74 protein-coding genes, 2 tRNA genes, 3 rRNA genes and 1 pseudogene (1 of these 80 running past the window's edge) are annotated in these 115,343 nt (G+C 60.2%); 46 read left to right on the forward strand and 34 right to left on the reverse strand.

What is annotated here, in order from left to right; all coding sequences use genetic code 11:
- Positions 1-225 precede the first annotated feature (225 nt).
- The 8 genes from dnaA (at position 226) to GYM67_RS00040 (ending at position 12,294) form a co-directional block, all read left to right on the forward strand.
- The gene (gene dnaA / locus GYM67_RS00005; RefSeq protein WP_220236565.1) at positions 226-1,968 is read left to right on the forward strand and encodes a chromosomal replication initiator protein DnaA; all 1,743 of its coding nucleotides are present in this window, start codon (positions 226-228) and stop codon (positions 1,966-1,968) included.
- Positions 1,969-2,382: 414 nt separating this feature from the next.
- Positions 2,383-3,507, forward strand: a complete 1,125-nt coding sequence (gene dnaN, locus GYM67_RS00010) for a DNA polymerase III subunit beta (RefSeq protein WP_220236566.1) — start codon at positions 2,383-2,385, stop codon at positions 3,505-3,507.
- Between the two features lie 29 nt (positions 3,508-3,536).
- On the forward strand, positions 3,537-4,799 hold the full coding sequence (recF, locus tag GYM67_RS00015; RefSeq protein ID WP_220236567.1) for a DNA replication/repair protein RecF: 1,263 nt from the start codon (positions 3,537-3,539) through the stop codon (positions 4,797-4,799).
- The gene (locus GYM67_RS00020) at positions 4,796-5,293 is read left to right on the forward strand and encodes a DciA family protein (RefSeq protein WP_220236568.1); all 498 of its coding nucleotides are present in this window, start codon (positions 4,796-4,798) and stop codon (positions 5,291-5,293) included. The genes recF and GYM67_RS00020 overlap by 4 nt, the downstream gene beginning before the upstream one ends.
- Positions 5,294-5,585: 292 nt before the next feature.
- The gene (gene gyrB / locus GYM67_RS00025; protein WP_220237319.1) at positions 5,586-7,625 is read left to right on the forward strand and encodes a DNA topoisomerase (ATP-hydrolyzing) subunit B; all 2,040 of its coding nucleotides are present in this window, start codon (positions 5,586-5,588) and stop codon (positions 7,623-7,625) included.
- A gap of 134 nt (positions 7,626-7,759) precedes the next feature.
- A complete protein-coding gene (gene gyrA / locus GYM67_RS00030) occupies positions 7,760-10,387 on the forward strand; it encodes a DNA gyrase subunit A (RefSeq protein ID WP_258561614.1) in 2,628 nt (875 codons plus the stop codon).
- Between the two features lie 105 nt (positions 10,388-10,492).
- The gene (locus GYM67_RS00035) at positions 10,493-11,119 is read left to right on the forward strand and encodes a DUF3566 domain-containing protein (RefSeq protein ID WP_220236570.1); all 627 of its coding nucleotides are present in this window, start codon (positions 10,493-10,495) and stop codon (positions 11,117-11,119) included.
- A 59-nt stretch (positions 11,120-11,178) separates the two neighbouring features.
- The gene (locus GYM67_RS00040) at positions 11,179-12,294 is read left to right on the forward strand and encodes a VanZ family protein (RefSeq protein WP_220236571.1); all 1,116 of its coding nucleotides are present in this window, start codon (positions 11,179-11,181) and stop codon (positions 12,292-12,294) included.
- Here GYM67_RS00040 and GYM67_RS00045 read toward each other — a convergent pair.
- A complete protein-coding gene (locus tag GYM67_RS00045; RefSeq protein ID WP_220236572.1) occupies positions 12,240-13,193 on the reverse strand; it encodes a DMT family transporter in 954 nt (317 codons plus the stop codon). The genes GYM67_RS00040 and GYM67_RS00045 overlap by 55 nt on opposite strands.
- 251 nt (positions 13,194-13,444) lie before the next feature.
- On the opposite strand from GYM67_RS00045, the gene GYM67_RS00050 reads away from it, so the two are divergent.
- From GYM67_RS00050 to GYM67_RS00060, 3 genes are all read left to right on the forward strand, one after another.
- Positions 13,445-14,767 carry an MFS transporter gene (locus tag GYM67_RS00050; RefSeq protein WP_220236573.1) on the forward strand — a complete coding sequence of 441 codons (1,323 nt, stop codon included), beginning with the start codon at positions 13,445-13,447 and terminating at the stop codon, positions 14,765-14,767.
- Between the two features lie 142 nt (positions 14,768-14,909).
- A complete protein-coding gene (locus GYM67_RS00055) occupies positions 14,910-15,620 on the forward strand; it encodes a LytR/AlgR family response regulator transcription factor (RefSeq protein ID WP_220236574.1) in 711 nt (236 codons plus the stop codon).
- A complete protein-coding gene (locus tag GYM67_RS00060) occupies positions 15,617-16,984 on the forward strand; it encodes a sensor histidine kinase (RefSeq protein WP_220236575.1) in 1,368 nt (455 codons plus the stop codon). Before GYM67_RS00055 ends, GYM67_RS00060 begins: the two co-directional genes overlap by 4 nt.
- Here the strand turns inward: GYM67_RS00060 and GYM67_RS00065 are convergent.
- The 4 genes from GYM67_RS00065 to GYM67_RS00080 form a co-directional block, all read right to left on the reverse strand.
- On the reverse strand, positions 16,948-17,997 hold the full coding sequence (locus GYM67_RS00065; RefSeq protein ID WP_220236576.1) for a glycosyltransferase family 2 protein: 1,050 nt from the start codon (positions 17,995-17,997) through the stop codon (positions 16,948-16,950). The two genes, GYM67_RS00060 and GYM67_RS00065, sit on opposite strands and share 37 nt — an antisense overlap.
- Positions 17,998-18,172: 175 nt before the next feature.
- A complete protein-coding gene (locus GYM67_RS00070; protein ID WP_220236577.1) occupies positions 18,173-18,844 on the reverse strand; it encodes a hypothetical protein in 672 nt (223 codons plus the stop codon).
- Complete coding sequence (locus tag GYM67_RS00075) at positions 18,837-21,266, reverse strand: glycoside hydrolase family 3 C-terminal domain-containing protein (RefSeq protein WP_220236578.1); 2,430 nt, start codon at positions 21,264-21,266, stop codon at positions 18,837-18,839. The genes GYM67_RS00070 and GYM67_RS00075 overlap by 8 nt, the downstream gene beginning before the upstream one ends.
- Before the next feature lie 244 nt (positions 21,267-21,510).
- Positions 21,511-24,498, reverse strand: a complete 2,988-nt coding sequence (locus GYM67_RS00080) for a glycoside hydrolase family 3 C-terminal domain-containing protein (RefSeq protein ID WP_220236579.1) — start codon at positions 24,496-24,498, stop codon at positions 21,511-21,513.
- Between the two features lie 482 nt (positions 24,499-24,980).
- Here GYM67_RS00080 and GYM67_RS00085 point away from each other — a divergent pair, with 482 nt between their 5' ends.
- From GYM67_RS00085 to GYM67_RS00105, 5 genes are all read left to right on the forward strand, one after another.
- The gene (locus GYM67_RS00085; RefSeq protein ID WP_220236580.1) at positions 24,981-25,898 is read left to right on the forward strand and encodes an alpha/beta fold hydrolase; all 918 of its coding nucleotides are present in this window, start codon (positions 24,981-24,983) and stop codon (positions 25,896-25,898) included.
- A gap of 526 nt (positions 25,899-26,424) precedes the next feature.
- Positions 26,425-27,949: ribosomal RNA gene (locus GYM67_RS00090) — 16S ribosomal RNA — on the forward strand.
- A gap of 406 nt (positions 27,950-28,355) precedes the next feature.
- Positions 28,356-31,423: ribosomal RNA gene (locus GYM67_RS00095) — 23S ribosomal RNA — on the forward strand.
- 170 nt (positions 31,424-31,593) lie between these two features.
- Positions 31,594-31,710, forward strand: a 5S ribosomal RNA gene (gene rrf, locus GYM67_RS00100).
- Together the 16S, 23S and 5S rRNA genes form the textbook arrangement of a ribosomal RNA operon.
- A 280-nt stretch (positions 31,711-31,990) precedes the next feature.
- Positions 31,991-32,902, forward strand: coding sequence for a LysR family transcriptional regulator (locus GYM67_RS00105; protein ID WP_220236581.1), 912 nt, complete (start codon positions 31,991-31,993; stop codon positions 32,900-32,902).
- Between the two features lie 235 nt (positions 32,903-33,137).
- On the opposite strand, the gene GYM67_RS00110 is transcribed toward GYM67_RS00105, so the two are convergent.
- Both GYM67_RS00110 and GYM67_RS00115 read right to left on the reverse strand, forming a co-directional pair.
- On the reverse strand, positions 33,138-35,042 hold the full coding sequence (locus GYM67_RS00110; RefSeq protein WP_220236582.1) for an ATP-binding cassette domain-containing protein: 1,905 nt from the start codon (positions 35,040-35,042) through the stop codon (positions 33,138-33,140).
- Positions 35,039-36,355, reverse strand: a complete 1,317-nt coding sequence (locus tag GYM67_RS00115) for an ABC transporter permease (protein WP_220236583.1) — start codon at positions 36,353-36,355, stop codon at positions 35,039-35,041. Before GYM67_RS00115 ends, GYM67_RS00110 begins: the two co-directional genes overlap by 4 nt.
- Before the next feature lie 209 nt (positions 36,356-36,564).
- Between GYM67_RS00115 and GYM67_RS00120 the strand changes: the two genes are divergently transcribed.
- Positions 36,565-37,266 carry a TetR/AcrR family transcriptional regulator gene (locus GYM67_RS00120; protein WP_220236584.1) on the forward strand — a complete coding sequence of 234 codons (702 nt, stop codon included), beginning with the start codon at positions 36,565-36,567 and terminating at the stop codon, positions 37,264-37,266.
- 117 nt (positions 37,267-37,383) lie between these two features.
- On the opposite strand, the pseudogene GYM67_RS00125 reads toward GYM67_RS00120, so the two are convergent.
- A pseudogene (locus tag GYM67_RS00125) lies at positions 37,384-37,698 on the reverse strand (nuclear transport factor 2 family protein); the annotation flags it as partial.
- Between the two features lie 474 nt (positions 37,699-38,172).
- Here GYM67_RS00125 and GYM67_RS00130 point away from each other — a divergent pair.
- The 5 genes from GYM67_RS00130 (at position 38,173) to GYM67_RS00150 (ending at position 45,152) form a co-directional block, all read left to right on the forward strand.
- On the forward strand, positions 38,173-40,479 hold the full coding sequence (locus GYM67_RS00130) for a glycoside hydrolase family 36 protein (protein WP_258561503.1): 2,307 nt from the start codon (positions 38,173-38,175) through the stop codon (positions 40,477-40,479).
- 93 nt (positions 40,480-40,572) lie between these two features.
- Positions 40,573-41,952: an ABC transporter substrate-binding protein gene (locus tag GYM67_RS00135; RefSeq protein ID WP_220236586.1), complete on the forward strand. Its 1,380-nt coding sequence runs from the start codon at positions 40,573-40,575 to the stop codon at positions 41,950-41,952.
- A 189-nt stretch (positions 41,953-42,141) separates the two neighbouring features.
- On the forward strand, positions 42,142-43,008 hold the full coding sequence (locus tag GYM67_RS00140) for a carbohydrate ABC transporter permease (RefSeq protein ID WP_220236587.1): 867 nt from the start codon (positions 42,142-42,144) through the stop codon (positions 43,006-43,008).
- Entirely contained in the window at positions 43,005-43,889 is an 885-nt protein-coding gene (locus GYM67_RS00145; RefSeq protein ID WP_220236588.1) for a carbohydrate ABC transporter permease, read from the forward strand. Before GYM67_RS00140 ends, GYM67_RS00145 begins: the two co-directional genes overlap by 4 nt.
- Before the next feature lie 138 nt (positions 43,890-44,027).
- Positions 44,028-45,152, forward strand: a complete 1,125-nt coding sequence (locus tag GYM67_RS00150; RefSeq protein WP_220236589.1) for a LacI family DNA-binding transcriptional regulator — start codon at positions 44,028-44,030, stop codon at positions 45,150-45,152.
- A gap of 118 nt (positions 45,153-45,270) precedes the next feature.
- Here the strand turns inward: GYM67_RS00150 and GYM67_RS00155 are convergent, their stop codons facing one another.
- From GYM67_RS00155 to GYM67_RS00185, 7 genes are all read right to left on the reverse strand, one after another.
- The gene (locus GYM67_RS00155; protein WP_220236590.1) at positions 45,271-46,143 is read right to left on the reverse strand and encodes a formate/nitrite transporter family protein; all 873 of its coding nucleotides are present in this window, start codon (positions 46,141-46,143) and stop codon (positions 45,271-45,273) included.
- Between the two features lie 81 nt (positions 46,144-46,224).
- On the reverse strand, positions 46,225-49,050 hold the full coding sequence (locus tag GYM67_RS00160) for an ABC transporter ATP-binding protein/permease (RefSeq protein ID WP_220236591.1): 2,826 nt from the start codon (positions 49,048-49,050) through the stop codon (positions 46,225-46,227).
- Between the two features lie 103 nt (positions 49,051-49,153).
- Positions 49,154-52,612: an FtsX-like permease family protein gene (locus tag GYM67_RS00165; RefSeq protein WP_220236592.1), complete on the reverse strand. Its 3,459-nt coding sequence runs from the start codon at positions 52,610-52,612 to the stop codon at positions 49,154-49,156.
- A 2-nt stretch (positions 52,613-52,614) separates the two neighbouring features.
- A complete protein-coding gene (locus GYM67_RS00170; protein WP_220237321.1) occupies positions 52,615-53,316 on the reverse strand; it encodes an ABC transporter ATP-binding protein in 702 nt (233 codons plus the stop codon).
- Positions 53,317-53,458: 142 nt separating this feature from the next.
- Positions 53,459-54,910 carry an ABC transporter ATP-binding protein gene (locus GYM67_RS00175; RefSeq protein WP_220236593.1) on the reverse strand — a complete coding sequence of 484 codons (1,452 nt, stop codon included), beginning with the start codon at positions 54,908-54,910 and terminating at the stop codon, positions 53,459-53,461.
- On the reverse strand, positions 54,888-55,586 hold the full coding sequence (locus tag GYM67_RS00180) for an energy-coupling factor transporter transmembrane component T (RefSeq protein ID WP_220236594.1): 699 nt from the start codon (positions 55,584-55,586) through the stop codon (positions 54,888-54,890). Before GYM67_RS00180 ends, GYM67_RS00175 begins: the two co-directional genes overlap by 23 nt.
- Positions 55,583-56,191, reverse strand: a complete 609-nt coding sequence (locus GYM67_RS00185) for an MptD family putative ECF transporter S component (RefSeq protein WP_220236595.1) — start codon at positions 56,189-56,191, stop codon at positions 55,583-55,585. The genes GYM67_RS00180 and GYM67_RS00185 overlap by 4 nt, the downstream gene beginning before the upstream one ends.
- A gap of 221 nt (positions 56,192-56,412) precedes the next feature.
- On the opposite strand from GYM67_RS00185, the gene GYM67_RS00190 reads away from it, so the two are divergent.
- From GYM67_RS00190 to nhaC, 5 genes are all read left to right on the forward strand, one after another.
- Positions 56,413-58,197, forward strand: coding sequence for an ABC transporter ATP-binding protein/permease (locus GYM67_RS00190; protein ID WP_220236596.1), 1,785 nt, complete (start codon positions 56,413-56,415; stop codon positions 58,195-58,197).
- A 4-nt stretch (positions 58,198-58,201) separates the two neighbouring features.
- Entirely contained in the window at positions 58,202-59,941 is a 1,740-nt protein-coding gene (locus GYM67_RS00195) for an amino acid ABC transporter ATP-binding/permease protein (protein WP_220236597.1), read from the forward strand.
- A 2,270-nt stretch (positions 59,942-62,211) separates the two neighbouring features.
- The gene (locus GYM67_RS00200; protein WP_220236598.1) at positions 62,212-63,036 is read left to right on the forward strand and encodes a helix-turn-helix transcriptional regulator; all 825 of its coding nucleotides are present in this window, start codon (positions 62,212-62,214) and stop codon (positions 63,034-63,036) included.
- Positions 63,037-63,137: 101 nt separating this feature from the next.
- Positions 63,138-64,322 (forward strand): MalY/PatB family protein, encoded by a 1,185-nt coding sequence (locus GYM67_RS00205; protein ID WP_258561504.1) that lies wholly within the window; start codon positions 63,138-63,140, stop codon positions 64,320-64,322.
- On the forward strand, positions 64,319-65,800 hold the full coding sequence (gene nhaC / locus GYM67_RS00210; protein WP_220236600.1) for a Na+/H+ antiporter NhaC: 1,482 nt from the start codon (positions 64,319-64,321) through the stop codon (positions 65,798-65,800). Before GYM67_RS00205 ends, nhaC begins: the two co-directional genes overlap by 4 nt.
- A 1,277-nt stretch (positions 65,801-67,077) precedes the next feature.
- Here nhaC and GYM67_RS00215 read toward each other — a convergent pair.
- Together GYM67_RS00215 and GYM67_RS00220 are read right to left on the reverse strand one after the other, a co-directional pair.
- A tRNA-Ala gene (locus GYM67_RS00215) sits at positions 67,078-67,150 on the reverse strand.
- A gap of 38 nt (positions 67,151-67,188) precedes the next feature.
- Positions 67,189-67,262 (reverse strand) — tRNA-Ile (locus tag GYM67_RS00220).
- A gap of 149 nt (positions 67,263-67,411) precedes the next feature.
- Between GYM67_RS00220 and GYM67_RS00225 the strand changes: the two genes are divergently transcribed.
- Together GYM67_RS00225 and GYM67_RS00230 are read left to right on the forward strand one after the other, a co-directional pair.
- Positions 67,412-67,975, forward strand: coding sequence for a M48 family metallopeptidase (locus GYM67_RS00225; protein WP_258561505.1), 564 nt, complete (start codon positions 67,412-67,414; stop codon positions 67,973-67,975).
- A 416-nt stretch (positions 67,976-68,391) separates the two neighbouring features.
- On the forward strand, positions 68,392-69,159 hold the full coding sequence (locus tag GYM67_RS00230; protein ID WP_220236602.1) for an SDR family oxidoreductase: 768 nt from the start codon (positions 68,392-68,394) through the stop codon (positions 69,157-69,159).
- A gap of 410 nt (positions 69,160-69,569) precedes the next feature.
- Here the strand turns inward: GYM67_RS00230 and GYM67_RS00235 are convergent, their stop codons facing one another.
- From GYM67_RS00235 to GYM67_RS00245, 3 genes are all read right to left on the reverse strand, one after another.
- Complete coding sequence (locus tag GYM67_RS00235) at positions 69,570-69,740, reverse strand: hypothetical protein (protein WP_220236603.1); 171 nt, start codon at positions 69,738-69,740, stop codon at positions 69,570-69,572.
- A gap of 444 nt (positions 69,741-70,184) precedes the next feature.
- A complete protein-coding gene (locus GYM67_RS00240; RefSeq protein ID WP_220236604.1) occupies positions 70,185-70,664 on the reverse strand; it encodes a Dps family protein in 480 nt (159 codons plus the stop codon).
- A 233-nt stretch (positions 70,665-70,897) separates the two neighbouring features.
- Entirely contained in the window at positions 70,898-72,283 is a 1,386-nt protein-coding gene (locus GYM67_RS00245) for a hemolysin family protein (RefSeq protein WP_258561506.1), read from the reverse strand.
- A gap of 157 nt (positions 72,284-72,440) precedes the next feature.
- On the opposite strand from GYM67_RS00245, the gene GYM67_RS00250 reads away from it, so the two are divergent.
- On the forward strand, positions 72,441-73,004 hold the full coding sequence (locus GYM67_RS00250; RefSeq protein WP_015021096.1) for a peroxiredoxin: 564 nt from the start codon (positions 72,441-72,443) through the stop codon (positions 73,002-73,004).
- A 121-nt stretch (positions 73,005-73,125) separates the two neighbouring features.
- Complete coding sequence (locus GYM67_RS00255; protein WP_220236606.1) at positions 73,126-74,877, forward strand: FAD-dependent oxidoreductase; 1,752 nt, start codon at positions 73,126-73,128, stop codon at positions 74,875-74,877.
- Between the two features lie 148 nt (positions 74,878-75,025).
- Here GYM67_RS00255 and GYM67_RS00260 read toward each other — a convergent pair whose 3' ends face one another.
- Complete coding sequence (locus tag GYM67_RS00260; protein ID WP_220236607.1) at positions 75,026-76,039, reverse strand: LacI family DNA-binding transcriptional regulator; 1,014 nt, start codon at positions 76,037-76,039, stop codon at positions 75,026-75,028.
- Between the two features lie 325 nt (positions 76,040-76,364).
- On the opposite strand from GYM67_RS00260, the gene GYM67_RS00265 reads away from it, so the two are divergent.
- The 5 genes from GYM67_RS00265 (at position 76,365) to GYM67_RS00285 (ending at position 83,410) form a co-directional block, all read left to right on the forward strand.
- Positions 76,365-77,627, forward strand: a complete 1,263-nt coding sequence (locus tag GYM67_RS00265; protein ID WP_220236608.1) for an ABC transporter substrate-binding protein — start codon at positions 76,365-76,367, stop codon at positions 77,625-77,627.
- A gap of 25 nt (positions 77,628-77,652) precedes the next feature.
- On the forward strand, positions 77,653-78,639 hold the full coding sequence (locus GYM67_RS00270; RefSeq protein WP_220236609.1) for a carbohydrate ABC transporter permease: 987 nt from the start codon (positions 77,653-77,655) through the stop codon (positions 78,637-78,639).
- 1 nt (position 78,640) lies between these two features.
- A complete protein-coding gene (locus tag GYM67_RS00275; protein WP_220236610.1) occupies positions 78,641-79,501 on the forward strand; it encodes a carbohydrate ABC transporter permease in 861 nt (286 codons plus the stop codon).
- 105 nt (positions 79,502-79,606) lie between these two features.
- Positions 79,607-81,727 (forward strand): alpha-galactosidase, encoded by a 2,121-nt coding sequence (locus tag GYM67_RS00280; protein ID WP_220236611.1) that lies wholly within the window; start codon positions 79,607-79,609, stop codon positions 81,725-81,727.
- A gap of 45 nt (positions 81,728-81,772) precedes the next feature.
- A complete protein-coding gene (locus GYM67_RS00285; protein ID WP_220236612.1) occupies positions 81,773-83,410 on the forward strand; it encodes a glycoside hydrolase family 36 protein in 1,638 nt (545 codons plus the stop codon).
- Between the two features lie 670 nt (positions 83,411-84,080).
- Here GYM67_RS00285 and GYM67_RS00290 read toward each other — a convergent pair.
- Positions 84,081-86,840 carry a phosphoenolpyruvate carboxylase gene (locus tag GYM67_RS00290; protein WP_220236613.1) on the reverse strand — a complete coding sequence of 920 codons (2,760 nt, stop codon included), beginning with the start codon at positions 86,838-86,840 and terminating at the stop codon, positions 84,081-84,083.
- Between the two features lie 306 nt (positions 86,841-87,146).
- Here GYM67_RS00290 and GYM67_RS00295 point away from each other — a divergent pair, with 306 nt between their 5' ends.
- Complete coding sequence (locus tag GYM67_RS00295; protein ID WP_258561579.1) at positions 87,147-89,039, forward strand: threonine/serine exporter family protein; 1,893 nt, start codon at positions 87,147-87,149, stop codon at positions 89,037-89,039.
- Here the strand turns inward: GYM67_RS00295 and trpS are convergent.
- Entirely contained in the window at positions 89,036-90,121 is a 1,086-nt protein-coding gene (gene trpS / locus GYM67_RS00300; protein ID WP_220236615.1) for a tryptophan--tRNA ligase, read from the reverse strand. The two genes, GYM67_RS00295 and trpS, sit on opposite strands and share 4 nt — an antisense overlap.
- Positions 90,122-90,274: 153 nt before the next feature.
- Here trpS and GYM67_RS00305 point away from each other — a divergent pair, with 153 nt between their 5' ends.
- The gene (locus GYM67_RS00305) at positions 90,275-90,658 is read left to right on the forward strand and encodes a DUF3073 domain-containing protein (RefSeq protein ID WP_220236616.1); all 384 of its coding nucleotides are present in this window, start codon (positions 90,275-90,277) and stop codon (positions 90,656-90,658) included.
- A 38-nt stretch (positions 90,659-90,696) separates the two neighbouring features.
- On the opposite strand, the gene GYM67_RS00310 is transcribed toward GYM67_RS00305, so the two are convergent.
- Both GYM67_RS00310 and GYM67_RS00315 read right to left on the reverse strand, forming a co-directional pair.
- The gene (locus tag GYM67_RS00310) at positions 90,697-91,116 is read right to left on the reverse strand and encodes a sterol carrier family protein (RefSeq protein WP_220236617.1); all 420 of its coding nucleotides are present in this window, start codon (positions 91,114-91,116) and stop codon (positions 90,697-90,699) included.
- 133 nt (positions 91,117-91,249) lie between these two features.
- Positions 91,250-91,480: a hypothetical protein gene (locus GYM67_RS00315; protein WP_220236618.1), complete on the reverse strand. Its 231-nt coding sequence runs from the start codon at positions 91,478-91,480 to the stop codon at positions 91,250-91,252.
- A 153-nt stretch (positions 91,481-91,633) separates the two neighbouring features.
- Between GYM67_RS00315 and GYM67_RS00320 the strand changes: the two genes are divergently transcribed.
- Entirely contained in the window at positions 91,634-92,395 is a 762-nt protein-coding gene (locus GYM67_RS00320; protein ID WP_258561507.1) for a rhomboid family intramembrane serine protease, read from the forward strand.
- A 364-nt stretch (positions 92,396-92,759) separates the two neighbouring features.
- Here the strand turns inward: GYM67_RS00320 and crgA are convergent, their stop codons facing one another.
- A complete protein-coding gene (gene crgA, locus GYM67_RS00325; RefSeq protein ID WP_220236619.1) occupies positions 92,760-93,179 on the reverse strand; it encodes a cell division protein CrgA in 420 nt (139 codons plus the stop codon).
- Between the two features lie 90 nt (positions 93,180-93,269).
- Between crgA and GYM67_RS00330 the strand changes: the two genes are divergently transcribed.
- Positions 93,270-94,025 (forward strand): DUF881 domain-containing protein, encoded by a 756-nt coding sequence (locus GYM67_RS00330; protein WP_220237323.1) that lies wholly within the window; start codon positions 93,270-93,272, stop codon positions 94,023-94,025.
- The gene (locus tag GYM67_RS00335) at positions 94,026-95,141 is read left to right on the forward strand and encodes a class E sortase (protein ID WP_220236620.1); all 1,116 of its coding nucleotides are present in this window, start codon (positions 94,026-94,028) and stop codon (positions 95,139-95,141) included. It abuts the gene before it with no gap.
- Positions 95,142-95,432: 291 nt separating this feature from the next.
- Here GYM67_RS00335 and pknB read toward each other — a convergent pair whose 3' ends face one another.
- The 8 genes from pknB to GYM67_RS00375 form a co-directional block, all read right to left on the reverse strand.
- Positions 95,433-97,595 (reverse strand): Stk1 family PASTA domain-containing Ser/Thr kinase, encoded by a 2,163-nt coding sequence (gene pknB / locus GYM67_RS00340; protein ID WP_220236621.1) that lies wholly within the window; start codon positions 97,593-97,595, stop codon positions 95,433-95,435.
- Positions 97,592-98,584, reverse strand: a complete 993-nt coding sequence (locus GYM67_RS00345) for a serine/threonine-protein kinase (protein ID WP_220236622.1) — start codon at positions 98,582-98,584, stop codon at positions 97,592-97,594. Before GYM67_RS00345 ends, pknB begins: the two co-directional genes overlap by 4 nt.
- Positions 98,581-100,044, reverse strand: coding sequence for a peptidoglycan D,D-transpeptidase FtsI family protein (locus tag GYM67_RS00350; RefSeq protein WP_220236623.1), 1,464 nt, complete (start codon positions 100,042-100,044; stop codon positions 98,581-98,583). The genes GYM67_RS00345 and GYM67_RS00350 overlap by 4 nt, the downstream gene beginning before the upstream one ends.
- Positions 100,041-101,582 carry an FtsW/RodA/SpoVE family cell cycle protein gene (locus GYM67_RS00355; RefSeq protein WP_220236624.1) on the reverse strand — a complete coding sequence of 514 codons (1,542 nt, stop codon included), beginning with the start codon at positions 101,580-101,582 and terminating at the stop codon, positions 100,041-100,043. The genes GYM67_RS00350 and GYM67_RS00355 overlap by 4 nt, the downstream gene beginning before the upstream one ends.
- 2 nt (positions 101,583-101,584) lie before the next feature.
- Positions 101,585-103,153: a PP2C family protein-serine/threonine phosphatase gene (locus GYM67_RS00360; RefSeq protein WP_220236625.1), complete on the reverse strand. Its 1,569-nt coding sequence runs from the start codon at positions 103,151-103,153 to the stop codon at positions 101,585-101,587.
- Between the two features lie 6 nt (positions 103,154-103,159).
- Positions 103,160-103,675 (reverse strand): FHA domain-containing protein FhaB/FipA, encoded by a 516-nt coding sequence (locus GYM67_RS00365; protein WP_396020000.1) that lies wholly within the window; start codon positions 103,673-103,675, stop codon positions 103,160-103,162.
- Between the two features lie 36 nt (positions 103,676-103,711).
- The gene (locus tag GYM67_RS00370) at positions 103,712-104,416 is read right to left on the reverse strand and encodes an FhaA domain-containing protein (protein ID WP_015021121.1); all 705 of its coding nucleotides are present in this window, start codon (positions 104,414-104,416) and stop codon (positions 103,712-103,714) included.
- 197 nt (positions 104,417-104,613) lie between these two features.
- The gene (locus GYM67_RS00375) at positions 104,614-105,495 is read right to left on the reverse strand and encodes an LPXTG cell wall anchor domain-containing protein (RefSeq protein WP_220236627.1); all 882 of its coding nucleotides are present in this window, start codon (positions 105,493-105,495) and stop codon (positions 104,614-104,616) included.
- A gap of 345 nt (positions 105,496-105,840) precedes the next feature.
- Here GYM67_RS00375 and GYM67_RS00380 point away from each other — a divergent pair, with 345 nt between their 5' ends.
- The 5 genes from GYM67_RS00380 to GYM67_RS00400 form a co-directional block, all read left to right on the forward strand.
- Positions 105,841-108,270: a S9 family peptidase gene (locus tag GYM67_RS00380; protein WP_220236628.1), complete on the forward strand. Its 2,430-nt coding sequence runs from the start codon at positions 105,841-105,843 to the stop codon at positions 108,268-108,270.
- A 57-nt stretch (positions 108,271-108,327) separates the two neighbouring features.
- Positions 108,328-109,635 carry a chloride channel protein gene (locus GYM67_RS00385; protein WP_220236629.1) on the forward strand — a complete coding sequence of 436 codons (1,308 nt, stop codon included), beginning with the start codon at positions 108,328-108,330 and terminating at the stop codon, positions 109,633-109,635.
- Positions 109,636-109,829: 194 nt separating this feature from the next.
- Complete coding sequence (locus GYM67_RS00390) at positions 109,830-112,466, forward strand: YhgE/Pip domain-containing protein (protein WP_220236630.1); 2,637 nt, start codon at positions 109,830-109,832, stop codon at positions 112,464-112,466.
- On the forward strand, positions 112,463-114,793 hold the full coding sequence (locus GYM67_RS00395) for a YhgE/Pip domain-containing protein (RefSeq protein ID WP_220236631.1): 2,331 nt from the start codon (positions 112,463-112,465) through the stop codon (positions 114,791-114,793). Before GYM67_RS00390 ends, GYM67_RS00395 begins: the two co-directional genes overlap by 4 nt.
- A 35-nt stretch (positions 114,794-114,828) precedes the next feature.
- Positions 114,829-115,343 carry the start of an alpha/beta fold hydrolase gene (locus GYM67_RS00400; RefSeq protein WP_220236632.1) on the forward strand. Its footprint extends 577 nt past the window's final position, so the window shows 515 of its 1,092 coding nt (coding positions 1-515); its start codon is at positions 114,829-114,831; the stop codon falls past the right edge of the window.

The raw sequence follows: 115,343 nt of genomic DNA on the forward strand, positions 1-115,343 counted from the left end.
CAGCTGGTGAAGACCGCTCCATACCCTGTGCAAACCCTGTCATAGCAGGAGAATAGGCCTCCTTACTTATCCACAAATTACATCACTGTTATTCACATTCATCGTAGATACAACACGCTATCCTGTGGATAACCGCGCAAAGTCGGTGTAACAATGAGCTACTGTCTACTCTGAGAGAAGCAGGAAGACCGGGAAATCCGTCGTCGAGAAGAGAGGAGCACACTGATGGCGCAGGATCCGCTGGATGCCGCTGCCCAGGCCAAGAGAATCTGGGATTCGGTCCTGCAGGTGCTCCGCTACAGCAGCTCATTGACCTCCAGAGACAAGGGCTGGCTGGAGGACATCACCCCCGAGGCGGTTTTCGGCACCACCATCGTTCTCAGGGTCTCCTCCAAGGCCACTCAGGAGGCTGTGCAGGGACCGCTCAGCCAGCCGCTCCTCAATGCATTGCAGCTGGTCACCAACCAGGAAATGTTCCCGGCCATCAAAATCGTCTACCCAGAGCAAATGGCCAAGCAGAAAGCTGCCGATCAACAGAATGACCAACGCGCGTCCGCCATGGCTGGCTCTGTCCCGGGCAGCGGCGAGTTCCGTCAGGTTCCCGGTCCTGCTCAGGATCCCTATAGCGACTACCAGCGTCAGGCCGGCATCGACCGATCGCCCGGCTCAGAGACCCACTCGGACTGGCGGACCGAGAATGCTGGAACCTCCAAGTCCCCGATTGTTTCTGTCAATGACTTCCACGAAGGCACCTATGTGCCTATGACCCTGGATATGCAGGCCGAACTGTCCGAGCCCTCCCCCGCTGTGAGGTCAACGGCAGGCGCTGATGCCGACCAGCAGAGCGAGGCAGAGAGGACCGCATCCCGACCCGCCTTCACCGTGCCCCGCTTCCCCATGAGCCAGAACCGAGTGGAGCGCGACCCGCAGACCCACCTGAACAAGAATGCCACCTTTGATACCTTCGTCCCAGGCGACTCCAACCGCTTTGCGCGAACCGTAGCCTTGGCCGTGGCCGAAGGGTCAGGCCAGGATTTCAATCCTTTATGTATCTACGGCAGCTCAGGCCTGGGCAAGACCCACCTGCTCAACGCCATTGGCAACTATGCCCTGGTCAAGGATCCTTCGCTCAAGGTCCGATACGTCAACTCGGAGGAATTCACCAACGAATTCATCGACGCCTTGCAGAACTCCACCCAAGGGTCGGGCCAGATCGCGGAATTCAACCGCCGCTATCGGCAGGTGGATGTGCTTCTTATCGATGATATCCAGTTTCTGGGGGGCAAGGAAGCCACCCTGGACCAATTCTTCCACACCTTTAATGCCTTACATGACGCCAACAAGCGCATCGTCATCGCCTCGGACGTGGCCCCCAAGAATCTGAAAGGCTTCGAATCACGACTGATCTCGCGTTTCGATTCGGGTCTGACTGTGGATGTCAAACCTCCGGACCGGGAGACCCGGGTGGCCATCCTCAGAATGATGGCCTCCATGAACGGGGTCAGCATTCCCAACGAGGTTCTGGATCTGATCGCGGAACGCTTCACCGAGAACATCCGAGAGCTTGAGGGGGCCCTGACCCGTGTCACCGCCGTGGCCAGCCTTAACAATCAGCCGGTCACCACAGCCCTGGCCGAACAGACTCTGCAAGACTTCTTCTCTACGGATGTGGAGATCAAGCCCACTGACATCATCTCCCAGGTGGCCAAATACTTCCATCTGACCTTTGACGACATTGTCGGCCGCACGCGCACCAAGAACATCGCCCTAGCCCGACAGATAGCCATGTATCTGGCGCGGGAGATGACCAGCATGTCCTTGGTAGATATCGGCGAGGTCTTCGGTGGCCGCGATCACACCACAGTCATGCACGCCTATACACGTATCTCCAATGAGATGCAGGAAAAACGAGAGATTTACAACTACGTCATGGAGCTGACCGTCCGGCTCAAACAGCCTCAGGAATGATACGACACGCAGACACCACTGTGGATCGACAGAAAAAGATATCCACCTACTTATCCCCGGATGTGGGCAAACTTTGGGAATAACCCACTGATTTTCCGGGGATAAATGGTGCATCTTCCGCGAACAAATCACATGTTTTTGTGGATAACTAAGCAGAACTCCAAACTTGTGGATAACTTGGCTTTTTAATCACACTAATTACACTACTTATCCACACTACTTAAGTGATGCCTATCCACTGCATTGCAAGGATCTGAGAACTTATCCACACCATCCACCAAGCTTATTACGATGACTCAATGTATATTTATGCAATAGTCACCTTCACACTCAAGCACACCTGCTCACTCCAACCACATCACCCGACCTATTCGATAGAATGAATCCAGTTCATTCATCGACAAGAAGGCTCCCATGAAAGTAGAAGTGAATTCATCCGCACTCTCGGATGCAGTGGCATGGACCACCCGCATCATCCCCTCCCGACCGGCTTCGCCGATCCTGGCAGGCATCAGGATGGAAGCCTCTGACGGAACATTGAAGCTCTCTGCTTTCGATTACGAGGTTTCAGCGAGGAACCACATCGAGGCAGGCATCGACGAATCCGGAACAGCCTTGGTGCTGGGTAAACTGCTAGCTGACATCACAAAATCCCTGCCATCAGAGAAAACCTACCTGTCAACCGAGGGATCCAAGATGACCATTACCTCGGGCAAATCCACTTTTTCTCTGCAACTGATGCCTGACAGCGAATACCCCGATCTCCCTGCCGTTCCTGAGCCCATGGGCCAGGTAGATGCTGAGACCTTCATTCAGTCCATCTCCCAGTCCATCGTCGCTGTTTCCCGGGAAGAGAGCCGTCCGGTGCTGACCAGCGTCAAAACCGAGATCACTGGGGACAAGGTGGTCATGACCGCCACCGACCGTTTCAGGCTCTCCCGTTCAAGCTTCACTTGGACTCCTCGCGATGCCAACTTCTCCACCTCCATGCTTATCCGCGGCTCTTTGCTGCGGGACATCGCCCGTTCCCTGGACGAGCACCAGAACGTGACCATGGATTATGAAGCCGACAACCCCACCATCATGGGCGTGGAAAACGCTGGCAAAATATCCACTACCCAGCTGATCGACGGGGAATTCCCTGCAGTAGATCGTCTCTTTTCAGACGAGTACCCCATCCAAGCTGTCATCGCCCGGCAGGATCTGATCGACGCCATCAAGCGTGTGGCCCTAGTAGCCGAGCGCAATGCCCCAATCCGTATGGTTTTCTCCGGCAACGAGGTGACCCTGAGCGCAGGCACGGCTGACGAAGCGCAGGCCCATGAAGTTCTGCAGGCGGATCTGGACGGTGAGGACATCACAGTGGCTTTCAATCCCAACTACCTGATCGACGGGTTGGGCGCCATTGCTGAGCCTTTTGTCCGCATCAAGATGACCTCGGCAGTCAAGGCTGTAGAGTTCAACGGCCAGCAGGAGCAGGATTCCGAAGAGTCCATGGACTACCGTTACCTGCTTGTGCCCATGCGCTTCAACAACTGACACCTGGGCAGGTTCGAGGAACAATCGCCATGCACATCTCCCGTCTGGTTCTGGATCACTTCCGTTCCTGGGAGCATTGCGTCCTCGATTTGGAGCCCGGGGTGACCATTCTCGAAGGACGGAACGGCCTGGGCAAGACCAACCTGGTCGAGGCCATCGAGGTCCTGTCTGCCGGCGGCAGCCATAGGACTTCATCTTCCCTGCCCCTGGTAGAGCGTGGACAGTCCAAGGCCACCATCAGGGCCAGAGTGAAGCAGGACGGTACCGCCACCGACTATGAGCTGACCATTGCCGCCAAGGGATCCAACCGTGGAAGAATCAACGGTGGGCCGTCCCTCTATCAGCGTGATTTGGTAGGCCGGGTGCCCTGCGTGACTTTCAGCCCCGAGGACCAGCTGATGGTCTCAGGAGAGCCGGCAGCCAGGCGGGCCGTGCTGGACCAGGCCGGCAGCCAGCTTGATACCGACTACTTCCAAGTTCGGCAGGATTTTCGCCATGTGGCCAGGCAGCGCGCTGCACTGCTCAAGCAGCTCTCCCAGGCGGGCCATGACGCCTCAGGTGATGGGCGCGATGCCGCTCTGTCCGGCCTTGAGATCTGGACTGGGCAGTTTATTCGCATCGGGCTGGATTTGAGCCGGCGACGAGCGGCTCTGGTAGAGGCCCTGGACCAGCCCTTCACCGATTTGTATGGTCGGCTGGCAGGACCTGGTCAGGACGCTCGATTGACCTACCGCCCTTCTCTGGAGGAGATCGGACCCGACAGGCAGACCGGTCCCGAGGTCGCCGAGGCCGTCAGTCGTCACTTTCAGCGGATATACCCGGGAGAAGTGGCCCGGGGCACCAATCTGATCGGTCCCCAGCGCGACGATCTGGCTTTTACCCTCAACGGCATGCCTGCCAGGGAGTTCGCCTCCAACGGTGAGATGTGGACCCTGGCCCTGGCTCTGAGGCTGGCTCTGCTGCAGGTGGTCAAGGACCGTCGCTCTCTGGAGCCCATCGTCATTCTGGATGATGTCTTCGCCCAGTTGGATCGCGGACGCAGGGATCAGATTCTGGACTTTGCCCGTCAGCAGGACCAGGTGCTGATCACTGTGGCCGCCGACAGTGACATCCCATCCTTGCAGGGCGCCAGGCTGGTGGATGTGTCCCGGCTGAGGCCCGTGCAGCCATCCGATCCGGCTGCCCAGGATCCGGCCATCGCCAGTGCCATGCAGGATCTGCGTCGAACCAGGGGGACAGCTCAAGACGACTCGGATATATCGGATGGGCCGAAGGGGAACGACCTGTCATGAAGGCGCCCATAATTGAAACCCTGCACTTGGACCAGCGTCGACTGCCGGCCCTGGTCTTCGAGGGCTGCACCCGACGGGCGGCCACTCGTCAGCAGAGGGAGAACAGTTCCCGTAAGGCCTGGTATGCATTCGGCAAGCCCGGCCGCGACCCAGCCAAACTGGGAGGCGTGGTTACCAGTCTGGCTGCCGGAAGCGGGTGGACCAGCCATCTGAAGATGGCCCGGCTGCGCAACCAGTGGGACAGTGTGGTGGGACCCGGTATCGCCGCCCATTCGAGAGTGGTCTCCTACCGGGATGGCGTGCTGATCATTCAGGCGCAGACAACGGTCTGGGCCACTCAGCTGACCTACCTGGTCCCCCAGCTCCAAGCGACTATTGTCAAGCGGCTGGGCATGCCGGTAAAGCAGATCCGGGTGACCGGCCCCCACAACTACAGTTTCCGCCGTTCGCGGTTCGATCCACCTGGCCGAGGCGTGCGCGACACCTATGGATGAACCCATAATCTGCGAATACCGTCTTCCCAGCTTTCTGTAAGCCTAAAGTCCCCTAGAGCTGGTAATCTATAGGTTATAGGGTCAAACGCTTCCAAGGCCCCTTTATGGACGATTTGGAACCTGGTGACCATGACTCGATCCCCTTCTCGACCACGAACGGAAGTTGCTTTGTTGTCAGTGGCCGACGATGGGGGTGCAGAAAGGACTATCCGTGGCAGATCTCAACACTGACCCGTCCCGGACCCCGCAAGAGGGCCGAGAGTATGAGGAGGACAAGCCTCGGGATGACGGCATGACGGGCCAGGATCAGCTGGACGACGCGCAGCTGGATGACTCGCTCTCCCCCGAGCATTATGATGCCAGCGATCTGAAGGTGCTGGAGGGGCTAGAGGCGGTCCGCGTCCGTCCCGGCATGTACATCGGCTCGACGGGCTCCAGGGGCCTGCATCACCTGGTCTACGAGATCGTCGACAACTCGGTCGACGAGGCTCTGGCTGGGTACGCTGACCATATTGAAGTCACCATCCTGCCCGACAACGGCATCCGTGTGGATGACAATGGCCGTGGCATTCCTGTGGACGAGGTGCCAGGCGAGGGCAAGAGCGGCGTCGAGGTGGTCATGACCAAGCTGCATGCCGGCGGCAAGTTCGGTGGTGGCGGTTACGCGGTCTCAGGCGGTCTGCACGGCGTGGGCATCTCCGTGGTCAACGCCCTGTCCACCCGGATCGACGTCCAGGTGCGCCGGCAGGGCTACCACTGGCATCAGAACTTCCGCAACCAAAAGCCCACCGCTCCCCTATCCAAGGATCAGGCCATGGGGCCGGACGAGAGCACCGGCACCTCGGTGACTTTCTGGGCTGACCCCAAAATCTTCGAGACCACGGTCTACGACTTCGAGACCTTGCGCAGCCGCTTCCAGCAGATGGCCTTCCTCAACAAGGGCCTGAGGATCACCTTGACCGATCTGCGTCCCAATGACCAGGCCGGCGACGAGGTGGCGGGCGAGGAGCAGACCCCGGAGCAGAAGGGCCAGTCCGTCAGCTACCAGTACGCCAACGGCATCAAGGACTATGTGGACTACCTGGTCAAGGTCAGGAAGGCCACGCCTGTGGAGGCCGAGGTCATCGACTTCGAAGCCGAGGACCTGAAGCTGGGCATCTCCGCCGAGGTGGCCATGCAGTGGACTACCGCCTACTCGGAGTCCGTCCACACCTTCGCCAACACCATCGCGACCACCGAGGGCGGCACCCACGAAGAGGGGTTCCGTGCTGCCCTGACCAGCATGATCAACCGCTATGCCAGGGATAAGAACATTCTCAAGGACAAGGATGACAACCTCTCGGGCGACGACGTACGCGAGGGGCTGACCGCCGTGGTCTCCGTCAAGCTGACCAATCCACAGTTCGAGGGTCAGACCAAGACCAAGCTGGGCAACTCCGAGGCCAAAACCTTCGTCCAGAGGGTCATGACCGAGAGACTGAGCGACTGGTTCGACGCCCACCCAGGCGAGGCCAAGGCCATCATCCAGAAGGCCATGGAGGCCTCCCGGGCCCGGATCGCGGCCAAGAAGGCACGCGAGAACACCCGTCGCAAGTCCATCTTCGAGACTGCCGGCATGCCTGACAAGCTCAAGGACTGCCAGTCAAGCAACCCCCAGGAGTGCGAGCTGTTCATCGTGGAGGGTGACTCTGCAGGCGGCTCGGCCATCCAGGGGCGCAACCCCATGACCCAGGCCATCCTGCCCCTGCGCGGTAAGATCCTCAACACGGAGCGGGCCAGCTTGGACCGCATGATGAAGTCCGACACCATCGAATCCCTGATCACGGCCGTGGGCGGCGGATACGGCGAGGACTTCAACATCGATAAGGTGCGCTACCACAAGGTCATCATCATGGCCGACGCCGATGTGGATGGCGCCCATATTGCCACCCTGAATCTGACCCTCTTCTTCCGCTACATGCGGCCCATGATCGAGGCCGGCTACGTCTATGTGGCCATGCCTCCGCTCTACCGGCTCAAGTGGACCAAGGGGCCCCACAGCTTCGTTTACACCGATGCCGAGCGTGACAGGGTTCTGGCCGAGGGCAAGGCCTCCGGCCGGCAGCTGCCCAAGGGTGAAGGGATCCAGCGCTACAAGGGTCTGGGCGAGATGAGCTATCAGGAACTCTGGGAGACCACCATGGACCCGGATCACCGCATCCTCAAGAAGATCCGCATTGATGACGCCGAGCAGGCCGACGAAACCTTCACCATGCTCATGGGCGACGAGGTTGAACCCCGGCGTCTGTTCATCCAGCGCAATGCCCACGACGCCCGCTTCATCGACGCCTGAGACGGACGTCCTTCCCTTTTCACCATTTGAGCTAAGGATCGATTTTGGCAGACGATAACAACAACGACAACAGCCCGGACCAGGACGGCCTCAACCTGCCCGACGGGTCTCGTGAGCCGCTCAGCCCCCAGGAGATGGACAACACCGATTACGGCCTCCTTAAGGGTGAGCGGATTCAACCCATTGACCTCCAGCAGGAGATGCGGGAATCCTACCTGTCCTACGCCCTGTCCGTGATCGTGGAGCGGGCCCTGCCTGATGTCCGTGACGGCATGAAGCCGGTCCACCGCAGGGTCATCTACGCTATGTATGACGGCGGATACCGGCCCGACCGCGGCTACAACAAGTGTTCGCGCGTGGTGGGCGACGTCATGGGCAAGTACCACCCCCACGGCGATTCGGCCATCTATGACACCATCGTGCGTCTGGCCCAGTCCTGGTCCATGCGCTATCCGCTGGTGGACGGCCAGGGCAACTTCGGTTCCCCCGGCGACGATCCGGCTGCCGCCATGAGGTACACCGAGTGCCGCATGGCCCCCTTGGCCATGGAGATGGTGCGCGACATCGACAAGGACACGGTTGACTTCATCCCCAACTACGACGGCAAGACCCAGGAGCCCACGGTTCTGCCTTCCCGCTTCCCCAACCTGCTGGTCAACGGATCAGCCGGCATCGCTGTGGGCATGGCTACCAACATTCCTCCGCACAACCTGCGTGAGGTGGCCAAGGGCGTTCACTGGGCCCTGGAGCATCCCGAGGCCTCCAAGGAGGAGCTGCTCAATGCCCTGATCTCCATCATCAAGGGGCCTGACTTCCCCACTGGCGCCACCATTCTGGGCCACAAGGGCATCGAGCAGGCCTACCGGACCGGGCGCGGCCTGATTACCATGCGGGCGGTGGTCAACACTGAGGAGATCCGTGGAAGGATGTGCCTGGTGGTCACCGAGCTGCCCTACCAGGTCAACCCCGACCGGCTGGCCTCCTCTATCCGCGAGGCCGTGCGCGACGGCAAGATCCAAGGCATCGCCGACATGCGCGACGAGACTTCAGGCCGCACAGGCCAGCGTCTGGTCCTGGTGCTCAAGCGCGATGCCGTTCCCAAGGTGGTCCTCAACAACCTCTACAAACACACCCAGCTTCAGCAGACCTTCGGAGCCAACATGCTGGCTCTGGTGGACGGGGTCCCCAGGACCCTGAGCCTGGATGCCTTCATCCGCCACTGGGTGGACCACCAGCTGGACGTGGTCGAGCGGCGCACTCGTTATCTGAAGCGTGAGGCCGAGGAACGCGACCACATTCTGCAGGGGTATCTGAAGGCCTTGGACATGATCGACCAGGTTATCGCCCTGATCCGCGCCTCCAAGGATGTAGAGACGGCCCGCACCGGCCTGATGGAGCTGCTGGACGTGGATGAGGTCCAGGCCGATGCCATCCTGGCCATGCAGCTGCGCCGTCTGGCCGCCTTGGAACGGCAGAAGATCCTGGACGAGCATGAGGAGCTCATGCGCAAGATCGCCGACTACAACGACATCCTGGCCCACCCCGAACGCCAACGCACCATCGTGGGCGACGAGTTGGATGAGATCGTCGACAAGTACGGCGACGAACGGCGCACCCGGATCGTCCCCTACTCGGGTGAGATGAACGTGGAGGATCTGATTGCTGACGAACAGGTGGTGGTCACTGTCACCCACTCCGGCTTCGTCAAGCGGACCAAGGCCGACGAGTACCGGGCCCAGCACCGCGGCGGCAAGGGCATCCGCGGGGCCAGGCTGCGCGAGGACGACGTGGTGGACCACTTCTTCCTGACCAGCACCCACAACTGGTTGCTCTTCTTCACCAACAAGGGCCGGGTGTACCGGCTCAAGGCCTACGAACTGCCTGAGGGCTCCCGCGACTCCAAGGGGCAGCATGTAGCCAACCTGCTCCAGCTGGGCCCGGGCGAGCGGATCGAACAGGTCCTTTCCCTGCACGGCTACGACGATGCCGACTATCTGATTCTGGCCACCCGGACCGGACGGGTCAAGAAGACCCGCCTGGCTGAATATGATTCGCCTCGCCAGGGTGGCCTGATCGCCGTGCGGCTGATGGAACTGGGCACCGTCGCCGACGAGGAGGGCCAAGAGGCGCCTAAGAGCGATGAGCTGGTGGGTGCCGCCCTCTGCAATGCCGACGATGAAATCATCCTGGTCTCCCGCAAGGGCATGAGCGTGCGCTTCCCGGCTGACGACTCCACCCTAAGGCCCATGGGACGGCAGACTGCAGGCGTCCAGGGTATGCGGTTCCGCCCCGGCGACGAGTTGCTGAGCATGGATGTGATCGCCAGTGAGTCTGGCGATGACCTGCTGGTGGTCACCGACGAGGGCTTCGCCAAGCGGACTGCTCTGAGCGAGTACCGCCTGCAGGGCCGCAATGGTTACGGAGTCAAGGCCATCGCCATGGTCGAGGGCCGTGGTTCCCTGGTCGGCGCCCTGGTGGTGAACGAGGACGACCAGATCATGGCCATCATGAAGTCCGGCAAGGTCATCCGCTCCGATGTGGCTGAGGTCAAGCGAACTGGACGCAACACTCAAGGGGTAACCCTAGCCAAGCCTGACAAGGGTGACGAAATTCTCTCCATCGCCCGCAATGCCGAACGCGACGACCAGGAAGAGGATGCCAGCCAGACCGACCTGGCTCCCGCCGCTCCCCTGGCAGCCAAGGATCAGCCCATAGCCACCACCGGAACCGGAGATGGCCGGAGCCTGACTCAAGGGGACTGAGTGGGGTCCGCTACCAGTCTGACAAGACTGGTAGCCTCGTAAGAAGTCATGCAGGTCCGGCGACGTTATGGGCGGGCCATTGAACGCAAGGATCAAGGAGTGCCGATGAGCCAGGATGATCAGGAGCAGGTCAAGGCCGGCAAGCAGGGTGCTGGTAAGCCTCAAAAGGGGAAGACCAAGGCTGATGAATCCTCACAGGGCGAGTCCCGTCGATCATCATCGGCCACTCCTCCGGCTCCTGCAGCTGGCAGAACAGCATCGGGACATTCCGCAAGAACCACAGCTTCTGCTGCCGGTCCGGTTAAGGTATCCTCATCCCGTCCTGTTCGGCCCGCGGCTTCGGCTTCGGCGGCGCGTCCTCATGTGCCTCGGGCCCGGCGCATGCAGCTGTCCCTGACCCGGTTGGAACCCTGGTCGGTGGCCAAGGTTACCTTCCTGCTGGCCATCGCCGGGGGCATCATTCAGGTGGTGGCCGCTGCCCTGCTCTGGTTCCTGCTTAACGCCATGGGGCTCTTTGACAACCTGACCCAGGTCATCTCCAAGACGGGCCTGGACGCGGGCGGCTTCGACCTGGGCCAGGTGCTGAGCCTGGGGACGGTCCTGAGTTCGGTGACCATCTTCTCCATTTTCGAGATTGTCATAGTAGTGGTTCTGGTCACTATTTTCGCCTTCCTGTACAACCTGGTCAGTTCCCTGGTGGGCGGCATCCACGTGACCCTGGGCGACGACTGAGCCCCCTGGTCGGCGCAGTCAATCGGCCGATAGACCCGAGAGCGATTTAGACTGGAATTATGCTCTCGACGTACTTGGACTATTTCAGCGGCTCCTTCGGCATATCTCTGGTCTTTTGGCCATTAGCCTCGCTGATTCTGACCCTGCCCATTCTTGCACTGATTTACAACCGCTACCATCGGCTGCGGCTGACAGCAGCTATGGCGGCCTACCTGACCGTCTTATATCTGCTGGCCTTGGTCTTCTTTACCCTCTGGCCCATGCCGGACGACCGGGCCGCCTTCTGCGCCACCCATCATCTGAGCCCTCAGCTCAACCCTCTGCAGTTCTTGACCGACCTAAGCACAGGCGGGCGGATGGCTATGCTGCAGATTCTGCTCAATGTGGCCTTCTTCCTGCCATTGGGCTTTATTATGGGGCGGGTCTTCCGCTGGCGCTTCATCCTGGCCCTGCCGGTCGCCCTTCTGGTCTCCCTCTTCATCGAGACGGCCCAGCTGACCGGAGTCTTCGGCATCGTGGGCTGCGCCTATCGTCTCTTCGACGTGGACGACCTGATTTGGAATACCTCAGGCGCCATAATCGGCTACCTGGTGGCCCTGGCGGCCAACAAGCTCGTTCCCACCCGTCAGGCTGACGCCGCCCGGCTGGTCACCAACCCCGGGTTCATGCATCGTGCCGTCTCCCTGGCTCTGGATTTGCTCCTAGCCACCATCCTGTCCATGTCTTTGGGGATGGGCGTGACCTATGCAGTCCATCGCCTGGGCACCTATCAGCTGGATGGCCACTACCGCTTTGGCGGGCTGCTGATTGCCCCATCCGCCTTGGACATGTTCGGGACCATAGTTGATCTGGCCATGCTGCTGATCTTTGAACTGCTCATCCCCCTGCCCCGCCGGGGACGGACGCTGGGCGCCACCTTCACCCATATGACCGTCGAGACCAAGCAGCGGCATGGCTGGTCCCGTTTCCTCTTCTATCTGTTCCGGACTGCAGTCATCCTGGCTGTCTTCGGACCCTGGACCGGCAACGTTCAGATTGCAACGCGCATCTTGGCCCTGCTCTTGCTGGTCTTCTATCTGATTAAGCGGCAGATGCCCTACGACCTCTTGCCTGGGACAGCCTACCGGGAGGAGGACACAGGTGCAGAGGAATCCGCCGACGACCGGCGGGGGTGAATCCTGACCTCGGACAGAATGATGGCGGCGAAGATGATGGCGAAGCCCAGCAGGTGGGTGGCCGTCAGCTCCTCGTGCATGACCAGGACCGAGACCAGCATGCCGAACAGGCTCTCCGAGCATAGGATCAGCGAACCCTGAGCAGCGGGGACCCTCGAGAAGGCAATGTTCTGGAAGTTCTGGGCCATCAGGGTCGAGATCAGCGTCAGATAAATCATGGAACCCAGGGTCGGGGGTGTGAAGTCGGCAGCAGTGGGCAAGGGATCGAAGATCAGTGCGAAGACCAGGAAGAGAATGCCGCCGAAGAGCAGCTCTAGGTAGGTCAGCGTGGGGGCGTCGAACTTCTTGGTCAGGAAACCGGTGACCACCAGGTTGACCCCGTAGAGCAAGGCGCCGGCCAGGGACAGCAGGTCGCCGGTGCTCAAAGACAGCCCTTGCCCCCCGCCGTGGGCCGGCAGGGAGATCAGGGCCACGCCCAGGATGCAGATGGCAGCCGCGACGAAGTGGCGCAGGGCCGGTCGCCGACGGGTCATGATCCAGACCAGGAAGGGCACGAAGATGCAGTAAGTGGCTGTCAGGAAGGAATTGCGGCCTGGGGCGATGGTGGTCAGTCCCATCATCTGCAGGCTGAAGGCCGCCCAGTAGCTGACCCCCAGGATCAGCCCGGGTACCAGGGTGTGTATAGCTCCGGTTCTGCGCAGCCGGGGCAGTAGGAAGGGGGTCATGATGACGATGACGCACAGAATGCGAATGCCCATCAACCAGCGTACAGTCAGGGTTTCCAAGGCCACCTTCTCAAAGGTGTATCCGGCTCCCCAGGCGGCGGCGGCCATCAGCAGCATCAGGCGGGCGAGCCAGGTGGGGGGTTTCCAGGATGAAGAAGGCGCAAAGGTAGACATGTCTCGACTCTAATCTTGCCTGTCCACAAACGGCCATGGATTCGCAGGACGCTTCATGAGTCGTTCGGCCATTGGACCCCGCGGCGACTCGCTCTGCCATGGTGCGTCTATACTACGAACATGGCGCCCGAACTGAGACAGTTCCAGCGTCCAGTCTGTGCACGCAGTCGTGCAGACCGACCGATTGCAAAAGGAAAGAGAGAGTAGTTCAAACCATGTTTGCTTTTCTCAAGCCAGCCCCTCCTGCCAAGGTGAAGGTTCCTGAGAAGAAGATTCCTGCGACATATCGTTCCTATCGCATCCGAGTGTTCTTCAGCATCTATCTGGGATACGCCGGGTATTACATCATCCGCTCCAACTTTTCCGTGGCTTCCCCCTATCTGAAGCGCAACTATGGTTTCACCACGGCGGATATAGGGCTGATCACGCTCTGCCTGGCCGTCTCCTACGGCATCAGCAAGTTCGTCATGGGCATGCTCTCCGACAAATCCAACCCCCGCTACTACATCGCCACCGGACTGGTCCTGTCCGCCCTGCTCAACCTGATCTTCGGGGCTACGGCCAGCAAGGGCGTCATGATGGTGCTCATGGTCCTGCTGGGCATTTTCCAGGGCATGGGGGCGCCTGCGGCCCACAAGTCGCTGTCCAACTGGTGGGCTGAAAAAGAGCGAGGCTCCTTCGTGTCCATGTGGAACACCTCCCATAATCTAGGCTCGGGCACCGTAGCGCCTATTGTGGGCGTGGCCCTGGCCGCCTTCGGACCTCACATGTGGAAGAGCATCTTTTTCGTCCCCTCGGTCATCTCGCTGATCATGGCCCTGCTGGTAGTGCTGCTGGGCGCAGATACCCCTGAATCGGTAGGTCTGCCACCCATCCAGGAGTACAAGGCCGAGGAATACCAGGGCGAGAAAATTGACGCCGCCAAGATGCAGTCCCACTCCGACCTGTCCATTGTGCAGATTTTCCTGCGGTATGTGGCTTCCAACCCCTATATTTGGGTGCTGGCCTTGTCCAACGCTTTCGTCTACATCCTGCGCTACGGGGTGCTTAACTGGATCCCCATCTATCTGAACGAAGCCAAAGGATTCTCCCTCGCACAGGCGCGCTCCAGCTTTGCTCTCTTCGAGTATGCGGCCATCCCGGGGACCATCCTGATTGGCTGGATGAGTGATCACTTCTTCCACGGCAAGCGGGCTGGCATGGCAGCAGGCCTGATGGCTCTATTGGGGGTGGTCTTCCTCGGTTATTGGGCCTCAAGCGACCTTTGGGCTATTGACGTGGAAATAGCTCTGATGGGCATCTTCGTCTACGGGCCGCAAATGTTGATCGCCGCCCTGACCATTGATCTGGCGCCGCGCTTTGCCATCGGCAGCACTACCGGTTTCGTGGGCCTGTTCGGCTACATATTCGGAGAAGCCACTGCCTCCTACGGAATCGGCTCACTCGTGGGCAAGTCCGGCTGGAACGTGGGCTTCGCAATCATAGCCGTATCCGCCCTGCTGGGCATAATCTGCTTCCTGATTCTGACCAGGGCCGAGCGCTATAAGACCGTACGGGTGGTCGACGGCCGCTGAGCCCGGGCAGTGTATCCCCGCTTGCCCGAGTTCGGCTTCGGGCAAGCGGGGTTTGCCGTGCGGCCGACTCCGATATTATGGAAGGATGGTGATAACGTCGGCTATGGGTCCCTGGCTGACGGGGTAAGGAGCGTGCGCCAGGATGATAAGAATCGCAGTGGTGGATGATGATTCCATCAGCTGTCGATCCATGGTCAACTATTTGAACCGTTACCGCAAGGAACGCCAGGAAGAGCTGGCAGTCAGCGTCTTCACCGACGGCAAGGCTTTTGCAGATGGTTACCGGCCCGTATATGACATCCTTCTTCTGGACATTCAGATGACCCCTATGGACGGGATCGAAGTGGCCCGCAGGGTGCGTGCCCACGACGAGTCGGTGGTCATCGTCTTCATCACTTCTGCTCCCCAGTACGCCATCAACGGCTATGAAGTAGGCGCTCTCTCCTACCTGCTCAAGCCCCTGCCTTGGTTCGCCTTCTCCCAGGAGCTGGACCGGTCCATCGCCAGGGTGCGTGGCAGCGTGGACCTGTCCATTCTGATCACCGATGGTGCCCGATCCACCCGGATCCCCCTCAAGGACATCGTCTTCATCGAATCCGTCCATCACAGCAGCGTCATCCACACCTTGGATGCTTCATTGACTACGAACAGCACTCTGAAGAGTCTGGAGGGCCAGCTGGGCCAGCGGGGATTCTTCCGCTCCAATTCCTGCTACCTGGTCAATCTGGCCCATGTAACGGGCATTGAGAACCAGGACTGCATCATGTCGACCGGTCAGCGGCTGCGGGTCAGTCGACCACGCAAGAAGTCTTTTATGACGGCTCTTACCGCTTACGTGGCGGGTCGGCCATGACCAACACCCACATCCTCAACGCTCTGCCTGACATCCCCAGACTCTATACGGCCATCAGCGAATGGCTGGGTTGTCTGGTTTATCTGTTGGCCATCGGGGTAAGAACCTCACGTCTAAGAATGGTGGCTGTGCTTCTGCCCGGTCTGGCTGTGCTCATCGGGGTCCAGTACTGGGCCGGCACCCTGCCTATTGCCTTCTGGATCATCAGCATGTGCCTGGCCGTCGCCTGCATGTACGCCATCATCATGCTGGCTTCAAGATTGAGTGCGCTGGATGGGGCTTATCTGTTGGCCCGTGCCTTCGTCCTGGCTGAGCTGGTCGCCTCCCTGCACTGGCAGCTGGACTCCTTCATGCGGCCCTCGAACCACAGTCTGTACGACCCGGCCTCCCTGATCCTGCTAGTGCTTATCTACGGCGGCGTAGGATTGCTGGCCTGGGTGGCGGAAAGGCGCAACTTCGCCGATGCCCAGCTTTCCGTGCCTGGACGCAGCGTCTTCATAGCAGCGGTCATCGCTGTAGTCACCTTCGCCATGTCCAATCTGAGCTTCGTCTCCACCAACACCCCCTTCTCCGGTCGGGTCGGCCTGGAGGTCTTCTACATCCGCACCCTGGTGGATCTGTGCGGATTCGCCATGCTCTACGCCCAGCAGGAGCAGCTGCGGGAGAGTTATACCAGCGCCGAGCTGGCCTCCATCAATGCCCGGGCTTACAGCCAACACCGGGAGTATGTGCGTTCCAAGGAGAATTTGGAGGCCATGGGAAGGCTTGCCCACGACCTCAAGCATCAGATCGCCGCCCTGCGCTCGCAGATGGACCCTGAGCGCAAGTCCCAGGACTTCGAGGAGCTGGAGGCTGCGGTAGGACGGTATGGGTCGCAGCAGCACACCGGCAACCCCATTCTGGACGTGGTCATGTCGACCAAGGAACGCATCTGCTCCCAAGAGGGGATTACTCTGACCATGGTGGCTGACGGCTCGCTCCTGGAGGGGATGTCGCCCATGGACGTCTCCACCCTCTTCGGCAACGCCTTGGACAATGCCATTGAGGCTTTAAGGAAGGTCAAGGAACCCGACCGCCGCCTGATCAAGGTGGCCCTTTACGCCCGAGAACAATTCGTGGTGATCCGCATCGAAAACTATTTCACCTCGCCCCTGAACTGGAAGGGCAATGGCGAACTGGCCACCACCAAGACCAGGACCGATGATGGCCTGCATGGATACGGGGTCAAGTCCATTCGGCATATAGCCCACCGCTATCAGGGCGAAATGACCCTGCGTGCCGAGCATCACTGGTTCAGCCTCTGCGTGCTCCTGCCGAGGGAGGGTGATCAGTTGAAGCCCATAGCGGCCTCGGCGGCCTTATAGCCCAGGCGGATGGCCAAGCGGCCCGGCCGGCCCGGTATGTTGACCATCCGACAGAGCAGAGTGGAGCGCACGTCGGAGGCGATGACCGGGGAGCGGTGTTCCAGCCTGTTCCAGAGCATGGCCTTGTTCCGATAGTTGCTGGGCTTGCGAGAGAGAATCAGGAAGACCGAGGTCACCACGCAGTTGATGGACAGATAGTGAATCATATAACGATAGAGCCCACGGGGAACCGTCCCCGGATCAGGAGTCGCTTCAGCCATGAGCCCGTTGACCAGCAGCAGTTGGGAAACCCGGGCGATCATGATCGAGGTCTGTACTGACTGGCCCTCCCGGCCGGTGTGATAGTGATAGAAATTCGTGTCCAGGTAGAGCAGGGTGTGCACCCAGGGCAAGGGCTGATAGGAGTAGATGAAGTCCACGTAGTAGGTATGCTCAGGCAGGCGGGTGTGTGCCTGGCGGAGCACCTCGGTGCGCAGGATCAGGGCATGCATGATCATGTACTGGGCCAGCCCGAACCGCCGTAGATGGTTCCAGTCCAGCACCCGCCCTGGTTCCATGACGCTGCGAAAGTTGATGACCCGCTTATGCTTGCGGCCTTCCTTCTCGTAAACGTAGTTGGTGACCACCATGTCCACCGGATTTGTACGTCGCGACTGGTCGCGCAGCTGGTCCAGGACCAGGCTCAGCGAGGTCGGGTCCACCCAGTCATCGGCATCGACCACCTTGACGTAGCGACCTCGGGCGGCTGCCAGGCCGGTGTTGACCGCGCCGCCGTGGCCCTTGTTGGTCTGGTCGATCAGATGGACAGTGCGCGGATGGCGTGCCTCATATGACTGCACTACCTGCGCTGAGGCATCGGTGGACCCATCATTGACCACGATGACCTCCAGATCGTCCTCCTCCCGGCTCAGGAGCGAATCCAGACAGGTCGGCAGATGCCGGGCCATGTTATAGGCGGGGACGATGAAGGTGAGAACGGGCAGGTTCGTGGAGGCCTTGCGGTCAGCTGTCATGAACGATCACTTCGCAAAAGAATGGGTCGGCGGGTATGTCGACGGGGTCGCCGCAATCCCGCCGGCGGCCGTTGTATGCGACCACTGTACATGATGGGTATGAGGAAAAGACCCCGCCCCTTTGGCCGCCGATGCATGCCGGTTCATTGTCGGCCGGGGGAGCGGGGCCGGAATTTTACTGGGCGCTCGCCTTGGATTCAGTGGGCTCCTGACGGAAGATGACCTTGAAGATGGGGAAGAAGACCCAGAAGGAGATGGCCGAGTTGATGATCATGGTGACCAGGTCAGCAATGGTGGTTCCCAGGCTGCCCCAGTTCAGGGTGTGCTGGAAGAAGCCGTAGATGGGGTCCTTGTACCAGCCCTGCAGCGCCGCCGCGATGATGGTGATGATCACGTAGGCCACCAGATACCAGAAGGCCGCCTTCCAGACCGAGGAGTTGGACTTGAAGGTGATGTTGCGCTGGAGGAAGAAGTTGATGATCTGGGCGATCAGCAGGGTGATTTCCACCGCGAGGAAGTAGGCCAGGCCGCCCCCGCCGCCGTGGCCGATGGATCCGGCCGCGTAGTCGAACAGGTAATAGGGCTTGCCGCCGACGGTCCCCATGCGCCAGATCTGGAAGTTGGTGCCTACCAGGGAGGTTCCGTTGAAGATGGCCTTGAGCACGGGCATGAGCACCAGTTGCAGTACGGTGACCCCGTTGGACAGGATGAAGAAGACGATGAACTGGGCCAGGGTGGTGTGCCGGTCGCTGAACCGCTGCCACCAGCGGACAATCGCCCACTGCGAGGTCGTCGCCGCCTTCCCCTGGGCCGGCTGTCCGGCCTGCTGGCTGTGCTGATTACTCATGATTGAGCTCCTTTCCGGTCCTGCGGTTGGCGGACATGTTTCTGAAGAATCCGGCGATGAATCCGCCCAACCCCCGCCATAGGTGGCCATTGGGGATGCGCATGATGGCCTCGACCATGGCCGTGTCAATCAGCCCGTTGGTCATCTTGGCCATGGCCCTGGGGGGCATGTTGAGCAAGAAGAGGGTGTTCAGGTCGGGGTTGCCGGTCTTGGCCTCGTGGCGGCTCTCGCTCTTGGCCAGGAAATTGGCCACGAACCTGGCAAGGGCGCTTCTGGAGTCCTTCCAGGATGAGAGAGGATCATTGACGCCGAAGGTTTTGACGGCACCCTGCCGGACCACCGGGTGACCGAAGAGCGCTGTCACGGCGTCGTCGTCGACTTCTTTGACTCGGCCGGTCAGATAGGCGCCCAGGGCTGGGTCTGGACTCTGCGGGTCGACGGTGCCCTGGACTTTCAGGTGTTCGCTCAGCTCCATGCTGCGAGCGTCGGACCCGATCATGATGGTCCAGTCGCCGGACTCGACCTGCCAGGAGTTGCTGGCCGTATCGAAGTGCCGGAAGGTCATCTGGTCGAAGTCGATGCGGACTTTGGTTGATTGGCCGGCCTCCAGCCTGACCTTCTTGAAGCCTTTCAGTTCGCGGACTGGCCTGAGCACGCCACCCTTGGGAGCCTGGACGTAGAGCTGGGGGACTGTGGCCCCCTGCCTGTCCGAGTCGTTGGTCAGGGTGAAAGTGGCTCCCTTGTCGTCCACCGACAGATCGGCATAGGCGAAGTGTGCATAAGACAGGCCATAGCCGAAGGGGAAACGTTCCTCCACGTCGGCGGTCAGGTAGTAGCGGTAGCCGACGAATGGGCCCTCCCGGTAGATGGATTCGTGCGCAGGGTCGGGGTACCAGTCGGCGCTGGGGCAGTCGGCATAGGATTTGGGCCAGGTTTCCGCCAGGTGGCCGGAGGGGTTGACCCTGCCGGTCAGGATGTTCAGGGTGGCTGAGGCTCCAGCCTGCCCGGACAGTCCTATATAGAGAACGGCATCGCACTGGTCAATCCAGTCGGTGGTGACGGGGGAGCCTGCCACCAGGACAACCACCAGGGGCTTGTCCGTCGCGCCAAGGGCCTTGATCAGGTCGACCTGGTTGCTGGGAATGTCCATGTGGGAGCGGTCCAGGCCCTCGGATTCGCTGCGTTCATCCAGGCCCACACAGGCGACAATCACGTCAGCCTGGCCAGCCGCAGCCACGGCTTGGTCGATCAAAGACTGGTTTTTCTCGCCATGGCGTTCGTAGCCCTGGCTGTAGGAGGCCAGCTCCAGGCCGTCGCCGTTGCCCTGCCTGAGCAGGTCCAGCATGCTTTCCTGCTTGGCTGCGTTGACCTTAGAGGATCCGGATCCTTGGAACCTGGCGGTTTTGGCCATATCCCCGACCAGGGCGATCCTAGTGCCGGCGGCCAGTGGCAGGCATCCTTCCCGGTTGACCAGGAGGACGGCGGATCCCTCGGCGATTCTCCGTGCCACCTGATGGTGGTCCCGTATCTGATCCGCGGTCAGGTTCCCATCAGGATCCATGTCAGAGTGGTAGGTCAGCTTGGCCAGCCGCGCCACCTCTTCGGCCCGAGCGTTCAGGTCGGCTTCGTCCAGGCGGCCCTCCTGCACGGCCTTGGCGACCTGTCGCACGGAGTCATATCCGGCCTGGGGCATCTCCAGGGAGGAGCCATTGGCGGCTGCGGCGACTGCGCTGTTGGAACCGCCCCAATCCGAGACCACCATTCCGTCGAAGCCCCACTCCTTGCGCAGGATGTCCTTGAGCAGGTGGGGATTCTCGTTGGCATAGGTGCCGTTGACCATGTTGTAAGAGGTCATGATGGCCCAAGGGTGGGCCTGGCGCACAGCAATCTCGAATCCGGTCAGATAGAGCTCGCGCATGGTGCGCTCGTCCACCACGGAATCGGATGCCTGGCGGCGCAGCTCTTGGCTGTTCATGGCGAAGTGCTTGGGGGTGGCGGCCACGCCCTGGGACTGGATGCCTTCAATCAGGCCTGCAGCCATACGACCGGCCACCTGGGGGTCTTCGGAATAGTATTCAAAGTTTCTGCCGCACAGGGGGTTGCGCTTGATGTTCATGCCCGGACCCAGAACCATGTTGACGCTCAGGCTTCTGGCCTCGCTACCCAGTGCCTGGCCCATGGTCTTAGCCAATTCCGGGTCCCATGAGCAGGCTACGGTGCCCGCTGTAGGGAAGCAGGTGGCGGGCTTGGACTTGCCCATGCCCAGGTTGTCCCCTGATCCAGTCTGGCGGCGCAGGCCGTGCGGCCCGTCGCTCAGGACCATGCTCGGGATGCCTGCCCTCTTCAAGGCACGGGTTGCCCAGGTGGATTTTCCGGAGAGCAGCGATGCCCGTTCCAGAACTGTCAGATCCTTGACTTCCATAGTGTTCTCTCTCTGTGACGGGGGCTGATCCTGTGGTGGGAACCCTCGTTGCTTCCACAATTGGCCTCGGATTGGTGCTGAATTTCATTATTCCCCGACTGCCGAGGCCTGCTGGAGCGGGTTGCATAACCTGTTGTTTTCCTGACATGAATGCTGCCCAGGCGCCAGCGGGTGTGTCGATTCGCTCCCCGGCGGACGGACCTATGCACCGTCCGCCGGGGAGCGAATCGACAGAGATGGAGGATCAGGCCGTCGGCCCCTGGTTGGAACTGTCCTCGGACGGCGTGGACTCCATGCTGGCCGGATCCTGGGCGCGGGTCTTCCGGGCATCGTCCGCCAGATCGCTCAGGGTGCCCACGTCGACAGCGCTGCGCCGTGCCTTGAATCTTCTGAAGGCCAGGTACTCCAGGGCCAGGAAGATAAGGGCCAGCACAACCAGCGCCACGTAGAGGGCGATCTGCCAGGCTGGTGTTTGCACCTTGGGGTCGCCGTTGGCGTACTTGTAGCCGTGCACAACCGTATAGAGGATGTTGTGGCTGGCCTGGCGCATGGCCTTGACCGAAGTGGCGCTCTTGTCCTTGACATGGTTGGTCACCTCGGTGGTGGCCAGCATGGCGTCGTTCCCGTTACGGATCAACTGATCGGCGTTCTGGTAACCATAGACGCCGAAGTAGTCGGTCAGCACCATGCCGCGGAAGCCCCACTCGCCGCGCAGCACATCCTGCATCAGCGGCGCGTAAGCGGCCACGTAGGTAGTGCCGATGTAGTTGAAGGAGCTCATGGCAGCCTGGGCGCCGCCCTTGACCACAGCAGCCTGGAATGGCTTCAGGTAGATCTCGCGGATGGTCTGCTCGTTGGCCCAGGTGGCCAGCATGTTGGTGCGGTTGGTCTCCTGGTCGTTCATGGCGAAGTGCTTCATGAAGGCGTAGACGCCCTTGGACCGGGCTGCCGCAACCTCGTTGGATCCCATGACTGCGTTGATTTCGGGGTCCTCGGAGAAGTACTCGAAATTACGTCCGGAGAAGGCGCTGCGGTGGATGTTGAAGGCCGGCGCATACCAGCCGGAGACATCCATATCATGGGCCATGGTGCCGATCATCTCGCCGTAGCGGGTTGCCAGACCGGGGTTCCAGGTGCAGGCCAGGGAGGTGGATGAGGGGAAGCCCAGGGAGCCGACCTTGGTGAAGTTGTTGTTCAGGGCGGCTGGTCCATCAGCGTCGGTGAGCTCGATCTTGCCGATGCCCTTGACGGCTTGCGTGCCATAGCCGCTCATGGCGATCAGGCTGTCCATGTCCTTGACGTTGAGCTGGTCCAGCAGCTTGTCCCACATGGGATCGTCGTACTTCTTGTCGCGCAGCTGGTAGAGCCTGACGTTGTTCTTGGCGCCTGTCGTGGGCATCTTGTCGCTGTCGTTGTCGAACTTCTTGGGATCATAGTTGCTGTTGTTGTAGAAGTGGGCCTTGGCCTCCTCAGGCAGTTCGGTGCTCTTGGGTGCCGCTACTGCATCCTGATAGTTGGCGAAGTGGTTGGCCCGGGACAGATAAGTCACCGTACCCTTGGCATCGTCGAACCTGTTGGTGGCCGCGACCTTGTCGACGGAGCGGGGATTGCTCTTGTCATAGGTGACTGTCTGGGCGATGTTGACCGTGTCGGACTGGATCGGACGATGGGAGTCGGAACGGATGGAGATGCCGTAGTCACCCTGATCCAGCACGTAGGCCTTGGCATGGTCGGCATCATAGGAGGCCATGTCCTCGTCCTTGAAGTTCACAGTGATGGTCTGGCTCTTGCCGGGATCCAGGGTCTTGGTCTTCTTGAAGGAGACCAGGTTGGCGCTGGCCTTCTCTATGCCCCCGTTGACATAGGGGGGCTCAAAGTAGGTCTGGACCGTGTCGCGGCCGGCCTTGGCGCCGGTGTTGGTGACGGTCACGTCGAAGGAGATCTTCCCGTCAGCATGATGGATCGGTCCCATCTTCTGGCTGAAGGTGGTGTATGACAGGCCGTATCCGAAGGGGTACTGGACCATCTGGTCGTAGTTGATCAGGCCTTCCTTGGCCGCGGTCTCCCAGAAGCGGTAGCCCACATAGATGCCCTCGTTGTAGTCCACGAAGGTGGGTGTACTGGTTTCGGGTTTGCCGGTGAATCCGGTGAAGGAGGCCTTGTGGTCGTCCATGTTGGTGTAGGTGAATGAGCCGAAGTTGTTGTAGGTCGGTGTCTTGGTCAGGTCGCGCACGAAGGTGTCGGAGGTCTTGCCCGAAGGGTTGACCTTGCCTTTCAAGACCTCGCCCAGGGCGGTGAAGCCGGCCTGCCCCGGGGGCGGGCACCAGAGGACGGACTTGATCTGCGGATATTGACCCACAAAGTTCAGGTTGAAGGTGTTGGCTCCGTTGTAAACCAGGACCACCTTGTTGAAGGAGCTGGCGACCTTGGCGATCATGTCGCTTTCAGGCTTGGACAACTCGAGGAAGCTCTGGCCCTCCTTGAAGTCCGGGTTGGCCTTGTCGTTGTCGTGATAAGTGATGTCCTTGGCCCTCATGTCCTTCGGCAGGTCGGCGCCCTCGCCGCCGACTCGGCCGATGACCACCACAGCGGTGTCGGAGAACTGCTTGGCATCATCCATGAGCTTGCTGGTGTACTTGTCAGCTGTGGGCTCGGGCAGGGTCCAGTCCTGGGCGAACATCTCGACCTTGGGGCGGTCTGCCCGGTACTTGGTATAGAAATCGCTCAGCTCCTTGTTGGTCTTCAGTCCGGCTGAGGAGATGCCATCGAGCAGGCTGGTGGTGGGATTGTCGGCTGACATGGAGCCGGAACCTGTGCCGCCATAGACTGGGTTGGTCGAGGCCCATCCGAAGACGTTGACCTTGTTGGACTTCAGGGGTAAGGTCCCATCGGAATTCTGCAGCATGGTGACGGATTCGCGCTGGATGTCCTCGGCTAGGTTGCGCGCGGCCGCCACCGTCGCAGGCTGTAGCTCATGTTTGTTGGTGGACTTGGTTATCAGGTTGGACAAGGGCCCCAGGAGCATGGTCGCCAAGGCTGCAACGACAGCCACGAAGGCCACCAGCCAGGACTGGGAGTGAATCATCTTCCGGTTGGCTACGGTTTTGACGGTGTGCTTGTTCACGGCGATCGTGATCAGCAGGGCCAGTACCAGAAAGACGCCGATGACCACCAACTGGGGTATCAGCGACTTGAGTACGGCGACCACATCGCTCAGATTGACACTGAACATGTTCGCTATTTTCCTCTATTCTCTGCCGAAGCTTCACCCGGCCGCGACTATGGGCCGGTCACGAAGAAGACGGAGCGCTTGAACTGTGATCCGCATCCTGGGTGGGCGAGCGATCTTCAGCTGCATCGACACGCCTTTATGCCACAACTACAGTCAATCATTGATGACGCCTCTTGTGGTGGCATATGCGTGAACTGTCGAATTTGCCGCATAACCTGACTTGTTTCGTGCCGTTTATTTGCGTGTGATTAGGACTGGTCCTCGTCTGGTTTTGCTTGGCAGGGCACATATGGAGCAGCTTCCTTTTGCGGCGAACGGCAAACTGTCGGAACGGAATCGTCCGGGACCGCGATGATGCCGGGCGACCCTTAAAGAAACGGGCTATGTCGCAATTGAATGTTTCTAGTTCCGTGCCTAGAGGGAGGGGGCCAGTGTGCAGCCATAAGGCAAGAGATAGATAAGGGTACAGATAAAATAACTCCATGACTAGTCGTGCCGACGTGGTTCCCAGTCGCTCTCGCTTATATAGGGCACAGATCAATGGCACACGCCTGGTTTTCTCGATGAATCTGGCACCTCGTTCTGCCCCTATCGTCCTTTATCTGCATGGCGGTCCCGGCGATGCCTGCATTCCGTTGACCATGCGCTACAACGCGGCCTTGGAGCGGGATTTCCGCTTCATCAACCTGGATCAGCGGGGCAGCGGGCTGTCCTACCATCCTTTTGCACCCGGCGAGGTGGTGACCATTGATTCGATGGTCGAGGATGTTCACCAGTTTGTGCTTGAGCTTCTTCACGCCTACGGGCATGATTCCCTCATTCTCATCGGCCATTCATGGGGCAGCGTCCTGGGGCTGGAGATGGTGAAGCGGTATCCCTCTCTTATTCGCTGCTACATCGGCCTTGGACAGGTTGTCAGCATGCGCGCCGCTCTTCGCTTAAGACGGCATTGGGGGAAACAGAGTTCGGGTTCCCAGCTCGGTTCGATCGTCAGCAGAGAGAGCGGGGCTGCCGACATGGTGCTGATGATCGATGAGTTGCTGTCTCGTGGCGGGGCTGCCATGCTGTTCAGATCCTTGGAACGGATCATGGCTTATCTGCGCTCGCCCTACTACAACTGGCCGCGTCTGCTCAACCATGCCAAGGGCGTGGCTCAATCCCGGGCACGCTTGAATGCCGAGCTGGAGCGAGTCGATTTCAGCGGGCAAACCTCCTTCGGGGCGCCGGTCTATTTCATCAGCGGCAAATATGACCGTCATCTGCCGGGCAGTCTGGTTGCGCGGTTCGCAGATGGATTGAAAAGCCCGCATCGGTTTATCCGCTTTGGCCGGTCCGGGCACTGCCCGCAGTGGGATGAGCCAGAACGCTTCGCGGCAATGGTTAAAGCCATCTGCCTGTAGCGCATGATTAAGCAGGAATGGTTGCCTCGTCGTTGGGGCTCATCTGCAGGGTGGAAATAGATCCTCCTGGTACTAAATCTACTAATATGAGTCATTGAAGAGATAGGTTTGAGCCTCGCTGAAGAGTGTGCGGGGTTCCTGGATAGACGAAGGTCGATGAGACGGGGACTATGTCGATGAAAATCGACACGCCGTAGAATCCCCGGTATCATTGGGATCCCTCGATAATTTTCTATGCCAATTTGCGGGACAACCCAAGTTCGTGTAAGTTTACTTCTTGCTGCCCGGCAGTGTTGAGTTCTCTTTGGAGGGTTTGGTGCTGTTGGTGTGGTGGTGGTTTGAGAACTCAAGAGCGTGTTTGTGCTACTTATAGCTTTTTGATTGCCAGTCCGATGCCCGCCCGGCTGTTGTCGGGTACGTGGGAGCGTTGTGAGGGGTGTCGGGGTTTTTCGTGGGTTGGTTTCCTCCTTATGGAAGCTGGCCCGTCAATTATTGATGTGAGCTGTTTTGGGCTTCTTCATGTTTTTTTGTGGAGGGTTTGATTCTGGCTCAGGATGAACGCTGGCGGCGTGCTTAACACATGCAAGTCGAACGGGATCCGTCAAGCTTGCTTGGCGGTGAGAGTGGCGAACGGGTGAGTAATGCGTGACCAACCTGCCCCATGCTTCGGAATAGCTCCTGGAAACGGGTGGTAATGCCGGATGCTCCGCGCTGTCGCATGATGGCGTGGGAAAGGGTTTACCGGCATGGGATGGGGTCGCGTCCTATCAGCTTGTTGGCGGGGTGATGGCCTGCCAAGGCTTCGACGGGTAGCCGGCCTGAGAGGGCGACCGGCCACATTGGGACTGAGATACGGCCCAGACTCCTACGGGAGGCAGCAGTGGGGAATATTGCACAATGGGCGAAAGCCTGATGCAGCGACGCCGCGTGCGGGATGACGGCCTTCGGGTTGTAAACCGCTTTTGATTGGGAGCAAGCGAGAGTGAGTGTACCTTTCGAATAAGCACCGGCTAACTACGTGCCAGCAGCCGCGGTAATACGTAGGGTGCAAGCGTTATCCGGATTTATTGGGCGTAAAGAGCTCGTAGGCGGTTCGTCGCGTCTGGTGTGAAAGTCCATCGCTTAACGGTGGATCGGCGCCGGGTACGGGCGGACTGGAGTGCGGTAGGGGAGACTGGAATTCCCGGTGTAACGGTGGAATGTGTAGATATCGGGAAGAACACCGATGGCGAAGGCAGGTCTCTGGGCCGTCACTGACGCTGAGGAGCGAAAGCGTGGGGAGCGAACAGGATTAGATACCCTGGTAGTCCACGCCGTAAACGGTGGATGCTGGATGTGGGGCCCGTTCCACGGGTTCCGTGTCGGAGCTAACGCGTTAAGCATCCCGCCTGGGGAGTACGGCCGCAAGGCTAAAACTCAAAGAAATTGACGGGGGCCCGCACAAGCGGCGGAGCATGCGGATTAATTCGATGCAACGCGAAGAACCTTACCTGGGCTTGACATGTGCCGGACGGCTGCGGAGACGCGGCTTCCCTTCGGGGCCGGTTCACAGGTGGTGCATGGTCGTCGTCAGCTCGTGTCGTGAGATGTTGGGTCAAGTCCCGCAACGAGCGCAACCCTCGCCTCGTGTTGCCAGCGGGTCATGCCGGGAACTCACGGGGGACCGCCGGGGTTAACCCGGAGGAAGGTGGGGATGACGTCAGATCATCATGCCCCTTACGTCCAGGGCTTCACGCATGCTACAATGGCCGGTACAGCGGGATGCGACATGGTGACATGGAGCGGATCCCTGAAAACCGGTCTCAGTTCGGATCGGAGCCTGCAACCCGGCTCCGTGAAGGCGGAGTCGCTAGTAATCGCGGATCAGCAACGCCGCGGTGAATGCGTTCCCGGGCCTTGTACACACCGCCCGTCAAGTCATGAAAGTGGGCAGCACCCGAAGCCGGTGGCCCAACCCGTGAGGGGGGGAGCCGTCTAAGGTGAGGTCCGCGATTGGGACTAAGTCGTAACAAGGTAGCCGTACCGGAAGGTGCGGCTGGATCACCTCCTTTCTACGGAGATTATGAAATTCCTCTGCGTGGTTTGCGTGGGGGTCGTGCCTGTGGGCCGGCCGGTTGGCTGGCTGGCGTGGGCGTGCTGGCGTGGAACGGTTTGAAGGCTGTGGCATGGATGCGCTGTTGGGTTCCCGGACCGCCACCCTGGTGTGGGTGGTGTTCCTGTCGCCCGTTGGTTTCCTGTTCGGGGTGTTGCCTTGTGCGGGTGCTGGCGGCGTGCTGGTGGTTTGAGAACTGGATAGTGGACGCGAGCGGATGGCTGGTTTTTGTGCCGGCTGTCTGCTGTATTGTTTCGTCCGGGCCCATGTTTGGTGGGTTCGGGTCGATCGTTTTGTGATCGTTTAGTGTGATGATTTGTCGTCTGGCAGTTCGCAGTTGTTGTTGTCGTGGCATGGCCTGTGGTCGTGTTGTCGGCAAGGGCGCATGGTGGATGCCTTGGCAGACAGGACCGATGAAGGACGCGTGGGGCCGCGATAGGCCTCGGGGAGCCGCCGACAGGGCTTTGATCCGAGGGTGTCCGAATGGGGTAACCCGCCGGCCGTGATGGGCCGGCACCGCATTCGTGCGGGGGGTACGCAGGGAAGTGAAACATCTCAGTACCTGCAGGAAAGGATATTCCGTGAGTAGTGGCGAGCGAAAGCGGATGATGGCCAAACCGGTGCCGTGTGAGACCCGTCGGGGGTTGCGGCATGGGTGTTGTGGGACTTGGCGTCCGGGCTCCGACGGGCCCGGCGGCAGTGATAAAGCGGCGTGTGAGGCGAACGGGATTGAATTCCCGGCCGTAGAGGGTGATGGCCCCGTAGCCGAAGGTGCGCTGCCTGCCGGTTCTTGTTCCCAAGTAGCGCGGGACTCGTGGAATCCCGTGTGAATCCGCCCCGACCGTGGGGTAAGCCTGAATATTCCTGTCTGACCGATAGCGTACGAGTACCGTGAGGGAAAGGTGAAAAGCACCCCGGGAGGGGAGTGAAAGAGTTTCTGAAACCGTGTGCCTACAATCCGTCGGAGCCTTTCGGGGTGACGGCGTGCCTATCGAAAAATGAGTCTGCGAGTCAGTGGTGCGTGGCGAGGCTAACCCGTGTGGGGCAGCCGTAGCGAAAGCGAGTCCGATAAGGGCGTTCCAGTCGCGTGTCCTGGACCCGAAGCGGGATGATCTAGCCCTGGGCAGGTTGAAGCGCGGGTAAGACCGCGTGGAGGACCGAACGGACCTGGGTTGAAAACCGGGCCGATGACCTGGGGCTAGGGGTGAAAGGCCAATCAAATTCCGTGATAGCTGGTTCTCTCCGAAATGCATTTCGGTGCAGCGTCGTGTGAGTGCCTCCATGGGGTAGAGCTACTGGATGCTTGAGGGCCCGTATCGGGTACCGACAGCAGCCAAACTCCGAATACGTGAGAGGTGTATCGCGGCAGTGAGTCGGCGGGGGATAAGCTCCGTCGTCGAGAGGGAGACAGCCCAGATCGTCGTCTAAGGTCCCTAAGCGCGTGCTAAGTGGGAAAGGATGTGGAGTCGCATAGACAGCCAGGAGGTTGGCTCAGAAGCAGCCATCCTTGAAAGAGTGCGTAACAGCTCACTGGTCTAGTGGTTCCGCGCCGATAATGTAGCGGGGCTCAAGCACGCCACCGAAGACGCGGCAGCGCAGTTTGCTGTGCTGGGTAGGAGAGCGTTCCGCGTGGGGCGAAGCGGCGGCGTGAGCCGGCCGTGGACCGCGTGGAAGTGAGAATGCAGACATGAGTAGCGAGAGGCGGGTGAGAATCCCGTCCGCTGGATGACCAAGGGTTCCGGGGCCACGTTCGTCGTCCCCGGGTGAGTCGGGTCCTAAGGCGAGGCCGACAGGCGTAGTCGAATGGATGAAGGAGTCGATATTCTCCTACCGGCGTCAAGCCGTCCAATCCAAGACGTGGAAGCATGCCCTTACCTGTGTCGGGTGATGGTCTTCGGACCGTCCGATGATGCGGGACCGGCGTGTGGATGCGTGGCGGGTAGCGCAGGAGTGACACGGAACGGGAGCCGGGCCGCGGTGGTGGTTATCCGTGGTCAAGCATGCGGCGCGTCGGGCAGGCAAATCCGCCCGGCATGAGCGCGAGGTGTGATGATGGGGGGTCTTGTGCCCCGAATCCGGTGTGCCGTTCCGTCGAGAAAAGCTTCGGCGTGAGGAGTGGCGCCGCCCGTACCCTAAACCGACACTGGTGGTCAGGTAGAGTATACCAAAGCGATCGAGCGAATCCTGGTCAAGGAACTCGGCAAATCACTCCCGTGCCTTCGGTATAAGGGAGGCCCTTTGCGGTGAGGCGCTTCGCGCGCGGAGCCGTGGGGGGCGGCACAGACCAGGGGGTAGCGACTGTTTACCAAAAACACAGGTGCATGCGAAGACGTAAGTCGCTGTATATGCACTGACGCCTGCCCGGTGCCGGAAGGTTAAGAGGATCCGTCATCCCCTTCGGGGGGGCAGCGGTGAATTCAAGCCCCGGTAAACGGCGGTGGTAACTATAACCATCCTAAGGTAGCGAAATTCCTTGTCGGGTAAGTTCCGACCTGCACGAATGGCGTAACGACTTCCCCACTGTCTCGACCAGGAGCTCGGCGAAATTGCAGTACGAGTAAAGATGCTCGTTAAGCGCAGAAGGACGAAAAGACCCCGGGACCTTTACTATACCTTGGTATTGGCGTTAGGTGCGGACTGTGTAGCATAGGCGGGAGGCTTCGAAGCGGGTGCGCCAGCATTCGTGGAGCCGGAATGTGAAATACCGCTCTGTCCTCATCTGGCCTCTAACCTCGGCCGGTCATCCCGGCCAGGGACAGTGCCTGGCGGGTAGTTTAACTGGGGCGGTTGCCTCCCAAAGAGTAACGGAGGCGCCCAAGGGTTCCCTCAGCCCGGTTGGCAATCGGGTGTTGAGTGCAATCGCACAAGGGAGCTTGACTGCGAGACCGACGGGTCGAGCAGGGACGAAAGTCGGAGATAGTGATCCGGTGCCGGCGTACGGACGCGGCATCGCTCAACGGATAAAAGGTACCCCGGGGATAACAGGCTGATCATCCCCAAGAGTCCATATCGACGGGATGGTTTGGCACCTCGATGTCGGCTCGTCGCATCCTGGGGCTGGAGCAGGTCCCAAGGGTTCGGCCGTTCGCCGATTAAAGCGGCACGCGAGCTGGGTTCAGAACGTCGTGAGACAGTTTGGTCTCTATCCTCTGCGCTCATTGGAATCTTGAGGAGCCCTGCCCATAGTACGAGAGGACCTGGGTGGACGAACCTCTGGTATGCCGGTTGTCGCGCCAGCGGCACGGCCGGTTGGCTACGTTCGGATGGGATAACCGCTGAAAGCATCTAAGCGGGAAGCCCCCTCCAAGATAAGGATTCCATGAAGCCTCCGGGCTTCTGAAGACCCCATGCAGAACACATGGTCGATAGACCGGACGTGGACACCCCGCAAGGGGCGGAGCCGACCGGCACTAATGGTCGAAGACAACACAACACCCGCCCTCATGGAAGGGCGGCGGCATCAACCCGACTGCGTACACGGCCTGCGGCAATAGCACGGACAGCCACAGGCGATCGAACACGAAACACGCGTCCGCCATCCGGTCCCCAAACCGCCAGGAAACCCCGCTCCCCTTCAAACAGGGAACGGCAGAACAGAAGATTCGCGGCGGTCATGGCCTGGGGGAGACGCCCGGTCCCATTCCGAACCCGGAAGCTAAGACCCAGCACGGCAATGGTACTGCACCCGGAAGAGTGTGGGAGAGTAGCACACCGCCGCCACTACACGTAAACACAAGAGGACCACCAGGGGCAACACCCTGATGGTCCTCTTCTCATATCCGGCCACCACCACAGACGACCCGAACCCCCCACAAGCCAGCCCGAACCCCACACACACGAGCCTTCCTCCTTTTTCAAAACCACATGAGTTTCTAGCCGATGACCGATCGGAAGTCAGTCACCTTATGCTTCGAGGTAAGTTCAGTCGCTTGCACAAAGTGGCTTCCTATGGTGCTCTGATTATTATGGTTGGTGCAATATTTCCTTATACAGCGGAGCTGTGGGCAGCAGGGATAAGGAGGAATCCGTGGAATTACGACTTCTCCGGTACTTCTCGGTGATTGCCCAAGAGGGAAGCATCACGGCGGCTGCTGAGCGTTTGCAAATTACGCAACCCACGCTGAGTCGTCAACTGAAGTCCTTGGAAGATGAGCTGGGGGCCAAGCTCGTGATTCGTGACCAGCGTCAACTCACGCTGACCCCAGCAGGCCGATTCTTGCAGAACAGGGCGGACGAGATACTGCAACTGACGCACGACACCGTCACTGAGTTTGAATCAAATCAAAGTCGACTGTTCACCGGTCGGATATCAATCGGGGCGGTCGAGGCCATGGGTTCGGATACCTTGGCAAGGGTCGTCGAAGGATTCTTCAGACGTCATCCCTTGGTCTCCTTCAATATCATCAGTGGGTCGAGCGACATAATCATTGATCAGCTTGACAAGGGCCTCTTGGATATGGCCATTCTCCTGGAACCGGTGAATATTGGTCGATATGCCTCACTCCCGATGCCGGAAGTGGAGAACTGGGGATTCCAGGTGTCTGATCGTTCCCCTCTTGCGGAAAAGTCCGCATTGACCAGAGCCGACATTCTTTCAAGTCCCTTACTGGTTCCCGGCAGGGATGGGATTCCCGAAATGCTGGCAGAGTGGGCGCAGACCCCGATTCATGGACTTCATATCGTCGGGAGCTTTAACCTCATCTTCAACGTACTGTCCCTGGTCAGGGACGGGATGGGCGCTGCTCTTACCCTTGGAGGGGTCAACAGTCAATCGCAACCCGTCAGGAACGCGGTTCCTGGCCCTCGAACCGGCCAAGACCACTCCTGTCTCTTTGCATGGCGTAAGGAACGGATGCTGAGTCCTGCAGCGGAGGAATTCATCGAGTACTTCCGTTCAGCTGTCTCAGGATGAAAGGTGATTTCTGGCCTGACCGTTGCCGGCCCTGGCGCGTCCACTAATCTGATTCGTGCGGCTAGGGTATTGAATTGTGAGCTCTGAAATGAGGATGGGTCCCTGGGCGTGAATGCGAAGGTCATCGAGATCTACCCAGGGCAATTAGGTGAGAGCTCGGTCTCCCTGATCCGTTTTCGGCATCAGGGAGACCAAATCGCGGCTCCGCTGAAGGCTGCGGTTCCGCGAAGGGCGCTCAGTGCTTGTCCTGTGCCGGCTGGGAGGTGAGTGTGAGGATCTCATCCAGCCGGGCCGGCGACCTGGTCAGTTCATAGGCGGTCCCGAGAGGTTTCAGGACCTCCTTCACTCTGTTTTCGTCAGCGTCGATGGCGCGGAGAGTGCGTCCGTCCATGGAGACAGGCAGGCCTGCTGCGGTCAGAAGCTTCAGCGCCTGCTCCCATTCCTCCGTCTTGATGACTAGGGAGTGGTGGCTGCCGACAATCTGCTCCACGTCGCCCCTCGCCTGGACCTGGCCATGTGCCAAGACCACGCATTGGTCGCATTGGCTGGCTTCGGCCATGTAATGGGTGGTGACCAGGACACCTACGCCCTGATCGGCCTTCCGGTGGAGTTCACGCCAGAGCCTCATGCGGGAGACGGGATCCATCCCTGAGGTTGGCTCGTCCAGGATGAGCAGGTCCGTGTCATGGCCGGCGGCCAGGGTGTAGGCAAGCAGCCGTTGGGCACCCAGGGGCAGATTGCCCACCGGCGTCCGGCCCAGGGAGCGGGCGTACTTGGCGGTCCATCCCTGTGGGCTTGTGCCGTAAACGTCGGCTGTGAACTGTGCGTTCTGCCATGCCGTGAGGGTGGGGTAGAGCCCCATGCCTTGGGGAACGTAACCGATTCGTCTGCGTGATTCCAAGGAAGGGGGCCCGCCAAGCAGGAGGGCGGATCCCTGGTTGGCCTGTTCCAGCCCCAGGAGAATGCGCATGAGCGTGGTTTTGCCCGCACCATTCCCACCGATCAGACCGATGATCTGACCGGGCTTGACTTGGAGGGAGACATCGTTCAGGGCTGTGAAGGATCCGAACTGCTTGATCAGGTCCGTGGCCTGGATCAGTACCCGATCCGTGGTGTTTCCTGGACCTTTTCCACCAGGTTCGCCAGGTTCCCCGCCTGGCTGGCGGTCGTCGTTCCTTTCGGATCCCGTCTGCTGGGGGTGATTGGCGGTGTCCACATTCGGTGCCGCGGCCCGGGGTTTGATCGGCAGTCCGCCCTGGTCATCCTGGAGCAGATAGGCGATGCTGGCGTTTTCCAAGTCGAAACCGGTCCTAGTGAACCCTTCCGGGGTCCTCTCATCACCTGCTGCGGTCCAGGCCAGAGCCGTATCGGCCCTGCGCCAGTTGTGGAAGGCCGAGGGGGCGGGCCTGTCCTGGAGACTGGATCCGAAGAACGAATCCCGGGTCATTTGCTTCCCGACCGAAGCCGGGGCCTGCCAGAGTCTGCCGGGGGCCTTGGCGCAGATGTCCTCGGCCCTGCCTTGGGCAAGAACCTTGCCGTCGTTCATCAGATAAAGGCTGGCGCACCGTTCGGCCTCGTCCAGATAGGTGGTGGCGAAGACCACCGTCTTTCCATCCGCCGCCTGGGCCGAGATCAGGGTCCAGATTCCTTCGCGACTGGCGGGGTCGACCCCGGTCGTCGGCTCATCCAGGAGCAGGAGGTCGGGCTCATGCAGGGTGGCCATGATGAAGCCGAGCTTCTGACGCATTCCTCCGGACAGGTTCCGTCCCGTCGTATCTCGGGCATAGGTGAGGCCGGCGTCGGCCAGGAGGCCTTCTATCCTGTTCCGAGCCAGGCTGGAATCCATCCGATAGGCCGAGGCGATGAAACGCATGTTCTCGATGACCGACATGTCGCGCCAGACGCCCGAATCCGCAGGCTGATACCCTATGTCCTTCTTGTCGGGCAGGCCGTGGACGCTTCCTGATTGCAAAGGGGCCCGTCCGGCCAGCAGCTTGAGCAGGGTGGATTTGCCTGCCCCGTCCCCACCGGTCAATGCCGTTACCTGGCCGGGGAGGAAGCTCCCGGAGAATCCCTGGAGGGCATGGATGACCCCGTAGGAGACCCTGGCCTTGTCGAGGGTTACAGGCTCACGGTTCATCGTGCACCCCCATGGGTCAGTACATTGCGCAGCCGCAGAGTGGCGGCTGAGAAGATGACGGTGGCCTCACCAGCCAGGATGACCAGTGGAAGCCAGAGGGATCCCCAGGAGGCACCGCGCAGCATGGTGCCCTGGGCCAGTTCGTTGAACCAGGTGAGTGGCAGGAGGTAGCCGATCCAGCGCACCGAGGCGGCCATGGACTCCAGGGGGAAGATGATGCCACTCAGCAGCATCTGCGGCATGACCAGCATCATGGCCATCTGTACGGCCTGACCTGAGTTCTGTGACACGGTTGAGATGAAGATGCCCAGTCCCAGGACCACAAAAAGGAAGAGTAAGGTCCCTAGCAGGAAGACCCAGATATCACCTCGGAAGGGCAGGTCGAAAACGGCCATGCCAATCAGCGTGATGATGGCCATGTCGATCAGGGCCAGAAGCAGGTAGGGGGCGATCTTGCCGATGATGACCGCTCCGGGCTTCAGAGGCATGACCGCCAGCTGTTCCAAGGTGCCCTGCTCGCGCTCGCGGACCAGGCCGATGCTGGTGATCATGGTGCCGATCAGGGTCATGATCAGGCCAATCAGTCCGGGAATCATAACGAAGGAGGTCTTCAGGTCCGGGTTGAAGAGGACGGTCACGTTGTCCTTTCCCGTCTCGGTTGCACTTGCCTGGTCGGGCAGGTCGGCTTCCGGTACCTGAACCGGATCCAACTGCGGTGGGGCAGGCATGGGCGGGGCGGGTTGGCCCTGAGTCGCAGCGGCCTGTGCCTGGCTCTGGTAATTCTGCATCTGTCTCAGATAGTCCTGCAGGCCCTGCTTCTCCTGCTGGGCCGCAGCCTTGCGGGATTCCATGGCCTGCGATCTGGTGGCGGCTATCTGGTCCTTGGCCTCCTCGGCGTTCAGCTGGAGGAAAGTTCGTTTGGCGGACTGTGCAGCGAAGAGGCCGGAACCATCAAGATACACCTTGGTCCGGTTGGAAAGCAGATCCTTGCCCTGGTCCTGCTGGTCCTCCCTGACGACGATGACGGCATCGACCTTCCTGTCTCTGAGCAGGCTTGTGGCATCCTCTTCGCCGTGCTGCGTCGGATCCACGGTGACGATATCCATGCCGTCCTTGGCGGCGTCAAAACCCTTGACCTTCTCGGACACGGATTGGGCCCCGTCGCCGATGACGGCAACGGAGATCCTGTCGACTGAGAAATTGGCGGCGTATCCGAAGATGAACAGGAGCAGGATGGGCATGGCTATCAGCATGGCAACCGTGCGCTTGTCGCGCATCAGCTCTCTGAATTCCTTGATGATCAGCGCCTTCACGGTGCACCTCCTTATTGGTGAATCAAGCGAGCGGCCATACGCCGGGAAGCCGACCCTGGTCTGACCGTTGCACAGGAAATCATGACGAAGCCATTAATTCCTTGGTTGGCGAATAAAATCATAGCACTATATTCATCAAGCGGTGAATATTGTTTTCTCTTGATAGACTGACCGGGTGCGGTGATACCCAATAAGGAGAAGCGATCGGAATGGCAGAGAAATCAGCTCGTGAGGGAATCAGCCGGAAAGAAGCTTCGGAATCTCATGAGGTTGAGGTTTCCGCAACATCTCTGCGTCACCGACGTGGCCGACCCGGAGGAAAGAGGGCGTCAACAACCTATGATGATATCCTCTCGGCGGCGAGATATGAGTTTTCGCGTCAGGGCTTCGACAAGGTAACCCTGCGGGCCATTGCCCGCCGTGCAGGTTGCGACCCCAAGCTCATCCACTACTATTTCGGCGGTAAGGACGAGCTCTTCACCAAGGCGGCACAGCAGATCATCGGGGATAGCCATCTCCTCGACCTGTTCATTCAGCAGGACGCCAAGCGTGCGTCCTGCGTAGATGGCTCCTTGGGCGTTACCTTGATAAGGGCCTTACTGAAGTTCATGGAAACGACCGAACCTGGCGAGGCCTACCTTTCACTCGTGCGCAATGCGGGCCGGGACGACCACGCCCGAGACCTGATGGTCGCCCTGGTACGAGGGGAGCTGACCAGTGACCGGCTCAAAGCCATCAAAACCGACAGGATCGAAAAACGCATGGTGCTGGTGGGGTCGCAGATGCTTGGTTTGATAATGGCCCGCGATGTTTTCCGGGTGGAGCCCCTGGCTTCGATGTCGCCTGGTGCGCTGGCTCGTATCATCGGTCCCACGCTGGATCGATATCTCTACGCCGACCTGTGCTGGTGAGTTCGCGCCAAGGAACAGGTCCGCAGGTCTCGCGGCCAGATGGCGGCGGAACCTCCGGGACATCTTCGGTTGAAGGCGCCTGATTGCCGGGAGGATGCAGGCCGATCAACGTATCTGTCAGAACAGGCCGTTTCCGTTCCGGGATTGTATGCCTTCTACATTGTGCTCGATGACGTCCCAGTGCTCAGCCAGCTGGCCGTCCTGCAGCCGGTAGATGTCGCAGACCTTGTTGACATGGCCGTTCTTCAGCGTGCACTTGAAGAAGACGTACACCATGTCGTCCTCGCCGTTCAGCCTGATGATCTCGATTTGCGGGCCCAAGGACAGGAAGCCCTTGATGAATTCCAGGAAGCCTGCCTTCCCGTCGGCGCAGGTGGGGTTGTGCTGGATATAGTCGTCCCGCATGAACCTGTCAATGTTGCTGGCATCTCCCCGGCTGAAGACCTAGTCGTAAAATTCCTGCACCAGGGATTTGTTGGCTGCCGTCTCGCTTTCGGTCATCATGAACCTCCGCTTTCTGCCTGTACATAGGCTTTCGAGTTTCTTCATGATAGGTATTATTCGATCTGTTTCGTAAGTGCGTCCGGTTCTATGGGGTCCGGTGTCTGCTGGGAAGAAAGCCAAGTTGCGCTGATCAGGCTGCATCACCGGGTGCGGCCAATCATGATGTTCGCCGTCAAGGTATCTAGCTGGCGTTATTGTGATTCCCGCAGAATTGGTGTGAGAATCTCCAAGCCCTCATTCTCCCAATGCTTGTAAAGCCTGGAGAAAAGACCGGTTCGACTAGTGAATGATTGGACCACGGGAAAGCCAGATACTAATCTCAATTGCAACTTGCGCTGGGAACGATACCAGTTATACTGGGAGAAGCTAGTTCATAAAGCAATGTAGCTGTAAGGAGATTCCATGCAGAGCGGGGATAGTTCTAAAGTCTTCAAATTGGTAACGATACCAAAATGGGATTCAACTATAACTTCACCCTTACAGTGGGGGAACAATTGTATACAACTGGAGTTCGAAGTCGGAAATGACCAACCTGTTGCTCTAGTTTCCATGACTTTTAGCCCGTACCATGAGACGTATTCATCCCTGCCACAATCAGTCGGGTCATCGTCCAGCCGCGTGCCTGCCGATACCTCCGGGCCGAAGACACAACGCATCACTTTTCCTGGTCGTCTGCCGATGGTACAGATAGAAGTCTCTGGTCGCGGTGCTGGTCATACAATTTGTGGACGTAGGCTTATTGAGACATCCCTTGGCCATGCTCTGCGATTCGCTTCTTGGAAAACCTGGTATACGAATGGAGTCAGCAACCTCGAAATACGCCAGGAAAGCCAGGAACATGGGATTGAATGTAGCCAGTTGTTCCAGGTAGCTGACGGTGACCTGATGTTCAAGGTCACGACAAGCATTAAAAACACCTTGGAAGACGACCTGGTCCTTGAATCTCTCCCCACCTATTGCCAGCTCTTCGGACAAACGAATGGTTTTGACGAGTCTAGGGACAGGCTGGTGGGTTGGCAGCTGGCTGAGTGTCGGAATGACTGGCTTGGTGAGGGACGTTGGTCATGGAAGCCACTCCGTGAAATATGTCCTCTTCTTAATAATGACATGGTGGGCCGGACGCCTCAAAGTGCCTACTCCTGTGTATCGGAGGGGACTTTTTCCACAGGGCAAGTTCTGCCGATGGGTGTTCTGACTTCGTCGAAGCAGGACATCACCTGGCTCTTTCAGATCGAGCACAACGGACCATGGCGCTGGGAGGTGGGCGAAAGCGAAAAAAGCGAGGGATACTTTGCGCTCAGCGGGCCGACTTACAAAAATCATGATTGGTCCGTGGTGCTTCACAAGGACCAGCAATTCACAGCAGTACCTGTTTCGGTGACTCCTGCCGTCAACTTTGATCAGGCCGTTGAGTCTGTTACAAACTATAGGCGACGCTGGCATCTTGCGACGGATAAGTTGAAGACTCCGAAGATCGTCTTCAACGATTATATGAACACTCTCAACGGTGATCCAAGCACAGACCGCTTGCTGCCTTTGATCAAGGCAGCCGGCAGCATTGGTGCTGAAGTATTCTGCATCGATGCCGGCTGGTACGACGACACCGGCGATTGGTGGCCGTCAGTCGGTGAATGGGAGCCGTCTACGACCCGATTTCCCGGAGGCCTTGGTGAGGTCATGGATGCTATTAAGCGTGAGCACATGATACCAGGTTTGTGGCTTGAACCAGAGGTTGTGGGAATCAAAAGTCCCTTGGCCAAGAAGCTGCCGGATTCCGCGTTTTTCCAGCACGCAGGGCATCGTGTAGTGGAACAGAATAGGTATCTGCTCGATTTCAGAAACCCCCAGACCATAGGGCACATGAATGAAGTGATCGACAGGCTTGTCGGAGATTTCGGGGTCGGCTATTTTAAGTTCGACTACAATGTCATGCCTGGCCCAGGCACCACATATCGCTCGGATAGCCCTGGTGATGGTCTTCTAGGTCACAACCGGGCCTATCAGGAATGGATAAAGGGGCTGTATCGTCGTCATCCTAACTTGATCCTCGAAAACTGCTCCTCTGGAGGCATGCGGACGGATTTCGCCCAGTCTTCTATATTCCACCTTCTCTCTACATCGGATCAGCAGGATTTCGGCCGGTATGCGAGCATAAGTGCTACAGCGCCTATGGCTATGCTTCCCGAGCAGGCTGGCAATTGGGCGTATCCGGCTGCCGATATGGATGACGAGAGCTTTCGCTTTGCTCTGACCAACACCCTCCTGGGGCACTTCTTCCTGTCGGGGTACCTGAATCGGTTCTCGGAGCATCAATTGAATATGGTCCAGGATGCGATTGATGTCTACCGTCGCGTAATCGGCGACCGGGTATCTACGGGTGTGCCTTTCTGGCCATTGGGGCTGCCTGGCTGGTATGACGACAAGCTCGCACTCGGCATCAGAAATGCACGCGATTACGGAGCAGATGGGACCAGAGATGGTGTTCTGATCACTGTTTGGGCCAGGTGCACGTCGGATGGTCATCTCGATCTGCCCCTGCCTATGTTCACAAACAAGGATTGCAGGATGCAGGTTCTCTATCCGCGTTTTGCCGACCGTAATGGTGATTCGGATTCTTGGCGTTATGTCTGGCATAGAGAAAGGGGGAGTCTAGAAGTTCATATGCCCGAAGAAGGGTACACGGCCAGAACCCTTTTAATCAGTGAGTGATTGGCCTTCAGTCTGAAAAGACGTGAGTGATGTAGTGAGAATGTCCCTGCCATCCCGCCATTAGCGGGTGGCGGAGGCGGAAAGGGATAAACAATGAAGTTGATCCAATGGAAGATCGATTCTTCACAAAAGACCGTTCGAGCCGTGGCCGGTCTGGTGATTGCTGCGGGTTTGTGCTTGGGCACTTTAGCTGGATGCGGCAACCCTGCTGCCAGCAGCGATGACACTGACACCAAGGCATCTGGCTACTGGCCCGAGGCGAGTGCCAAGTTGGACAGCGTGACTTTGAAGTTCTGGAGCTCGCCTCAGGCCAACAAGATTCCGGTTCAAGTCATCAAGGATTTCCAAAAAGCTACGGGTGCCAAGGTTGATCTGGTTACCATTCCGGAAGTCTATGAAAACAATGCACAGACTAAAATCACGACCGGTGATACTCCCGACCTGGCTTTTTGGCAACCGACCAGGTCCATGATGACCGGTTTGGTTGCTCAAGGCAAACTGCAGAAGCTTGACAATACCCCCTTTGAGAAGAACTACAAAAAGGGTATAGACGACGAGGCAGGGCTCTACAAAAACAGCAGATATGCGATTATGGTGAGCGCGCCTTCGACTATGGGCGTCTATTACAACAAGGATGTCTTCAAGGCCGCTGGCCTTGAGGCGGTACCCAAGAACTGGAACGAGTTCGTGGCGGCTGCTCAGAAAATCAAAGATGCCGATATCCCTGGCGTGGATTCGCCCCTCTTTGAAATGGGTGGTTCCCAATGGGGCACGCAGTGGGCTGTCCAGGTCCAATTGGCCGAAGCGGCACAAGGGGGTCTTTGGGACCGCGTGAACCAGGGCAAGGATAAATTCACCGGCAAGGACATCATGGCAGCCATCACCAATTATCAGGACCTCTTCAAGAAGGGGCTCTACAATGCCGATGCTGGCTCGGCTAAGGACACCGCCCAGGAAAAGGCCCTGTGGGACGGGAAGACGGGGATGATCTTCGGCAATGCCAGTCAATTCCTGGCCATCTCCGCCTTGGCCGGCAACGACAAGAGCGCTCTGGACAAGAAGATCGGGTACTTCCCAGTGTCGAAGGACGGCAACTATACCACCATCATTCCTGATGGTTCCAATGGGGTCGTGGCCTTCAAGAGCGGGGACAGCAAGCGCGAGGCAGCATCCAGACAGTTCCTCAATTTCTGGATGACCGATGGCTACAAGGCTTTCATCAAGCAGCAGAACATCATTTCGGTTCTGAAGAACGTCGATTCGCCGAACACTGTGCCCCAGGCCAGCCTGGATGCGGCACAGTCCATTCAGCACAGCGTCGGATCCATGCAGCTCCAAGCCCTGGCTAACCCTGATCTTTATGTCAACCTGGCCAGCATGGTTAATGGGACCATGACGCCGGAACAGGTCGCCCAGACCACGCAGGATCAGTTCGCACAGGTAGCCAAGGCCCAGGGGGTGAAGGGCTTCTAAGGAAAGCAGCGGTCGGGGGATAGGTAATTCCTCCGGCCGTTTTTCCTGGATTCATACGCATGAATTGGACAATCACATCGGAAGAAAGGACCTTTTATGTCTGATGCATTCGCTGCGGGTCCTGCTGAAAAAGGCCGGAAACGCTTGGGTGGGAACCGATCTATTGGTTCCAATAGTGAAACAGCGGTTATGAAAAAGAATTACCCGCTTCGGTTCCTGGTTCCAGCGGGGGCTATCCTACTTGTTTTCTTCTTCGTCCCCACAGTTCTGAACTTCATCTATGCCTTTACTGATTGGTCTGCCTTCAAGACGGCCATCTCCTTCAACGGTTTCGACAACTTCATGAGCCTTTTCAAAAACGGGATACTGCTCCGGGATTTGAGGACCACACTAGTCTTCGCATTCTTCGTCGCCCTTTTTCAGAATACTTTTGGGCTGATTCTGGCTGTTTTTCTTGAAAAGGACACGACTGAAAACCGCATCGCCCGCGTACTCTTCTTCATACCTGTGCTCATGTCGGCCCTCGCCGTGGGATATGTTTGGCAGGCCGTCCTTCAGGCCAATGGCGCCTTGGACCAGATACTGAGTTTCTTTGCGGGAAGGACCATTAGCACGGCCTGGTTGGGAAGCACCACCTGGTCGATCGTCATAGTTTCCGCAATCCAGGGTTGGAAATGGGCTGGTCTGGCCATGCTCATTTACCTGTCCGGGCTCAAAACCATTGATGAGGATGTCCTTGAGGCAGCCGAAATCGATGGAGCCAATTCCTGGCAGATTTTCTGGAAGATCAAATTCCCGCTCCTGGCCCCGGCTGTGACCTTCAATGTGGCTACCTCCCTCCTTGGTTCAATGAATGGGTTCGATACCGTGCAGGCTACAACAGCAGGTGGCCCTGGCGGCTCCACTGAGATCCTCAACCTCTTCGTCTGGAGAACCTTCGGCCAGGGTCTGTATTCACAGTCGACGATGATGAGCCTCCTGCTCTTTATTGTGGTAATGATTATTGCCATTCCTCTGATTTGGTACCTTCGCAGAAGAGAGGCCAAGATACTATGAGCAATGCGAGTTTTGAACCTGCCGCCACTAATTCTGGCATGCGTGTTGCGGGACACAAGGGAGCTCTGGGCAAAAGGGTGCTTCACACCGTCCTCCTGGTCTTTCTGGTTGTAGCCTGCCTAGGGGTGCCTTTCTATCTGCTGGTTGTTACAGCGGGCAAGGATCAGGCTGAGGCCCTAAGACTGTCCTTGGCGTTGCCAACTAAGTGGCATCTCTTTGAAAACTTCGGCATCGTCCTCTCCCAAGGCAAGATGATTCCGGCATTCTTCGGTTCTCTTGTGGTAACGCTTCCTTCTGTCGTGGTGGCCTTGATCTTTGGTTCCATGGCTTCATGGATTTTGGCTCGACGAGCTACCAAGGCCATGGCTCTGGTATATGCCCTATGCATATCTGGACTGATTCTGCCGCCGGCCGTGGTTACGGTCATGCTGCTTTTGAAGATGATCGGTCTGGCGGGAACCGCCATCGGCATGATCTGCGTCTATGTGGGGATCTACCTTTCGACAGTCATCTTCTTCGTCACCGGGTTCATTCGCACCATCCCGATCTCCTTAGAGGAAGCTGCTCGAATCGACGGAGCCAAGCCTATGAGGGTCTTCTTTACCATTGTTTTGCCCCTCCTTGGGCCCACAATGGCTTCCGCGACCATCCTGCTCATTCTGTATATTTGGAATGATGTCTTCTATGCGCTCTTTATCCTCTCGGGCAAGATGGACACCCTGCCGCTGAACCTCTACAACGTGGCCAATGCCGGACTCTATCTGAATAATTGGCATTACATCTTTGCCTATATCATTCTGATGAGCCTGCCGCTGTTGATCATCTTCGCTGTGGCGCAGAAGAAGATCATCTCAGGGATAACCGGAGGGGCGGTGAAGTGAGAGGTAGCACGGTGTACGAAGGACCACGAACCTGTCCGTTGTGACACAATCAGATAGGGTGATTGATGTTTGCGTCGGCCGCCTGGCAGCCTGCAATAGGCTTGCCGGGCGTCTGCGTGTTCGAGAGGATGGTTGCAGATGGTTGCGGGGAAAAGACGGGCTCCATCCATCAAGGATGTGGCAAGAAAGGCCGGTGTTTCCGTTTCCACGGTTTCCCGTTATCTCAATGGTGGCCGCAACCTGAGCGACGGCAAGCGTAAGGTCATAGCTGAAGCTGTCAAGGACTTGAATTACCGACCCAATACCATTGCCAGAGCCTTAGTGTCTAATGAATTTCAGTCCATCGCGGTTATCGCCACGGATATATCCCTATACGGATCCATGCAGTTGGTGCAAGGGATTGAACTGGCTGCACGCCGACGGCATTATCTGGTCACAGTGACCCTGGTCGGCAATGGTCATGAGATGGTCAAGGAGACTGTAGACCAGCTCATCCAGAACAGGCCGGTCGGATGCATCATCCTGGACGTGGAGCGTTCCAGCCTCCTGCACTCTTTCGCTGGATACATTGCACAATCGCTTCCCACTGTAATCGTGGATGAAGCTGATCTGGCTTCGGGGAGCCTGCTGATAGGTGCCTATGAAGGCGGATACCAGATCACCAAGTACCTGCTGAGACTGGGGCATAAAACCGTTTTCCATGTATCCATTCCCGAAAACGGCAATAAATATACGCGATCCCTGGGTTGGCGGCGTGCTTTGGAGGAAGTGGGGGCTCCTATCGAGGAACCCTTGTCCTGCACCTGGGATTTCCGAAAGGCGGAGCAGATTGGACGCTACCTGTGCTCTTTCCCGGAGGTCACAGCCATTTTCGCTGGCAACGATGAGGTGGCCGCAGGTGTCATACGAGGCATTCTTCTCGAGGGCAAGAAGGTTCCGGAAGATGTCAGCGTTGCCGGCTTCGATGGCAACCCTATCGGTGAAGTGACCGTCCCAAGCATTACGACCTGGCGGCAGAACTTTCAAGGAATAGGGGCCAAGGCTGTTGAACGCTTGGCTCATTGGCCTGACAGTGATGACCGGCCGGAGGCCAATGGAAGCAAGAGTGGCAAGGTGGACGACGGGACTCATAAGGCAAGTGAGGAAGAGGAGCCGGATCTTGATCAGTTGCAACAAAGCCGCGCGATGGGGGACGAGCAGGTCTCGTCGCGACTGATCATTCGGGAGTCCACGGCTCCGCCACAGTCTGGACGTGGCCGATGAAGATCGGCTATAGCAGCAATTGACTATCCAACCAAGGCTGCACTTGAAGCAGACAGTGTCCCAGGCTGTGGTTTTTCCTAGGCAACGCTGTTTCAGCCGCTGTATGTGGCAGCTGCGGTCAGGCCTTGAACCGGCGCTCATCGTTCATGGTGGCGAAGTTCAGGCCGATCAGGATGCCGCCGCCTACGTAGTTGCCCAGCATGGCCACCAGGACCACCAGGATTGCCTTCCAGGCATTGACCTGCCCGAAGACACCCAGGATAAGGAAGAGGGCCGAATCCGCTATCGAGTGCTCGAACCCGCAGAAGGCGAAGACGAAGACGGCCACGACCATGATGATGCACTTGGTGAAGTCGTTGGAAAGCTTGCCGTTGTAGACCATGAGCATGGCGATGTTGATGCAGAAGTTGCACAGGATGCCACGTACGAACAGGTCGGCGAACCCCATAGGGCCGCCGGAGATGTAGCCGGTCTTGGTCGCCGCGGCTGTCAGCATCTGGTCCAGGGTCGGCCCGCTAACGATAGATGAAAAACGGAGGATCACGGCCACGACCAGGGCTCCTGCCAGGTTGCCCAGAAGGCAGAGGACCAGGATCCGCAGGGAGGCCAGCCAGCCCAGGCGCTTGTGATAGGCGCCTATGGTGACCACCATCATGTTGGAGGTCAGCAGTTCGGAGTTGGTGTAGTAGATCAGGACCAGGGCCCAGCCGAAGGTGGTCGCCGCCAGAACACGGCCTGCCAGGATCAAGCCGTGGTCGGCGGGGTTTTGCCCGGCCTGACCCATGATAACGAAGAAGGCCGTGAAGAAGATACCCACGAAGAGGCCGGCCATGGTGGCTCGCTGCATGTACTTGCCGGTCAGGGCGCCGCTCATGGTCTTCTTGCTCTCAACCACGTCCAGGACGGTGCTGATGAAGGCCCGCCCGGGGAAGAGGGGCTGCCTGTTCTGCTGGTCTGTCATCTGATTGGGCTGCTCATTCACGGGGTTCATTATGGCATCCCCAAGTAAAGAGGGACCGCCCTTAAGGCCAGACTGTGCGGGAATTCACTTCTTTGCCAGTGTCACTCAACCTCACTCGGTGCGCAGGGCGGTGGCAGGATCCTGCTTGGCTGCCTTTCGTGAGGGGATCAGGCCGCCGATCAGGGTCAGAACCACACTCAGAATGACCAAGGCTATACCGCCTGAGGCAGGCAGGGCGGCGTTGACCTCGGTGGTCCCCATGAAGTGGTGCATGATGCTGTTGGCCGGAATGATCAGCAGCAGGGTGATGCCCACTCCCAGCAGGCCCGCCAGAAGTCCGATGAGGCCGGTCTCGGCATTGAAGACGTTGGAGACGTTCCGTTTGGAGGCGCCCATGGCGCGCAGGATGCCGATCTCCTTGGTCCGTTCCAGAACCGATATGTAGGTGATGATGCCGATCATGATGGAGGAGACCACCAGCGAGACCCCGACGAAGGCTATCAGCACGTAAGTGATGACGTTGATGATGGTGGTGACCGAATTCATCATCAGGCCCACGTAGTCGGTATAGACGATCCTGTTCTTCTTCGCGGCCTTGTCGTTGTAATGCTTGATGGAGTCACCCACGGAATTCTTGTTCTCGAAGCTGTCTGTGTAGATGCTGATGCGGGAGGGGGCATCCCGGGAGATCAGGCCGAAGTCGCTCAGGTTGTCGGCGTAGGTGCCAGTGGAGACGTACTGGTTGTATATGGCGACCAGGGCATCCTGCGGGGCGGTGGCGATGTACTGGTCGAAGGCCTGGGCTGTCTGCTGTTCGGCAGAGGCCCCCGTGGGGATGCCCGCAGAACTTTGGGCTCTTGCAGCGGCTCCGGCCCGGCCCTGGGCCTCCTGGCCGGCCATGGCCGCTGGGCTTTTCATGATCTCCTGGGCCATGCCGGCTTTCTGGGTAACGCCCAGAGATGCGATATAGGCCTTGGCATCGTTGGCCTTGGCGGCATCGTCGGCAGGGGCGAAGGCCATTCCGTTGAGGACGCTGTGGCCCTGATCGGCCTCCTGGTCGGTGACGATGGGGCTGGTCTTGGCCTGGTCGATCAGGTAGTCAGTCAGCTGGCGGGTATACCCGACGCCCACTTTGAGGGGCGTGGCCTTGGCCCCTTGGTTGGGGCGGACGATGCCGACGATCCGCAGCTGCAGGCCCTGGTCGGCGGCCTTGGTCATCTGGTCTGTGCTGTCGCCGATGTAGTGGTAGTGGCCGTCGGTCCCCTTGGCATACTGGTCCGCGGCGGGCACCAGGGAGAGCTTCTGGTCCATGGCCTTGGCGTATTCGATGGGCTTGGTGTCGACCTTGACCTCCTGGCCGCTGTTGAGCTTGTTCATCATGTCGGTGTACTGGCTGGAGGGGAGGATGCCCAGCTTGTAGAGGCTGGTGACGGGCATTTGGTTGTTCTTGTCCAGCACCAGGACCACCTGGTCCTTGGCCTTAGGCCAGGTGCCGTTCACCACCTGGTAGTTGTCGGTCACCACCTTGCTGATGGCGGTCTTGGCATCGGCCCCTGGCATGATCTCACCGAAGATCTCCGGGGCCTTGTTCTTCTCGGTCTTGCCGGTCAGGTAGGACATCTGCTTGGACTGGATGTCGCCCATGTCGCTGTCGGTGTTGGCCGTGGCCATCTGGCTGGCGGTAGAGCTGGCGGCATCCTGCCCATTCATGGTCACCTTGTCCGCAGAGACCAGCTTGCCGTCCGGGTCGTGCTCGAAGACCGAGAACTTGGTGGCATAGGAGTACTGGATGCCCACGGACCCCACGTACTGGTGGATTTCGCTCCTGGGATTATCCAAGTATTTTTTGAAGTTGGTCAGATTGTTTTGGGTGATGCTGCTGGTCAGGCTGGAGGCCCCCTTGATGCTGGAGTCGTCCGGCTGGATGGCCTTGAGATCCTTGTGGGCTTCGGCCTCCTTCTGGGATTCCTGGGCAGAGTCCGCTATCTTGTTCAGGTCGAAGGACTGCTCCTGAATAGTAATGGGGTAGGAGGTCATGGTCTCCCGCTGCACCCTGTCGATGTAGCGGTTGACTCCGGTGGACACCGACAAGATCAGGGCGATGCCGATGATGCCGATGGATCCAGCGAAGGCTGTGAGTGCAGTCCGGGCCTTTTTGGTTCGAAGATTGTTGAAGCTCAACGATAGGGAGGTCAGCAGTCCCATGGAGGCCTTGCCGAAGGTGCGGTGGCGGGCCCGGCGGATGGGCACCTGGTCGTCGGGCAGGGGGTCGGAGTCGCTGATCACAGAGCCGTCGTGCAGCTCCACGATCCTGGTGGCGTACTGGTGGGCCAACTCGGGGTTGTGGGTGACCATGACCACAAGCCGGTCCTGGGCCACCTCCTTGAGCAGGTCCATAATCTGGATGGAAGTCTCGGAGTCCAGAGCTCCGGTGGGTTCGTCGGCCAGGAGGATGCGGGGGTTGTTGACCAGGGCCCTGGCGATGGCCACCCGCTGCATCTGCCCGCCCGAGAGCTGGTTGGGTCGCTTGTTCACGTGCTGGCCCAGCCCCACCTGCTCCAGGGCCTGCCTGGCCCGCTCCCGCCGCTCCTGCCGGTGCACGCCGGAGATGGTCAGGGCCAGCTCCACGTTGGACAGTATGCTCTGGTGAGGGATCAGGTTGTAGCTCTGGAAGACGAATCCCACAGTGTGGTTGCGGTAGGAGTCCCAGTCCCGGTCCTTGTACTTTTTAGTGGAGGTGCCGTTGATGATCAGGTCGCCCTGGTCGTAGCGGTCCAGCCCGCCGATGATGTTGAGCAGAGTGGTCTTGCCGGAACCGGAGGGGCCCAGGATGGCCACGAACTCGTTGTCGCGCAGGTTGACGCTGACATCATTCAAGGCCTGCTGGACGAAGTCCCCTGTTTTGTATTGTTTGGAGATGTGTTCAATCTGCAGCACCGTAGTCCTCCGCTTTCTGGATTCTCAATGGCTCAATGGCATGGGCTTATGGACTCTTGGAGTGCCAGCTTACGCCATCAGAATGGGTAAATGCCGATATGGCCTAGTCCACCGATTTGAGAGCCTCCAGCATGTCCACATGCTTGAGCTTGTTGTTGACCATCCAGCCCAGGCCGGCCGTGATGACCGTGATCATGATCAGGGGCACAACGAAGGCCACCCAGCTGATGGAGGGGTCAAAGAGGACGTCGTCCGGCGGCACGGTGGTGATGATGTAGTGGTGCAGCCAGGCCCCGAACCCGTACCCGGCAAGGACGCCGATGGCCGACAGGAGGATGGTCTCCCGGTAGATGTACATGGTCACCTCTCGGTCGTAGAAGCCCAGCACTTTGATGGTGCTCAGCTCGCGGATCCGTTCCTCCACGTTCAGGTTGGTCAGGTTGTAGAGGATGACCAGGGCCAGCAGGGTGGCTACGATGATCAGCACCTGCATGATTATGTTCAGGGACCTGACTACGGTGTCGATCTGGCTCATCAGAGTCGTGTTCTGCACCACCCCTTGGATGCCGTCTATCCGCATGAAGGAGGCGGCCTGCCTTCTGGTGTTATCTGCGCTGGAGTCCTTGAAGGTGACCAGATGGGCGTTGGGCGAGAAGTCCTGGTGGAAGACGGTCCTGTAGGCCGATGGGCTCATGAAGACGAAATGCCCTAAGTACATCTCGCAGATGCCGTCCACCCGCATGGTTCTGTCCTTGCCGCCTGAATCCTGCAGGGTGATCTTGTCGCCGGTCTTTGTCCCTGTCAGCTGGGCGATCCGTTCGGAGAGGATCACGCCGTCGCCCTTGAGGCTCAGGGGCTTGTGCCTGGACCGGGTGTCCAAGCGGATGAAGTCGTCCAGGCGCTCGGAGCTGGCCGGCGCGATCATAGTGATGGACTGCTTGTCGGCATTGTGGCCGGCTGTCTTGCTCATCTCCTCGTAGCGCACATTCAGGGAACGGCTCACATCGGGCTTTTCCAGCCGTTTTTTGATGGATTGGCGCTGGTCGGTGGTGGCCTGGCTGTTCTCGGCAGCGATCAGGTCATAGCGAATGACTTGGCCGAATTGGTGCTCGTTGATGGCCGAGATGGATCCCTGCACGCCGAACCCGGCCATCAGCAGGGCCACTGACCCGCAGACCCCGAAGATGGTCATCAGCATCCGCTGCTTGTAACGGAAGATGTTCCTGGCAGTGACTTTGTGAGTGAAGCTGAGCCTGTTCCAAATTAGCGGGATATGTTCCAGGAAGATCTTCGAACCGGCGCTGGGCGGCTTGGGCAGGAGGAGGGCCGACGGCTTCTCGCGCAGCTCCCGCCAGGCGCTCAGGAAGGCCGGGACCACGGCGCTCAGGAAGGCCAGCAGGCAGGCCAGGAGGGTGATGGGCAGGTGGAAGCCATAGTGGATAGTCGGCATGTCGAAGGCATGGGCGTAAGCCTGGTAGACAATCCAGGGCAAGAGGGTGTGGCCGGCGACGATGCCCAGAAGCGCGCCCAGGGCCGAGGCTGCTCCGCCGTAGACCAGGAACTTGGCCATGACATCCTGGTCCCTGTAGCCCAGGGCCTTCAGTGTTCCGGCATTGATCCGCTCCTCGTCCACGAAGCGCGTCATGGTGGTGAAGGTGACCAGGGCGGCCACCAGATACATGAAGTAGGGGAAGACCTTGGCCAGCGAGTCCACGATGAAGGAGACGGAGGCGTAAACCTTGTAGCCCTCTGAGCCGGGCGCTTCACGGCGCGAGTCCAGGGCGTAGACCGGCTTCTCCAGCCGGCTCAGCTGGTCGGCCGCCTTGTTCAGCTTCTTCTGGGCGTCGTCGATCTTCTTCTGGGCGTCAGGGCTCTCCCTGTTGAACTTGTCCAGTTTGGTCTGGTATTCCGCATTTTTCTGATCCAGGGTGGCCTGGGCCTGGTCGATCTGCCCTTGGGCTGAAGCATGGCTGCTGGCCAACTGCTGCCGGGCCTGGGCTAGTTTGGCCCTGCCCTGGGCCAGTTGTGCCGAACCCTGATCAAGTTGGGCCTTGCCCTGGGCCAGCTGGCGCTCGCCCTCCTCCACCTTGGCCCTCGCTTGGGTCAGTTCTTGCCGCTTCGCATCCAGGGTCTGCTGGCCGGCTGCAACCTGTGCCATGCCGGGTGTGTACTGATTGGCCATGAAGGCATCGTGGCCCGCTTTGGCCTTGGCCACCAGGGCGTCGATCTGCGGCGACTGCCGGTTGAGCTCGGCCAGCTGGGCCTGAAGCCCGGCCTTTCTGCGGTTGAGTTCCTCTTGCTGCTGGGGGGTCAGCCCGGGTGTGGCCAGTTGGGCGTCAATGGCCTGAATGAGGCCGGTGACCTGTATAATGCCCTGCCTGCATTGCTTCTGTGCTTCCTGGGCCTGGGCTACAGCCTGGTCAGCCTGGGCCTTGCCGCCCTCCAGCTGCTGGCGGGAACTATCAAGCTTGGCCTGTCCCTGATCGATGGCCTGCTGCCCCTGGTCGGCCTGTTGCCTGCCCTGGGCCACCTGGCTGGCGGAGGACTGGTACTGTTTCTGCTTTCGAGCCAGTACGGCCGAGCTCAGATCCACCTCCTGCTGCCCCTGGTCGATGGCTGCCTGGGCCTGCACCGTCTTGGCGGCCAGTTGGTTCTTGGCGGACTGGATGCTCTGGGCACCCTGGTCCAGATCCTTCCTGGCCTGTTCCAGCTGCTGCCGGTTCCCTTCGAGTTCCTCTTTGGACTGGTCCACCTGGTCTTGCCCCTGGTCCAGTTGCTTCTTCAGTGGGGCCTTGATGGCGTTCAGCCTGGCGGTGGGGCGGCCTGACAGAATCCTGTTCAGATCGTCCTTGTGGGTCTGCAGGGCTTGGATGTACTGGTCGGAATAGTGGTCCCGGATCCGGTCCAGGTCCTTGAAGGTCAGGCGGGCGATCATGTACTCGTTCGAGCTGAAGGCCCCGGGCGTGGTCACTGCGTAGGAGTCCAGTGACCCGGATCCGGCTGTGGAGGGACCCATGTTGACCTTGCTCAGGATCTCGGTTGACTTGACCGTGCCCACCACGCGCAGCTTGTGGTGCCTCAAGACCTTCCTGCCCAGCTGGTCGGCCTTCTCGTCCACCTTGATGCTGCTGCCGATGGGGTGGCTTCCGGCTAGGGCCGTGTCGACCGCCACCTGATCCGGTCTGCTGGGCATGGATCCGTCGACCAGCTCATAGGTGGAGATCCGGTCGGGGGCGGAGTAGATGCGCAGGCTCTTATCGGTCCCCTTGAGCACCACATCTTTCAGATACCCGTATTCGATTCCCGAGCTGCCGGGGGCGGTGTCGATGGCATCCCGGTCCTCCTGGTCCAGGCCATAGCTGCTGATGACCATCAGATCAGCCAGATGGTGGCTGGACAGGTAGACGTTGCCGGCCTGCCGCATGTCTGGTCCGGTCACACTCAGCCCGACCAGGGCGAAGGAGCCCAGCGCCACCAGGCAGACGACGGAGATGAACCGTCCCAAGGACTTGCGCAGGGAGACCCGGATGTCGTGCCAGAGCACCTTTCTGACGGGCTGCATCCTCACCACTCCACGTTTTCGATGTCTTCGGGGCTGTCGTTGGTCTGCACGGCCTGGACCCGTGCGTCGTGCATGCGGATGACCCTATCGGCGATGGGGGCGATGGCCGCGTTGTGGGTGACGATGACCACGGTGGCGCCCTTCTGGCGGCACTGGTCCTGGAGGATGCGCAGCACCTGCTTGCCGGTCCGATAGTCCAGGGCTCCGGTGGGTTCGTCACAGAGCAGGATCTTGGGGTTCTTGGCTACGGCCCGTGCAATGGCCACCCGCTGTTGCTCGCCGCCGGAAAGCTGGGCGGGGAAGTTGTCGATCCGGTCGCCCAGGCCCACGTCGATCAGGGTCTGGACCGGGTCGGCAGCGTTGTCTACGATCTCCGAAGCCAGCTCCACGTTCTCCCTGGCGGTCAGGTTGGCTACCAGGTTGTAGAACTGGAAGACGAAGCCCACGTCATAGCGGCGGTAGGTGGTCAGCTGCCGGGCGTCATAGCCGGCGATGTCCTTCCCGTCCACGATCACCTGGCCCTCGTCGCAGGTGTCCATGCCGCCCAAGATGTTGAGCACAGTCGACTTGCCCGCCCCCGAGGCTCCGAGGATGACCACCAGCTCGCCTCTCTCGATGGAGAAGGTGACGTCGTTGTTGGCCACAATGGTCGTCTCGCCGGTCGCATACCGCTTCGTTTCTCCAATGACGTCGATATAGCCCATCATGCCCTCTCGTAACCCTGGCCGTCCGACGCAAGGGACGCCCCCCGATGCTCTGCTCCCCACTACTGTATACGTTCGTAGGGCCTGGGGCACAGGAGAACCGCCTGCCGGGCGGCAACATGTCCACAGGCCCGGCAAGGGCTCAGAGGGCTTGCAGGAGGTTGCCCAGTTTGCGACTGTCCCTGACCGGCCTGCCCTGGCGGAAGGTGATGAACCGTTGGCAGGTCTGTGCCAGGAACTCCTGGTCATGCGAGATGACGATCACCATGACTCCCAGGGAGCGCATATAGCGGATCATCCCGGTCACCTGGTTCATGTGGAGCAGGTCCAGGCCGCTGGTTGGCTCGTCCAGAACCGCCAGGCGTTTGCCCGACAGTATGGCGGCCGCGATGGCCACTCGCTGTTTCTCTCCGCCGGAAAGGGTGTTGGGGTGCCGGCCCAGGAGCCGCTCCAGGTCAAGTTTTCGTGCCACTTCCCTGAAGAGGTCGGTTCGTCTGGCCCCAAGGAGCATTTCGCCTTCGACGGTCTCGCTGAAGAGCTGGTAGTTGACATCCTGAAAGACCATATAGGAGTCCTCGACACGCTCCCTGCTGGTCTGCCTGGCCCCATTCAGGCTTATTTCCGACTTGTTGCCAGGCTTGAGCAGGCCGGTAAGGACCGAGGCGAAAGTGCTCTTGCCAGCACCGTTGCGGCCGATGATGCCGGTGATGTCGTCGCTGGACAGGGTCAAGTCGTCCACATCCAGGGCGGGAGCCTGGTCGCGGTGGTAGGCATAGGTCAGATTCCTGACCCGCAGCAGATCGGGGGTCTTCTTGGCGATGACCCTGGCAGGGGCGCTCGCCTCCTGGGCCGCATCCAGCTTGAGGGCCCGCAGCCCCATGACCTGGCGGCTTGGATCATCCAGCCCTCTCATGGCGGCCGACGTCATATGCTCCGCCAGCCTGCCGTCCTTCATGACCAGGAAATCGTCGGCCAGGCCGTCCAGGTAGTAGAGGCGGTGCTCGATCAGGACCATGGTCAAGCCCCGGTCCTTCAAGCGACCCAGGATCTGCGCCAGGCTGGCCACCGCCTCGACGTCCAGGTTGCCGGAGGGCTCGTCCAGGACCAGGATCTGCGGGTCCATCATGCAGGAGGAGGCGATGGCGATCATCTGCTTCTCGCCCCCGGACAGGGAAAAGATGTCCCGGTCCATAAGCGGGGCGATGCCGAAAAGATCAGCTACCTGGTCTATGCGCTCCCGGATGGCCTCCGGCTGGATCCCGGTGTTCTCCAGGGGGAAGGCCAGCTCGCTGCGGACGTCGGTGGTGAAGAACTGGGTCTTGGGATTCTGAAAGACCGACCCAACCTGCTCTGAAAGCCGGTAGATGGGCCTGGCTGTGGTTGGCTCGCCCCCGATCAGGCACTCTCCCTCCAGCTTGCCCTCGTAAAGTTCGGGGATCAGGCCGTTGATGACCCTGGACAGGGTGGTTTTGCCGCACCCACTCGGCCCGGTGACTACGATCAGCCGTCCCTTGCCCATTCGGCAGGAGACCTCCTTGAGGGACGGTCTGCTGGCGCCCTCGTAGGTGAAGCTAAGCCTGGAACATTGCAACATAGGCTCCACATCCCATAAGGACCAGGCCAAGGGCGCACATGATCGCATCCAGTTCAGTGAAGGCAATCCGTTGGATGGAGGCCTTGGGCCCGGGGTCGCCGATCCCCCTGGTCAGGGCGGCCGAGGTCAGGTCGGTGGCCACATTGGTGGCGTTGTTGAGGAGGGGCACGTAAATGTACTCCATGGTCCGCAGTGGGTGACAGATCATGTCGCCCGTGGTGACGGCAATCCCCCTGAACTTCATGGCCCGTCTGATCTGGGCATAGTCGTGCCTGACGGTCGGAAAGAAGCGGAAGAGCACGCTTACGGGGATGACCAGCCACTGGGGGGCGTGAATCTTGCGCATCAGGTAGACCAGCTCCGAGACCTTGGTGGTACCCATCATGAAGGCCGCCACCAGCACCAGGGGGAGGACCCTGCCTACGCCGACGAAGAGGAAGAGCAGGTAATGCCCCGGCAGGTTTTCAGGAAAGACCATGGCCAGGGAGGCGCCCAGGGCGAAGACCAGGCAGACCAGAAGCCAGGCCTGGCCCTTCCTCACCCTGCCCACGATGACCTGAAAGCTGCAGAAGTAGACGTTTATGGCCAGAACCAGTGGGGTGGGCAAGGTGATGAAAATAAGGGCGTTGGCGAAGATGACCAGCAGGAATCTGGTGTAGATGGAGATAGGCCTCATTGCTTGGCGGGTATCCGGTTGAAATGCCTGTCGACGATCCTGGCGCCTATCCATGCCCCGAGCAGGGCGCCGACCAGGGTGGCCAGAATGCAGACCAGGAAGGTCGCTCCGGTGATGGGCGCGAAGACCCCGTTGATGTACTCCTGGCTTTTGCCACGGCGGACCAGGCTTGCCACGTAGGCGTCCTTCATGAACCAGAGGGGAAGGACGGGGCCAGTGCAGCCAAAGGTGAGGATGGCATAGCTCAGGTAACGGGCCAGATTGGGACGGCTCTCCCTGAGCGAGGACTGAACCAGATCAGCCAGCAGGCCACAGAAAGCGTAAGGGATGAAGGAGAGGGCGAAGTGGCCGAAGACCAGCAGGAAGAGGCCCATGATGACGCCGACGATGGTGACGGCCCCGAATCTAGGCACCTGACGGATCATCAGCATGTAGACCGGGCCAGAGACCAGTCCAACCATGGCTGGTATGAAGAGGGAGGAGAGGCCGGGCATAACCAGGCCCGCCACGAAGATGGTGATGAAGTTGCCCACAGCCATGCTGACGAAGTAGAGGGCCGTGAAAATACCGACGTTGACCAGGTCTTTTGTCTTGAGTGCTTTCATAAAGGATCGCTCCCGTGCGGGTGGCGGCCGCTCGGCTCTAGGCCATATATCCGCCGAAGTCGGGTTGTGCCGTCCATTCTAGGGGAGCTGGGAGGAAAAGTAAATGATATTTTTTTATTTCTCTTGCCGGGGCTTCACGATAAGGGTATTGCCTGGCGCACAGGGATTTTGTTAGGGTTCACCGAGAAGGGCGTATCAGAAAGGCGGCACAAAGGACAGGCATGATCAGCAAGCGACTACTTCATCTACCGGGAGCCAGGATGGGCGCCAGCTTCCTGCTGGCCCTCCTGCAGATGATCGGCACGCTGGCGGAGGTCATCCTCCTTCCGGTGGCCATCGCGGCCGTAGGCCGTTCCCTTGGCTTGCCTGTCCCTCATGCCCTTGCCTGGGTGCCCGGTCGGCCTGGGCTTCTGGCGGTCTTGATAGGCGGGCTGATTCTGGTTCGGTTCCTGACTCAGGCGGTCGCCAGATCCGTCAGCGCCAGGCTGGCCGATGGTATGGGCCAGGCGCTCTCCCAGGCCCTGTACTTATCCGTGTTCGACCCCAATGGTCAGGAGAACGACCTGGGCGTTCCGGCGCAGACCCTGGCCAGGCTTTCGACCGAGGGGGTCAAGTCGGTCGTCTCCTACTTTACGGCCTACATTCCTGCCCTGGTCCAGACTGCCCTGATGCTGGTCGTGACCCTGGCCGTCCTCCTGCCCGTCAGCCCGTTGGCTGCAGGGATCGTCGTGATCGGCATGGTGGCCCTGCCCCTGGCCTCCAAGCCGACCATGGGCGAGAACATCAAAGTGCAGCTGGGCCAGCTACGCAAGTACGACAAGGTCGGCGTCCACTTCGAGCATGCCCTGAGGGGGCTCAGCACCTTGAAGATCTTTGGAGCGGACCAGCGGCAGGCTGATGATCTGGCCGAGGAGTCCGAGGGGTTCCGCCGGATAACCATGGGGGTCCTGGGCGGGCAGCTGCGCTCGCTGATCAAGGCTGACGCAGTCATCTACGCCAGCCTCATTCTGGCGGTTGCAGCCACAGTCCTGATTGGGCAAGGAGGGTCCTCTCAAGTGCTATCCTGCCTGGTCGTCGCCCTGGCCGGGGTTCGGCTCTTTGCGCCTGAGCGGCAGCTGGTCTACATGATGCATTCCGGCATGGTCGCCATCAAGCAGGGCAAGGCCATCGACAACATTCTCCAGGCGCGGCAGGTGGGTGACAGGGAGTCGGCGGCTCCGCAATACGCCTCGGACGCTGTCCCAGGGCCCGCATCGGGATCTGCCGGTGCGCTGGGCATCCGCGCTCGCAATCTGACCTACACCTATCCTGACGGCTTCCAGGCTCTGACCAATCTGAACTTCGATCTCCCGGCCAAGGGGCATGTGGGCCTGGTCGGCGCTTCGGGCTCCGGCAAGAGCACCCTGGCGGGCCTGCTGTCCGGGCGCCTTCAGGGGTATACCGGAGAACTGTCTATTGGAGGACGCAAGATCAGCGATCTGTCACGTGAGGACCTAGTTGGCCTGCAGACCGTGGTTCGGGGAACCGACCACCTCTTTACCGGAACCATCAGGTCGAATCTCGATCCGGCCGGACTGGGCTACTCGGATGGTGAGCTGCTGGACGTGTTGGACAAGGTCGGTCTGACCGGGCTTGTCCAGAGCAAGGGCGGGCTGGACGCTCCCATCGACCCTGAGGGAGGCAACCTCTCCGGAGGGCAGCGCCAGCGGCTATCCATTGCACGCGGGCTCCTGCGGCGTTCCTCTGTTTACATCTTCGACGAGGCCACCAGCGCCGTTGACCGCGAGCATGACGCCAGCTTGGCTGCTCTGATGGACGCGCTGGGCAAGGAGTCCCTGGTCCTGACCGTCACCCACCGCCTGGCCGGGGTCCGCAATGCCGATTCCATCCTTTTCTTGCGGGGGGGCCGTCTGGCGGAGAGCGGCGGTTTCCGTGAGCTGATGGATGCCGGGGGCGGATTCGCGGCCCAGTGGAAGGAGCAGGCCCAGTATGAGGACGGGGAGTGACAGAATGCAGCAGACGACCGGCAACCTGGTGATGATGCGCCGCATGGCCCGGCTGATGAAGCCTCTGGCCGGCACGGAGGGCAAGGCCATCCTCTGCGGCAGCCTGGGCCACCTCTTCGCGGTCTGGAGCATGATGGCAGCCGCTGCGGCCCTGATCGGCCTAGTCGCGGACTGGCCTCCTCTGAATGGACAGTGGGTCGTCTGGGCCTTGGCGGCGGTCCTGACCGCCCTCAGCCGGGGGGTCATGGCCTATGGGGAGCAGTACTGCAACCATGAGATGGCCTTCAGCATGCTCCGCGACATCCGCACGACGGTCTTCGACAAGATGCGGTCCCTGGCCCCGGCCGGTCTGCGCGACCAGGCGCGCGGAGACATGGTGACGGTGATCACCAATGACATCGAGTTGCTGGAGATTTTCTACGCCCACACCCTTTCACCCATCGCCATCGCTCTGGTGACTTCCTTGGCCAACCTGGCCCTGCTCACCTGGCTCTCGCCCTGGATGGGCCTGGCCGCCGTGATCTCCTACCTCATCGTCGGTCTGCTCATCCCCATCCTGAGCGCAAGACCCACCTTCAAGGTAGCCATGCAGGAGCGGACGGCCCAAGCCAATTTGCATTCCCTTCTTCTGGAGACTCTGCAGGGCCGCACAGAGCTGGCGGGGTTGGGCGCTCTGGGGAATACCCGTCGCCGGGTGGGAGCCGCTACGGGCCAGATGTTGGATGCGCGGGGCCGCACCTCTGGGCGGACTATTGCCAACGATCTGGTCACCAACGTGGTCACTCTGATCTGCGCTGGAGTCTTCACATTGATGGCCTGCCACCTAGGTTCGGCAGGGTTGGTGAATCCTGCACGGGGAATGATCGGACTGGTCGGCTTCCTCTCTTCCTTCGCTCCCTTGATACCTGTGGCCCGGCTAGGCGCCGGCCTGCAGCCCACCTTGGCCGCGGCTCGACGGGTCTTCTCGCTTCTGGATAAGGAGCCGCCTGTACGTGAGGTGGAATCCGGTCATGGGGATCCCCTGGCGGAGTTCACTGGAGAGGAGGCCAAGGCCGTCTCCTTCTCCTACGCTGGCAAGACTGACTCAGGTGAACATGGTGGCCGAATCTCGGTTTTGGACGGTCTGGATCTTTCCACCAAGCCTGGCGAGCTGATCGGCATCCAAGGCGCCAACGGAGCTGGCAAGTCTACCTTGATCGATCTGCTGATGCGGTTCCAGGAGCGCAGTGGTGGGGATCTGACGGTTTCCGGTCTGCCTATCGAGACGATTCACACTGTCGACCTGCGTGCCCAGCAGGCTTTGGTGAGTCAAGATACCTATATATTTAGCCTTACTTTGGCGGATAACATCGCTCTGGCCCGGCCCGATGCCAGCAGAGAAGATATTGAGAAGGCAGCTCATGATGCCTGCCTGGATGATCTGATCGACCAGCTGCCTGACGGCTTGGATCATCTGCTTGCTGACAACGGCTCGGACCTGTCCGATGGACAGCGGCAAAGGGTGGCTCTGGCTCGCGCCTTTTTGAGCTCGGCGCCATTCATGCTTCTGGATGAGCCCACCAGCAATATGGATGCTCTCCTCGAGGGCCGGGTCTTGACCAGGCTGATCGAGCGGAAGGGCGACCGTACCTGTCTGATCGTCTCTCATCGTCCCTCGGTCCTTGCCAGGGTTGACCGGTTGCTGACGCTGCGAGACGGCAAACTAGTTGAGGAGAAAGATGCTATGTCGTGCGCGGTAGGATAGAGATGAGAGAAGTTCGTGTTCTGCTGCTATTGCTTCTGAAGAATCTCTAGCCTTGTCAGGTGAATAGCTGATTGAGAGGTATGGCAACACATGATTTCGTTATAATTTGCTGACTTTTAGCTGTATCGAGTTAGGAAATCTAGCGGGATAGGTCTATATGCTATGCCAAACGTATGTAACAGTGGTCAACCGACAGTCTGTCTGTAGACTGCATAGGAACGCTAGAATGCGATAACTCTTTAAAAGATGATGCCAGCGAGTCGCAAAAGTTACTAGATGCCAGAAGGGGAACTGCTCAATTTGTTGTGTATGCCATAACCGGAAGAGCCGCCTCAGGGTTCATATCTTCATAGCTGACAGTGGCTTTCCTCATAGAGTAGAAGATTGCCATCGTCTCCATTACACACCTCGAATGGATGGGTAACATCGCCGATTAGTTGTTGGAGTTGTGGCCATCTTTTTTGGACTGACCGCCAGGTAAAGATATTAGCTGAGCAGGGTCATCCGAAGATAGCCTATCTGTATAGGAAAAGGCCGACAGCGCAATAGCTATCGGCCTTCGTTCTATCAATGGACCCCAAACGGCCCAATCGGGTACGGCACCAGCAGATGCTAAAAGAATTTATCCTTACCTCTTATATCTACCGGGTGATGCTGCCGTCTCCCGACAAACCCCATCATATCGCCGTCGACGACCGAAGAAGTTCATCATGGGATAAAATCAGATAGTCGCCATGCCGGTGATGCGGAGATGGCGGCCGCCAGCTCATCCGGGTTGGCTGTTCTATCAATATACCGAGGTGGTTTGGATGCCTAATGGTAATCCAAACAAGGACGGTCGCGGATCGTACTTCATGGCTGCTGCTCTCGTGGGTGTCCCAGCGCTCGCGGGCAGGATGGATTCGTACGCTGCTTGGCTGATGTGTCTGGTCATGATGGCGTGTGCAGTCCTGTATGACGTGTGGCACAGGAAGCGGTGATGTCCAGGCAGCCCGTCCAACAGGGTGGGCTGCTCTCTTCCGTGAACGCGAAAGGTCCAGCCATTCCTGCCTGGCTCTTACCAGGCAATTAAATACAACACTGGTTGTGCAACAGACCAGTCTTATTAAGGTCCGCTGCATATGCGCGTTCTGGGAAGGCTCATGTCGAATACCCACTTGCCAGGTGCTTCCGTTTTCGATGATGAGCGTGGTCCCCGGCGTTTTGGCCACATGCCCAGTCGATTCTTGGCTGATTTTCCTGCTTTTCTGCCATAGTGTCCAGTCTGCTCCGCACTGCGGGTTGGGTCAGTGCTGTGGATAAACCAATCTAGCGGTGGCGTGGGGGCACAGCCCGACACTATGGAAGGTGTGGGCCAAATCGCTTTTAGATAAGGGGCCACCTGCGAGCGAGGTTGAGCTAAACTTCGACAATTCGCTAACGGAATTTATAGGAGAGGAGTCCAGGACGGTTTCCTTCTCAGACGCGGGCAGGAATGATCCGGGTAAACACGGCGGCCAAGTCGCTGTTCTAAAAGGTTTGGATTTTTCTCTTAGACCTGGCGAATGGATGCTCACTTTGGAGAGGAGTTCAAACCATGCTGATTGAACAGAGGGGTGGCCGCACTTGTCTAATCGTCTCCCTCGTTCCTCGGTCTGTGCCCGAGTTAACCATCTGCTGTCTTTCGCACATGGCAAGTTCAATTGAAGTCAGTTCGGAGAAAAGTGATTCAGTAAAACAGGTGTCAGCTCTCACTCGGGGTGGCGATATCTCGATAAGGTTCCTGCGCAAGCGTGGTTCATGGAGCCTAGCCGTCTTAAGAGAGTTGAAAAGTGGAGGATTTCTTTCGGCAGAGTTGAGGTAATTAAGTCCATCAGCAAGGTTATCGCTTTACTGATTTGCTTTACTAATTAATAAGCGGATGCCAGCCCATCTGGTCAGTCCGGCAGTTGTTAGTCGTCAAAGGTACGGTTTCAAGCAACTTACTTGGGCAAACACGATTCCCGCTAGGGCGTAGCCTTTTCGATATCTTGAAGCCCCTGTCAAGGGTCTAGCTGGCTACTTTAATTCCATATCTGCAGATTATGGATGTCTGCAGCCTTGCGTTCAACATTATGTGTTTCGTGGTTAAACAGCCGGATTTTCAACGATTTGAACGGATGAATATCCCCTATGAATATCGTGAATTCGGAAGAGCGACAGGAAAAAAATAAACAATTAATAGAAACGCTCAACAAAATGTTTATTAAATGGTTATACTATCTTTAGCTACTTCATGAAAGAGATGATGTATGAGCAACGATGCACAATCGGCACGCGACCTTAAGGCGCAGGACAGCGTAGAGCGTGCCCTGATAATCCAATCCTTGGCCCAGCTGGTGGAGCCGCTGGCATCGCTTATGGCGGATTGCGAGGTTGTGGTGCATGACCTTTCACAGGTGCCCACCACCATTGTCGCCATCGCAGGAGGCTTGACCGGTCGCAAGGTCGGTGATCCGGCGACCGATGTGCTGCTCAAGCAGATGGCTGAGGGTCGGGTTCGCACCATGGTCAACTACAGCTCTGTTCTGCCTGACGGGCGTCGGATTCGTTGTGCCACTATCGCCGTCAAAGATAGCCGAGGGAATCCGGTCGCTGCATTGTGCATCAACAGCAGTGTCGAGATCTGGTCGGGGCTTCTGAAAATATGCCAGCAAATGCTCTACGGCAGAGTAGACGCAAGCTCTGAACCAAAGTCGGAAGCTGAACTTGATGAAGACTTGGATCAGAACCAACAGCGTGGCGCCGAGAAAGCCGGATCTGAGACAGGGCAGATAGATCAGGGAACAGGATCGGCCGAAGCCAGCTCCGCGGGTGAGGCCTTCGTCCACAACCTTGATGACTTGGCAAATATCGTGCTTGACCGTGCTGTTGCCAGCCAGGGTGTACCGGTCGAGCTGATGACGAAAAGCCATAAGAAGGAGGTGATAAGACAAGCCAAAGAACAAGGCTTTTTCTTCCTGCGAGATGCGGCCGAGACCTTGGCCGACCGCTTGCAGATTTCACGGTTCACCGTCTACAACTATCTAAAAGAAATAGACAAGACGACCTCCGTCAAAGACGAGAAAAAGCAATAAGCGGGGGAGGCAGTATCGAGGCCATGGTGGCCTCAGAGGATCACATTGCTAATGAAGGCAAGGTATCCGGCATAGTTGCAAAGAAGGGAACAGACGTAATTATGGGTCTTCTACATCCCGTTTCAACCCAGGATCTGGGAAGAATACATAGCATCCGCTGGGATGACGCACATCGCAACTGCGGTGATGGCGCCATATCCCTGTCGGTGGCAGATATGGATTTCAAAGCCCCGGACCCGTTGGTCCAGGCTGTGGTCGAGCGTGCTCAGGTGGGTGATTTCTGCTACACCTACTTGGACCCCTCATATAGACAGTCAGTGTGCGACTGGTTCAAAAGACGCCACGGCTGGCAGATCAGTCCGGCCAGTCTGGTGCCGGTAGGAAGAATGGTGGAATCCTTGCCAGCCATACTCAGGGAAGCTCTGTCGCCCGCCTGCTCGGTAATCGTTCCCTATCCTGCATATTCGCCCACCCCAACAGCGATCAAGGCCGCAGGGTGCAAGGTCCTTCCATGGATGCTGAAGATAGACGGCCAGGGAAAATACCGGTTCGATTTTGATGCGCTTGAAGACCTGCTTGACCAGGCCAGTGCGATGGTAATCACCAATCCGCATAACCCTACCGGCCGTGTATGGACCCGTGACGAACTGGCTAAGGTTGCCAAGGCTGCTGCCAAGCATGATGTTCTGGTCATCTCAGATGAGTTCCATGCTGATCTAATCCATTCAGGATATCGATTCCAGCCTTATCTGACCTCGTCGCCCGAAGCATCTGGAGGCATCTCCTTTACCTCCCCGGGGAAGACCTTCAACATCGCTGGGTTGGAAACTGCCAACATCGTCGTTCCTGATGCTGATCTGCGGCACAAGGTGGAGAAGGCCATCGATGATGCCGGCTGCCATAATCCCCGTTATTTTGCACAAGTTGCGACTCAGGCGGGATATGACCATTGCGCAGAATGGCTGGACGAGCTTCTTGCCGAGCTCGAGATACACACCGATCTTTTGCGCGACTGCGTTGCCGGAATGGATGGCGTGACGCTGATCGAACCTGAAGGTACCTACCTGGCCTGGATGGATATGAGAGGGCTGGGACTTCAGGATGAGGAGATCGAAAAGCGGCTGGCTGAACAGGGTCTGATGCTGGATCCGGGGACTGACTTCGGTCTGGGCGGCAGCGGCTTTGTGCGCATAAACCTGGCGACAACTAGGCCAATTCTGACCGAGGCACTGTCGCGCATGAATCGTGCGCTTGGTACTTCCACGAGAAAGGCGACCCTGCAATGACGAAGGAAAGGAAACAAAGAGAGCAGCGTTCCCCCACCCTGCTCTTGGCACTGACTCCAATTATCGCCATGGCGGTGTTTATGGGGGTTGGAGCCATCTGGCTGGAACTTCCTGCTGAGCCGATGCTTATCCTGGCTGCCGTGGTGGCAGCGATCATCGCCTACATGCTCGGCCACGGATACGATGAGATGCTCAGCACTATAGCCGAGAAAATCGCTGGGATCATGCCTGCCATGCTGATTCTGATAGTGGTGGGCATGCTTATCGGATCCTGGATGATCGGCGGAACCATTCCGATGATGGTCTACTTCGGCCTCAAGATCGTATCGCCCAAGTACCTCTATCTGACGGCTCTGCTGGTCACGGCCATCACTTCGGTCTGTACGGGAACCTCCTGGGGTTCCGCAGGTACCATTGGCGTGGCTTTCATGGGGGTGGCACTGGGCATGGAAGGTATCAATCCCGCCATCGTTGCCGGTGCAGTGGTCAGTGGTGCCTATTTCGGAGATAAACTTTCCCCTCTGTCCGGAGACACCAACCTGGCTGCGGCCATCACCCATGTGAATGTATTCACGCATATGAAGCACCTGTTGTGGACCACCTTCCCCTCTTTGCTGGTGGCAGCGATAGTCATGTTCGTGGCGGGCCGTGGTGTCCAGTCCGCAGGTGGCCGTGGCTTTGACAAGGTCGCCGAGATGAACAGCACACTTTCGCAGGCCTTCACCTGGAACGTGCCTATGCTGCTTATACCTCTCCTAATCATCCTGATCGGGTCTGCGTGGAAGAAGCCGACCATTCCGGTCATGCTGCTTTCGTCGGCGGTTGCTATGTTCAATGCCGTCGTCATCCAGCGCTTCCCCATCACCAACGCGTTCAACGCCATTGTCAACGGATTCGACACCTCTATGCTCCCCAAGGGCTTCAACTTGGGTCCTGCAGCCAAGGACATCACGAGTCTGCTGAACCGGGGTGGCATGGAGAGCATGATGAGCACTCTTCTGATTGCGTTCTGCGCCCTCTCTTTCGCAGGAGTGCTTTCGGCTTCCGGGGCTTTGAACAAGATCGTGGAGTCTCTGCTCAAGATCAGCAAGAGCACTGGCTCGTTGATTGTCGTTACCCTGCTGACCGGCATCCTGACCATATCCACCACCTGCAACGGGCAGGTCTCCCTTCTGCTGCCTGGCGAGCTGCTGAGGCCTGCCTACATTCGCCGAGGTCTGCATCCTTGCAATCTCGGGCGAAGCATAGAGGACTCCGGCACCATATTCGAGCCGATCCTGCCCTGGACAGCCGCTGGGGCCTATATGGCGGCCACGCTGGGGGTGCCCACGCTCTCCTATATGCCTTGGGCAACTCTCTGCTGGACCGGCGTGATTTTTGCCACCATCTGGGGATACACAGGAATTGGCATCAGGAAGCTAACGCCGGATGAGCAGAAGACCATGCTCGCTGAGCTGGATAAGGAGAAGGAAGCGTAGAGCCTTTTCTCTGTTATGGCTAATTAGCGCCACCACTGGGCAGTACCTGTTGTGGCGCTTTTCTTGTCAGTCGGAAAACGAACATGGATCTGCATGGATTCGGTCTCTTTTCATTGTTCGGAAAGCAGCAAGCTAATTGTCCCGGCTTCAAAGACCAGCGCTGAGCTTAACAGCGTTAATACGGGTTTCTATATTTTTCATCGATTGCAGAATCAGTGTGTTTGACTATGAAAGCAGCACTTATATAACTAGCCTGATTTCAGTGAGCAGCAAAGACTTGGTGTTTAGTAATTTTACCTTTATATCAAGTACTTTATTGCTGGTGTCATGCTGAACCGATAACCAATAAATTTTAAATATGATTAAACTTATCCCGTAGCCATAACCCCAGAAAACAGACTCGGCAGCGCTTGATGAGTACTCGAAAAAGCAGAAAAATCTTTGCTTTGTTTGTGTCGAACTTCATTGTCGACACACACGAAATAAATTGAAAGATACTTATATGTAATTAGCATTGTAGGTACAAAGTGAAAAGGGGGTTGGTCACATTGGCCAGCTCTTCACTAATGGTGCAGAGCTTTTCGAAGCGGATGCTCTCATTAGTTTAGGTGCGGGGGCCAATGTGGACAGCCCAAAGCGCACGTGTCTGAGTAAAAGTCTCGATCCTCAAATTGCTAATTCGCAAAACGATGGCATTGTATTCGACATCTATAATGAGGAATCCGCTAAAACATATCTATCTGCGAATACCTATCTATTTCGGATTAAACGATTTGCTTCTAATTTCAACAAGCGCGATGACGGGGAGCACAAGAATCGCGATTTCGTTGTACTCAAGGATTTGGCGGTCATTGACTATGAGCTCAGGATGGCACTGGAATATCTGGTAGCAAACACGGAACATGGTTTGAAACGGTTATATGTTGTTGGCCGAGCTGCTGTCTGTGAAAAACGTCATATCGCAATGACTGGTGATTGCTATTGGCCAATTACTAGATGTTTTGAGGAACAAGGAAGTTAATAAAATTTAGACGGCAAGAAGGTGCACACACTGTCGATTACACGCTATCATCTATAAAGTTCAAGATTATTATGGAGTGTATGAACAGCATCAAAAGGGTGAGGGTGCAGATGCGTTATGCGGCAATAGCATTATCTTTGGAGTAATTGGCGCATGATCATATTGTTCGCTATGCCACATCTAAAACTAAATGGGACCTTTTGAGAGAAAAGGCATAACAAATCAAAGAATCTCAGAGTTCGCTGAAACCTACCTGTGGAGCTAGCCGGATTCGAACCGGCGACCCTCTGCTTGCAAAGCAGATGCGCTACCAGCTGCGCCATAGCCCCGTGAATGTGAAAAGAACTTCAACCACGCAAGAATTGCGTGGGCCTGGGAGGACTTGAACCTCCGACCTCATCCTTATCAGGGATGCGCTCTAACCAGCTGAGCTACAGGCCCATGCCGTGTGACCGAAGAATCACACAAATGGATAGCTTACCATAGTGTCCCCTCAAGTCAATCTCGGCGGCGCCGCGTCGCGTCTTGGCGGAAGAATGGGAGTTATGAGGCGGAAACGACGTGCGGAGCCAGTCCGTTTGGAACAGCTCGTGGCTAGTGGCGAGACTGTTCTGGTCATCAGGAAGCGGATCGCCAACGTCTATCTGCGGGTCAAACCGCCTGACGGCCATCTGGAGGTGACGGCGCCTGTGACGATTGGCGATGATCAGATTCGTGCTTTTATCGACGGCAAGCGCCGCTGGATCGCAGCCACTAGAGAACGTCTGACCCGTTCACGTCATGTCTACGCCCGACTTGAAGCTGATGATCAGCTGCAGCCAGGCCGATCTGAGGCAGAAGCCAAGAGGATCCTTCAGGAAAGACTGCCGACTCTGTTGGACCGTTGGGTCCCTGTGGTGGGCCGTCGGCCTGGGCGCATCAGCCTACGGAAGATGAAAACCCGCTGGGGTTCCTGCACCCCAGCCACTGCCAGCATCAGGCTCAACACAGACCTGGCTTGGCTGGATCCCGACCTGCTGGAGTATGTGTTGGTTCACGAGCTGACCCATCTCTACGAGCATGGCCACGGCCCGGGCTTCCGCGCGCGGATGAATCGCTATATGCCCGACTGGACTGAGCGCCGTCGTCGGCTCAACCGCTATCTGGCTTTGTGACCCCCCGAAGCTTAGACATCGGAAGTCATGACTTCTGGAGCCATGGATTCCGAAGCCATGGACTCTGCATAATTTATGAGCTTGTATACTGCGAGTTTGCGAATTACCAACTTGTGACATCATTCTTGCTGATGATTCCGTGCCCGAACCTCTGCTGGGTCTTCTGGGGCGAAGTCGGATTGGTTTTTGATTCGTCCTGACTCAATCAATCTGCCTTTAATCCGTTCCCACCCTGCTCAAGGTTGGTTTACCGCACCGCATTTGTTGTCCAAAGCCGACAGAAGACTGCCGCAGCCCATGCTGGTGCGCTAGCGTTAAGGAAGAGGGGCTATCCTGCAGCAGGTCGGCAGGGTCCCCGCAACCCGGAGGCGCGTGTGGAGCTGACCGGGGCAATCGATCATGAAGGAGCAATTGAGATGACGGAATCCAAGAAAACGATCAAGCGTGCCGTGGTGACCGGTGCCTCCAGCGGCATCGGCCAGGCCAGTGCTCAGGCCTTGGTGGACAAGGGCTGGAAGGTGGTCGGCCTGGCCCGGCGCGAAGACAAGCTCAAGGCCCTGGCTGACCAACTGGGTGAGAACTTCACCTATGAGCTCTGCGATGTGACTGACGAGGACTCCACACAGTCGGCTGTTGATGCTGTGCTCAAGGGCGGCCCGGTCAAAGCTCTGGTCAACTGCGCCGGCGCAGCCTTCGGCAAGGATGCGGTGGCGACCTCCAACTTGGACGATTGGCGCGGCATGTACGAGCTGAACGTCATCGGCACCCTGCGGGTCATCCAGAAGCTGCTCCCTGCTCTCAAGGAGTCGGAGGGCACGGTCCTGGTCATCTCCTCGACGGCAGGCATTGAGCCTTACGAGGGCGGCGGCGGGTATTGCGCCTCCAAGGCGGCGGAACGGGTCATGGCCCGCATTCTGCGGCTGGAGCTGATCGGTCAGCCGGTGCGCGTGGTTGACATCGCCCCGGGCCTGGTTCACACCGACGAGTTCTCGCTGAAGCGGTTCGGCGGGGATAGCGACCGGGCCGATGCGGTCTACGCCGGGGTGCCCGACCCGCTGACCGCCGACGACATCGCCGGATGCGTCACCTGGGCTCTGGAACAGCCCGACACTGTGGATATCGACCAGATTGTGGTCCGTCCCCGCGCCGAGGGCTCCTACACTAAGCTCTACCGTCGTAGCTGAGTCTGGTAGGGGACCGATTCTGTCGGAAACCGAGACTGGCATGGGACAATTCCGACAGGGGATAAGTCTTGTAGTCAGGTCGAGAGGCGCCTGGCAGACCGCAGCCGACTAGGGATAGCGCCGACGGCCACGATGAGCACGGACAGGACCGACCTGCCAGTACGCCCAGCAAGGCCAGTTCCAGCGTGGCGCCGAGAATGACCCGGTCGGTCAACAGTTCGGGTCCCAACTGATCCAGGGAAATTGACAGCGAGAAGAAGGCGAAGAGGGGCAAGACTACTAGGGCGCTCAAAGGGGTCAGGAAGCGGTCCGGCCATTCAGCCGGTGATAGCGTCGGGTTGCGGCTTCGCCCAATCCCAGTTGGCTCAAACTCAGCTGGTTCTGTCTCGATCGGCCTGTGCTCGATCGGCTCAGGTCTGTTTGGCGCGGTATCGGCTGAAGCCTCTTTTATCCCCGTGCCGCTCGACCCGGCGACAGGGGCCAATAGCCCCGTCGCCACTTCCTGCCAGCGGCGGATGGATTCCAGCCTCGAAGAGGCTGTGCCAGGCCAGCAGACCGCCCGCAAGGGCACAGGCCATCATGAATAGCCTGGTGACCCGATCATTTTCAGCCAACGATGAGAAGGCGGCAAAGAGGTTTGAAGGATGAAGTCTGTTGCGCTGGTCTCTGCCAGATCCGCCCTGCCCACGCTGTGGATTTGGTGGTTGGGCACTCGATGGCTTGGAATCCTGTTGCGAAATCGAATCGTTGCAATTCCGACGCCGTGGACTGATTAGAGATGCTGGGAATGTAGGTGTGGGCGGCATGATGCTCCTGGTCGGGCGGATAGGGTTCGGTCTTCTATGGCCGACCAGTCTTCCCGGCATGAGGCGGCGCCCTACCGTCTCCCAAGTGCCGATTCCATCCTGAAACCCAGCCGTTTATTTCGGTCAGAGAAAATGCCAGCGGCCCCGCATCTTTCACGATGCAGGGCCGCTGGCATACCGCCTATCGTGGGCGGCGATGAGCTCTCAGAGCTCAGCAACTCAGAACAGATGGCTGCGCATGAACCACTGGAAGTGCTCCAGCTCCTGCACGTGGTCCTGCAGGATGTTGGAGCTGACGATGTCCAGGTCGTCCAGCTTCTCAATGGCCTCGCGGTCGCGCTTGATGAAAGTGGTGTAGTAGGTGTCCAGGGCCTTCAGGTAGTCCAGGGCATCCTGGCGGCCGGTCATGGTGATGCCATCCCAGTCGCGGTTCTTCATGATGTCGTCGGGCCGTCCGGCGGGGGAACCGCCCAAGGTGGCGATGCGCTCTGCGGTTTCGTCGGCCATGTTCAGCACCGAATCGACCTCGGGATCCATCATCTCGTGGATGCCGATGAATTCCTTGCCCTTCATGTTCCAATGGGCGTGCTTGAGAATCAGGGCAGTCTCCTGTTCCTGGCTCAGACGGCTCTGCAGGATGGAGATGACCTTCTCGCTGGTCGCTTCGTCGAGTCCCGGTACGGTAAAGTTCAATGCCATAATCGCTCCTTAAATATGAAATTATGCCTGCGGTCGGGTCAGCCCCGACCTTGTAACTCCAGACTAGATGAAAAGGCAAGGAAACGCTTGGATTTTGCGGGAATCAAGCAGTGAAATCATTCACGGACCATCGGCTACGCTGACAGTCATTTTTCCTTGACTAGCGTGGGATGCTCGTAGGCTGACGGCCAGCCTCGGTCAAATCAATCTCAGTCAGATTAGAACCGCTCTGGTTATTCCCGGCCTGCTCCTGCTTCGGGATTCGACTTGTCTTCACCCTCGCCATCTGCGTCGGCTTCGTCGTCATCGCCAGCCTGGCCCTCAGCCTCCTGCCGGCGCCTGACCTCAATGGTCTCGATGCGCCGCCCGTCCACCTTGGTCACCACCATGTCATATCCGTCGTCGGAGTGGACCACGTCGCCCACCTGCCCCATCCGCCCGGTCTGGGCCAGGAAGTAGCCGGCCAGGGTCTCGTAGGGTCCGTCCTCCAGCTCGATTCCGGTCAGGTCCGCGAAGTCCTCGATCGTCATGCCGCCGTCAACCGTGGCCACGCCGTTGACGAAGGCGGTTGCCTGAGGATGGGCCGGGTTCTGTTCCTCAGGCAGGTCGTACTCGTCGCGGATGTCGCCTACCAGCTCCTCGGTCATGTCCTCCAGGGTGACGATGCCGTCGGTGCCCCCGTACTCGTCGATGACCACAGCCAGGTGGATGCCTTTCTTGCGCAGCTTCTCCAGGCTGGGCAGGAGCTTGGAGGTGCCGGGCAGGGCGATGCCGGGCCTGGTTACGTCGGCCACGGTCTTGGCCTGGGGATTGCGCACGTCCATCAGGTCGCGCACGTGGACGAAGCCCAGCACGTCGTCGAAGTCGCGTCCGGTCACCGGGTAGCGCGAGTAGGGCTCGTCGTGCACGAATTCGACCGCCTCTTGCAGTGGCATGTCTCCGGCGATGAAGACCACGTCGGCCCGGGGGCGCATGACCTCGGCCACACTGGTCTCTGAGGCATCGAAGACGTCGCCCAGGATCATCCGCTCGTCCTTGCTCAGGTTGGTGTTGGAGGAGACCAGCATCCGCAGCTCGTCATCGCTGACCTCGGTGTCGGTCTGCTGGGGGTCGAAGCCCAGGATGCGCACGATGAGGTTGGTGTTCTTGCCGATCAGCCAGATCAACGGCCTGCACAGGGTGGTGAAGACGTCGATGGCCGGGACGACGGCCCTGGCGATGGCCTCGGTGCGCTGCATGGCGATCCGCTTGGGCACCAGCTCGGAGATGACGATGGAGCAGTAGGAGATGATCAGGGTCAGGATCACCGTGGTCAGGGTGCCGGCCAGGCTCTCGTGCACTCCCCACCCGGTCAGGACGGGCACTACGTAGGGGGCGATGGATGATGCGCCGAAGGAGGCCGAGAGAAAGCCTGTCAACGTCACGCCGATCTGCACAGCGGAAAGAAAGGTATTGGGGTCGCGGGCGATGCGGGCCACCCGGGCGCCGCGTGCGTCCTGCTGCTCCATCTGTTCCAGTTGCGATCCGCGCAGGGAGACCAGCGCCAGCTCGGTCCCCGAGAAGACGGATCCGATCAGGAGGAAGAAGAGAATGAGCAGGATGTTCAGCCATAATGCCATACCCTCAATGCTAGGGTATGGACGCCCCATGTGCCCTATGTCACACCCCAGCGGCGAACCTCTGTCTTCCCCATGCAGTGCTTCCTGACTAGCATGAAATACGGAGACAGGTTCGGCTTCAGGCCGACGTTCCCAACGCTCCCGAAAGGATTTTCCCATGTCACAGCTTCAGCACGAATTGACTGAGTTCACCACGCAGGCCTACCAGGATAACAAGACCTTCCCGGTCTCCAAGAAGGATCTGCTGGGACACTGGTCCCTGCTCTTCTTCTACCCTGCGGACTTCAGCTTCGTCTGCCCCACCGAACTGGAGGATCTGGCCAGCAAGTACGAGGACTTCAAGAAGATCGGCTGCGAGATCTACTCCGTCTCCTGCGACACTGAGTTCGTCCACAAGGCCTGGCACGAGGCCAACGAGAAGATCGCCAAGGTCCAGTACCCCATGCTGGCCGATCCGACCGCAACCCTGGCCAAGGACCTGCAGACCTACAACGAGGCCGAGGGCAAGGCCGAGCGCGGCGACTTCATTCTGACCCCTGAAGGCAAGGTCGTGGCCTACGAGGTCATCTCCTCCAACGTGGGCCGCAACGCCGACGAGCTGCTGCGCCGCGTTCAGGCCTCCCAGTTCGTCTACGAGCACGGCGATCAGGTCTGCCCTGCCAAGTGGGAGCCCGGCGAGGACACCATCGAGCCCAGCCTGGATCTGGTCGGTCAGCTCTGATCTGCAGCTGCCAATATCGGGAACTCGCCGATCGGAAGCGACCAGGGCGGGTTCCCTTTTCTGTATTCACGACCAGTATCCAACACCAGCACATCCGTGCATTCCTTCGGAAGAGGCATTCATGACGGAAGACAAGAATCTCTATGACGTGGTCGTCATCGGCGGTGGACCTGCAGGCCTGAGCGCAGGCCTCTATCTGGCCCGGGCGCGGTATCGCACCCTGATCCTGGAGAAGGACGACTTTGGCGGCCAGATCACCATCACGGCCGACGTGGTCAACTACCCGGGCGTGGCCAGCACTGATGGCCGCAGGCTGACCGATACCATGCGCCAGCAGGCCCAGAACTTTGGAGCCGAGTTCATGAGCGCCGAGGCCACAGGTATCGAGGCCCAGGGCGACATCAAGGTGGTCCACACCTCTCGGGGCGACCTGCGCACCTTCGGCATCCTGATCGCCACCGGCGCCAGCCCCCGCAAGATAGGCTTCCAGGGCGAGCAGGAGTATGCGGGCCGCGGTGTGGCCTACTGCGCCACCTGCGATGGCGAGTTCTTCACCGGGCGCGAGGTCCTGGTGGTCGGCGGCGGGTTCGCAGCCGCTGAGGAGTCGGTCTTCCTGACCAAGTACGCCACCAAGGTGACCCTGCTGGTGCGCGAGGAGGACTTCACCTGCGATGCTGCCGTGGCTGACGAGGCCCGGAAGAACGACAAGATCGAGATTCATTACTCCACCGAGCTCAAGGGAGTCTCCGCTGGCCCCGGCGGGCTGGTCGAGGCCGCTATCCTGGACCGCAAGAGCGGGCAGACCACCACTTGGAAGCCCCAGGATGGCGGCACCTTTGGCGTCTTCGTCTTCGCTGGCTACGTGCCCCAGACCGGCATGCTCAAGGGCGTGGTGGATCTGGATGACCACGGGTACGTGCTGACCCACGACTACCTGGAGACCTCGGTGCCAGGCATCTACGCCGCCGGGGATCTGCGGGTCAAGAACCTGCGGCAGGTCATCACCGCCGCCTCCGATGGGGCTGTGGCCGCCGTGGAGCTGGAGCGCTACGCCTCCAACATGTCGGACAAGACCGGCCTGGTGCCGCCGCGGCCCGAGGACTCCCCCTACGCCCGTTCCGAGCGGCAGGCCGAGAACTCCGCCCTGGCCTCGGGCACCTCGCCCGCGCCTGTGGCCCAGGAGGACGGCCAGGCCCTGGCCAAGACCTCCGGCTTCTTCGGGCCGGACATCCGCAAACAGCTGGACATGGTCTTCGGCAAGATGACCGGAAAGCTGGAGCTCGCCCTGGATCTGGACGGCAGCCAGGTCTCCAAGGAGCTGGAGGCCTTCGTGGATGAGCTGGTCGGACTCTCCGACGGCAAGCTGACCGTCAGGGTCGACTCCCGCACGGACGAGGACAGCAAGGACTACGATCCCTCCAGCGACCTGCCTGATGCACGTCCCAGCGTGCGCATCTGCCGGCTGGACGACCAGGGCGTCTCCCAGCCGACCGGATTGGCCTTCCATGGCGTGCCCAGCGGCCACGAGTTCAACTCCTTCGTCCTGGCTCTCTACAATGCGGCGGGCCCCGGGCAGCAGGTTGATCAGCCCACCTCGGACCGGATCGATGCCATCAAGGACCGGGTGGACGTGATGATGCTGGTCTCCCTGACCTGCACCATGTGCCCGACTACGGTCCTGTCCGCCCAGCGGGTGGCGGCCCAGAACGGCAAGGTGCGCGCCGAGGCTTACGACCTGGCCCGCTTCCCTGAGCTGAAGGATCAATACCAGGTCATGAGCGTCCCCTGCATTGTGATCCGCAGGGACGGACAGGAGACCGTGGAGTTCGGCAAGAAGTCCGTACCTGAAATGCTGGATCTGATTGGGGCCTGACCCTGGGTCTGAGCCTGAACAGAGTCTGAGAAGGCGCTGGCGTCTATTGCATTTTCGGTGATGATGCCAGCGTCTTTTTGGTATACGTTGCAGGTCTGCATTGATGAAAAGCTCCGGATATTATCCATGGTTTGGATAGTTTGTCGTATCAGCAGCCACAGGAGTGACGGATGGCTAGATCCGCCTTGATGATCTGCACGTCGGGGACCTGGTCCGGCTCCAAGGCCGCATTGATGGCGCAGGCGGCAATTTTCGCAGTGTCCTGCTGCATGGTGGTCAGCTGAGGCCAGGTGTAGAGGGAGTCGATGGTGCCGTCAAAGGAGACGATGGCTACATCCTCGGGAATGCGCAGCCCGCGTTCATGCAGGGCTCGCAAAGCACCCATGGCCTCCAGGTCTGATCCGGCGAAGATGGCCTGGGGTGGTCTGCCGCTGTCAATCAGGTCCAAGGTGGCGCGGTAGCCGCCCTCGCGTGTGAAGAAGGCCTGGCGAATCCTGCCGGCGGGAAGGTTGGCGTTCTGATGGGCCGCATACCAGCCCTGGATGCGGGCGTCGCCCCGGTCGTCGGGGGAGCCGCCGAAGAGCATGTCGACGCTGCAGTGCCGGTGCTCGATCAGGTGTTGGGTGGCGGTCAGGCCAGAGTGGAAGAAATCGGTCGACACGCTCTTGGCATTGCTCACCCGGTTGGGCTGGTCCATGAAGACGAAGCGACTCTCCTCAAGATGAGCCATGCTCAGCTGTGCGTAGCTGCGTGAGGACGAGAGGAAAATGGCATCGACGTTGCGCTCCAGCAGCTGTCTGATGGCCTGCTCCTCCAATTCGGGGTCGCTGCGCACGTTCATGAAGAGAACCGAGTATCCCCGCCGCATGGCCACCGTCTGCAGCTCGTCGTAGATGCCGGCGCTGAATGGGTTGGAAGAATCCGGCACAATGACCCCCAGCATCTTGGAATAGCCGGTGCGCAGGGCACGCGCCGTGGGGTTGGGGTGGTAGTTCAGCAGCTTCGCCGCCTCGCGCACTCGCTTGGATGTGTTCGGAGCCACAGCCCTGGGCCCATTGTTGAATACGTAGCTGACCACGGCTGTGGAGACATTAGCCAGCTTGGCCACATCCGTGCGCGTGGCCCTTTTGCGTTGTCGGTGATCCTTGTTGTTTGCAGCCATCAGAGTTCGTTCCCATCTGCCTATTCGCCAGTCTCAATTTATGCTACCCGGAATAGGGAATCTACTCGAATTGATATTGCCGTCAAACCCGGTTGAGCACCATTATTGATCTGTCTGCACATGTCTTGCTAAGGCTGAAAAATCAAGGTAAATAGCACCAAAAAACCAGCCGTTGCGAGTGCGTTTTTCCTCAAAAGCAACTGTTCGGGCAGCCAGCGTCAGATATTTGACAGACGAATCTACTCGTGTATATTAAGAATCACGAATGAGTTCAGGTTCTCTCGGAACGTGTTCGGCGAAGAAGCAACCTACGAAGGAGTGGTTGATGAACAAGATCAAGACGGTGGCGGCGGTCGGCATCTGCTGCGCTATGGCAATAACCTCATTGGCTGCCTGCGGCTCTTCCTCCTCCGGGGGCAAGAAGACCGTGGAATTCATGACCATGCAGTCGACGGGGACCCCCCAGCTCAAGGCTCTTCAGGGCCTGGGCAAGAAGTTCGAGGCAAAGAATCCAGACATCGCCATCAAGATGGTTCCTGGCACCAACAACAACGAGAACGACATCAAGGTTCGTCTAGCGGGCCACAACCCTCCGGACATATGGAACACCCACGGCTGGTCGCGCGACCGGTACGGCAACTTTCTTGAGCCGCTGCAGAACAGGCCCTGGGCCAAGCGGCTCAAGCCGATAGGCAACGATGTCTTCAAGACCAAGGACGGCAGGTTCTACGCCCTTCCCGCTGATATTCAAGTGTCTGGCATCATGTACAACCAAACGGTTCTGGATGCGGTCGGCATCGATCCCAAGTCCATCGACACCTGGGACGCCTTTGAGCAGGCCTGCACCAAGCTCAAGGCCGCCGGGTACACCCCGCTCATCTCCTCCAACAAGGATGCGGGTCCCAATGGCGACATCGCCGACTACATGCTTCCGGGCATGTACGACGACAGCCAGCTCAAGGACCTTTCTGCCGGCAAGTTCGATACCGCAGTCTACGAGAAGTACACCTCCAGGGTGGCCAAGTGGGCCAAGGACGGCTGGTTCAATGTGGATTACACTTCCGCCTCCCAGGATGACATATCCAGGCTGATGGCCCAGGACAAGGTCGGCTTCTCCTTCCGCGCCAACGGCAGCTCCCAGCTGATCCAGTCCTACAATCCCAAGGTCAAGCTGGGCATGATGCCGGTTCCTGCAGAAGTCGGCAGACCCTACTTCTCTACAGGCGAGGACACCCTGACCTTCGGCGTCTCCAAGACCAGCAAAAACAAGGACGCGGCATTGAAGTTCATCGACTTCATGGCCGAGCCTGAAAACCTGCAGAAGCTGGTAGACGTGAGCATGAACGATTCGGCCCTGACTGGCGTCAAGTCCGCGCTGGGGCAGTTTGAGCCGACATACGACTACTGGGTCAACAAGAAGAAGACCAAGTTAGTCCCCTTCTTCGACCGCAAGTACCTGCCCAACGGCATGTACAACACTCTGGCCAAGTCGACCGACGGTCTGCTGACCGGTCAGCTGACTGCACAGGCCGCTGCCGATCAGGTCAAGACCTCCTTCAACAGCCTGTATGGCCAGAAGTCTTCCTGAGCAGTGAGCCAAGAGGAGCCGAGTCATGACAGATAGCCGCTCAGGGGCGATTCCTTCGCAGGACACCCAATCCGGATCACCGTTACATGGGGATAGCAGGGATGCATCCGTTGACCACGTCAGGGGTCCCGCCCTGCGTCGTCGCCGTTTCAAGGGTGCCTCGATCAATCTCTTCTATCTTCCTGCCGTCATCCTCCTGGTGATCTTCATCATCTATCCGCTCTTGTCGGGGATCGGACTTTCCCTGACCAACTGGGACGGGTACAACGAGGCCAAGTCCTTCGTGGGGCTGGCCAACTACAAGCAGATGCTGACTGACGCCAACTTCAAGCAGGTGGTCATCAACACCTTCATCTACGGCATTGGCAGCACAGTGCTTCAGCAGATCCTGGGCCTGGCTCTGGCACTGCTGCTGAACGCCAGGATCAAGGGGCGCACCCTGATCAGGGCCATCATCTACCTGCCCGCTCTGGTGGCCCCGGTCATCATGGGCATCATGTACTACTTCGTCTTCCAGTACCAGCAGGGCGCCCTGAACGCCGTCATGACGGCGCTGGGTCTGCACAAGGTGGCCTGGTTCAACAATGCGGGGTTCTCGGTCTGCATCATCGTGCTGGTGAATTCCATCCAGTTCGTCGGCGTCTCCATGATCATCTACCTGGCCGGTCTGCAGACCATGGACCAGGAGGTGGTCGAGGCCGCCGAGGTCGATGGGGCATCCGGCTGGAAGAAGTTCTGGAACATCACCCTGCCGCTCCTGTCGCCCGCCTTCACGACCAGCGTGGTTCTGAACCTGATCGGAGGGTTGAAGCTCTACGACATGGTCAAGGTGCTGACAGGCGGCGGCCCCGGGTATGCCACCAACTCCATCTCGACCTATATCGGCACGATCTACTTCGACAACCAGGCGGCCGGGTATGCCTCGGCCATCGGAGTCTTCCTCTTTGTCCTGATTGCCATCGTGACCTGGCTGGTCAACAAGGGGCTGGCCAAGCTGGATTGGGAGGCCTGACATGGCTAGCAAGAACAAGAATGCGATGACCCCTGCCGAGCGGTCATACCAGCGTGGGCGTTGGGCCATCTACCTCTTTCTGGTCATCGTCTGCCTCTGCCAGCTCCTGCCCTTCTACCTGGCGATCACCACCTCGCTCAAGCCTTCGGACGATCTGAGCTCGGCCCTGAGCATGCGCACCCACGACCTGGCATGGTCCAACTGGTCCGAGGCCGTCAACGAGGGCGGCATCCTCAAATCCGTTCTCAACAGCGTGGTGGTGACTGTTGGGGCGACGGCCCTGGTCTGCATCCTGGGAGCAGCTGCGGCCTACCCCCTGGCTCGTCGCCTGACCCGATTCAACAAGCTGGTATCGGCCTTCATCCTCTCCATGATGATGATTCCGCCGCTGAGCATTCTGGTCCCCCTCTACTCCTTCCTGGTCAGGATCGGCGGGGTGAACAACTACTGGGGCATCATCGTGGTGCTGACGGCCACCAACCTGCCTCTGTCAGTCTTCCTCTACACGGCCTTCATCAAGGCCATACCCCCGGCGATTGATGAGGCCGGCGAGCTGGACGGGGCCAACCGGCTCCAAGTCTTCATGCGCCTGGTCCTGCCCATGCTCAAGCCGGTGACGGCGACCGTGGTCATCATGACCGGCTCGACAGTATGGAACGACTACGCCCTGTCCAGCTACATCCTGACCGATCCCTCGGCCCAGACCATTGCCCCTCGTGTGGCCTCCTTCTTCTCGGCCAATACCAACAATCTGGGCGTCGCCGCAGCGGCATCCCTGATTGCGGCAGCCCCCATGGTGGTCGCCTACACGTTCCTGCAGAAGTACTTCATTGCAGGGATGGTGGCCGGAGCAGTCAAGTAGTCTTTTAGTCAGGAGCCGCCCAACTGCAGTTGAGCGGGCGACTCACTGGCTCATCAAGCATCGTTGTTTTTGCACATTTGTGCCGTAGTCACCAAAGGATTTTTCATGCTCTTTCCACAGTCGGTCCATTCGGATCAGCCACTCACCTATATGGCCCTGGGGCCCGTTACACCGGGTGCTGATATTCCTGACATCAGAGGGCTGTATGCAGGCCCCGACCTGGATGGCTTGGAACAGAGCCCCGTCTGGGCCTCAACCCATTCGCCCCTGCTGCTGGAGCATGCGCAGAACACCTACCTGCATCCGGGCCTGACCGGGCATCGGATCACGCAGGGCCCCGAGGGCTTCCAGGCCGGTCGTTCCTGGTCGCCACGATTCCTGGTCGAGGGCCGGCCCGAGCAGACCGCCGACTCGCTGATCATCAAGGCTCGCGACGAGGGTGCCCAGCTTGGCTTGAAGACCAGGGTGGAGGCCATGGCCGGCGGCTCCCTGCGGATTCGTCACACCCTGCGCAACCTGGGCGCCGATCCCTTCCTGCTGGAGGGTCTGGAGATCCGCCTGCCCCTGGACGACCAGCAGACCCAGATTCTGGACTTCGCCGGTAGGCACGAGCGTGAGCGCAGCCCCCAGCGTCATGATATGGCCGACGGGGCCTGGGTGCGTGAGTTTCGTTGGGGCCGCACCGGCTTCGAAGGGTCCGTAATCATGGTGGGCACCCCCGGGTTCAACTTCCACCATGGCAGGGTGCTCTGCGTCCAGCCGGCCTGGAGCGGCAACACCGTGCTCCGGGTGGACCGGAACAGCGCCACTCCGGCCGGCGTCAGCGCTGGCGAGCTCCTCTTGCCCGGCGAGGTGGTCTTGGACCAGGGCCAGGAGTACAGCACGCCCTGGATCGTGGTCACCGCCTCCGACCATGGCATGGATCCGATCATGAATAGCCTGCACGCCTGGGAGCGCACTCTAACCGAGCATCCGTGCGAGCAGCCGGTCATCCTGAACGTCTGGGAGGCCATCGCCTTCAACCACGACTTCAATACCCTGCGCGACCTGGCCGACCGGGCCGCCCGCATCGGAGTGGAGCGCCTTGTTCTGGACGACGGCTGGTTCCACCTGCGCCGGGACGACAAGGCCGGTCTAGGCGACTGGTGGGTGGATCCTGCTGTCTGGCCCCAGGGTCTGGAGCCTTTAGTTGATTATGTCCACAAGCTAGGGATGCAGTTCGGCCTCTGGTTCGAGCCGGAGATGATCAATCCTGATTCGGATGCCTTCCGCGACCATCCTGAGTGGGTCATGAGGGCATCCTCCAGAAACCCGGAGCTGCAGCGCAACCAGCTGGTCCTAGACCTGACCAACCCCCAGGCCTTCAACCATGTGCTGGAGGCCATGACCGAGGTTCTGGGGTCCTGCCAAATCGACTACGTCAAGTGGGACCACAACCGCGACCTTCTTGAGGCCGGCTCACAGGCCCATGGGGGCGCGCCGGCCATCCACGAGCAGACCCTGGCTTACTACCACCTTCTGGACGCCCTCCGCGCTCGCTTCCCTGAGGTGGAGTGGGAGTCCTGCGCCTCGGGCGGCGGCCGCATCGACCTGGGCGTGATCGAAAAGATCCGCCGCTTCTGGAACTCCGACATGACCGATGCCCTGAGCAGGCAGCTGATCCAGCGCTGGACCGAGCAGACCGTGGCCCCCGAGTACATCGGCGCCCACATCTCCCAGCCCTCCTCCCAGCAGACCGGCAGAACCTACAGCCTGGATTTCCGGGCCGCCACGGCCGTCTTCGGGTCCATGGGCATCGAGTGGGACATTCGCCAGGCCAGCGAGGAGGACCTGGAGCGGCTCAAGGAATGGATCACCTGGTACAAGGTCAACCGCGGCTTCCTCCACTCCGGCCGCGTGGTTCGCCTGGACCTGGCTGACCCCTCGGCGCTGGCCCATGGCGTGGTGGCCCCCGACCGCAGCCGCGCCATCCTGGCCCATGTCCAGTTGGATGAATCCCTGCATAATCGTGGTGTTTGTCTACGTATTCCCGGCCTGGATCCCAAGGCGCTGTATCGGCTCGCCTGGACCGGCCCCGCCAAGCCCAAGGCCTCGCTGGAGCATTTGGATCCAACAGGTCCGCTGGGCACCGCCGAGGTCACCGGCACCTATCTGGAGCGTGTGGGTATCCGCATACCCCGTTGCCAGCCCGAGACCATCCGCCTGATCGACCTGGTCCGGGTCTGACCCGCCGCCGTCTGCCACACCACAGGGATGAAGGAGCACTGAGTCATGAACCCAACCAGCCTTAGCCTTGGAGAGCCGGATTGGATCACGCTGACCACCGATGCCGACAGGGAGACTGTGCCTGCGGGAAGACGCTTTCACACAGCCCCCGACGTAAGGGCCAGCCTTAAGGGCGGGTCCGCTCTGACAGTCAGCCTGACCGCCGGTTCAACCCCCATCCGGTCCCTGGCGCTGCGCTGGACCAGGCCCATGCCCTCCGATGACTTCTACCTGGGCGACGCCTGGGAGCGCGGCTACGGCCGCATGGGTTTCCAGACCATGCGTGCCAACCGGTTCATGCCCTGGTACTTCTTGGCGGTGGGTCAGGAGCAGGCCGAGGGGTACGGGGTGGTCACCGGAGCCAACGCCTTCTGCTTCTGGCAGGTCGATACGGCCGGTGTCACCCTCTTCCTTGATCTGCGCAATGGAGGCACAGGCCTGGTCCTGGACGGCAGAGAGCTTGAAGCGGCCACCATCGTTTGCCTGCAATATCCGCTTCAGGAGCGGGCTGGTGGTCCGGTCTTTGCTGTGGCCACTGACTACTGCTCCCGGATCAGCCGCAAGGGCCTCATACCCACCGAGCCGGTCTACGGGAGCAACAACTGGTACTACGCCTACGGGGACTCCAGCCGCTCCCGGATTCTTGCCGATGCCGAGTATTTGGCCTCCCTGACCCAGGGCAGCGCCAACCGCCCCACCATGGTCGTGGACGACGGGTGGCAGGACCACCACCGGCTTGAGGACAACAACGGCGGGCCCTGGCGGCGTGGCAACGAGAAGTTCGGCGACATGGGCGCTTTGGCCGACCGGATCAAGGCCATGGGCATCAAGCCCGGAATTTGGTACCGCCCGCTCCTCAACGAGGACGAGACCATTGCAGACCAGTGGAGGCTCCCGCACAACGGATGCCTGGACCCCTCAAACCCGCAGGTCCTGGACTACATCCGCCAGGACATCGCCCAGCTGGGGGAGTGGGGCTACCAGCTGGTCAAGCATGATTTCAGCACCTTCGACCTGCTGGGCAGGTGGGGCTTCCAGATGAACCCCTGGCCCAGCCCGGACGGCTGGCACTTCTACAACCGGAGCCTGACCAGCGCTCAGGTGGCCAAACAGCTCTATCGGGCCATCTTCGAGCAGGCCACTAAGACCGGGATGCTGGTCCAGGGATGCAACGTGGTCGGTCACCTGGGCGTCGGCTTTATGCAGATCAACCGGACCGGCGACGACACCAGCGGCCTGCAGTGGGAGCGGACCAGGCAAATCGGGGTCAACACCCTGGCCTTCCGTCTGCCCCAGAACGGGAGCTTTTACGCCACCGACGCCGACTGCGTGGGCATATCCGACTCAATCGACTGGGAGCTCAACCGTCAGTGGATGGACCTCTTGGCGCGGACCGGCACCCCACTCTTCTTCTCGGCCCGCCCAGGCAGCCTGACCGCTGAACAGGAGGGCCAGCTCAGGCAGGCCTTGGCCATGGCCTCGACCGGAGGCGCCCATGCCCTTCCCTCGGACTGGCTGGTCAATGACTGCCCTGAGATTTGGACTGACGACGGCGGCACCCGCCGATACTCCTGGTATCAGCCGGCTGGCCTGGAATTCGCTGACATGCCTGAGCGCTACGATGGGTACCTTTCAGCCATTTAGAGGAAGTTGGCGGCCGTGCTCGGTTGGGATGGGCACAGCCGCCAGATTCGCCGGATCGCAGTGTTGAGGATCCGGCCTTACTCGCAAGAAGCACAGTGGAGAACATTCGGTAACGCCATTTGCGGAGTCTCCCAAGAACTTTGCCGACTGTCTCCCTAACAGCCGGTGCGTGTCATTTACTCCTGCGTCTTTGTACGGCTGATGCAACTTTATCATTCTGCTATGACTATGGCAGCCTGACCTGTTATCAGCGAGATCCATGGCTGGCATGATGGACGAACAGTGGTCGGACCAGCTGGGGCTGTGCTCCCTCCCTCGTGGGCAAGGAGCATCCGTCGGCTTGGACGCTGCGCCCATGCCGGTCAGCAGTCTCAGCAGGACGAACGCAGACGGCCGGCTAGATATGCGAAGCCGGGACCCCTTGCCAACTCCGTTCGCCTTGCAATGTCTCGTCTGTCGAAAAGCAGTCCTGCCGTCAACGCGGGCCTTGCATCACTTCGCTCGAGCCATGGCGGAATCCAGCCGTCTTTCCGGCGTCCCCCCCCCCCCCCCCGCTACCATCCAGCTAATAAACAACACATATGGTCACGTCAGGGGCACTTGAATAAGCAGGGCCCCGCCTCCTGCAACTGCGGGAGAACGGGGCCCGTGCTTAACGCCGGGCCGGGGATCAGCCGGTGTTCTGCAGGCCAGCGGCGACTCCCGAAACGGTGCAGAGGATCAGGTAGATGAAGTCGGCCTGTTGGCTCTTGCTGAGTTCCTCCTTGTCGTTGCGACGACGCAGGGCACGCAGGGCGCGCACCTGGGTCACTGACAGGGCGTCCACATATGGAGAGCGGATCCGGATGGCCTGGCCCAGCACGTGGCGGTGCTGCAGGGGCCACTCGTCGCCCACGATCTGCAGAACCCACTTGCGGGTCAGCTCCATCTCCGAGAGGACCTTCTGGCTCAGGTCGTCCCGGTCGCCCAGGGAGAGGTACATCTTGGCGATACGCTCGTCGGTCTTGGCCAGGCTCATCTCGATGTTGTCGATGAAGGTGCTGAAGAGCGGCCACTCCTCGTAGGCCTGACGCAGGGTCTCCAGGTCGCCGAACTTCTCGCAGGCGGTGCCCAGGCCGTACCAGGCGGCCAGGTTGATTCGGGCCTGTGCCCAGGAGAAGACCCAGGGTATGGTCCGCAGATCGTCCAGGGACTTGGCGCCCAGACCACGCTTGGCAGGCCGGGAGCCGATGGGCAGCAGGCCGATCTCGTTCAGGGGCGTCACGATGGAGAACCAAGGTGCGAAGTCCGGCGTATGCAGCAGGTCCAGGAAGCGCTCGTGTGCGGCTTGGTCCAGTTCGTCGGCCATATCCGCGTACTTCTCGGTCATAGTGGTGTTGCGCTCCTCCACGCTGGGCGCGGATTGGAGCAGGGTGGCCGCAGCCACGGACTCGATGTGGCGGATGGCCAGGACCGGGTTGCCGTAGCGGGCGAAGATGACCTCGCCCTGTTCGGTCAGCTTGAACCGGCAGTTCACCGAGCCCACAGGCTGGGCCAGCACGGCCCGGTTGGCAGGGCCGCCTCCACGGCCTACGGCGCCGCCGCGTCCGTGGAAGAGGGTCAGGTCAATGTCATGGCTCTCAGCCCACTTGGCGATGCGCTCCTGGGCGGAGTGCAGGGCCAGGGTCGCCGAGACAGGGCCGGCATCCTTGGAGGAGTCGGAATAGCCCAGCATGACCTCCATCTTGTTGCCGGTCTCCTTGAGCCGGGCCTGGACCTCGGGGATCTTGATGATCTCCTCCAGCACGTCCACCGAGTTCTGCAAATCCTCCAGCTGTTCGAACAGGGGGATCACGTCGATGACCGGCACGTCCTCGGCATGTTCGAAGGCCAGCCGGTTGAGCTCGTAGACGTCCTTGACGTTCTGCGCCGACTTGGTGAAGGAGATGATGTAGCGGCGGGCGGCTTTTTGGCCGTTGCGCTTCTGGATGGCTCCCAGGGCCCGGAAGGTGTCGAGCACCTCGTGGGTCATGGGCTGCAGCTCGCCGCGCTCGCCATGCAGGCCATGCTCACGGATATCCTCCAGGGCGCGGGCGTGGACCAGGGAGTGCTGGCGGAACTCCATCTCCACCATGTGGAAGCCGAAGGTCTGGGCCTGCCAGATCAGATCCTGCAAGGGGCCGTAGGCCTGACGGACCGCGCCCGCCTTGGCCAGGGAGTCCTGGACCACGCGCAGGTCTGCGATGAAGTCCTCACAGTCGGCATACATGAGGTCAGCGTCACGCTGGATGGTGGCCTGCAGGCGGTCTGCGATGACCAGGACTACGGCGCGGTGCAGTTCGTTGTGAGAGATGGTGGCGGCCCGATCGGTCAGGCGTTCGCTCATCTCCTTCTGGTGGCTCCACAGGCTCCTCAGCTCGGGGCTGGGGGGTGTGGTGGTCACCTCCATGGTCATGTTGCGGCCCACGGTGGTGGTGGCCTTGACCAAGGCCTTGAGCATGTGGTCCGAGAACTTGCGGGCTACTTTGCGCGAGACCTTGGCAGTCACATTGGGGTTGCCGTCACGGTCGGAGCCGATCCAGCTGCCCGGGTGGAAGAAAGCAGGGCAGACCGGCTTGACCATGCCGGCCTTCTTGCCCAGCATCCAGTCATCGAAGCGGCGGTAGACCCTGGGAATGGTCTCGAAGAGCGTGGAGTCGAAGATATCCAGGATGGTGTTGGCCTCTTCGACGGGCGTCGGCTTCTTGGCTGCGATGGGCGAAGTCCGGAAGAGGGCGTCGATCTCGTTATGCAGCAGACGCTCGTTCTCCTCCAGTTCGGAACCGCCCAGACCACGGCGAACGGCCAGCAGGTTGGCGATGCGCCGGATCTTGCCCTCCACGGCCTTGCGCCGCGCCTCGGTGGGGTGGGCGGTGAAGACGGGGTGGAACTCCAGCTTCTCCAGCAGCTCCGAGGCCTTGGCCGGGCCCATCTCCTGAAGGAGCTGGCTGTAGGCGCTGGTCATCTCGTTGATGGGATCGGTGCCCTTGACCTCAAGGTTCACCTTGCCCTCACGCTCATGCAGGACCTTCACCCGGTAGTTCTCTTCGCAGAGGTTGGCCAGGTGGAAGTAGGTGGTCAGGGCGCGGGCCAGCAGCTGGGAATCCTTGACTGAGGTGTCGTCGATCAGGGCCACGGCCTTGGACAGACCGTCCTCGTCAGGCACGGGGTCCGAGGGGTGGCGGTTGAAGTGCTCGGCGCTGGCCGTCATTACGTCCTCGCGCAGGGAATCGAACCGCTTGAGCAGCTGTTGATCGAACTCCCCCAACACATCCCTGAGCAGCCGCAGGCACAAGGCCATGTCCTCGTCCAACGATTGAGGCAGCTTGCGTTCCTCTGGCCCCTTGGTCCCGGTGCCGGATGTGACCAGGGTCGCATCGGCAGCCGTGATTTGCTGATTACTATCTGTCATCAGTCCTCCTTGTCGAATCGCAGGTTGCCCGGTCTTCGGCCATTCCACGGCTCCTCCGCGGTTATTGGTGGTCGGCGTTGCAGGCCCACAGCCTTCGATTCGATGGCTCGCGGCCCATTCTAGGACGTTTTCGGGTCGAATACGTTTCATGGTCCCATGCGGCGGTGCAGGGGCACGTGACCCGGGTGGAGTATGAATGTGGGTGTGAAATTCAAGAGCAGAAGTTCCAAGGATGGCTATCGCGGCAGGACCGCAGCCGAGGTCAGACGGGTCAGCAAGTACCACACCCACTCCATTCCGCTGGACATGGAGGATATTGAACGCGATTACGACAAGCCCATTGTCGAGGCTTGCATCGCTGCCAAAACCAGTCTGATTGTGCGGGTGGGCATGCTGGAGCTGGGGGCCGGCACGGGAAGCTTCCGCGTGCGCGAGATGATGCACAGGATTGCCTACCCCATGGGCGTGCACGTGCGGGCCGACGTGAACCTGACCGACATCGAGGCCACCTGCACGGATGGCGTGTCTCGGATTACCGAGGTGGTGGACCTGCCCACTACTGGGGTCAATACCGAGCGGATCTGGCTGCTGGAGCACTTCGCGGACTGGCTCAGCGTCAAGTGCGGGCAGGCGGGGACGTACCACGCCATGTCGGTGGTCTCCCGGGAATTGGTGGACAACCTGGACGAGCCGAACATCTACGCGGCGGCCCGCAAGGCGGTCAAGGAGGTACTGGCCCAGGACCAGGATGCGGCCAAGGCGCTCAAGGATGTGGTGGCCACCGCTGTGCACAACGAGGACGAGATCAGCCAGAGCCGAATCGATGCGGCGGCCATGGACACCAGGACGGCCGCCGGTCTGGGCACTGTAGGCTCCACGCCTCGGCCCGAGGATTCCAACGATCCCAAAGCCGCTTCCGCTTCTGCTGCTGACGTGGTTGAGAATTCAGATTCGAGTGCCGCCAGCTCTGCAGCCGCTGAATCTTCTGCAACCAGTCAAGGACGCGATTCGGGGGCTGGGCGGCCCGCTTCCGGACAATCTGCGTCAACTCAAGGCGGAGCGCGTGAGAAGGCCAGGTCTTCCGAGGGCGCCGCGTCCTCCGAACAGTCGGTGTCTTCCGTCTGGTCCGCGTCTTTCAAAGAGGCTGTATCTTCCGATGGGCCTGTTTCCTCTCACGAGTCCGCATCCTCGCAGACGCGGGCTACGGATGGCATCACAGTCCGACAGGCGCATGAACGCCTGGACCTGATCGAGCGACGCAGACCCCTCTACTCGCCCCTCTTCTCGGGCTTCGCCTCGGCCGTGGCCTGCGCGGCCTTCGTCTTCTTGCTGGGCGGCGGCCCCTACGACATGGCTGGAGCTTTCGTCGGCGCTGGCATAGGACAGTGGGTGCGTCGTCAGATGCTGGGCAGGCGGATCAACCAGTTCTTCGCCACCGGAGTGGCGGTCATCATCGCCGCCCTGGCCTGTGTCGGCACGCTGAGGTTGGCGGGTATCTTCGACCCTGTGGCTCTCAGGCACGACACGGCTTACATTGGCGCCATCCTCTTCGTCATTCCCGGCTTTCCCCTGGTCACTGGCGGCCTGGACATCGCCAAGCTGGACTTCCCCTCGGGAGTGCAGCGCATCACCTACGCCTTCTCGATCATCCTGGTGGCCACACTGGGTGGCTGGGCCGTAGCAAGGATGGTTATGCTCAACCCCCAGGGCTTTGAACCCATGAACCTGAGCCCCTGGCTGATGGCTGGCCTGCGCTTGGTAGCAGCCTTCTGCGGGGTCTGGGGCTTCTCGGTCCTCTTCAACTCACCCCAGCGCATGGCCCTGGTGGCCGCCGTCATCGGCGCCCTGACCGACACCATGCGCTTGGAGATGCAGGATCTGCTCCACGTTCCTCCGGAGATGGCCGCCTTTTTGGGCGCCTTTCTGGCTGGCATGCTGGCCACGGTCTGGCGTTCCTCAGTCCGCCACGGCCTGCTGCCGCCCGATCTGGGCTATCCAAGAATCAGCCTGACCGTGCCCTCAATCGTCATCATGGTGCCCGGCCTGTATATGTACCGGGCCATGTTCTACCTGGGGCAGTTCAATACGCTCAACGCCCTGGACTGGGCCTTCCGGGCCTTCATGGTCATCATCTGCCTGCCTATCGGCCTGGTTACGGCTCGGGTGCTGACCGACCGTTCCTGGCGGTACGACGTCTAGTAGCGCATGCCCATGGCCGAGCGGACCTGATCGAGGGTCTCCTCCGCTACCTGGTTGGCACGCTTGTTGCCTTCAACCAGGATGTCGCGCACGGTGTCCATGTCCTTGGCCAGCTCGGCGCGGCGCTCGCGGTGGGGTGCCAGGAATTCGTTGACCGACTTGGTCACATAGGCCTTGAGGGCGCCCGAGCCGGCATTGCCGATCTCCTCGGCGATATCCTCGGGCTTCCGGTCGGTCACCAGGCCGGCAGTGGTCAGCAGGGCCGAGACTTGGGGGCGGTTGACAGGGTCGAAGGTAATCCTGCGCTCGGAGTCGGTGGGGGACTTGCGGATCAGCCTGGCTGTCTCCTCCGCGGTGGCGCCCAGCATGATGGAGTTGCCGTAGGACTTGCTCATCTTGCGGCCGTCCAGACCTGGAATCTCAGGGGTGTCAGACAGGATGGCCTCAGGCTCGGGGAAGACCGGAGCCTGGCCGGGGTAGCGCTCATCGAAGCGGCGGGCGATGGTCCGAGTCAGCTCCACATGCGGCAGGTTGTCCTTGCCGATGGGCACTACGTTGGCCTTACAGAAGAGTATGTCGCAGGCCTGGTGGACCGGGTAGGTCAGCAGCAGGCCGGTCAGGGCGTGGCCACTGGCCTCCATCTCGGCCTTGACGGTGGGATTGCGGTGAAGCTCGGCCTCGGTCACCAGGGAGAGGAAGGGCAGCAGCAGCTGGTTCTCTGCTGGGGTGGACGAATGGGTGAAGATCATGGTCCTCTTGGGGTCGATGCCTGCGGCCAGATAGTCCAGCACCAGGTTGAGCACGTTGTCGCGGATGTGCTCGGTGGTGTCCCGGTCGGTGATGACCTGGTAGTCGGCGATGACGATGTTGGTGTGTACGCCGCGATTCTGCATCTGGACGCGCTCGCGGATGGAGCCGAAGTAATGGCCCAGATGGAGCCTGCCGGTCGGGCGGTCGCCGGTCAGCATGGTGTAGCGGCTCGGATTCTTGCCCAGCTCAGCCAGCACCTGGTCGGACCGATGCTTGGCGGCTCTGAAGCTGTCGCTGATCTCGTTGCCTGCCGCTGTGACTTCTTCCTGCATGGTCCCACCCTCGTCGTCGTGCTGAATGTCCTTCTGGGAATTGCTTTTATGGTAAAAGTCCGAGCCGACAAGATACTCAGGTGGTATTCTCGTAAATGATGTAAATTCACATTCAAGTTGCCTAAGCGCACTTTACCTGGCGAAGGGGGTCGGATGGGCCGCGGACGTCAGAAGGCTAAGCAGACGAAAATAGCCCGGAAGCTCAAATATCTGACAACGGACACGGATTACGACGAGCTGGCCAAAGAGCTCAGCAGCAAGGAACCCGGAACCAGGGGCAAAGATCCCTTCAAAATGATTGAAGAGGAGTACTCCAAATCGGATTCTCGCAAATCGGGGAGCCAGGACCCCGAGGATTCCCCGGACGATGATCTGGATGATTACGCCCGGTGGGCCGCCGAGGCTGCTGCCAAGGCCACATCTGGGGAGATGCCGACCACGCCCAAGCCGCACAAACGCATACCAATTCCCGTGCCCAGCGCGCTCAAACATCACAAGGAGCAGAAGACCGCAGCCAAGGGGTCATCAAGCAAGTAGCCCCAGCAGTCAGCAGCCAGAGGTAGTCGACTAATTGGTCATACCAGGGGCAGCAGCTCGTGCAGATCGTCGCGCTCGCCCACGGCGCTGATATGCCCGGCTGCGGCTTCTTCGGTCCAGCTGGTGATGCCGGCGGCCAGCCGTAGCCAGACATCCGGGTCCAGTTCGATTACGTCGGGCGGGGTCAGGTTATGCGGGTCGGATGCCGGTCCGTCCAGAATCTTGACGGCTCCCCAGGGGGCCACCCTGACCTCCACGCCGGGGCCGGGGGCCTTGATCTCAAGCATGTGCAGGGAGTAGCGGACGGCCATGGCCTTGCTGCGTCTATCGATTTGCGGGGCCACTGACAGGCGGTCGTCTCCAGGGCCCAGATTATTCGCGGCCTCCTTGGCCGCATCGCGCCAGGCCAGAAAATCCCGGCGGCCTTCTTCCATGTCTGCTTCCCGTATGGCACTCATGGCTCCATTGTGACGCGCCGCCCCAACAGGCGTGTCCAGCAGGCTGCGGTCGAGCCAAAATCAGGCATGAAAAAAGGAATCCGTTGCCCTCACGTTCTTGACGCTGGGTCGGATTCCTTCCCGACCGGAACGGTCAGGCCTGTGCGCCCGCTTGCAGAGGGGTCTCGGGATCCTCGGGCCCCTTGTCCTCCTCATCCTTGGCCAGGCCCAGGTCGACTGGCGATGAGCTGTTCTCCCAGGGCTCCTCCCAGGGATCATAATCCGGGTTCTGCTGCTTGTATACGAACAGAGCGACAACGCCGGCCAGCAGCGTGCCGAAGAGCAGTGCAAAGAACTTCCAGCCGTTTGAAGATGAATTCTCCATGTTTGGCTCCTTTCGACGACTTTCGTCGGTCCTGCCCACTTCGACCGACCTAGTCAACATCCTAGTAGAACGCGACGAATTGTGGGATGCATCGATGCCATTGCGGCACGGAAACCGCACACCCCGGCCGGACGGTCAGGTAATGTATGGTTCATGGTCAATGGCATGGGCACCAGTTTCACAGGCGGAGGGAATGGTCGGGGGCCGCTGGGATGGATCCGGCGGCGCTGGGGTGACCATGCTCCGGTCGTGACCATAGCCATCACCCTGATCTGCCTGGCGGCCTGGGTCATCCAGATGGCCTTGTATCTGTTGGCTCCGCTTCGCTATCAGCGGCTTTTGCTGGGATACTGGGCTTTCGTGCCGATTACGGCCATTCATGAGCCCTGGATGTTTGTGACCAACATATTTCTGCACGCCACCAATGTCTCGCACATCCTCTTCAACATGGTCACCCTCTGGGTTGTGGGGCCGGTGCTGGAAAATCTGATAGGGCATGAGCGTTTCCTGGCCCTCTACATGATCAGCGGGCTGGGCGGAGACCTGGGGCTGATGGTCTATGCCGTCCTGGCGCCCAATGGCTGGGGCACGTCAGCCATCGGGGCCTCAGGCGCGCTCTTCGGGCTCTTTGCCGCCATTTTGGTGGTCTACCGCCGTCTGGGGATTGACATCCTTTCCATGGTTGTCTGGATGGGCATCAACTTCTGCATGCCCCTGTTCGTGCCCGGCATCGCCTGGCAGGACCACGTCGGCGGGTTCATAGTCGGCGGCCTCTTCATGCTGGCCCTGTTGCACATGGGCCGGCCCGGCTCCCGGGTGCATGGTCTGCTCTCCTGGCTGCTGCCCACGCTGATCTTCCTGGCGGCCCTGGCCCTGCTGGCTCTGGGCTGCAACATGGTCAACCCCATGCGCTGAAAATCAGCATCTGCCTGTTCTGGTCAAATGACATGGATGTCATCTATCCACATTTGTTGACAATCGTGTGGATAACCTGGGAATAAGTATTCAGAACTGGTGTATATATGCCTGTAAAAAGTGGATAAGTGAACTTAGAACCCAATCAGCAGTAGGGTTGTGGACGAGTACCCTAAACTGCCCACGACAAATCCGGGCGATTGTGGATAACTCTGGATTGAGTCTGGAAACGGGGGGGGGTGAAATCGGTGGAGCTAGGTAGTGAATCCACACATGTCTGACGCTCAGGTGTGGATGGGCATGCAAAGAACCCCACAGCCGTGCTTGGACGGTTGCAGGGTTCCTGAAGAGTAATGCTGCTAAATCAGTGCCACCACATGGTCATAAGGAAGCCGATCAGCAGAATGCCGAAGCCCACGGCAAGGTTCCAGTTGCCGATGCCGGGGATGGGGAAGACGCTGCCTCTGACGGAGGAGATGTAGTAGACCACGATCCAGATCAAGCCCACCAGCATCAGTGTGACGAAGAGGGGCACGAACCAGCGCGGATTGGCCTTGGTGCTCTTGATGGTGTCCTCTACGCGGCGGGTGTTCTCTTCCTGACGCTGCACGATGCGTCGCATTTGCGGAGTCATGTGCTTTTTGTCAACGCTCTGGTTGAGCACGGCCTCTACCTTGTCCATGGACAGGCCATACTCCTCGTCCTTGGCGTCCTCGCCAGTGTCGGCGGTCTTGGCCTCGTCCACCGCTTGGTCCTCGTCATCATGGAGTTGATGCTCTGCCATGAGGTTATTCTCCTTCAGTAGATCTACTAAGCCATAGTAGCGGTTAGACTCGAACGTAATACTATCGCAGACGAGGATGAGGGTATGCCTATGACCAGACGGACGGGACGGCACGGTGCGCGCAGGTCCCTCGTCGGCACAGTGTCTGTGGCTGTGGTGCTGGCCCTGGTCGGGTTCATGCTGACCACCAACATCCGAGTCAACAAGACGGTCACGGTCACCTCGGACACGGCCGGGCTGGTGGAGGAGCGCGAGAACAAGGCTGCTGAGTTGCGCAAGGACATCAATGACATGAGCTCGCAGATCAACGCGCTGAAGACCCTGACTGACGATGACAAGGGCAGCTCGGACCAGGCCCGCGAGGACCCCGGCTCGGGCACGGTGCTCAAGGCCGTCCAGGGGCCGGGACTGACGGTGACCCTCAATGATTCCCCGCTCTGGCAGCAGAAGGTGGGCTCTGACGGGTCGACGGCCAACATCAACGATTACGTCATCCACCAACAGGATGTGGAGAGCGTGGTCAACGCGCTCTGGGCCGGAGGAGCTGAGTCGATGAGGATCCAGGATCAGCGGGTTTTGCCCACCACAGCCGTGCGGTGCGTGGGCAATGTGCTGCTGCTGCACGGCCGAAAGTACTCGCCGCCATATAAGATTTCAGCCATAGGGCCAGTCGACAGGATGACCAAGTCCCTGAATGCTTCGCCATCCATCCGGATTTACAAGGAGTACGTAAATACGGTAGGTCTGGGTTGGAATGTCGAATCTTCGGATAATCTGAGATTCCCTGAGACGACGGCTGTCCTGCAGCCACTCCAGTACGCATCGCTAGATGAGAAGGCACGGTAAATGACGACAGAGGACTCGGAGAACAACAAAACGTCGGTTGACAAACCGGAGAATAAGCGACGAACCTGGCTGGTGGGCATTGCAGAAATCATAGGAGAGCTGCTGATCACTCTGGCCGTGGTCTGCGCACTCTACGTGGTCTGGCAGCTCTGGTGGACCGGCGTGCAGTCCGAGCATCAGCAGTTGGAGACCCGGGCCTCGACCTCCTGGAGCAACCCGGGATTGGGCGACACCCGCAAGGTGGCCAAGCCTCAGAAGGGGAATCCGCCTGTGCAGCCCAAGCAGGCCTCCGAGGGTGAACTGATAGCCCAGGCCTACATTCCTCGTTTTGGACAGCATTGGGAGCGCAACGTGGTTCAGGGCACGTCGCCCCGAGAGCTGGCCTACGCGGGACTGGGGCATTACCCCAATACGCAGATGCCGGGCGAGATGGGCAACGTGGCCATTGCCGGGCACCGCGCCGGTTATGGTGAGCCGTTGGGCCATGTGGATGAGCTGCGAGTGGGCGATGCCATCGTCCTGCGCACCAAGGATTACTGGTACGTCTACCACTACACCCGCTATAAGATCGTCGCAGCCAGCGAGGTCAGCGTTATCGCTCCCAACCCCTATTCGCCCAAAGAGGCTCCTGATCGGCGCATGATTACGCTGACCACCTGCGAGCCCAAGTACACAACGGCCACCCACCGCTGGATCAGTTGGGGCGAATTCGACTACTGGGCCAAGGTGTCCGACGGAGTGCCCAAGGAACTGCTGGGCGATCGCGGCAGCAATGTGGCCTTTGCAGACGACAAGGGTTCGGTCATGGCCAAGCTGGGTTCTCTGCAGCCGGTCTTCCTGGTTTTGGCAGCAGCCTATCTGATCATCTACCTGGCGGCCCTGGCTGCCTGGCGTTACCCCCTGCTGCGGCAGATTCGCAAGGGCGAGAAGCCTCAGCCCATGATCAGCCTCTACGGCTGGCTCCTGCGGCACCAGTCCGGCATAGCTCCGATTCGGTGGCTTCTGCTGATTCTGCTCCTGCTGGCTCTGGCCTGCGCCCTGATGGAATGGGGCTTCCCATGGCTGGCCAGCAACGTGCCCATGCTCAGACAGATGTCCAACTACTCCACCTTCTGACCCAGGCGGCATAGAAGGGCGGCGGGGCCGCAGAATCCAATGTGATCCTGCGGCCCCGCCGCTTATTGATGCCATTACTTTGCCGACTGCCGGAAGCGGCTGTCCAAGGTTCATCTAAGACACTCCGGTGGCCATGGTCCGATGGCCACCGCCTAGCAGCCATGTTCTGTGGTCATAGTCCTGACGGCACAGTCTGATAGGTGCAGTTATGCTCATCCCATATTTGCTCTGCCCAGTTATAAGACTAACGATATGGCCCGGCGGCAGGGCTGCGACCGCCGGGCCATATCGTTAGTTGGTGGAGCTGACGGTGGTCACAGTGATGGGGGTGTTGTCGTCCACTCTGCTGCCGGCTCCGGGGCTGACTGCGGTCACCGTGTCCGTGTCCTTGCCGATGGAGGTGATCCTGTCGGCGCTGACGCCGCTGTTGGTCAGTTTCTGCCGGTAGCTGCCCAAGGTCTCGCCCTGGGAGAAGGGCGGGATGCGGATGGCTGTGGTCAGGGTGATGTTGTCCTTGGACTTGTCGAAGGAGGAACCTGATGTGGGGTCCTGGCCGGTGACCTCGGCGTTGTCGTTGTTGGGGCCGTTGACCGTAATATTGACCCCCTGTCCCAGGGTGCGCTTGGCCTCGCCCAGGGTCATGCCGACGTAGTTGCCCAGCTGCATGCCGTCGCTGACGGTGACCGTGATCATGGCTCCCTGCTGGATGGACGACCCGGCAGCCGGATCGGTGCTGATGACCATATCCTTGGCCACAGTGTTGGAGGCCTGCTCGCGGATGGTGATGTTGAAGTGCAGACTCTGCAGGATATTGGTCGCGTCGTCCTTGGTCTTGCCAGACAGATCGGGCACCTTGGTCATGCCCGAGGAGATGTAGATCAGGATGCTGGTTCCCTTGGCCACGCTCTGGCCTGCGGCGGGATCCGTGCGGGTCACATGGTCCTTGGGCACATCCTGGCTGTCTTCCACAGAGGCGGCGGGGGAGACCTTGAATCCGGCCTTCTCCAGGGCCCTGCGGGCCTCCTGCTGGGTCATGCCCTTGACGTCGGGGATGGCGGTGTCCTTGGGCCCGGAGGAGAACCAGACGGTCACTGTGGAGCCCTTGGGAGCCATGCTCCCGCCCTTGGGGCTCTGCTTGGTGAAAGTCCCCTTGGGCTCGGCCGAGTCGTTGTCTTCCTTCTCCTGGTAGCGGAAGCCTGCGGCGGTGATCTTCTCACGGGCAAGAATCCGCGACATTTGCGCGTTGATGGTGGGTACTTCAGCCATCGGATGACGGTTTCGGCTTAAGACATTCCATGCGCCCAGGCCGGCGAGCACCAGGACCAAAGCCGCCACAATGGAGCCGATGATGATTTTCTTGCGCCGTTTGGACTTCTGCTGGTCGGCCCTGGCGGCCGTGCGCTCAGCTGTGGCTACGCCGGTGGCAGCAGCCGGGTTGAGTGGGTCCTGGACGGGGTTGAAGGCCTGGGTGGCGGCCGTCTCCTCTTCAGTCAGCGGCATGGTGGCCGTTTCGGTCCCCTGCTCGGCATCCTTGCGGGCCTTGACGTTGGCCAGGTCGGTCAGCGGGTTGAAGGCGGCAGCCACCGGGGTCCCGCCATTCATGAAGGCCAGGATGTCGCTCTTGAAGGCAGATGCCGTGGCGTATCGGTTCTGGCGGTCCTTGGCCATGGCCTTGGCACAGATGGAATCCCACATCTTCGGCAGACCGGGCACGATGGTGCTGGGCGGGGTGGCCACCTCGGTGACGTGCTGGTAGGCGATGGCCACGGCCGAATCCCCGTTGAAGGGCGGTCGCCCGGTCAGCATCTCGTAAAGGACGCAGCCGGCCGAATAGAGGTCGGAGCGCATGTCCACACTCTCGCCGCGGGCCTGTTCGGGGCTCAGGTACTGAGCTGTGCCCACCACGCCCTGGGACTGGGTCATAGTGGCGGCAGAGTCGTCCATGGCCCGGGCGATGCCGAAGTCCATGACTTTGACGATGCCCTGCTCCGAGATCATGATGTTGCCGGGCTTGATGTCCCGGTGGATGACGCCCATATGGTGGGAGTAGTCCAGGGCACTCAGCACGCCTAGCATGACCTGCTCGCTGTCGCGCTGGCTCAGGGCGCCGTTCTCCTTGAGGATGGACCGCAGGGTCTGGCCCTTGACGTACTCCATGACAAGGTAGGGCACCCGCTCATGGTTGCCCTGGTCGTCGGTCAGTATCTCCTCGCCCGAGTCGTAGATGGAGACGATGTTGGGGTTGTTGAGCAGGGCGACCGAGTGGGCCTCCCGCCGGAAGCGCGATAGGAAGACCTCGTCGTTGGCCAGATCGGACCGCATGATCTTGACCGCGACAGTCCTTCCCAGACGCGTATCCACAGCCTTGTGGACCTCGGCCATGCCACCGCGTCCGATCAGCTGTCCCAGACGGTAGCGTCCGTCCGCTAGGGACGGCGGCAGTGTGATGCTCATAGGGTATCCCCTCCGTTCGTCGCTTCAAGGCCGCGCTGTGCGCTTCCTCCTCCATGGTGCCCCCAGAAGGGCCTGAAGATGTCTTTTGCCGCGTGCGGCCTGCTCATAATGCGTCGAGGCATGGGTGCGCGCGGGTCGATGACCTCAGTCTCGCCCAGCTGCTGGTCCAGCAGTCGCTGTTCGATCCTGGCCAGCGTGTGCGAGACCACCAGAGCATTCGCCGGACGGTCCCGCGGGTCCTTGGCCAGCATGGACATGACGAAGTTCATGAGTTGGTTGTCCACCGAGTCGGGCAGCGGCGGCACAGGGTCGTTGACGTGTGCTGCGGCGATGTCCACAGGGGTGGCGCCAGTGAAGGGTCGATGACCGCAGAGCCCCTCGTAGGCCACTATGCCCAGGGAGTAGATGTCGGACTGGGGGGTGGCCTGGAGGCCCTGGGCCTGCTCAGGCGAGATGTACTGGGCCGTGCCCACCACCATGCCGTCCTGGGTGATCTGCCCCTGGTTGGTGGAGTAGGAGACCCCGAAGTCGGTGATCTTGACCTCGCCGGTGTCGGAGACCATGATGTTGGCCGGCTTGACATCCCGGTGGATGACCCCATGGGAGTGGGCCACATAGAGCCCTCGGGCCGTCTGGATCAGGATGGGCAGCAGCTCGATGGGGTCCAGCGCGCCCCGGTCCCGGTAGATGTCTGCCAGGGATTGGCTGGGCACATATTCCATGATCAGGAATCCAATGCCGTCGTGCTCGTAGTACTCGAAGAGGGCGGCGATGTTGGGGTGGGCCAGGTTGGCGGAATTGTGCGCCTCGGCCCGCAGCCTCAGCAGCCTGGACTCCTCGTTGGTCAGGTCTCCGCGCAAGGCCTTGATGGCCACAACGCGGCCGAGTTCGATGTCATAGCCCTTCCAGACCTCGCCCATGCCCCCTTGGGCCAAGCGGCGGTCCAGACGGTACCGTCGATGGATGAGCTGTCCCTGCACCAGTTTCACTTGGCAGCCTCCTGCATGACGCGTTTCATGATCGGCCCGGCGACATCTATGCCATAGGAGGAGACTCCATGAACCACGACGGCTACGGCTACCTTGGGTTTGTCGGCCGGGGCGAATCCTATCATCCACCCGTCATTTGCCGTATTGTCCGCGCCGATCTGGGCCGTGCCAGACTTGGCGGCCACCTGCATGCCGGGGATGGCCAGACTGGGGTAGCTCTTGGTGGTCACTGCCTCCATCATGGTGGTCAGGGCCTTGGCGGTATCCGACGAGAAGGCCTGCGAGTAGACCGAAGGTGTCGTCTCGCTGATGACGCTCAGGTCGCTGGAGCGCACCCGGTCCACCAGGGTCGGCTGCATGAGCTTGCCGCCGTTGGCCACTGCGGCGGCAGTCAAGGCTGCCTGCAGGGGAGTGGACAAGGTGTCTCCCTGGCCGATGGAGGCCAGGGCGAGCCGGTCCTGGGACTGGTCCTCGGGGAATTTGGAGGCCACGGCCTTCATGGGCCGTCCTGTGGAGTTGGTCCCGTCCAGGGTGATGGTGGACCCGTAACCGAACTTGCGGGCCTGCTCGGCCAGCGTTTTATCCCCCAGGCTGACACCCAGCTGGGCGAAGGCGGTGTTGGAGGAGTATGCCAGTGCGTTCTCCATGCTGATCTTGCCGTTGACCCCGTTGCCCGTGGCTGTGGCGTTGGTCAGGTTGTAGTTGGTGCCGGGCAGGGTGTATGAGGCCCCGGCCGGCAGCTGGCTGTCGGGGTGGTACTGGCCGGACTCCAGGGCGGCTGCGGCCACGACCACCTTGAAGGTGGACCCGGGCGGATACAGCTGCGAGGTGGCCCGGTTGAGCATGGGATTGTCAGAACGGGAGGCCAACTTCTGGTAGGCCTGGGAGGCGTCGGCGCTGTCGTGGGCGGTCAGGTCGTCGGGGTTGTAGCTTGGTGTGCTGACCATGGTCAGCACACGGCCGGTGGAGGGTTCGATAGCCACCACCGATCCGGACAGGTTGCCCAGCATGTTGTAGGCGGCTTCTTGCATCTTGGGATTGATGGAGGTTTCGATGGAGGCACCCTTGTTCTGGGTTCCAGTGAAGAGGGATTTGAGTCGATCCATCCACAGACTGTCTGACTGGCCGCTCAGCAGACGGTCGCGCGAGGCCTCGATTCCCCGGTCTGCCGGGCTGGTGATGGAATAGTAGCCGGTGATAGGCGAGTAGGCGGCACCCTTGTGGTAGCGCCGCTGGTATTGGAAGGAGTCGTTGATGGGATCGGACTGGGCCATGACGGCGCCGTCCGAGGTCAGGATGGCCCCCCTGGGTGCTGCGTACTCATGGTAGAGGGCGCGCAGATTGCGGGGGTCCGAGTTAAGGCTCCCTGCCCTGATCACCATGATGACAGAGCTGGAAAGCCCCAGGATGACGAAGAGGACGATGACGGCGTTGAAGAGTTGACGCAGGGCTTTGTTCACTGTCCGCCTCCTCGCACCTGGCGGACGGGGACGCGGCCGGTGGCCGGCAGGTCGGTCTCCTCATCCTGATCGGTCGGCTCGTCCGGCTCGGCATGACGACCGTGGGCTTCTTGATCGTCGGAGTTCGAATCAGAGTCCGAGTCGTCCTGCCCGCTGCGCTTGCTGGTCTCCTGCTGGCGCAGGACGGCCAGGGCCTCGTACTTGAAGGTGTCCGAGCTGACCTCCGGCGCAGGCTTGTTGGCCGCGTTGGAAATGATGATCAGCAGGACAGCCAGGATGCAGTTGGCCACCAGACTGGAGCCGCCCGCCGCCATGTAGGGCATGGTCAGGCCAGTCAGGGGGATGACCAGAGTGATGCCGCCCACCACAGTGAAGACCTGGAAAGCCATGGTGAAGACCAGACCGGAGGCCAGGAGCTTGCCGAAGCCGTCCTTGATCTTCATAGCCGTGATCATGCCCGAAGCCACGATGACCAGGTAGAGGGCCAGAACCACCAGCAGGCCGCTCAGCCCCAGCTCTTCGCCCACCGATGTATAGATGAAGTCGGAGTTGGCCAGAGGGGTGATCCAAGGGCGTCCCTGGCCCAGGCCGGTGCCGGTCAGCCCGCCGGCAGCCAGGCCGAAAATGCCGCGTACCAGTTGGCCTGACCCGCCGAAGGTCTTGCCGAACTCAGCATCGCTGAAGGGGTGCAGCCAGGCATCCACGCGGGCGCCTACGTGGGCGAAGACCATGGAGGCGGCCACCGCCCCGATGACGAAGAAGACGGCGCCGATGGCGATCCAGCTGGTGCGGCCCGTGGCCACGTAGAGCATGGAGACGAACATGGCGAAGTACATCAGCGAGGTGCCCAGATCATGCTGGATGACCAGGACGGCCAGCGAAATAAGCCAGACGATGATGATGGGGCCCAGGTCCTTGATTCGGGGCATCCGCATGCCCAGGACCTTCTTGCCGCCCACAGCCAGCTGGTCTCGGTGGTCGAACAGATAGGCAGCAAAGAAGAAGGCCAGGAAGAGCTTGGCGAATTCGCCGGGTTGCAGGGTGTGCGACCCTACGCCGATCCAGATGCGGGCGCCGCCGATTTCGCGGCCGATGCCGGGCAGCATGGGCGACAGGAGCAGGACCAGGCCCACCACCATGCTCACATAGGAGAAGCGTCGCAGCAGTCTGTAGTCCCGAAGCAGCACCACCAGCAGCCCGCACAGGACCAGAGCCAGACACAGCCAGATAAGCTGGGTGAAGCCCACTCGTGTGGGCTGACCGATCCGGGCGTTGCGCAGATCCATGCGGATGATCAAAGTGATGCCTAGGGAGCTCAGGATGACGATGCTGGGCAGGATGGCCTGGCTGCCGTAAGGCTGGAAAATCTCCAACAGGACCCAGAGGGCGATGAAGAGGGCGGCAGTGACTGCCAGCAGGGCGGCGTAGTCCCCTGGGAAGCGGCCCGCAGCCCGGGCGAACATCTGGAAGAAGCCGATGAACCCCACAAGCAGGGAGAAGAGCAGAAGGCCTATGCGGCGCAGACGGGTGGTGATCATGACTACTGCCGCCTGCTCTGGTCGGTTTCCGACGGTGAGGGCGAGGTTGACGGGGAAGCCACTGTCTGGTCGGACTCGTCCTTGCCCTCCTTTGCGCGCTCGCGCTTGAGGTCGCCGGCCTCCTTGCGGATAAGACGGGCGTGCTCTTGGGCATCATCCATGCTGGAGACGGTGATGCCCTCTTCCAATTGGTCGCGCCAGGATTGGGGAAGCCCCTTGACGGCGATGTCCGTGGTCTGCACCGGGTGGGACAGCGAGAGGGCGAAGGCCTTGGTAGGCACGCCCTGGTAGATGACTACGCGGCCCTGGTCCGCGCCCAGGTAATACTGTTCCTGGCTCCAACGGTAGGCAGCCGCCGTGCCTCCGGCCAGTGCCAGGATTACCAGGGTGATGATGCCGGCCAGGATCAGCCGAATCTGCCGATGCCGCGAACGCTGGCGCTTGCGCTGCTCCAGATGCTCCTTGTGGATGGCGTTGGCCACATCTGGGTCGTAGGGGTCGGCTGAGTCCGAACCGTCCTTCTTGTGGACGACGGGGATCTCGCTGGTGTCGGGCACATGCCGTTCGCCGCTCTCCTCGCGGGCAGCCGAGGGCTGGGCGGTGCGGCCATCGTCCTCCTCGCCCTCCTGCTTGGCGGCATCCCGGTCCTGGGCCAGATCGGCGGCCCGCTTGGCGGGCGATTCCCGGGACTCGTCACGCAGGTGCGGTGCGGCCGCTACGGGCTCATCCAGAATGTCGGCCAGGGCCTCCAGGTTGGAGCTGGCTGCGCCGCCGACCAGAGGGGTCTGATGGGGCAGGTCGAAGGCATCGGCATCCAGGGCCAGAGTGGCATCGGCGATGACCACGGTCACGTTGTCAGTGCTGCCGGCCTTCAGGGCGAAGGTGACCAGCTGCTGGGCGCACTCCGCTTGGTCCGAGACGGAGGACAGCACCTCGGCGATGGTCGAGTCCTCCAAAACGCCGCAGAGACCGTCCGAGCAGATCATCCAGCGGTCTGCAGGCAGGGCCTTGGAGATGGAGATGTCCGGGCGAGGGTCGATGTCGAAGTCACCCAGGACCCGCATGACCACGTTGCGCTGAGGGTGGTTGCGGGCCTCAGCCGGGGAGATGCGGCCGGTGTCGATCAGATGCTGCACGTAGGAGTGGTCCTGGGTCATCCGGATCAGCTTGCCCTCCCGCAGGAGGTAACCCCGGGAGTCCCCGATATGGGCCAGCACCCAGGAGTCGTCGGCCAGAGCCAGGGCCGTGACCGTTGTACCCATTCCTGACAGGCGGTGTTCGCGCTTGGCCTTGCCCACGATGGCGTCATGAGCCGCGATGACCGAGGTCTCCATCATCCGGGCCAGGGACTGCACGTCCTGCTTCCGGTCGTCGCGTTCGATGTGGGCCAGGGATCGGATGGCTATGGTTGATGCCGTGTCCCCCCCTGCGTGGCCGCCCATGCCGTCGCACATGGCCACCAGGCGTTCGCCGGCGAACGCTGAATCCTGGTTGTTGCTGCGCACGTACCCTACGTCGGAAACCGCCGTGGAGTAGAGGAACAGCTTTTGGCTCGCTTCGTTCCTGGTCATGGGCGGCTACCTCAATTCGAAGGTGGTGGCTCCGATGCGCACGGGAACCTCCGCCGGTAGGATTGTCGGCGCCGTGATTTTCTGACCCGAGACGACGGTGCCATTGGTGGATCCCAGATCTTCGATGGCCCATCGGCCCGATGCGGGATCCTGGTAGACCCGCGCGTGATGACCAGAGACAAATTCGTCGTCCAGCACCAAGGTGTTCGAGGAGGAACGGCCCAGGGTGATGGGCCGTCCTGACAGTGGCGTGGAGGAGCCGGCCAGGGGTCCGTCGATGACCACGAGCAGGGAGGGCTCGTCCCTTGCGGGCTCTGTCTTGCTGACCGGGGCGATAGGCACGGATCTGGCGCTTGCCGGCAGCTTGCGCTGGGCTGCGCGTTCGCTGCGTCTACGGGAGTGCGAAGTTTTGGGGCTGAAAGTTTCGATGTCTTTGCGGAGTGAACGGATGGCCAGCCAGACGAATACCCATAGCAGAGCCAGGAACCCGTATTTGAGGATGGCGAATGTCAGTTCAGTCAGCATAATGATTCGACCTTACTTCAAGGCCTGGGCGACTTACGAATCCTGTTCCTGCGACGATGCCCAGTAGAGGATGCGGGTACGGCCGATGGTGATGGTATTGCCGTCCAGCAGGGTGGCTGCGGGAACCTGATGTCCCTCCACATAGGTGCCGTTGGTGGACCCCAGATCACGGGCTACCACGCCCTTGTCGGTGATCTCGATCTGCAGGTGTCGGCGGGAGATGCCTGCGTCGTCGATGACGATGTCGCAGGAGGATCCACGGCCGATGGTGGTGATGGGGGCGGTCAACAGGTACTGGCGGCCGTTGATCTCCAGAACCGGGCAGTCCTTGGACTCTTCGGGGGTGGTGACGGGTGCCGCGTTGCCCTGGACCGACTCGGCAGACAGGTGGAAGTCGCCCTTGTTCAGGTTGAGGTCCTCCTCGAAAATGACCACGACCGGGCCGACGAAAGCATAGTGCTGGCTTTCGGCATACTTGGTCAGGTTGTCTGCCAGTTCGTTGGCCAGAGCCTCCGAACCCCACTGCTCGATGCGGTCGAAGTCTGGAGTGGATAATCTGAATCGATACTCGTTGGGCGCCACAGTGCGGTCGCGACCGACGGGCATGGCCTGTGAGTCTATCTCACGCTCGAGGGCGCTCGACAGGTCGACGGGCTGTAGGTCCTTGGAGCCGAACTTCGAGAAGACACCGTTAACGGCGCCTTCCACGCTCTTCTCGAAACGATCGAGAACGCTCATAGTCATCCCTTTCCATATAACCCTTTCATAGTACGTGACACTGCTGGAAGGGGGTAATGGGCGGTCGGATGCTTGCAATTTCTTCAATGAACAGGTTCGAACGAACGCGATTTTCAAGCATGAATAAGGCCCGTGGCCACAATGGGCCAGGGGCCTTTGACCTTCGATCCTCATGGGTCAGGCCGAAGCCTGCCGACTCACAGAGTCAGCTTGCGACGCAGACCCAGGGTGATGCCGGCGCTCAGGCAGAGGCCAGCGGCAATGGCCAGAGGGGCCACAGCATCAGCGCCGGTCTTGGCCAGAGCGTTGTTGGTCTTGGCAGCCTTGACAGCCGGATCCTTGGCGGCGGCCTTGCCGGTTGCTTTGTCGGCGGTCTTGTCGGCGGTCTTGTCGCCGGCCTTGGCAGGTTCCTTGGAGCTGCCAGCCGGGTTGGTCTCAGCAGGCTGAGCAGGAACGGTCGCCTTGGTGTACTTGGCTACGAAAGTGGCATCTTCAGAGAAGACGGCTTCGGGATTGAACGCTGCGTTGCTGTCAGCGTTAAACCATCCTTCGAAAGTGTAGCCGGGGTAGTTGGCCGGGGCGCCCGGCTGTACCGCCAGCTTGTGGCCCTCGCCAGTGTACAGCGTCTGCGTAGCAGGTTCGTGGTCGAGGTTGGTCGGGTCCTGAGCGATGAAAGTGATTGCATTGGCTTGGTCCCATTTTGCGAAGACAGTGGTGTCCGCCGTAAAGGGCTTCGTGAAGTCGACTGTGTCAGGACTCATCGGTATATAGGTCCAGCCGACGAGAGTCCAAGGCTTGTCGGGCGACTGCGAATCCTGCATGGAATCAGGTACTGGTATGTTAGTGGGGATCTTGCTTTTATCCAGTATGCCCTGATCGTTGGTCTCTACACGAATCTTGTGAGCGCTTTCTGCGTTCTCTGGATCGCCGACGAAGGTGATCTGGTAGGGGGCGGACTTGGCCTCGGCCCCCTTGTTGCCCTCCACAGCCTGGGCCACGGTAGGCAGCAATGCCAGGCCGCCGGCCAGGGTGGCGCCGGCAGCGAGCACCGCGCATGCGCGTTTAAAACGAACCATCATGTTCATTGGTTACCTCTATTTTCTCTATTGTGGATTGCTCCCCATGTGCAGTCATGGTGTCCTACCTTGACACCCCTATCCCCTGGGAAGCAGGGATTATCGGCCAGTCATTGGCGATAAAGCGATATTATTTTATCGCAGGGAGTGGCCATCGGCTGGTCGTAGTCCGGCGGTACGCCTTATCCGTGATACAAATTTCCCATGTAGAACGATTGACGTCTGCTGCTGGCCAAGGTGGCGCATTGCGGTTGGGGCTGATCGAATTCCCCTTTGGCACCTAGGCGCTTATCATCGTGGCAGACGCAAGATCATGGTGATCATGTCAGAGATATTCGAGGAGCGAGCATGACCGAAGAGGTGGATCGGGCAATGGAGGCATATCCGCGGGTCAAGGCCCGGACCCTGCGGTTCACCTTGGGCGCGCCACGGTCGGTCTCGGCGGTGGGGGATGGCTCACGTGCCGTCTTTCTGCGCTCCGACGGGCCTGAGGATCTGGTGACCGGGCTCTGGCTGTCTGTCTTTGATCAGGAGGGCCGTCATCATGAGGTGCTCCTGGCCGACCCCAGGGCTCTGCTGGAGGATGCAGACATGGAACATGTGCCGGCTGCCGAGCTGGCTCGGAGGGAGCGTTCGCGAGAAGGCGGCGAGGGCATTGTCGACTACAGCGTGGATGCTGCCGGGGATCGGGTGGTCTTTGCCCTTGGTGACCGACTCTGGCTCTCGTTGATCGCCCCAGATGGTCTCACTGCCTCCACGCGGGCCCTGAGCTTGGAACACAGCGATTTGGCTGTGCTCAATCCAGTCATCAGCCCGGACGGCACCATGGTGGCCTATACGACTGGTGACCAGCTGATGGTGGTCGCCATCGGTCAGGATGCCGGACAGGACCGTGAACGGGCTGTCCTAGCCCTGCGTCCCGGCACCGATGACCGGATGCTGTTGGGGCTGGCCGAGTTCGTGGCTGGCGAGGAGATGGATCGCTATCAGGGGTTCTGGTGGTCGCCGGACTCCCGAGCCTTGCTGGTCGAGCACACGGATTCCTCCGACGAGCCGATCTGGTACATCAGCGATCCGGCCAATCCCCAGGTCGGGCCGCGCGCCCGGCGGTATCCCCAGGCTCTGACGTCCAATGCCCGTGTCGGGCTGAGCCTGGTCCTCCTGGGTCAGGACGATGCCCATCCCTGGGTGGGCGAGGTGGACTGGGATCATCAGGCCTTTGAATACCTGGCTGTGGTCCGCTGGCAAGAAGGGCATCGGCCGCTGCTGCTGGTTCAGAACCGTCGGCAGACCGAGGACAGGATCCTGGAGGTACAGGTGCCGGATGATCGCCAGGGTTTGGATCGGAGACAGGACATGACCTTTCTTGATTCCGATGCAGCGCCCAAGGTGGCTACCAGGGTGATGCAGGAGCATGGCAATGACCAGTGGATCGACCTGGTGCCCGGGTTGCCGACCTATCGGCCCCAGGGCGGGCTGGTGGACGCCTTCATTGACGTAGAAGCCGACACCACGAGGCTGCGCTTGGATGGAAGGGTATTCTCCCCGGCTGGCTGCCAGATTCGGCGGGTGCTGTCTGTGGAGGATCGCGATGTGTTGGCGGTGGTTTCCACTGATCCCCGCAGCTTCGACCTGATGCGCCTGAGCTATGACGGTTCGATCCATGTGCTCAACCGGCTGCCCGGAGTGTGGTCCGCCTCTCGGGCCGGTCATGGCATCGTGGTCAGCGGCCGGACTATGGCCTCGGCGCATGGGCAGGTGCGCCACTGCTATCTGGGTGCTGATGGAGATCTGGACCGCCTGGGGGCCGAAGGGCTGGGCCTGGTGAGCAAAGCCCGCTCTGACGGCAGCGTAAGATCCGCTGGTGGCTCCAGTGCCTCAGGCCGGGTTGGCGGTCGGCAGGAGCACCATGATCGTCCTGATCGCCGGGCCATGGATGCCGGCCATATCAATAGCCAGGGGGCCATGTGCGCCGTCCTGGCCGATGTCAGCAGTGATCCCGGATTCATCCCCAACGTGGACTTCGTACGCATGGGCCAGCGCGAGCTGTTCGCAGCCATCGTCAGGCCGTCTGAATCCAGTCCCTACGCCAGCGCCGACAGCCTGCCCGTCCTGCTCAAGCCTTACGGCGGTCCAGGCGCCCAGCAGGTGGTCTTCAACCAGTCCTACTACTGGGAGTCCCAGTGGTGGGCGGATCAAGGCTTCCTGGTTCTGACCGTCGATGGCCGGGGTACGCCGGGTCGTGGGCCTGCCTGGGATCGGGCCATCTTCGAGGATATGGCCCAGGTGACTTTGGATGACCAGCTTGAGGCTTTGAAGGCTCTGCCTGATTTCGCTCCCGAGGCCGACCTGGGGCATGTGGCCATGATCGGCTGGTCCTATGGCGGCTTCCTGTCGGCCCTATCGGTTCTGCGGGCTCCCGACCGGATCCATGCAGCCTGTGCAGGTGCCCCGCCCACGGACTGGACTCTTTACGACACCCATTACACCGAGCGCTATCTGGGGATGGACCCGGCCGTTTACCGCCGCAACGGCATTATCGACGATGCGCCTTCGCTGCGCCGCCCGCTGATGCTGATACACGGGTTCGCGGATGACAACGTCTCCGTGGCCAACACCCTGAGGCTCTCCAGTGCTCTCATGGCGGCCGGTCGCCCTCATACGGTGCTGCCGCTGACCGGCATCACCCACATGACCAACGACGAGACTGTGGCCGAAAACCTGCTTATTGTGCAGCGGGACTTCCTACAGGAGGCCCTCATGAACAAGACGGACTGACGGAAAGGCTGCTTGGGCTAACGCTCTGCTGGCGGTTGCTTCCGCTAGATTGGAGTTGTGCATATCCAACGAAAGCCTGACCAGGATCCAGGTCCCGAACGCGGATTCCGGCTTCCTCGTAGCTGGGGTCTGGCGGTCTCGGTGCTCTGCCTAGGTCTATTGGTCGGGCTTTCCTCGGGCCTGCTGGCAAGGTTCTTTGAGCTGTCTCAGGTCGGCCTGCTGGGTTTCGCTGAGACCCCAGGGGCTCCCACGGCTGAGGTGGTTCCGCCGATTAGAAGGCTGGCCTCGGTGACCTTGGCCGGGCTGATGGCCGGTCTGGTCTGGGCCTGGCTGCGGACGAGGACCAGGCTGGTTCCCTCGGTCGATCAGGCCGTTAAGGGTGCATCCATGCCCCCGGGCCGGACCGTGGTTCATGTGCTTACCCAGATCTTCTTTGTGGCTGCTGGCGGCTCCATAGGCAGGGAAGTGGCCCCTCGCGAGGCGGGGGCTCTTCTGGGCGGTCTCTGGACCAGGCTGGGACGACGGCTGGGGCTGCGTGATCAGGACGGTCCGCTGCTTGTGGCTTCGGCGGCAGGTGCAGGGTTCGCCGGCATTTACATTGCGCCTCTGACTGGGGCCTTCTTCGGCATCGAGGTGCTGCTGCGGCGGGTGGATACCGAAGTGGTGACGGTCAATCTGGCTATGTCGGCCTTGGCTACCCTGGTCGGCGGATCTATCAAGGGTTTCACCCCTTACTATAAGGTCGGCTCCGATCCCTTCCGGCCATGGCTTATGGCAGTGGTCCTCTTGATCGGACCAGTCATGGGGCTGCTGGGGGCCGGATTCCGCTGGATGACATCCTGGGCAGAGTCCCATAGAACTACTGGCCCTGCCGCCATCTGGCAGCTGACGGGGGTAGCTCTGTTGACCGGGCTGGTCGCTCTGGCTGTCCCCCAGGTCATGGGCAACGGCCGGGCTCTGGCCCAGATGGGCATGGATCAGCTGCTGTCCGTCGGGTTCTCAGGGCTCCAGCTGGCTCGGTCACTTGCCCTCTTGGCCCTCTTTGCGCTGGCCAAGGCTCTGCTGACCACAGCAACCATCCGTGCTGGGGCTTTCGGCGGCACTCTGACGCCATCCATAGCCCTGGGATCCGCCATGGGCGCTGTTTTGGGCCTGCCGCTGGCTTGCCTTGTGCCCGGCCTGCCGGTCTGGCAGTGTGCCGTGATCGGCGCCGCCTCCCTGCTGGCCGCCTCCCAGCAGGCTCCGCTCATGGCCATGGCCATGCTCATGGAGGTCTGCCGCCTGCCGGTCATGGCCTTCATGCCCATGGGCCTGGCTGTGGCCCTGTCGATGGCGGTCTCGCGTCTGTTCGTGGCCAAGGCATAAACCGTCGTCAGAAGCCCTTGCTGCTCTGACGGTCCGGCCTTGCATAGGCATTCACAATCAGCTGACTGGTCTGGGCCGGTAAGGAAGGGTGGCTATACTCAGGCCGGACGTAGGTCCCGGGAGGATGCAGCCGATCCGAGTGGAGTAGGCCAGTGCTGTGATCCCCTGGACAGACAAGAAGGAGGTTCCTGGCGGTGAAGACCGTGTTGGCCATCTTCAGGCGAGATCTCTGGCGGATACTGCGCAACCCCGTGGCCCTGGTGGTGACCATCGGCGTGGCCGTGCTCCCGTCCCTCTATGCCTGGTTCAATATCATGGCCCTCTGGGACCCCTATAGCAATGTCAGGAACCTTCCCGTGGCCGTCGTCAGCATAGATCGGGGAGCGCAATCGGCAGAGACGGGCAGGATCAACGCCGGCAGATCGGTCATCCAGGAGCTGCGCGGCAATAAAAGCCTGGGCTGGAAGTTCATGGACGATGACGAAAGGGCCATCGAAGAGGTCCACTCGGGCCAGTGCTACGCGGCCATCATCATTCCTGAACGGTTCAGCGCCGACCTGGTCGGCATCGTCGAGGGGGCCGGGAACAGGCCCGCTCTGAACTATTACGTCAATGAGAAGAAAAACGCCATCGCTCCCAAGGTGACCGACACCGGCGCCTCCACCATCGACCAGGAGATCAACGCGGTCTTCGTCTCGGCCGTCAGCGACGCCTTGGCCGGGAAGGTCCTGCAGACCGTCGGCGATGCCCAGGGCGCGGCCGAGCAGAGCCGCAGCCAGATGGTGGGCGACCTGGGGGAAATTATCGACCAGCTGGATCGGACGGACGGCCAGCTTGACCGGATCGGTTCCACCATGGGCCAGGCCCGGCAGACCGTGGCCGGCTCCAGAAGCGACATCAAGGACCTGCAGAGTCAGATATCGGCCACCCAGGCCACTCTGAACAGAGCTCAGAGCAACATGGCCAAGACCCGCGACGACAGTCTTCGGTTCTCTTCTGCCCTGAACCAGGCCCTGGCGGACGGGTCAGTGCGGCTGTCCAGCGCGGTCACGGATGTGAATACAGTGGCAGGCGGGATCACCGCCGACCTGAACGCCACCCAGGACAAGGTGGACCGGGTCAATTCCGGCTTGGGCCAGCTGGTCGATGCCAATGGGAAGGCTGTGGACCGGCTCCAGTCGGGTCTAGACCAGTCCGGGCTACATTCTGGGGATCCGGCCTATGAGAGCATCCAGCGGCAGATTGACGATCTGAAAAAGACCAACCAGAAGCAGAAGTCATCCCTTGATGCCTTCAAGAAGAACTCCTCGACGGCTCTGGACTCGGGCAGGCGGGCCGCATCAGACCTGAGCTCGGCCATGACCGACACCGGCGGCACAGGCATCAAGGCTCTGGCTGCGGCCAGCCAGAGCCTGGCTGGGACCACCATGCCCAACCTCCTTACCGGGCTGGATGCCCTCAATGCATCCAACGGCTCTCTCCAAGGTGCCCTGAGCAACCTGGCCACCACGGCCGTCCAAACCGATGCCCTGCTGGATCAACTGGATTCCACCATCGGTCAGGCCCAGTCGACCCTGTCCACCACCAGGGCCTCCCTGGCCTCGGTCAGGTCCGACCTGGAGGGGGTTCGGACCGATGTGGCAGCCCTTGGGTCCTCGGCTGCTTGGAACCGGATGACCCAGACCCTGGGGTTGAGCCCGGAATCCTTCGGAAAGGCTATGGCCTCGCCGGTGGAGCTGGCCTCGCACACGGTCTATCCGGTCAGCAACTACGGGTCATCCGTGGCGCCCTTCTATACCAATCTGGCTCTCTGGGTGGGTGGGTTCATCCTGATAGCCATCTACAAGCTGGAGGTCGACAAGGAGGGCATCCGCAAATGCACCGCCACCCAGGCTTACCTGGGTCGTTGGCTTCTGCTGGTCTTCGTCGGCTTCTTCCAGGCGCTGATCGCTACAGTGGGCGACCTGATGCTGGGCATCCAGTGCCGCCAACCCGCCCTGTTCGTCCTGGCCGGGGTCTTTGCCTCCTTCGTCTACATCAATATCATCTATGCCCTGGCCGCCTCTTTCAGGCACATCGGCAAGGCCTTGGCTGTGGTTCTGGTCATCCTGCAGATACCTGGGTCCTCGGGCATGTACCCGATTGAGATGATGCCCGACTTCTTCCGCAATCTGAACCCGTGGCTGCCCTTCACCTACGGAATCAACGCCATGCGTGAGACCATCGGCGGCATGTACGGCAACCACTATTGGCAGGACATGCTCCACATCTTCTGGTACCTGCCGGTGGCCCTCCTGATCGGACTGATGGTGCGGCGGTACCTGCTCAACCTGAATGCCCTCTTCGACCGGCGGCTTGGTGCCACTGACCTGATGCTGACCGAGCAGAACCATTCAGCCGACCGCCGTCTGAGCCTGGGCAGCCTGGCCCGCTCCATCCTGGGCGAGGGCGACTACCGCGCCGTCATAAGGCGGCGGGCGCATCGCTTCCTGGCCCTCTATCCAACGCTGATCCGGGGTGGTCTGGTCCTGGTTCTGCTGCCAGTGCTCTTCCTCATCCTGTTGTTCAGCACCGAAGCCAAGATCGTCATGCTGATCGCCTGCATCGCTTCCATCGTCCTGATAGACGCCTACCTGATCATCGTCGAGTACATCTGCGACAGCTATGTTCGGCAGCTGGGCCTGACCGAGCGTCCCGGCATGGACTTCCTCACCCTGATTCGCCCGCGTCGGCAGGGTCCCTCGGCCATGACCAGGCTGACCACGGCCGTGCGCGAATCAGTCATGAGCCGCGATGAGGAGGACGCTCCCGAGGATGGTGATCGCCGATGAGGAACATCTGGAGGATCCTGCGCAAGGACCTGGCCGATGCCACCAGCAACGTCATCGCCATCATCGTCCTGATGGGCCTGATTATTGTCCCGGCCCTCTATGCCTGGTTCAACATCGCCGCCAGCTGGGACCCCTACAAGAACACCAAGGCCATCAAGGTGGCCGTGGCCAACACCGACAAGGGGTACAAATCCGACCTGATTCCGGTCAGGATCAACGTGGGGGAGACGGTCACCAGCACCTTGCGGGCAAACGACCAGCTGGATTGGAGGTTCGTCAACCGCGACCAGGCCCTGGAGGGGGTGCGCTCAGGCGAGTACTATGCTGCCATCGTCATTCCCAAGGATTTCAGCGCGGACATGATGACCCTCTTCTCGCAGGACGTGAAGCATGCCAGCCTTGAGTACTACCTGAACGAAAAGAAAAACGCCATCGCCCCCCATGTCACTGAGCAGGGGGCCGACACCGTGGCCACAACCATCGACAAGACCTTCGTCAAGACCGTGGGCCAGGTGGGGATCGACCTGGCCAGCCAGGTTTTCACTTACTCCCAGAGCCCCCAGGTCCAGGATTATCTGGCCAGGGCGACCGGCCACATCGATCAGATGTCACAGCGGCTGACCACTGCCTCCAGTCAGGTGAATGCCTATGCGGGCCTTCTGGATTCCTCCGGAAAGATGATCGACGCCACCGGCAGGATTCTGGGTCGGTCTGACTCCGCCATGGCCGATGCCAGGAAGGCCCTGAACCAGGGAACCAAGGGGTCCAAGGATCTGGGCAAGTCCCTCTCCGGGTCGGCCCAGGCGGTCGACGTTGCCCTTGACCAGGCCTCTGGTGCCTATGACACCATCGGCTCTAAGATCGATGACGCTTTCGACAAGGTGGGCCAGCAGAGCGATGCTGTCAGCAGCCAGCTGAACTATCTGAGCGAGCGGATCAGAGACTCGGCGGCCGACTACGACGGGATGATCGCCAGCCTGGAGGATCTGCGCAGCACTGTGGAATCCGATGCCAATCTGACAGCTGACCAGCGCCAGGCCCTGCTGACCGCCATCGATCAGGCCCAGGCCGGAATGCGCGCAGCCCAGGCGGCCCAACGTGACCTGGCCGACCAGATCAGCCAGGCTTCCCAGGCAGCCAAGGAGGGTAAGGACAAGCTGGGCGGTCAGCGTCAGGATCTGAAGAACAGGATCGCTCAGGCCCGTGCCTCGGTGGATCAGGTCCGCACCCAGTACCGCAATGACCTGAAGCCTGGCCTGGACGACTTGGCTTCATCCATGGACACCGTGGTCACCTCGACCGATCGGCTGCTGACGGGTCTGGATGGAACCGTCAAGGGCGCCTCTGGGCTGACGAGCCCTATGACCAGGGATATCAGCCAGGCCAAGGACCAGCTGGGTGAGATCTCCCAGCGCCTGGAGCAGGCCTCCAAGCGGCTGGCTGACCTAGGGGGGCATCTGACCCAGGCTTCGCAGGGCAAAGATACGCAGGAGGTCAAGACTCTGCTGAGCGGGGATTCCGAAACCATGGCCGCCCTTCTGTCCTCACCGGTAGGCATCCATCGGCATGCGGTCTTCCCAGTCATGAACTACGGGTCGGCTATGACCCCCTTCTACACCATCCTCTCCATTTGGGTGGGTGCCACCATTCTGGCGGCCATGATGAAAGTGGCTCTGTCAGACAAGAAGAAAGCCTCCGTCCTGCACCTGGACTCCCTGCAGGATGCATGGAAGAGGGCCGATGACCTGGATGAGGATTCCGAAGGCCGCCGCTCCTGGGGAGACTTCCGCCCCGAGTCGCCAGGCAACGCCCGCCGCTTCGGCCTTCAGCTCTACCAGGAGTACTTCGGCAGATTCGCGGTCTTCGCCCTGATGGCCATCCTCCAGGGCTGCCTGATCGCTCTAGGAGACCTCTTCTACCTGAAGGTCCAGTGCGTCCATCCGCTGATGTTCGTGCTGGTGGCGGTCTTCGCCTCATTCGTCTTCATGAATCTGATCTATACCCTGGTCGTCTCCTTCGGGGACATCGGCAAGGCTATTGCCGTTATCCTCCTAGTCATGCAGGTGGCTGGCTCGGGCGGCACCTTCCCCATGGAGACCCTGCCTGGCTTCTTCCAGGGGGTTTATCCCTTCCTGCCCTTCGTCCATGCTATAGGAGCCATGCAGTCGGCCGTTGCCGGAGCCTACGGCATGGAGTTCTGGCGGGAGATGGCCACCCTGGCCCTCTTCCTGGTGCCCTCGTTGCTGCTGGGGCTGGTCCTGCGCAAGCCCGTCATCCGCTTCAATGACTGGATCGTCAGAAACCTTGAGAGCACCCGGCTCATGTAGGGCGAGTCCGGCAGAAGGTGGTATAGGGTGAGAGCATGAGCGTCCAACTGGTTGAGGAACGCCGCTACGACCAAATCATGAAGGATCGTGTCCTTCCTGACCTGGCCTCCTGTCGCAGTGACGGATGGATGATCTCCCATGACGGCGGCGAGGACGGGGGAACCCTCCTGGACAAGGCCCATCTCAGCGGCGTGGACCCCTCCCGGCTTCTGCATTACGTTTGCTATGACAGGACGCTGTTCCGCAAGGGTGCGGTGGAGTCCGGCTCAGCTCGTGTGCGCGGGGCCGCGATCATCTCCTTCGGTTTTTCGGAATTCGCCGACAAGTACCAGGAGATGGCCTGGTACTTCCTGATGCAGGGGTACTCCGTCTGCGTTCCCGAGCATTGGGGGCATGGTTTCTCCGGCCGTGGTGTGAACGATCCCAGCCTGATCTGGGTGGATCATTGGCAGCGGTATGTGGCGGATCTGGCCGCCTTCTGCTCCCAGGTGGGCCAGCAGTATGCCCAAGACGAGCCCATGGTGCTCTATGCCCATTCCATGGGCGGCGG

It is taken from the genome of Bifidobacterium asteroides (assembly GCF_019469425.1).
In the GTDB taxonomy this organism is placed as follows: Bacteria; Actinomycetota; Actinomycetes; order Actinomycetales; family Bifidobacteriaceae; genus Bombiscardovia; species Bombiscardovia asteroides_I.

Excerpts from the sequence above, each read along its gene's own strand:
- GYM67_RS00200 (WP_220236598.1), top strand. The coding sequence starts at position 62,212 with ATGAGCAACGATGCACAATCGGCACGCGACCTTAAGGCGCAGGACAGC.
- trpS (WP_220236615.1), bottom strand. The coding sequence starts at position 90,121 with ATGCAGGAAGAAGTCACAGCGGCAGGCAACGAGATCAGCGACAGCTTC.
- GYM67_RS00315 (WP_220236618.1), bottom strand. The coding sequence starts at position 91,480 with ATGGAGAATTCATCTTCAAACGGCTGGAAGTTCTTTGCACTGCTCTTC.
- GYM67_RS00275 (WP_220236610.1), top strand. The coding sequence starts at position 78,641 with ATGGCTAGCAAGAACAAGAATGCGATGACCCCTGCCGAGCGGTCATAC.
- GYM67_RS00020 (WP_220236568.1), top strand. The coding sequence starts at position 4,796 with ATGAAGGCGCCCATAATTGAAACCCTGCACTTGGACCAGCGTCGACTG.
- GYM67_RS00130 (WP_258561503.1), top strand. The coding sequence starts at position 38,173 with ATGCAGAGCGGGGATAGTTCTAAAGTCTTCAAATTGGTAACGATACCA.
- GYM67_RS00360 (WP_220236625.1), bottom strand. The coding sequence starts at position 103,153 with ATGACCAGGAACGAAGCGAGCCAAAAGCTGTTCCTCTACTCCACGGCG.
- GYM67_RS00055 (WP_220236574.1), top strand. The coding sequence starts at position 14,910 with ATGATAAGAATCGCAGTGGTGGATGATGATTCCATCAGCTGTCGATCC.
- GYM67_RS00195 (WP_220236597.1), top strand. The coding sequence starts at position 58,202 with ATGCAGCAGACGACCGGCAACCTGGTGATGATGCGCCGCATGGCCCGG.
- GYM67_RS00145 (WP_220236588.1), top strand. The coding sequence starts at position 43,005 with ATGAGCAATGCGAGTTTTGAACCTGCCGCCACTAATTCTGGCATGCGT.
- GYM67_RS00185 (WP_220236595.1), bottom strand. The coding sequence starts at position 56,191 with ATGAAAGCACTCAAGACAAAAGACCTGGTCAACGTCGGTATTTTCACG.
- GYM67_RS00335 (WP_220236620.1), top strand. The coding sequence starts at position 94,026 with ATGACGACAGAGGACTCGGAGAACAACAAAACGTCGGTTGACAAACCG.
- GYM67_RS00075 (WP_220236578.1), bottom strand. The coding sequence starts at position 21,266 with ATGGAAGTCAAGGATCTGACAGTTCTGGAACGGGCATCGCTGCTCTCC.
- GYM67_RS00290 (WP_220236613.1), bottom strand. The coding sequence starts at position 86,840 with ATGACAGATAGTAATCAGCAAATCACGGCTGCCGATGCGACCCTGGTC.
- GYM67_RS00120 (WP_220236584.1), top strand. The coding sequence starts at position 36,565 with ATGGCAGAGAAATCAGCTCGTGAGGGAATCAGCCGGAAAGAAGCTTCG.
- GYM67_RS00170 (WP_220237321.1), bottom strand. The coding sequence starts at position 53,316 with ATGGGCTATATCGACGTCATTGGAGAAACGAAGCGGTATGCGACCGGC.
- GYM67_RS00375 (WP_220236627.1), bottom strand. The coding sequence starts at position 105,495 with ATGATGGTTCGTTTTAAACGCGCATGCGCGGTGCTCGCTGCCGGCGCC.
- GYM67_RS00240 (WP_220236604.1), bottom strand. The coding sequence starts at position 70,664 with ATGGCATTGAACTTTACCGTACCGGGACTCGACGAAGCGACCAGCGAG.
- GYM67_RS00370 (WP_015021121.1), bottom strand. The coding sequence starts at position 104,416 with ATGAGCGTTCTCGATCGTTTCGAGAAGAGCGTGGAAGGCGCCGTTAAC.
- dnaA (WP_220236565.1), top strand. The coding sequence starts at position 226 with ATGGCGCAGGATCCGCTGGATGCCGCTGCCCAGGCCAAGAGAATCTGG.
- GYM67_RS00230 (WP_220236602.1), top strand. The coding sequence starts at position 68,392 with ATGACGGAATCCAAGAAAACGATCAAGCGTGCCGTGGTGACCGGTGCC.
- GYM67_RS00270 (WP_220236609.1), top strand. The coding sequence starts at position 77,653 with ATGACAGATAGCCGCTCAGGGGCGATTCCTTCGCAGGACACCCAATCC.
- GYM67_RS00085 (WP_220236580.1), top strand. The coding sequence starts at position 24,981 with ATGACTAGTCGTGCCGACGTGGTTCCCAGTCGCTCTCGCTTATATAGG.
- recF (WP_220236567.1), top strand. The coding sequence starts at position 3,537 with ATGCACATCTCCCGTCTGGTTCTGGATCACTTCCGTTCCTGGGAGCAT.
- GYM67_RS00380 (WP_220236628.1), top strand. The coding sequence starts at position 105,841 with ATGACCGAAGAGGTGGATCGGGCAATGGAGGCATATCCGCGGGTCAAG.
- GYM67_RS00150 (WP_220236589.1), top strand. The coding sequence starts at position 44,028 with ATGGTTGCGGGGAAAAGACGGGCTCCATCCATCAAGGATGTGGCAAGA.
- dnaN (WP_220236566.1), top strand. The coding sequence starts at position 2,383 with ATGAAAGTAGAAGTGAATTCATCCGCACTCTCGGATGCAGTGGCATGG.
- GYM67_RS00190 (WP_220236596.1), top strand. The coding sequence starts at position 56,413 with ATGATCAGCAAGCGACTACTTCATCTACCGGGAGCCAGGATGGGCGCC.
- GYM67_RS00355 (WP_220236624.1), bottom strand. The coding sequence starts at position 101,582 with ATGATCACCACCCGTCTGCGCCGCATAGGCCTTCTGCTCTTCTCCCTG.
- GYM67_RS00065 (WP_220236576.1), bottom strand. The coding sequence starts at position 17,997 with ATGACAGCTGACCGCAAGGCCTCCACGAACCTGCCCGTTCTCACCTTC.
- GYM67_RS00205 (WP_258561504.1), top strand. The coding sequence starts at position 63,138 with ATGGGTCTTCTACATCCCGTTTCAACCCAGGATCTGGGAAGAATACAT.
- GYM67_RS00140 (WP_220236587.1), top strand. The coding sequence starts at position 42,142 with ATGAAAAAGAATTACCCGCTTCGGTTCCTGGTTCCAGCGGGGGCTATC.
- GYM67_RS00320 (WP_258561507.1), top strand. The coding sequence starts at position 91,634 with ATGGTCAATGGCATGGGCACCAGTTTCACAGGCGGAGGGAATGGTCGG.
- gyrB (WP_220237319.1), top strand. The coding sequence starts at position 5,586 with ATGACGGGCCAGGATCAGCTGGACGACGCGCAGCTGGATGACTCGCTC.
- GYM67_RS00175 (WP_220236593.1), bottom strand. The coding sequence starts at position 54,910 with ATGTTGCAATGTTCCAGGCTTAGCTTCACCTACGAGGGCGCCAGCAGA.
- gyrA (WP_258561614.1), top strand. The coding sequence starts at position 7,760 with ATGGACAACACCGATTACGGCCTCCTTAAGGGTGAGCGGATTCAACCC.
- GYM67_RS00045 (WP_220236572.1), bottom strand. The coding sequence starts at position 13,193 with ATGTCTACCTTTGCGCCTTCTTCATCCTGGAAACCCCCCACCTGGCTC.
- GYM67_RS00280 (WP_220236611.1), top strand. The coding sequence starts at position 79,607 with ATGCTCTTTCCACAGTCGGTCCATTCGGATCAGCCACTCACCTATATG.
- GYM67_RS00040 (WP_220236571.1), top strand. The coding sequence starts at position 11,179 with ATGCTCTCGACGTACTTGGACTATTTCAGCGGCTCCTTCGGCATATCT.
- GYM67_RS00080 (WP_220236579.1), bottom strand. The coding sequence starts at position 24,498 with ATGTTCAGTGTCAATCTGAGCGATGTGGTCGCCGTACTCAAGTCGCTG.
- GYM67_RS00070 (WP_220236577.1), bottom strand. The coding sequence starts at position 18,844 with ATGAGTAATCAGCACAGCCAGCAGGCCGGACAGCCGGCCCAGGGGAAG.
- GYM67_RS00245 (WP_258561506.1), bottom strand. The coding sequence starts at position 72,283 with ATGGCATTATGGCTGAACATCCTGCTCATTCTCTTCTTCCTCCTGATC.
- GYM67_RS00155 (WP_220236590.1), bottom strand. The coding sequence starts at position 46,143 with ATGAACCCCGTGAATGAGCAGCCCAATCAGATGACAGACCAGCAGAAC.
- nhaC (WP_220236600.1), top strand. The coding sequence starts at position 64,319 with ATGACGAAGGAAAGGAAACAAAGAGAGCAGCGTTCCCCCACCCTGCTC.
- GYM67_RS00305 (WP_220236616.1), top strand. The coding sequence starts at position 90,275 with ATGGGCCGCGGACGTCAGAAGGCTAAGCAGACGAAAATAGCCCGGAAG.
- GYM67_RS00110 (WP_220236582.1), bottom strand. The coding sequence starts at position 35,042 with ATGAACCGTGAGCCTGTAACCCTCGACAAGGCCAGGGTCTCCTACGGG.
- GYM67_RS00295 (WP_258561579.1), top strand. The coding sequence starts at position 87,147 with ATGGAGGATATTGAACGCGATTACGACAAGCCCATTGTCGAGGCTTGC.
- GYM67_RS00255 (WP_220236606.1), top strand. The coding sequence starts at position 73,126 with ATGACGGAAGACAAGAATCTCTATGACGTGGTCGTCATCGGCGGTGGA.
- GYM67_RS00180 (WP_220236594.1), bottom strand. The coding sequence starts at position 55,586 with ATGAGGCCTATCTCCATCTACACCAGATTCCTGCTGGTCATCTTCGCC.
- crgA (WP_220236619.1), bottom strand. The coding sequence starts at position 93,179 with ATGGCAGAGCATCAACTCCATGATGACGAGGACCAAGCGGTGGACGAG.
- pknB (WP_220236621.1), bottom strand. The coding sequence starts at position 97,595 with ATGAGCATCACACTGCCGCCGTCCCTAGCGGACGGACGCTACCGTCTG.
- GYM67_RS00135 (WP_220236586.1), top strand. The coding sequence starts at position 40,573 with ATGAAGTTGATCCAATGGAAGATCGATTCTTCACAAAAGACCGTTCGA.
- GYM67_RS00260 (WP_220236607.1), bottom strand. The coding sequence starts at position 76,039 with ATGGCTGCAAACAACAAGGATCACCGACAACGCAAAAGGGCCACGCGC.
- GYM67_RS00330 (WP_220237323.1), top strand. The coding sequence starts at position 93,270 with ATGACCAGACGGACGGGACGGCACGGTGCGCGCAGGTCCCTCGTCGGC.
- GYM67_RS00310 (WP_220236617.1), bottom strand. The coding sequence starts at position 91,116 with ATGAGTGCCATACGGGAAGCAGACATGGAAGAAGGCCGCCGGGATTTT.
- GYM67_RS00035 (WP_220236570.1), top strand. The coding sequence starts at position 10,493 with ATGAGCCAGGATGATCAGGAGCAGGTCAAGGCCGGCAAGCAGGGTGCT.
- GYM67_RS00265 (WP_220236608.1), top strand. The coding sequence starts at position 76,365 with ATGAACAAGATCAAGACGGTGGCGGCGGTCGGCATCTGCTGCGCTATG.
- GYM67_RS00060 (WP_220236575.1), top strand. The coding sequence starts at position 15,617 with ATGACCAACACCCACATCCTCAACGCTCTGCCTGACATCCCCAGACTC.
- GYM67_RS00235 (WP_220236603.1), bottom strand. The coding sequence starts at position 69,740 with ATGATGGCCTGTGCCCTTGCGGGCGGTCTGCTGGCCTGGCACAGCCTC.
- GYM67_RS00285 (WP_220236612.1), top strand. The coding sequence starts at position 81,773 with ATGAACCCAACCAGCCTTAGCCTTGGAGAGCCGGATTGGATCACGCTG.
- GYM67_RS00250 (WP_015021096.1), top strand. The coding sequence starts at position 72,441 with ATGTCACAGCTTCAGCACGAATTGACTGAGTTCACCACGCAGGCCTAC.
- GYM67_RS00395 (WP_220236631.1), top strand. The coding sequence starts at position 112,463 with ATGAGGAACATCTGGAGGATCCTGCGCAAGGACCTGGCCGATGCCACC.
- GYM67_RS00165 (WP_220236592.1), bottom strand. The coding sequence starts at position 52,612 with ATGCAGCCCGTCAGAAAGGTGCTCTGGCACGACATCCGGGTCTCCCTG.